The 114,459-nt window shown below is 55.4% G+C and carries 107 protein-coding genes and 3 pseudogenes (2 of these 110 only partly in view); 49 read left to right on the top strand and 61 right to left on the bottom strand.

Features of this window, described 5'->3' with window-relative positions; genetic code table 11:
- Positions 1 to 126 carry the 5' portion of a bifunctional D-glycero-beta-D-manno-heptose-7-phosphate kinase/D-glycero-beta-D-manno-heptose 1-phosphate adenylyltransferase HldE gene (gene hldE, locus JYB84_RS14300; RefSeq protein ID WP_207320700.1) on the bottom strand. It extends 1,305 nt beyond the left edge of the window, so the window shows 126 of its 1,431 coding nt (coding positions 1-126); the start codon lies at positions 124 to 126; the stop codon falls past the left edge of the window.
- 105 nt (positions 127 to 231) lie between these two features.
- On the opposite strand from hldE, the gene JYB84_RS14305 reads away from it, so the two are divergent.
- The 5 genes from JYB84_RS14305 to JYB84_RS14325 all read left to right on the top strand — a co-directional run bounded on the left by JYB84_RS14305 (position 232) and on the right by JYB84_RS14325 (position 8,176).
- Positions 232 to 1,158: an LpxL/LpxP family Kdo(2)-lipid IV(A) lauroyl/palmitoleoyl acyltransferase gene (locus tag JYB84_RS14305; RefSeq protein ID WP_207320701.1), complete on the top strand. Its 927-nt coding sequence runs from the start codon at positions 232 to 234 to the stop codon at positions 1,156 to 1,158.
- Positions 1,159 to 1,418: 260 nt separating this feature from the next.
- A complete protein-coding gene (locus tag JYB84_RS14310; RefSeq protein WP_207320702.1) occupies positions 1,419 to 3,689 on the top strand; it encodes a nitric-oxide reductase large subunit in 2,271 nt (756 codons plus the stop codon).
- A 116-nt stretch (positions 3,690 to 3,805) separates the two neighbouring features.
- Positions 3,806 to 5,347: a nitric oxide reductase transcriptional regulator NorR gene (gene norR, locus JYB84_RS14315; RefSeq protein ID WP_207323247.1), complete on the top strand. Its 1,542-nt coding sequence runs from the start codon at positions 3,806 to 3,808 to the stop codon at positions 5,345 to 5,347.
- 135 nt (positions 5,348 to 5,482) lie between these two features.
- Positions 5,483 to 6,397, top strand: a complete 915-nt coding sequence (locus tag JYB84_RS14320; RefSeq protein ID WP_207320703.1) for a L,D-transpeptidase family protein — start codon at positions 5,483 to 5,485, stop codon at positions 6,395 to 6,397.
- A gap of 616 nt (positions 6,398 to 7,013) precedes the next feature.
- A protein-coding gene (locus JYB84_RS14325; protein WP_207320704.1) for an IS3 family transposase occupies positions 7,014 to 8,176 on the top strand; the annotation gives its coding sequence in 2 pieces (ribosomal slippage) (positions 7,014 to 7,269 and positions 7,269 to 8,176; 1,164 coding nt in all).
- A 432-nt stretch (positions 8,177 to 8,608) separates the two neighbouring features.
- On the opposite strand, the gene JYB84_RS14330 is transcribed toward JYB84_RS14325, so the two are convergent.
- Both JYB84_RS14330 and JYB84_RS14335 read right to left on the bottom strand, forming a co-directional pair.
- Complete coding sequence (locus JYB84_RS14330) at positions 8,609 to 9,715, bottom strand: hypothetical protein (protein WP_207320705.1); 1,107 nt, start codon at positions 9,713 to 9,715, stop codon at positions 8,609 to 8,611.
- A 110-nt stretch (positions 9,716 to 9,825) separates the two neighbouring features.
- Positions 9,826 to 10,653, bottom strand: a complete 828-nt coding sequence (locus JYB84_RS14335; protein ID WP_207320706.1) for an N-acetyl-ornithine deacetylase — start codon at positions 10,651 to 10,653, stop codon at positions 9,826 to 9,828.
- A 92-nt stretch (positions 10,654 to 10,745) separates the two neighbouring features.
- Here JYB84_RS14335 and JYB84_RS14340 point away from each other — a divergent pair, with 92 nt between their 5' ends.
- Together JYB84_RS14340 and JYB84_RS14345 are read left to right on the top strand one after the other, a co-directional pair.
- The gene (locus tag JYB84_RS14340; RefSeq protein WP_207320707.1) at positions 10,746 to 12,203 is read left to right on the top strand and encodes a M16 family metallopeptidase; all 1,458 of its coding nucleotides are present in this window, start codon (positions 10,746 to 10,748) and stop codon (positions 12,201 to 12,203) included.
- Positions 12,200 to 13,561 carry an insulinase family protein gene (locus JYB84_RS14345; protein WP_207320708.1) on the top strand — a complete coding sequence of 454 codons (1,362 nt, stop codon included), beginning with the start codon at positions 12,200 to 12,202 and terminating at the stop codon, positions 13,559 to 13,561. Before JYB84_RS14340 ends, JYB84_RS14345 begins: the two co-directional genes overlap by 4 nt.
- Before the next feature lie 4 nt (positions 13,562 to 13,565).
- On the opposite strand, the gene JYB84_RS14350 is transcribed toward JYB84_RS14345, so the two are convergent.
- A complete protein-coding gene (locus JYB84_RS14350; RefSeq protein WP_207320709.1) occupies positions 13,566 to 14,354 on the bottom strand; it encodes a bactofilin family protein in 789 nt (262 codons plus the stop codon).
- A gap of 204 nt (positions 14,355 to 14,558) precedes the next feature.
- On the opposite strand from JYB84_RS14350, the gene JYB84_RS14355 reads away from it, so the two are divergent.
- The 3 genes from JYB84_RS14355 (at position 14,559) to JYB84_RS14365 (ending at position 17,020) form a co-directional block, all read left to right on the top strand.
- Positions 14,559 to 15,731 carry a DUF418 domain-containing protein gene (locus JYB84_RS14355; protein ID WP_207320710.1) on the top strand — a complete coding sequence of 391 codons (1,173 nt, stop codon included), beginning with the start codon at positions 14,559 to 14,561 and terminating at the stop codon, positions 15,729 to 15,731.
- Positions 15,732 to 15,741: 10 nt separating this feature from the next.
- A complete protein-coding gene (locus tag JYB84_RS14360) occupies positions 15,742 to 16,431 on the top strand; it encodes a cold shock and DUF1294 domain-containing protein (protein ID WP_207320711.1) in 690 nt (229 codons plus the stop codon).
- Between the two features lie 106 nt (positions 16,432 to 16,537).
- Positions 16,538 to 17,020, top strand: coding sequence for an FKBP-type peptidyl-prolyl cis-trans isomerase (locus JYB84_RS14365; RefSeq protein ID WP_207320712.1), 483 nt, complete (start codon positions 16,538 to 16,540; stop codon positions 17,018 to 17,020).
- A gap of 71 nt (positions 17,021 to 17,091) precedes the next feature.
- On the opposite strand, the gene JYB84_RS14370 is transcribed toward JYB84_RS14365, so the two are convergent.
- The 26 genes from JYB84_RS14370 to JYB84_RS14495 form a co-directional block, all read right to left on the bottom strand.
- Positions 17,092 to 18,369: a hypothetical protein gene (locus JYB84_RS14370; RefSeq protein ID WP_207320713.1), complete on the bottom strand. Its 1,278-nt coding sequence runs from the start codon at positions 18,367 to 18,369 to the stop codon at positions 17,092 to 17,094.
- Positions 18,370 to 18,515: 146 nt separating this feature from the next.
- Positions 18,516 to 20,240, bottom strand: a complete 1,725-nt coding sequence (locus JYB84_RS14375; RefSeq protein ID WP_207320714.1) for a hypothetical protein — start codon at positions 20,238 to 20,240, stop codon at positions 18,516 to 18,518.
- Positions 20,241 to 20,321: 81 nt separating this feature from the next.
- Positions 20,322 to 20,723, bottom strand: a complete 402-nt coding sequence (locus JYB84_RS14380) for a hypothetical protein (RefSeq protein WP_207320715.1) — start codon at positions 20,721 to 20,723, stop codon at positions 20,322 to 20,324.
- A 421-nt stretch (positions 20,724 to 21,144) separates the two neighbouring features.
- Positions 21,145 to 21,570: a hypothetical protein gene (locus JYB84_RS14385; RefSeq protein WP_207320716.1), complete on the bottom strand. Its 426-nt coding sequence runs from the start codon at positions 21,568 to 21,570 to the stop codon at positions 21,145 to 21,147.
- Between the two features lie 162 nt (positions 21,571 to 21,732).
- Positions 21,733 to 22,422, bottom strand: coding sequence for a hypothetical protein (locus tag JYB84_RS14390; RefSeq protein WP_207320717.1), 690 nt, complete (start codon positions 22,420 to 22,422; stop codon positions 21,733 to 21,735).
- A 157-nt stretch (positions 22,423 to 22,579) separates the two neighbouring features.
- A complete protein-coding gene (locus tag JYB84_RS14395) occupies positions 22,580 to 23,014 on the bottom strand; it encodes a hypothetical protein (protein ID WP_207320718.1) in 435 nt (144 codons plus the stop codon).
- 122 nt (positions 23,015 to 23,136) lie between these two features.
- Entirely contained in the window at positions 23,137 to 23,616 is a 480-nt protein-coding gene (locus JYB84_RS14400) for a hypothetical protein (protein WP_207320719.1), read from the bottom strand.
- 227 nt (positions 23,617 to 23,843) lie between these two features.
- A complete protein-coding gene (locus tag JYB84_RS14405) occupies positions 23,844 to 24,305 on the bottom strand; it encodes a hypothetical protein (protein ID WP_207320720.1) in 462 nt (153 codons plus the stop codon).
- 2 nt (positions 24,306 to 24,307) lie between these two features.
- Positions 24,308 to 25,099: a hypothetical protein gene (locus tag JYB84_RS14410; protein WP_207320721.1), complete on the bottom strand. Its 792-nt coding sequence runs from the start codon at positions 25,097 to 25,099 to the stop codon at positions 24,308 to 24,310.
- A gap of 105 nt (positions 25,100 to 25,204) precedes the next feature.
- Positions 25,205 to 25,624, bottom strand: coding sequence for a hypothetical protein (locus JYB84_RS14415; RefSeq protein WP_207320722.1), 420 nt, complete (start codon positions 25,622 to 25,624; stop codon positions 25,205 to 25,207).
- Between the two features lie 90 nt (positions 25,625 to 25,714).
- Positions 25,715 to 29,773: an IPT/TIG domain-containing protein gene (locus JYB84_RS14420; RefSeq protein WP_207320723.1), complete on the bottom strand. Its 4,059-nt coding sequence runs from the start codon at positions 29,771 to 29,773 to the stop codon at positions 25,715 to 25,717.
- 17 nt (positions 29,774 to 29,790) lie between these two features.
- Complete coding sequence (locus JYB84_RS14425) at positions 29,791 to 30,471, bottom strand: pilus assembly protein (protein ID WP_207320724.1); 681 nt, start codon at positions 30,469 to 30,471, stop codon at positions 29,791 to 29,793.
- Complete coding sequence (locus tag JYB84_RS14430) at positions 30,468 to 30,938, bottom strand: tetratricopeptide repeat protein (protein WP_228290791.1); 471 nt, start codon at positions 30,936 to 30,938, stop codon at positions 30,468 to 30,470. Before JYB84_RS14430 ends, JYB84_RS14425 begins: the two co-directional genes overlap by 4 nt.
- Positions 30,935 to 31,282, bottom strand: coding sequence for a DUF192 domain-containing protein (locus JYB84_RS14435; RefSeq protein ID WP_207320726.1), 348 nt, complete (start codon positions 31,280 to 31,282; stop codon positions 30,935 to 30,937). The genes JYB84_RS14430 and JYB84_RS14435 overlap by 4 nt, the downstream gene beginning before the upstream one ends.
- A complete protein-coding gene (locus JYB84_RS14440; protein WP_207320727.1) occupies positions 31,279 to 32,142 on the bottom strand; it encodes a type II secretion system F family protein in 864 nt (287 codons plus the stop codon). Before JYB84_RS14440 ends, JYB84_RS14435 begins: the two co-directional genes overlap by 4 nt.
- 8 nt (positions 32,143 to 32,150) lie before the next feature.
- Positions 32,151 to 33,002 carry a type II secretion system F family protein gene (locus tag JYB84_RS14445; RefSeq protein ID WP_207320728.1) on the bottom strand — a complete coding sequence of 284 codons (852 nt, stop codon included), beginning with the start codon at positions 33,000 to 33,002 and terminating at the stop codon, positions 32,151 to 32,153.
- A complete protein-coding gene (locus tag JYB84_RS14450; RefSeq protein ID WP_207320729.1) occupies positions 32,995 to 34,698 on the bottom strand; it encodes an ATPase, T2SS/T4P/T4SS family in 1,704 nt (567 codons plus the stop codon). The genes JYB84_RS14445 and JYB84_RS14450 overlap by 8 nt, the downstream gene beginning before the upstream one ends.
- 8 nt (positions 34,699 to 34,706) lie before the next feature.
- Positions 34,707 to 36,020 carry a type II and III secretion system protein family protein gene (locus tag JYB84_RS14455; RefSeq protein WP_207320730.1) on the bottom strand — a complete coding sequence of 438 codons (1,314 nt, stop codon included), beginning with the start codon at positions 36,018 to 36,020 and terminating at the stop codon, positions 34,707 to 34,709.
- Positions 36,017 to 36,913: a Flp pilus assembly protein CpaB gene (cpaB, locus tag JYB84_RS14460; protein ID WP_207320731.1), complete on the bottom strand. Its 897-nt coding sequence runs from the start codon at positions 36,911 to 36,913 to the stop codon at positions 36,017 to 36,019. Before cpaB ends, JYB84_RS14455 begins: the two co-directional genes overlap by 4 nt.
- Positions 36,914 to 36,930: 17 nt before the next feature.
- A complete protein-coding gene (locus JYB84_RS14465) occupies positions 36,931 to 37,110 on the bottom strand; it encodes a hypothetical protein (RefSeq protein ID WP_228290793.1) in 180 nt (59 codons plus the stop codon).
- 2 nt (positions 37,111 to 37,112) lie between these two features.
- Positions 37,113 to 37,793 (bottom strand): hypothetical protein, encoded by a 681-nt coding sequence (locus JYB84_RS14470; RefSeq protein ID WP_207320732.1) that lies wholly within the window; start codon positions 37,791 to 37,793, stop codon positions 37,113 to 37,115.
- Positions 37,790 to 38,653, bottom strand: coding sequence for a hypothetical protein (locus JYB84_RS14475; RefSeq protein ID WP_207320733.1), 864 nt, complete (start codon positions 38,651 to 38,653; stop codon positions 37,790 to 37,792). Before JYB84_RS14475 ends, JYB84_RS14470 begins: the two co-directional genes overlap by 4 nt.
- A gap of 2 nt (positions 38,654 to 38,655) precedes the next feature.
- The gene (locus JYB84_RS14480; RefSeq protein ID WP_228290794.1) at positions 38,656 to 40,029 is read right to left on the bottom strand and encodes a hypothetical protein; all 1,374 of its coding nucleotides are present in this window, start codon (positions 40,027 to 40,029) and stop codon (positions 38,656 to 38,658) included.
- 48 nt (positions 40,030 to 40,077) lie between these two features.
- The gene (locus JYB84_RS14485; RefSeq protein WP_207320734.1) at positions 40,078 to 40,377 is read right to left on the bottom strand and encodes a Flp family type IVb pilin; all 300 of its coding nucleotides are present in this window, start codon (positions 40,375 to 40,377) and stop codon (positions 40,078 to 40,080) included.
- 60 nt (positions 40,378 to 40,437) lie between these two features.
- Complete coding sequence (locus JYB84_RS14490) at positions 40,438 to 40,713, bottom strand: Flp family type IVb pilin (RefSeq protein WP_207320735.1); 276 nt, start codon at positions 40,711 to 40,713, stop codon at positions 40,438 to 40,440.
- Between the two features lie 547 nt (positions 40,714 to 41,260).
- A complete protein-coding gene (locus tag JYB84_RS14495; RefSeq protein ID WP_207320736.1) occupies positions 41,261 to 42,475 on the bottom strand; it encodes a M24 family metallopeptidase in 1,215 nt (404 codons plus the stop codon).
- 155 nt (positions 42,476 to 42,630) lie between these two features.
- On the opposite strand from JYB84_RS14495, the gene JYB84_RS14500 reads away from it, so the two are divergent.
- Positions 42,631 to 43,413 carry a substrate-binding periplasmic protein gene (locus tag JYB84_RS14500; protein WP_207320737.1) on the top strand — a complete coding sequence of 261 codons (783 nt, stop codon included), beginning with the start codon at positions 42,631 to 42,633 and terminating at the stop codon, positions 43,411 to 43,413.
- Between the two features lie 6 nt (positions 43,414 to 43,419).
- Here JYB84_RS14500 and JYB84_RS14505 read toward each other — a convergent pair whose 3' ends face one another.
- On the bottom strand, positions 43,420 to 44,205 hold the full coding sequence (locus JYB84_RS14505; protein ID WP_207323250.1) for an ROK family protein: 786 nt from the start codon (positions 44,203 to 44,205) through the stop codon (positions 43,420 to 43,422).
- A 327-nt stretch (positions 44,206 to 44,532) separates the two neighbouring features.
- Between JYB84_RS14505 and JYB84_RS14510 the strand changes: the two genes are divergently transcribed.
- The 6 genes from JYB84_RS14510 to JYB84_RS14535 all read left to right on the top strand — a co-directional run bounded on the left by JYB84_RS14510 (position 44,533) and on the right by JYB84_RS14535 (position 52,738).
- Positions 44,533 to 45,003 (top strand): sugar dehydrogenase complex small subunit, encoded by a 471-nt coding sequence (locus JYB84_RS14510; protein WP_207320738.1) that lies wholly within the window; start codon positions 44,533 to 44,535, stop codon positions 45,001 to 45,003.
- Positions 45,000 to 46,862: a GMC family oxidoreductase gene (locus tag JYB84_RS14515; RefSeq protein WP_207320739.1), complete on the top strand. Its 1,863-nt coding sequence runs from the start codon at positions 45,000 to 45,002 to the stop codon at positions 46,860 to 46,862. Before JYB84_RS14510 ends, JYB84_RS14515 begins: the two co-directional genes overlap by 4 nt.
- Positions 46,849 to 48,654 carry a GMC family oxidoreductase gene (locus JYB84_RS14520; protein ID WP_207320740.1) on the top strand — a complete coding sequence of 602 codons (1,806 nt, stop codon included), beginning with the start codon at positions 46,849 to 46,851 and terminating at the stop codon, positions 48,652 to 48,654. The genes JYB84_RS14515 and JYB84_RS14520 overlap by 14 nt, the downstream gene beginning before the upstream one ends.
- Before the next feature lies 1 nt (position 48,655).
- Positions 48,656 to 50,251 (top strand): ferritin-like domain-containing protein, encoded by a 1,596-nt coding sequence (locus JYB84_RS14525; protein WP_207320741.1) that lies wholly within the window; start codon positions 48,656 to 48,658, stop codon positions 50,249 to 50,251.
- A complete protein-coding gene (locus JYB84_RS14530; RefSeq protein ID WP_207320742.1) occupies positions 50,244 to 51,119 on the top strand; it encodes a hypothetical protein in 876 nt (291 codons plus the stop codon). Before JYB84_RS14525 ends, JYB84_RS14530 begins: the two co-directional genes overlap by 8 nt.
- A gap of 74 nt (positions 51,120 to 51,193) precedes the next feature.
- Positions 51,194 to 52,738: a GMC oxidoreductase gene (locus JYB84_RS14535; RefSeq protein ID WP_207320743.1), complete on the top strand. Its 1,545-nt coding sequence runs from the start codon at positions 51,194 to 51,196 to the stop codon at positions 52,736 to 52,738.
- A gap of 122 nt (positions 52,739 to 52,860) precedes the next feature.
- On the opposite strand, the gene JYB84_RS14540 is transcribed toward JYB84_RS14535, so the two are convergent.
- Entirely contained in the window at positions 52,861 to 53,823 is a 963-nt protein-coding gene (locus tag JYB84_RS14540; RefSeq protein ID WP_207320744.1) for a DUF2608 domain-containing protein, read from the bottom strand.
- A gap of 164 nt (positions 53,824 to 53,987) precedes the next feature.
- On the opposite strand from JYB84_RS14540, the gene JYB84_RS14545 reads away from it, so the two are divergent.
- The 12 genes and pseudogenes from JYB84_RS14545 (at position 53,988) to JYB84_RS14600 (ending at position 63,837) form a co-directional block, all read left to right on the top strand.
- On the top strand, positions 53,988 to 55,655 hold the full coding sequence (locus JYB84_RS14545; RefSeq protein ID WP_207320745.1) for a UbiD family decarboxylase: 1,668 nt from the start codon (positions 53,988 to 53,990) through the stop codon (positions 55,653 to 55,655).
- Positions 55,656 to 55,833: 178 nt separating this feature from the next.
- The gene (locus JYB84_RS14550; RefSeq protein WP_207320746.1) at positions 55,834 to 57,633 is read left to right on the top strand and encodes an aminopeptidase P family protein; all 1,800 of its coding nucleotides are present in this window, start codon (positions 55,834 to 55,836) and stop codon (positions 57,631 to 57,633) included.
- A 266-nt stretch (positions 57,634 to 57,899) separates the two neighbouring features.
- Positions 57,900 to 58,238: a tRNA-binding protein gene (locus JYB84_RS14555; protein ID WP_207320747.1), complete on the top strand. Its 339-nt coding sequence runs from the start codon at positions 57,900 to 57,902 to the stop codon at positions 58,236 to 58,238.
- A gap of 76 nt (positions 58,239 to 58,314) precedes the next feature.
- Complete coding sequence (locus JYB84_RS14560; protein WP_207320748.1) at positions 58,315 to 58,584, top strand: hypothetical protein; 270 nt, start codon at positions 58,315 to 58,317, stop codon at positions 58,582 to 58,584.
- Positions 58,585 to 58,701: 117 nt separating this feature from the next.
- Positions 58,702 to 58,929 (top strand): annotated as a pseudogene (locus JYB84_RS14565) (LysE family translocator); the annotation flags it as partial.
- A gap of 107 nt (positions 58,930 to 59,036) precedes the next feature.
- Positions 59,037 to 59,690: an alpha/beta hydrolase gene (locus tag JYB84_RS14570; RefSeq protein ID WP_207320749.1), complete on the top strand. Its 654-nt coding sequence runs from the start codon at positions 59,037 to 59,039 to the stop codon at positions 59,688 to 59,690.
- A 283-nt stretch (positions 59,691 to 59,973) separates the two neighbouring features.
- Positions 59,974 to 60,588 carry a LysE family translocator gene (locus JYB84_RS14575; RefSeq protein ID WP_207320750.1) on the top strand — a complete coding sequence of 205 codons (615 nt, stop codon included), beginning with the start codon at positions 59,974 to 59,976 and terminating at the stop codon, positions 60,586 to 60,588.
- A 20-nt stretch (positions 60,589 to 60,608) separates the two neighbouring features.
- Positions 60,609 to 61,055: a GNAT family N-acetyltransferase gene (locus JYB84_RS14580; protein WP_207320751.1), complete on the top strand. Its 447-nt coding sequence runs from the start codon at positions 60,609 to 60,611 to the stop codon at positions 61,053 to 61,055.
- Between the two features lie 21 nt (positions 61,056 to 61,076).
- Complete coding sequence (locus tag JYB84_RS14585) at positions 61,077 to 61,919, top strand: GNAT family N-acetyltransferase (protein ID WP_207320752.1); 843 nt, start codon at positions 61,077 to 61,079, stop codon at positions 61,917 to 61,919.
- Positions 61,920 to 61,989: 70 nt separating this feature from the next.
- Positions 61,990 to 62,766, top strand: a complete 777-nt coding sequence (locus JYB84_RS14590) for a TSUP family transporter (RefSeq protein ID WP_207320753.1) — start codon at positions 61,990 to 61,992, stop codon at positions 62,764 to 62,766.
- 64 nt (positions 62,767 to 62,830) lie between these two features.
- Positions 62,831 to 63,307 carry a GNAT family N-acetyltransferase gene (locus JYB84_RS14595; RefSeq protein WP_207320754.1) on the top strand — a complete coding sequence of 159 codons (477 nt, stop codon included), beginning with the start codon at positions 62,831 to 62,833 and terminating at the stop codon, positions 63,305 to 63,307.
- Positions 63,308 to 63,348: 41 nt separating this feature from the next.
- Positions 63,349 to 63,837: a GNAT family N-acetyltransferase gene (locus JYB84_RS14600; protein ID WP_207320755.1), complete on the top strand. Its 489-nt coding sequence runs from the start codon at positions 63,349 to 63,351 to the stop codon at positions 63,835 to 63,837.
- Here the strand turns inward: JYB84_RS14600 and JYB84_RS14605 are convergent.
- Together JYB84_RS14605 and JYB84_RS14610 are read right to left on the bottom strand one after the other, a co-directional pair.
- Complete coding sequence (locus JYB84_RS14605; RefSeq protein WP_207320756.1) at positions 63,834 to 64,274, bottom strand: GFA family protein; 441 nt, start codon at positions 64,272 to 64,274, stop codon at positions 63,834 to 63,836. The genes JYB84_RS14600 and JYB84_RS14605 overlap by 4 nt on opposite strands.
- Positions 64,275 to 64,441: 167 nt before the next feature.
- On the bottom strand, positions 64,442 to 64,903 hold the full coding sequence (locus tag JYB84_RS14610) for an aldolase/citrate lyase/malate synthase family protein (RefSeq protein WP_207320757.1): 462 nt from the start codon (positions 64,901 to 64,903) through the stop codon (positions 64,442 to 64,444).
- A 139-nt stretch (positions 64,904 to 65,042) separates the two neighbouring features.
- Here JYB84_RS14610 and JYB84_RS14615 point away from each other — a divergent pair, with 139 nt between their 5' ends.
- Positions 65,043 to 66,554: a DUF3612 domain-containing protein gene (locus JYB84_RS14615; protein WP_207320758.1), complete on the top strand. Its 1,512-nt coding sequence runs from the start codon at positions 65,043 to 65,045 to the stop codon at positions 66,552 to 66,554.
- 57 nt (positions 66,555 to 66,611) lie between these two features.
- Here JYB84_RS14615 and JYB84_RS14620 read toward each other — a convergent pair whose 3' ends face one another.
- The 6 genes from JYB84_RS14620 to mdh form a co-directional block, all read right to left on the bottom strand.
- Complete coding sequence (locus JYB84_RS14620; RefSeq protein WP_207320759.1) at positions 66,612 to 68,540, bottom strand: peptidase U32 family protein; 1,929 nt, start codon at positions 68,538 to 68,540, stop codon at positions 66,612 to 66,614.
- A gap of 81 nt (positions 68,541 to 68,621) precedes the next feature.
- Positions 68,622 to 68,957: a cupin domain-containing protein gene (locus JYB84_RS14625; RefSeq protein ID WP_207320760.1), complete on the bottom strand. Its 336-nt coding sequence runs from the start codon at positions 68,955 to 68,957 to the stop codon at positions 68,622 to 68,624.
- Positions 68,954 to 72,064 carry an efflux RND transporter permease subunit gene (locus tag JYB84_RS14630; RefSeq protein WP_207320761.1) on the bottom strand — a complete coding sequence of 1,037 codons (3,111 nt, stop codon included), beginning with the start codon at positions 72,062 to 72,064 and terminating at the stop codon, positions 68,954 to 68,956. The genes JYB84_RS14625 and JYB84_RS14630 overlap by 4 nt, the downstream gene beginning before the upstream one ends.
- 9 nt (positions 72,065 to 72,073) lie before the next feature.
- Positions 72,074 to 73,144, bottom strand: a complete 1,071-nt coding sequence (locus JYB84_RS14635) for an efflux RND transporter periplasmic adaptor subunit (RefSeq protein ID WP_207320762.1) — start codon at positions 73,142 to 73,144, stop codon at positions 72,074 to 72,076.
- A gap of 1 nt (position 73,145) precedes the next feature.
- Positions 73,146 to 74,225 carry an efflux RND transporter periplasmic adaptor subunit gene (locus JYB84_RS14640; RefSeq protein WP_207320763.1) on the bottom strand — a complete coding sequence of 360 codons (1,080 nt, stop codon included), beginning with the start codon at positions 74,223 to 74,225 and terminating at the stop codon, positions 73,146 to 73,148.
- A 164-nt stretch (positions 74,226 to 74,389) separates the two neighbouring features.
- Positions 74,390 to 75,325, bottom strand: a complete 936-nt coding sequence (gene mdh, locus JYB84_RS14645; protein WP_207320764.1) for a malate dehydrogenase — start codon at positions 75,323 to 75,325, stop codon at positions 74,390 to 74,392.
- Positions 75,326 to 75,608: 283 nt separating this feature from the next.
- Between mdh and argR the strand changes: the two genes are divergently transcribed.
- Positions 75,609 to 76,079: a transcriptional regulator ArgR gene (gene argR, locus JYB84_RS14650; protein ID WP_207320765.1), complete on the top strand. Its 471-nt coding sequence runs from the start codon at positions 75,609 to 75,611 to the stop codon at positions 76,077 to 76,079.
- A 38-nt stretch (positions 76,080 to 76,117) separates the two neighbouring features.
- Here the strand turns inward: argR and JYB84_RS14655 are convergent, their stop codons facing one another.
- The 5 genes from JYB84_RS14655 to JYB84_RS14675 all read right to left on the bottom strand — a co-directional run bounded on the left by JYB84_RS14655 (position 76,118) and on the right by JYB84_RS14675 (position 81,121).
- A complete protein-coding gene (locus JYB84_RS14655; RefSeq protein ID WP_207320766.1) occupies positions 76,118 to 77,053 on the bottom strand; it encodes a Dyp-type peroxidase in 936 nt (311 codons plus the stop codon).
- Between the two features lie 108 nt (positions 77,054 to 77,161).
- On the bottom strand, positions 77,162 to 78,820 hold the full coding sequence (gene ggt / locus JYB84_RS14660) for a gamma-glutamyltransferase (protein WP_228290797.1): 1,659 nt from the start codon (positions 78,818 to 78,820) through the stop codon (positions 77,162 to 77,164).
- A gap of 220 nt (positions 78,821 to 79,040) precedes the next feature.
- On the bottom strand, positions 79,041 to 79,625 hold the full coding sequence (locus JYB84_RS14665; RefSeq protein ID WP_207320768.1) for a glutathione S-transferase: 585 nt from the start codon (positions 79,623 to 79,625) through the stop codon (positions 79,041 to 79,043).
- Positions 79,626 to 79,644: 19 nt separating this feature from the next.
- Positions 79,645 to 80,388, bottom strand: a complete 744-nt coding sequence (locus JYB84_RS14670) for a ferredoxin--NADP reductase (RefSeq protein ID WP_207320769.1) — start codon at positions 80,386 to 80,388, stop codon at positions 79,645 to 79,647.
- Between the two features lie 106 nt (positions 80,389 to 80,494).
- Positions 80,495 to 81,121, bottom strand: coding sequence for a DUF5610 domain-containing protein (locus JYB84_RS14675; protein ID WP_207320770.1), 627 nt, complete (start codon positions 81,119 to 81,121; stop codon positions 80,495 to 80,497).
- A gap of 131 nt (positions 81,122 to 81,252) precedes the next feature.
- Here JYB84_RS14675 and JYB84_RS14680 point away from each other — a divergent pair, with 131 nt between their 5' ends.
- Entirely contained in the window at positions 81,253 to 81,783 is a 531-nt protein-coding gene (locus JYB84_RS14680; RefSeq protein WP_207320771.1) for a SixA phosphatase family protein, read from the top strand.
- A gap of 1 nt (position 81,784) precedes the next feature.
- Complete coding sequence (locus JYB84_RS14685; protein ID WP_207320772.1) at positions 81,785 to 83,272, top strand: FMN-binding glutamate synthase family protein; 1,488 nt, start codon at positions 81,785 to 81,787, stop codon at positions 83,270 to 83,272.
- A gap of 358 nt (positions 83,273 to 83,630) precedes the next feature.
- Here JYB84_RS14685 and JYB84_RS14690 read toward each other — a convergent pair whose 3' ends face one another.
- The 3 genes from JYB84_RS14690 to aroG all read right to left on the bottom strand — a co-directional run bounded on the left by JYB84_RS14690 (position 83,631) and on the right by aroG (position 87,275).
- Complete coding sequence (locus tag JYB84_RS14690) at positions 83,631 to 83,834, bottom strand: hypothetical protein (RefSeq protein ID WP_207320773.1); 204 nt, start codon at positions 83,832 to 83,834, stop codon at positions 83,631 to 83,633.
- Between the two features lie 64 nt (positions 83,835 to 83,898).
- A complete protein-coding gene (locus JYB84_RS14695) occupies positions 83,899 to 85,683 on the bottom strand; it encodes an ABCB family ABC transporter ATP-binding protein/permease (RefSeq protein ID WP_207320774.1) in 1,785 nt (594 codons plus the stop codon).
- A gap of 533 nt (positions 85,684 to 86,216) precedes the next feature.
- On the bottom strand, positions 86,217 to 87,275 hold the full coding sequence (gene aroG / locus JYB84_RS14700; RefSeq protein WP_207320775.1) for a 3-deoxy-7-phosphoheptulonate synthase AroG: 1,059 nt from the start codon (positions 87,273 to 87,275) through the stop codon (positions 86,217 to 86,219).
- Positions 87,276 to 87,787: 512 nt separating this feature from the next.
- Between aroG and JYB84_RS14705 the strand changes: the two genes are divergently transcribed.
- Both JYB84_RS14705 and JYB84_RS14710 read left to right on the top strand, forming a co-directional pair.
- On the top strand, positions 87,788 to 88,645 hold the full coding sequence (locus tag JYB84_RS14705) for a lipase family protein (RefSeq protein ID WP_207320776.1): 858 nt from the start codon (positions 87,788 to 87,790) through the stop codon (positions 88,643 to 88,645).
- Positions 88,646 to 88,654: 9 nt separating this feature from the next.
- Positions 88,655 to 89,923, top strand: a complete 1,269-nt coding sequence (locus JYB84_RS14710) for a DUF4785 domain-containing protein (RefSeq protein WP_207320777.1) — start codon at positions 88,655 to 88,657, stop codon at positions 89,921 to 89,923.
- 42 nt (positions 89,924 to 89,965) lie between these two features.
- Here JYB84_RS14710 and JYB84_RS14715 read toward each other — a convergent pair whose 3' ends face one another.
- From JYB84_RS14715 to JYB84_RS14730, 4 genes are all read right to left on the bottom strand, one after another.
- Positions 89,966 to 91,126 (bottom strand): tetratricopeptide repeat protein, encoded by a 1,161-nt coding sequence (locus tag JYB84_RS14715; protein ID WP_207320778.1) that lies wholly within the window; start codon positions 91,124 to 91,126, stop codon positions 89,966 to 89,968.
- An 84-nt stretch (positions 91,127 to 91,210) separates the two neighbouring features.
- Positions 91,211 to 91,543, bottom strand: a complete 333-nt coding sequence (locus JYB84_RS14720) for a hypothetical protein (RefSeq protein ID WP_207320779.1) — start codon at positions 91,541 to 91,543, stop codon at positions 91,211 to 91,213.
- Positions 91,544 to 91,710: 167 nt separating this feature from the next.
- Complete coding sequence (locus tag JYB84_RS14725) at positions 91,711 to 92,961, bottom strand: ammonium transporter (protein WP_207320780.1); 1,251 nt, start codon at positions 92,959 to 92,961, stop codon at positions 91,711 to 91,713.
- A gap of 11 nt (positions 92,962 to 92,972) precedes the next feature.
- The gene (locus tag JYB84_RS14730; protein WP_207320781.1) at positions 92,973 to 93,311 is read right to left on the bottom strand and encodes a P-II family nitrogen regulator; all 339 of its coding nucleotides are present in this window, start codon (positions 93,309 to 93,311) and stop codon (positions 92,973 to 92,975) included.
- Between the two features lie 271 nt (positions 93,312 to 93,582).
- Between JYB84_RS14730 and JYB84_RS14735 the strand changes: the two genes are divergently transcribed.
- The 3 genes from JYB84_RS14735 to JYB84_RS14745 all read left to right on the top strand — a co-directional run bounded on the left by JYB84_RS14735 (position 93,583) and on the right by JYB84_RS14745 (position 96,579).
- A complete protein-coding gene (locus JYB84_RS14735) occupies positions 93,583 to 94,125 on the top strand; it encodes a hydrolase (protein WP_207320782.1) in 543 nt (180 codons plus the stop codon).
- A gap of 122 nt (positions 94,126 to 94,247) precedes the next feature.
- Positions 94,248 to 95,957 (top strand): nitrate/nitrite two-component system sensor histidine kinase NarQ, encoded by a 1,710-nt coding sequence (gene narQ, locus JYB84_RS14740; RefSeq protein ID WP_207320783.1) that lies wholly within the window; start codon positions 94,248 to 94,250, stop codon positions 95,955 to 95,957.
- Entirely contained in the window at positions 95,950 to 96,579 is a 630-nt protein-coding gene (locus JYB84_RS14745) for a response regulator (RefSeq protein ID WP_207320784.1), read from the top strand. The genes narQ and JYB84_RS14745 overlap by 8 nt, the downstream gene beginning before the upstream one ends.
- A 27-nt stretch (positions 96,580 to 96,606) precedes the next feature.
- On the opposite strand, the gene JYB84_RS14750 is transcribed toward JYB84_RS14745, so the two are convergent.
- Positions 96,607 to 96,981, bottom strand: coding sequence for a YacL family protein (locus JYB84_RS14750; protein ID WP_207320785.1), 375 nt, complete (start codon positions 96,979 to 96,981; stop codon positions 96,607 to 96,609).
- A gap of 155 nt (positions 96,982 to 97,136) precedes the next feature.
- Between JYB84_RS14750 and JYB84_RS14755 the strand changes: the two genes are divergently transcribed.
- Positions 97,137 to 98,102: a zinc transporter ZntB gene (locus JYB84_RS14755; RefSeq protein ID WP_207320786.1), complete on the top strand. Its 966-nt coding sequence runs from the start codon at positions 97,137 to 97,139 to the stop codon at positions 98,100 to 98,102.
- Between the two features lie 210 nt (positions 98,103 to 98,312).
- Here the strand turns inward: JYB84_RS14755 and JYB84_RS14760 are convergent, their stop codons facing one another.
- A complete protein-coding gene (locus JYB84_RS14760) occupies positions 98,313 to 98,879 on the bottom strand; it encodes a phosphoribosyltransferase (protein WP_207320787.1) in 567 nt (188 codons plus the stop codon).
- Between the two features lie 212 nt (positions 98,880 to 99,091).
- Positions 99,092 to 100,867, bottom strand: a complete 1,776-nt coding sequence (locus JYB84_RS14765; protein WP_207320788.1) for an alkaline phosphatase D family protein — start codon at positions 100,865 to 100,867, stop codon at positions 99,092 to 99,094.
- A gap of 200 nt (positions 100,868 to 101,067) precedes the next feature.
- On the opposite strand from JYB84_RS14765, the gene JYB84_RS14770 reads away from it, so the two are divergent.
- The 4 genes from JYB84_RS14770 to JYB84_RS14785 all read left to right on the top strand — a co-directional run bounded on the left by JYB84_RS14770 (position 101,068) and on the right by JYB84_RS14785 (position 103,588).
- Positions 101,068 to 101,493 carry a CBS domain-containing protein gene (locus JYB84_RS14770; protein WP_207320789.1) on the top strand — a complete coding sequence of 142 codons (426 nt, stop codon included), beginning with the start codon at positions 101,068 to 101,070 and terminating at the stop codon, positions 101,491 to 101,493.
- 208 nt (positions 101,494 to 101,701) lie between these two features.
- Positions 101,702 to 102,355 carry an oxygen-insensitive NAD(P)H nitroreductase gene (gene nfsB, locus JYB84_RS14775; RefSeq protein ID WP_207320790.1) on the top strand — a complete coding sequence of 218 codons (654 nt, stop codon included), beginning with the start codon at positions 101,702 to 101,704 and terminating at the stop codon, positions 102,353 to 102,355.
- Between the two features lie 143 nt (positions 102,356 to 102,498).
- Positions 102,499 to 103,140, top strand: coding sequence for a DNA-J related domain-containing protein (locus JYB84_RS14780; RefSeq protein ID WP_207323251.1), 642 nt, complete (start codon positions 102,499 to 102,501; stop codon positions 103,138 to 103,140).
- Positions 103,141 to 103,207: 67 nt separating this feature from the next.
- On the top strand, positions 103,208 to 103,588 hold the full coding sequence (locus tag JYB84_RS14785; RefSeq protein WP_207320791.1) for a TonB-dependent receptor: 381 nt from the start codon (positions 103,208 to 103,210) through the stop codon (positions 103,586 to 103,588).
- 52 nt (positions 103,589 to 103,640) lie between these two features.
- On the opposite strand, the pseudogene JYB84_RS14790 reads toward JYB84_RS14785, so the two are convergent.
- The 3 genes and pseudogenes from JYB84_RS14790 to JYB84_RS14800 form a co-directional block, all read right to left on the bottom strand.
- Positions 103,641 to 103,751: pseudogene (locus tag JYB84_RS14790) on the bottom strand (pirin-like C-terminal cupin domain-containing protein); the annotation flags it as partial.
- 32 nt (positions 103,752 to 103,783) lie between these two features.
- Positions 103,784 to 104,632 (bottom strand): pirin family protein, encoded by an 849-nt coding sequence (locus JYB84_RS14795; protein ID WP_207320792.1) that lies wholly within the window; start codon positions 104,630 to 104,632, stop codon positions 103,784 to 103,786.
- A 93-nt stretch (positions 104,633 to 104,725) separates the two neighbouring features.
- The gene (locus JYB84_RS14800) at positions 104,726 to 104,923 is read right to left on the bottom strand and encodes a YheV family putative zinc ribbon protein (RefSeq protein ID WP_207320793.1); all 198 of its coding nucleotides are present in this window, start codon (positions 104,921 to 104,923) and stop codon (positions 104,726 to 104,728) included.
- Between the two features lie 138 nt (positions 104,924 to 105,061).
- Between JYB84_RS14800 and JYB84_RS14805 the strand changes: the two genes are divergently transcribed.
- Together JYB84_RS14805 and JYB84_RS14810 are read left to right on the top strand one after the other, a co-directional pair.
- Positions 105,062 to 106,969: an ABC transporter ATP-binding protein gene (locus JYB84_RS14805; RefSeq protein WP_207320794.1), complete on the top strand. Its 1,908-nt coding sequence runs from the start codon at positions 105,062 to 105,064 to the stop codon at positions 106,967 to 106,969.
- A 26-nt stretch (positions 106,970 to 106,995) separates the two neighbouring features.
- The gene (locus JYB84_RS14810; RefSeq protein WP_228290799.1) at positions 106,996 to 107,433 is read left to right on the top strand and encodes a TIGR02444 family protein; all 438 of its coding nucleotides are present in this window, start codon (positions 106,996 to 106,998) and stop codon (positions 107,431 to 107,433) included.
- A 37-nt stretch (positions 107,434 to 107,470) separates the two neighbouring features.
- On the opposite strand, the gene JYB84_RS14815 is transcribed toward JYB84_RS14810, so the two are convergent.
- Entirely contained in the window at positions 107,471 to 109,075 is a 1,605-nt protein-coding gene (locus tag JYB84_RS14815; RefSeq protein ID WP_207320796.1) for a GMC family oxidoreductase, read from the bottom strand.
- 104 nt (positions 109,076 to 109,179) lie between these two features.
- A pseudogene (locus tag JYB84_RS14820) lies at positions 109,180 to 109,674 on the bottom strand (TAT leader-containing periplasmic protein); the annotation flags it as partial.
- 115 nt (positions 109,675 to 109,789) lie between these two features.
- Between JYB84_RS14820 and JYB84_RS14825 the strand changes: the two are divergent.
- The 4 genes from JYB84_RS14825 to JYB84_RS14840 all read left to right on the top strand — a co-directional run bounded on the left by JYB84_RS14825 (position 109,790) and on the right by JYB84_RS14840 (position 113,853).
- A complete protein-coding gene (locus JYB84_RS14825; protein WP_207320797.1) occupies positions 109,790 to 110,752 on the top strand; it encodes a hydrolase in 963 nt (320 codons plus the stop codon).
- 2 nt (positions 110,753 to 110,754) lie between these two features.
- Positions 110,755 to 110,994: a YheU family protein gene (locus JYB84_RS14830; protein WP_207320798.1), complete on the top strand. Its 240-nt coding sequence runs from the start codon at positions 110,755 to 110,757 to the stop codon at positions 110,992 to 110,994.
- A gap of 219 nt (positions 110,995 to 111,213) precedes the next feature.
- Positions 111,214 to 112,107, top strand: coding sequence for a phosphoribulokinase (locus tag JYB84_RS14835; protein ID WP_207320799.1), 894 nt, complete (start codon positions 111,214 to 111,216; stop codon positions 112,105 to 112,107).
- 297 nt (positions 112,108 to 112,404) lie between these two features.
- Positions 112,405 to 113,853, top strand: coding sequence for a sodium:solute symporter family protein (locus JYB84_RS14840; RefSeq protein WP_207320800.1), 1,449 nt, complete (start codon positions 112,405 to 112,407; stop codon positions 113,851 to 113,853).
- 43 nt (positions 113,854 to 113,896) lie between these two features.
- On the opposite strand, the gene JYB84_RS14845 is transcribed toward JYB84_RS14840, so the two are convergent.
- A protein-coding gene (locus JYB84_RS14845; protein WP_207320801.1) for a tetratricopeptide repeat protein crosses the window boundary here: on the bottom strand, positions 113,897 to 114,459 show its 3' portion. 211 nt of this gene lie beyond the right edge of the window; only the last 563 of its 774 coding nucleotides appear in the window; its start codon lies beyond the right edge, outside the window; its stop codon occupies positions 113,897 to 113,899.

Consider the following 114,459-nt stretch of genomic DNA (forward strand, 5'->3'; position numbering starts at 1 on the left):
GCGTACCACAGGCACCGGGGCCTCGGGGGAGATACGCCCCGTGGGTCCTACCCAATACCGGTCCAACATCACATCGCCCACGACCAATACCCTGGCCTTCTCAAAAGCCGGCAACGTTACCTTCATCGCACACCCATTTTAAAATGCGGAAATTAAAGCGTGATTGTACCCAATTTTGCTGCGGTTTTGCGTTAGAATACGCGGTAATTTTTACTGGTAAGTGAGCAACAAGTGGTAGAAAGCGCCCAATTTTCCCGGCAACTCCTGCATCCCAAACACTGGCCCCTGTGGCTGGGTGTCGGTCTGATGCGTCTGTTAAGTGCCCTGCCGCTGCGCTGGCAGATGGCCATGGGAGCCGCCCTCGGCCGCACCGCCATGAAACTGCTCGGCAGCCGGGCCCATACCGCCAGGCGCAACCTGGAGCTGTGTTTCCCCGACATGCCTGCCCCCGAGCGCGATGCCCTGCTGAAACGCAATTTCGAGGAAACAGGTAAGGCGATCTTCGATACGGTCAATGCCTGGTGGTGGAGCGATGCCCGCATCCAGCGCCATATGCAGCTTGTTGGTCGCGAGCATGTGCAACAGACCATAGACGCCGGCCAGGGAGTTATCCTGTTTGCGGTTCACTGCCTGCCGCTGGAGATGGGCGCCCGGGTGTTCGGCCAATTCAAGGCCGGTATAGGCGTCTACCGGCCGCACAATAATGCGGTGATGGAGTATTTGCAGGTCAAGGGCCGGATGCGCTCCGCCAAGGGCCTGGTGCCCAAGCGCGATCTGCGTCAGATGGTGCGCTGCCTGCGCAGTGCCGAGGTGATCTGGTACACGGCCGATCAGGATTTTGGTCGCTCCAGCGCCGTATTTATTCCCTTCTTTGCCGTACCCGATGCCGCCACCATCACAGGAGCCACTACCCTGGCCAAGCTTGGCAAGGCAAAGGTACTGCCCTTCTTCGTGGAACGTTGTGAGGACGATAATGGCTACCGGATTGAGATCATGCCACCCTTGGAGGATTTCCCCGGTGAAGATGAACTCAGCGATGCCCTGCGCGGCAATGCCATAGTGGAGTCACTCATCGGCCGCAATCTGTCCCAGTACATGTGGCTGCACCGGCGCTTCAAGACCCGCCCGGATCCCAAGGATCCTTCCCTGTATAAGTAACCCCGGTTTTTCTCCCGTGCCACCATTGCTGTGCCACAACAGCCTTGGGTGGCACTCTTATCTCCCTGACATAAACAGTGCACAAAAGACAACCAGTGTCACAATGACACTGTAATTGTATTTTTAACAGCATAAAACAATGTCATATCGACACTATCTAATACACAAATACACCTATGACATTGTATTTAAACAATTAAACATATTGGCATGATAGCTGCTATATAGGGACATCATTAATCCAGGATCGGAGAGACCCTATGTCCCGACTCAAGCTCACGGTCATCGCACTATTGGTAGTGCTGGTGACCTCCTTCAGCATACTGCTCAGTATCGGCAGTGATATTTACCGTGATAAGCCCCCTATTCCCGAAGCATTTACCGATGCCCAGGGGCAAGTGCTGTTCAGTCAGCATGACATAGAAAGGGGTCAACTGGTGTGGCGCTCCATGGGCGGCCACCAGCTGGGTTCCATCTGGGGCCATGGCTCCTACGTGGCACCTGACTGGACCGCAGACTGGCTGCACCGCGAGGCCAATGCCTGGTTGGACATCAGTGCCAAGAAAACCTATGGCACAGATTTCGCCTCTTTGAGCCGTTCCGAGCAAGCAGGCCTGGAACAGGCCATGCGTGAAGATCTGCGCCACAACAGCCTGGTGGGTGAAGAGCATATTCAGATACCACTGTCGGCCACCCGCATTGAAGCCATCCACGAAGTACAGCGCCACTACGATGCCCTGTTCGGTGACGATCCTGCCCTGACCCAACTCAGGGATCAGTACGCCATGAAAGAAGGCACCATTCCCGATGCCGAGCGTCGTGAACAACTGAGCGCCTTCCTGTTCTGGGGTGCCTGGGCCGCCATTACCGAGCGTCCAGGTACCGACCATACCTACACCAACAACTGGCCCTACGATCCTCAGCTGGGTAACACCCCTACTTCCAGCAACATTGTCTGGTCTATCCTGAGTATCGTGACCCTGATTGCCGGTATCGGCGCCCTGGTGTGGCACCACGCCTCAGGCAAGGAAGAGTCCCTGCCAGAGCCTGCAAAACAGGATCCCCTGCTGAGCCTGCGCCCCACCCCATCACAAAAGGCGGTCGGTAAGTACTTCTTCACCGCCATTGGCCTGTTCCTGCTGCAAATTCTGCTCGGCGGTATCACGGCCCACTATTCGGTGGAAGGCCAGGCCTTCTACGGTATCCCGCTGTCTGAAATCCTGCCCTACTCGGTTACCCGTACCTGGCACACCCAGTTGGCGGTATTCTGGATCGCCACCGCCTGGCTCGGCACAGGTCTCTACATAGCCCCTGCGCTTTCAGGTTATGAACCCAAGTACCAACGCCTGGGCGTGAACGTGCTGTGGGCAGCGCTGGTGGTTGTGGTACTGGGCTCCATGGCCGGTGAATGGCTCGGCGTACAACAATACTTCGACCTGGATACCAACTTCCTGTTCGGTCACCAGGGTTATGAATACGTGGATCTGGGCCGTGTATGGCAAATCCTGCTGCTGGCCGGTCTGATGATTTGGCTGACCCTGGTCACCGCCGCCATCCGTCCAGCCCTCAAGGTGCGCAACGACATGACCCCGGTCACCTGGGTGCTGTATGCCTCCTGTGTCGCCATTGGTCTGCTGTACGGTGCCGGCCTGTTCATGGGCAAGCACACCAACCTGGCCATCGCCGAATACTGGCGCTGGTGGGTAGTGCACCTGTGGGTGGAAGGCTTCTTTGAAACCTTCGCCACTTCGGTTATCGCTCTGGTACTGGTACGCCTGGGTCTGATCCGTGCCCGCAGCGCCAACGGTGCCGTAATGTTCGCCACCGCCATCTTCCTGACCGGTGGTCTGATTGGTACCCTGCATCACCTGTACTTCACAGGTACCACTACCTCTGTCATCGCCTGGGGCGCCATCTTCTCCGCCCTGGAAGTAGTACCTCTGGCTCTGATCGGTTTCGAAGCCGTGGAAAGCTATCGCATGCGCAAAGCTGCCCCCTGGATGCAACGCTACCACTGGGCCATCATGTTCTTCGTCGCCACCGCCTTCTGGAACCTGGTGGGTGCCGGTATGCTGGGCTTCCTGATTAATCCGCCCATCGCCCTGTACTTTATCCAAGGCCTGAACACCACGGCCACCCACGGTCACGCCGCCTTCATGGGTGTGTACGGTATGCTGGGTATGGGTCTGATGCTGGTGTGTCTGCGCGGTCTGAGCAACCAACTGGTATGGAACGACAAGCTGCTCAAGGGCGCCTTCTGGACCCTGAACCTGGGTCTGGCAGCCATGGTGTTCATGTCGCTGCTGCCCGTCGGTCTGACCCAGTTCTTCGCCGTACTCGAAAACGGTTACTGGTTCGCCCGCTCTCCAGAAGTACTGCACAGTGCCCGGGTTGAGTTCCTGGTGTGGATGCGTGTGGTTGGCGACGTCATCTTCAGTATCGGTGGTCTGCTGATGGGTGCCTTCCTGCTGAGCCTGCTGCGTCAGCTGGTGACCAAGCGCGTCACTGGTGGCCGTCCGGTCACTGCCTGAGTTGTCCTTTGATGCCGGCGCCCCGGGGCGCCGGCTTTTTTTTGTCAAAATGACAATGAGCCGAGGAATAGAGTATGCTGTCAGTCATTCAAGCCACTGAGAAAAGCGCAGTCACCATGGCCCTGAGTCAAACCGTACTGACCCGGATAGCACTGGACATCACCTCGGGCCTGTCCCACAGGGACAGGTTCGCCCGCCTGGTGGATACGGTGAAACTCCACCTGTTATGTGACGCCGCGGCGCTGTTGGAATTCCGCGGCCAACATTTTGTGCCTTTAGCCACCGCCGGTCTGGCGGAAGATGTGGCTGGACGTCACTTTGTTATCGGCGATCACCCCAGACTGGAAGCCATAGCCCGCGCCGGCGATCTGGTGCGCTTCCCGGCGGACAGCGATCTGGCCGATCCCTACGATGGTCTTATCCCCAACCAGGGTGAGCAGCTGAGGGTCCACGCCTGCATCGGCCTGCCGCTGTTTGACGGCGAGCAGCTGATAGGCGCCATCACACTGGATGCCTTCGATCCGGCCCGATTTGATGGCCTGAGCGATCTCGACCTGCGGGCACTCGGCGCACTTGCCGCCGCCTCGCTTAAAAATGCCCTGCTGATCGCCAAGCTGGAACAATTGTCCCTGGGCAGCATGGCCAGTGCCCTGCCGGACAACAGCCATAGCAAACACACAGAGCTGCTGGGCCAGACCCAGGTGATGGAAACCCTGCGCCAGGAAATCCAGGCGGTGGCCGCCACCGACTTGAGCGTGCTGATATTGGGGGAAACCGGTACCGGCAAGGAACTGGTGGCCCGGCAACTGCATCAGTTATCACGGCGGGTCAATGGCCCCCTGGTGTACCTCAACTGCGCCGCCCTGCCGGAATCCGTGGCCGAGAGCGAGCTGTTCGGTCATGTGAAGGGGGCCTTTACCGGTGCCATCAACCACAGGAGCGGCAAGTTCGAAAGTGCCGACAAGGGCACGCTGTTTCTCGATGAAATTGGCGAGCTGCCCCTGGGGCTGCAGGCCAAGCTGCTGCGGGTGCTGCAATACGGCGATGTGCAGCGCATCGGCGATGATCGCAGCCTCAAGGTGGACGTGCGCATCATTGCCGCCACCAACCGGGATCTGAAGCAGGAGATACTCGCCGGCCGCTTCCGTGCCGATCTGTACCACAGGCTGAGCGTATTTCCGCTGCATGTGCCGCCGCTGCGGGACAGGCTCGACGATCTGGGCTTGCTGTGCGGCTATTTTCTGGAGCAGAGCCGCCAACGCCTGGGACTGACCCAGCTGCGCCTGAGCCCATCCTGCCTGTCGAAGCTGCGCCAATACGACTGGCCCGGCAACGTGCGCGAACTGGAACATGCCATCCACAGGGCCAGCGCCCTGGCACGGGCAGCGCTCAAGGACGCCGAGGCCGACACTGTGCTTATCACCGAGGCCCAGTTTGAACTGACGCCCCAGGGCGCCATGGCGTCACCCCAGTCCACCCAGGGGACCCAGGAGTTCAATTGCCAACTCCCCCTGAAACAGGCCTTGGAAGATTTTCAAACTCACTATATTAATCAATGTCTTGTGCAGGAAGATCACAATTGGGCCGCCTGTGCCAGGCGTCTGGGACTGGATCCCGGCAATTTACACCGTTTGGCCCGGCGTCTCGGGTTAAAATAAAAGCAGGTCGCAAGGGCCGTGGCTATTGAAATTCGACGCCAAATAGGGAAGGATGCGTGCTTTGCCAAGGCGGCAAAGCGGCAGGGTCCGTCGACATTCCGGATGTATCATCGACGGCAGGAAACAGAGAAGGTCATGAGCAAGGGTTTTAAAGCAAGTTTGGTAGTGGGTTTAATGTTGGCATGCCAGTCGGCCATGGCGGTGATCTACCCGCTGCCACCGGCAAACAGTCGTCTGGTGGGCGAAGACAGGCATTATAAGGTGCCCGAAGGCAAGCATACCCTGGAGGAAATTGCCTCCAAGTTTCAGTTGGGTCTGTCCAACATGCTGGAAGCCAATCCCGGCGTTGATCCCTTCCTGCCCACCCCGGGCAGTACGCTGATAGTGCCACACCGACTGATCCTGCCCGATGCCCCCCGCGAGGGCATAGTGATCAACGTGGCCGAAATGCGCCTCTACTACTATCCCAAGGGCAAAAAAATCGTCCAGGTGCTGCCCATAGGCATAGGCCAGCTCGGCACCGACACTCCGGAAAACTGGGTGACCAAGGTACAACGCAAGCGCGCCAATCCCACCTGGACCCCCACAGCCAAGATGCGCAAGGAATACGCCGCCAAGGGCGAGATCCTGCCGCCCGTGTGGCCAGCCGGTCCCGATAACCCCATGGGTCTGTATGCCCTCTACATAGGCAACCTGTATGCCATCCACGGCACCAATGCCAGTTTCGGTATTGGCCTCAGGGTCAGCCACGGCTGCGTGCGCCTGCGGGAAGATGACATAGAAATGCTGTTCAACTCAGTGCCGGTCGGTACCCGGGTCCAGTTCGTCAACCAGCCCATCAAGGCCACCGCCGAGCCCGACGGCTCCCGCCTGCTGGAAGTGCACCAACCCCTGTCCCGCTCGGTGGAAGAGTTTGAATCCAACGAACCCGCGGTGCTGAGCCTCAGCCGCGACATAGGCCGCTTCGTGGCCCACGCCGAAACCGACTCCTTCGTGCTCAAGCGCCTGCTGGAAGACAGGACCGGGATAGTCACCCGAATCAATCCCTGAGTTGGGCGGGCACAACCCGCCCCCTCTGCAAAAGCCACCTGTAACCCAGGTGGCTTTTTTGTTGGGCCCCAGCCCGAGGGTGAATTCGGCGCTATTGGCTTAAGTCCTGCGCCCAAAGAGGCTTACACACTGGCTATCTTGAACCACGTCTAAACATCCACCACTGGATGCAGTTAATCACCTGCGGTGGGCTTTCGCACTGCCACCCCAGTGACACGCTGTGAACCCTTCCATGGGCGCTCAACGGCGACATCCATGTCGCCGATGGTCACTGGTGCGGCAGTGCTGGCTATTTGGAGTTCCACTCCAGCCACGACGGAACAGGCGAAATATTTACAAGCTGAAAAGCAGCGATTGCTAATGGTGCTCCCGTCGAAGATGGCGGAAATTAACTCATAAACTCAAAGAGGTATTGCAAAGTCTGACTGTTGCACCGATTCCCCCCTTCGGAGCCGCCGAGGGCGTTGGGCAAGAAACGGCAACAACCGAGGCAGGACGCCGAGGTAGCGACAGTCGAGCATGGAGGCGAGTCTGTCGCGTTGGCCGTTTTGTAGTGGTCTAATAATTCCGGACACCCATTAAGGTGGTAAAATTGCCACACTAAAAGAGGTGTTCAATGACCAGAAATCGTCGTACTTATTCGCCAGAGTTCAAGCATGAGGCTGCTTGCCTGGTACTCGACCAGAATTATTCAGTTCCGGAAGCCTGCCGTGCAGTTGATGTGGGTGAAACCGCCATGCGCCGCTGGGTTGAGCAGTTGAGAGCGGAGCGTGGCGGGCTGACGCCAAGTTCCAAAGCGCTGACACCGGAGCAGCAGAAAATTCAGGAATTGGAGGCCCGGATTAACCGCCTTGAGCGAGAAAAGGCAATTTTAAAAAAGGCCACAGCTCTCTTAATGTCGGACGAACTCGAACGTACGCGCTGATAGACCAGTTGAGGGAGCATGGTGCAGTCGAATTGGTCTGTTCAGTGTTCGATATCGCTCTATCCAGTTACTACGAATACAGGCAACGGCAACAAGGCCCTGACCCTGAGCGCATGGCGCTGCGCAGCGACATCAAGCGGCTGTTCCGGCTCAGCCGCGGTGCTGCCGGCAGCCGTACCCTGGTCCGGATGATGCGGGAGCTGGGGTATCGTATCGGTCGCTTCAAGATCAGAAGATTGATGCAGGAAGCCCAGTTGATAAGCAAGCAGCCCGGAGCTCACGCCTACAGACAGGCCACGGTTGAACGACTCGATATCCCAAATCGCCTGAGCCGTCAGTTCAAGGTGAGTGGCCCCAATCACGTCTGGTGTGGGGATATCACCTACATCTGGGCGGGCAGTTGCTGGTGCTATCTGGCGGTCGTGCTCGACCTGTACCGGCGTCGCGTGGTCGGCTGGGCGCTGTCGGATAAACCCGATGCGACATTGGCAACCAAAGCGCTGACCATGGCGTATGAACAACGGGGACGACCACAGGGTGTAATGTTCCACTCCGATCAGGGCAGCCAATACACCAGCCGCCAGTTTCGGCAACATCTGTGGCGTTATCGTATGACCCAAAGCATGAGTCGCCGCGGCAACTGCTGGGACAATGCACCGATGGAGCGCTTGTTCCGCAGTTTGAAAACCGAGTGGGTACCCGTGACCGGATATAGCTCCAGGGGAGAAGCAATGAAAGATATCAGTTTTTACCTGATGGACTACTACAACCGGCGACGGCCCCACAGCTACAACGCTTGGTTGCCCCCTGCGCGAGCAGAAAATCAACCTAACTTACAGTCCGGAAATTGTTGACCACTACATTTCGCCCATAAACCCGAGGGGCTTTCGGCTCCGGTTGGGGGCGGCTGGGGGATTGGATAAGGGGGCAAGTCCGCACTGCCCCCTTTCCTCGGGTGTGGGGTGAAGCCCCACGACTTTGTGCCGCTGGCACAGCGGCTATCTTTTGCTTTCGTGCAACGTCGGTCAGAGGAAATACTAAATCCCCGCGAGGCCCCAGAGGACTATGGAGAACGACACGATTATATGCTTTTTCGAGACAACTGCAGCGATTAAAGTGCTGGCGCAGTCTTTCTAAAAGTCTTTAAGACTGATTATTACGCATCCATACACATAACCTGAAAAAGCTAAAAACTACGGCTTAGAAATCAGTTAACGCAGCCAGCAAAGATGAATTCAAATACTAAGCAGCAGCTTTTTGAGTCCATCAGGATGACATTGTTAGTTTCAGCGATTAGAGATTTTGACATCCCCGATAATGTTAGAACTATTGAAAACCATCATCTGAGGTTTTACCGGGCTTCTAGAACCAAGCACATTAGCCAAGCAAGACATTAACCCAAGTACTTCGTGACAGTATTCAAGCCCATCAATGTAGTCATTTTCCTCTTCACCCGCTCCTACATACTTTTTGAATTGCTCCTCAAAATTTTCAAACAAGCTTCCGTTGGCTCTAGATGCTGAAATTTTATGAGGGTTACTAGGGATTGGGCAGCAAATATATGGTAACTCTCCACCTGGAATCTCAATCTTTTTGGTGATGGCGTACAGCTTCCTTTCTGCTTGAGCAAGAGGCGCGGAATGAACGACCAAATCTCGATAGTCACCGAGCTGCTTTAACCAGCCCATATCACTTGTCATTAAATTCAACTCTATTGCAATTGGGTCTTCCAATTCTTGGTTATTTAAGACATGCTTTTTCAACCCAGAAAGAGTTGTAATATTAATATGTTTTTTACTTTCTACTCTATCAAATACAAAGTTGGCGGCAAATTCAGATAAGTAATCTCTAAGAATGCAAATATCAATCAAAAAGGACTGAATTGAGAGGTAGCAAAGCCATGTATATCCATTCATAAACCTTGTATTTGAGTTAAAATCCTTATCTTCTGAAACAGAAACAAGTTGAGCATGATAGCTATCTGACAACTCCTTCAGTCTCCAGCCGCATACCTTAAGCTGCTGAGATATTCGGCTACCCACATCCCATAGTCTCCCATTCCTAGCCTTGTGTGCTCCAGTACCAATGTCGCTCCAAAGGCGAGCACTTTCTGCATTCCCCCAGACAGTGTTATTAGCACGATAGAATGATCGCCATTCAGGAATATCTTTGCCATTAAACTGACCAGAGTGAGTAAAGAACTCAACACCTAAAATTGGTAATCCAATACTTTCAGACATGCTGTATAGAGCTGCGTAAGTAGGTGTTTCGAAAGAGGCTAGTTTTCCATTGACAGCTTTGGGTAATATTTCAACTGGGGGACCATATTCATTGACTACTCGAATACCACCAAGAGAATGAGCAACTCTAATTGATCTCCATTCTGCTCCCACGATTAATTATCCTCGAGTTTTATTTTCAGTCGAGACGCCATCACCGCTGGCGTCCTTTGAATCTGATTATTTCTGAGAGGCAATCTAACCTAAACCGCCCTCGGGGTAATTTAACTCACCTCTGGTGCGAGCAGCGCCAAAAACTCTGCCATTACGGCACTGTTGGCCAGCACCCGCTGGTCAAACACCTGCTTCCCTGGGGTTTCGCTGCACATGCCGAAGCGGGCGCCGCTGCGTACCAGGAAGGATTCAAACGAGGTATCGAAGTGGTTGAAGATCACCCCATCCTTCACCGCCAGGCCGTCTATTTCCCCTTCCATGGCCAGCGGGAAATAGTGCCCGAGGGCATCGCGCAGGCGCAGGCTGAACTGGCCCGGCAGCTGGCTCGGTTCAAAGGAATACACATAGGTGCGTTCCTCAAGCACGTCCTCGTGGCAGGTCAGTATGCCGTCGCGGCTGGCGGCTTGCAGCAGGCGGGCATGTTCCAACAGCAGCTTGCCTTCGTCCGAAGTGTCGTCATTGCTGGCGGGGCGACCACCTTCCAGGGCATAGCCGCGGTTGGGATTCTGCCCCTGCAGGTTGAACCTGTGGCCGCGGCTGAAGCCGGTGGGATTGACCAGGGGCAGCAGGCTGAGGTTGACCCGCTCGAACAGGCTGGCATCTATGCCGGACAGGAAATGCAGCATGCCCCAGGGACCGGCGGCCTCTTCGCCGTGGAAGCCGGAACTTATCAGCAAATTGGGCGCCTGGGCCTTTTGCGCCGGAGACTGATACAGGGTCACGGGATGGGACCCGGCCTTGCCCAGGGTGCGGGCACTGAGCCCCAGACGCTGCACCTCCTCTTCCAGCTGAAGATAAAAACGGGCAATGTCCGTGCTCTGACAATCGAAAATATCGCTGTGCCAGGAAAAACGCTCAAAGGGTGAACGGGTCAACATGGATGAAAAAATTCCTGCGAAGTGGCAAACCTTGCCATGATAGCAGCAAAGGTGAAAAACTGAATGTGATTCAACAGACTTGGAGAGGGACTTTGTCTGCTTTTGCTTACCTCGCACGTAGCGCCGCCATACTGCTGCTGTTTGCACTGCCCGGCCTCCCGGCGGTGGCGGAGGAAAACCCCGGCCTGGATAGTCTGGCGCTGAAGCGCATGGCCCAGCCATTGGTGCAACTGGACGGCCAGGTCAGCAGCCGCCGCCTGGATAACGGCCTGCTCATCCGTTGGCTGCCTTTGGCCGGCCGCCACAGTGCCAGCATCGCCAGCCATGTGGCCGTGGGATCCAGACATGAGACCGCCGGGCAAACCGGTTACGCCCACCTGTTCGAACACATGCTGTTCAAGGGCAGTGACAGGGCCCCTGGTGACAGTTACGGCGCCTGGCTCGGCAGCCTGGGGGCCAGTTACAATGCCCGCACCCTGTTCGATGCCACCGACTTTTATCTCACCCTGCCAAGCCAGGCCCTGCCACTTGGGATCATGCTGGAAGCGGATCGGCTGATGCAACCCAGCCTCAGCGATGAGGGCCTTGGCAACCAGCAGGCCACAGTGCTGGCGGAAATGGCCCAGACCATAGACAACCAGCCCTATTTCCGGGTCGCCATGGAATTCCTGCTGGACCAGGCCAAGGACACGCCCTATTCCCACGCCATCATAGGCTCGCGCCAAGACATAGAGAATGCGACCCCAGCCAGCCTGCGGGCCTTCTACCACAAACACTATCGCCCCGATGCGGTGACGGTGGCCCTGGCGGGGGATATCAGCCCCGCTGCCATCGAGGAGTTGGCACAGGCATTCGGTCCCTGGCTAAACCCGCCCGGCGACGCCCCGGAACCGAAGACATCGCCCCGGGGGCAAAGACCGGGGCCAATCCAGGGGCAGGTGACGGATGAGAGGGCCCCCTGGCCCGGACTGCTGCTGGCCTGGCCCACGGTTGGCCGCGGCCATGCCGATGCCGAAGCCGTACGTTTGCTGGAGCTGCAGCTGTTCCAGCGATTGGCCAATGAGCTGGAACGGGCCGGCATCGCCGGTAGCGACAGCCTGCTCAGTTATTCGCTGCCGCTGACGATGGAGGAGTTCGGCATGACCAATCTGGTGCTGGTGCCAAGGGCGCGCACCAGTCTGGATACCTTGGCCGAGCGGATCGAGGCGCAGCTGGCCCGCCTTGCGAGTGAACCTTTAAATGAGCGTGAGCTTGGCAGCCTCAAGGTCCTGTGGCTCAAGCAGCGTTTGGCGGCAATCGAACACACAGAGTCGCTGGCTCTGCTGCTGGCGGACGTGGAAACACGCGACCTTGACCATCCCCTCTCAGGCCCCTGGCAGCGGGTAGATACGCTGGACAGCGAAGACCTGATGCGGGTGGCCCGGGAGTATTTTCAGGAACGGACTATCAGGCTGGATCTGCAGCCGGGCTGGTCCACCCGATTCGGCAAGGGGCTACTGGAATTACTGCCCGCGGGCGTGGCCGACACACTGGAGGATCTGGCGCTGTGAAATTCTGGATGATATCCCTGCTGGCGCTGACGCTCTGCGCCTGTCAGCAAACCCGGGAGCAGTACACAGAGGTGATGCCGCCACAGCTGTTCACACCGGCGCAGCCGCCAATGCAGGTACAGGTGCCGCCACCGCCACCGCTGACCGTTGCTTCCCAACAATTGGCCAGTAGCGTCTACGGCCACTGGCGTGAGCAAGGCTCTGGGCCAGAAGAGACCCGGTTGCAGCTGGTATTGCTGCAAACCGGTGCCATTGATGGTGCCCAATGGCTGGCGGCGGCGCTGCAACAGCAGCTGCGCGACCTGGCCCTGGACAGCGCCGATGCCTGTTATGAGTCCATTGCGGTGCAGTACAGCCTGCACAGCCTGGTGCTGGAGGCAAACTGCCCGGAGCGCAGCGATCTTGGCCTTGGCCCCATGATCAGCGCCTGGCAGCAACTACCCAGGGACTTTGAGCGCTTGAGCCGCAGCGTACGGCTGCAAAAACATATCGAAGCCTTCAGCGGCCGTGACATAGAAAGGCTGTGGCGCCAGGCGGTGCTGGGGCAGAGCCATCCCTATCTCAGGGCCCTGGAGCAGGAAACACCCAAAGACGAGGGTGAGCTGGCCCGCTGGCGACACCAGGCACTGGCAGGTGGCAGCTGGCATTTGCTCACAGGCGCCGCCGCCCATTTGCCAGCCGCTTCCAGTCCCCTGGTGGCAGCCCTTGGCAAACTCAGCGGCAACAAGCCCCGCCAAGGTACAGCCAAAGCCGGCTTGCTACCCGACAACAACCACAAGCGCATACTGCTGCTGGACTCGCCGGGGGCGGTACAGAGTCAGGTCCGCCTTGGCTATGCCTTGGCCCCCGAAGGTGACAGCCGCAATTGCGAGCTGCTGGCGGCCCTGCTTGGCCGGGGTGGCAGCGGCCGCTTGTATCTGGACTTAAGGGAGCAACGTGGCCTCACCTATGGTGTTTATGGCAGCTGTATCGACAATCCCTTAAGCCGCAGCCTCAAGTTTCAGGGGGCCACAGCCACCCTGAGTACCGGCGCCTTCGTGCGCGGCATAGTCGACCACCTGGCGCTGTTGGCCGCCAAGGGCAGTACGGAAGCAGAGTTGCGGCGGGCAGAAGGCTTCCTCAACGGCCACGAATGGCTGTGGCAGGATGCCCCCGGTGGCTGGCAAACCAGATATCGCCATCAACTGGAGCGCGGTCGCAGCAATGGCCATGCACCGCGGGAGCTGGCGTTATTCAATAGCGACAACGCCGCACTGCTGGCCCAGGCCCCCATCATAGTGATCAAGGGCGATGCGGCGCGGATAGAGGCCGACCTCAGGCAAGCCTTGCCGGATTTCCAGTTACAAAGAGCCGAGTGACCGGCTATTCGAGTTGGCTGCTCTGCTCCTGGCCGGCATCCGCCTGGCCCATTTGCAGCAACAGGGTATTGGCGGCATCCATGGCCTGTTGATCTTCAAAGGCGATATCCTTGGTCATGGTCTCATCGGAAGCCGGTTCCAACTGCGCTTCGGCATTGACAACCTGGGACTGGGAAAGCGTCTCGGCCTGGGGTTCATCCTCAACCTGGCTCGGCGCTGCCTGGGACTGAGACTTTAGCTGAGGTGCAACTAAAGCGGCCTCGACCTGCGGCTGCGTCGCTGTGGCCTCGGTTTGGCTCAGGGCCGCGCCGATATCGCCCAGCACATCCTGTTGCACGCCATAGCCCAGGGCGGCCACCAACGCCATGCCGGCGAGGATTTTCAGCGCCGGGGCCGAACTGCCAGTGCGCGCCGTTGGATCCGGGCAGGGGATATCGGCAACGGGCAAGCTCTCGGGATCCGGCCCCTGGCTGCGACTGCCGATAAACTGGCCACCTTCCACTATTTCCATGCTGTTACAGGCCACTTCCGCATTCACCACACCACCGGCCTGTACCACCAAACGGTTGCAGCTGAGTTTGCCGTTGAACTGGCCATTGACCCTGAGTTCCTGACAGCAGAGTTCCCCCTGGATCTCACCGCCGGTTTCAATCATCAACAGGCCGGCAGCGCGAACCTTGCCCTTCAGCTTGCCGGCCACCAGGGCCGAACTGTCCAACTGGATCTCGCCATCCAGCAGGGTGCCAGGGCTGATATAAGTAACACCTTTGTTTTTGCTGCCGTTTTCACTCATGGTAGATGGTTTCCTGTCCTTTGGTCTTATTTTGTGGCGCAAATGTTAATGCAATTGCGCCGATAAAAGAAGCATTCACTGCCAGCTGGTGTGCCGTGCCCATCAATATCGACTTGAGCAGGGGTATCCACTGCCAATGGCATTTTTGTATGCTAGTCTCAGCGGCATACAGGGAAGGTATGGATTATGGCTATGGATACTTCAGTGACTCAAACACGACGAAACCCGAACATTGATGCCATCCGCGGGCTGGCGGTGCTCGGGATCTTCTTTATCAATATCCATTACATGGGCAACACCTTGGTCGGCTATGTACCAACCGAGCCCCCCGCTACCTTGGATCTGCCACTTGAAATACTGACACGAATGCTATGCGAGGGGCGCTTTATTGGCCTGTTCACCTTGCTGTTCGGTGTGTCATTACAACTGCAATACCAATCGTTGCAAGGTCGGGGGATCTTGCCGGTGCCACTGCTAAGGCGGCGCCTGGGGTGGTTGATGTTATTTGGCGCCTTGCACGGCCTTCTGCTCTGGCCCGGCGATATACTGCTGAGCTATGGCATCAGTGGCATGTTGGCACTGAGGTATCTGCAATCGGACCAACGCACACTCTGGCGCCACTCTGGCTTATTTCTGGCCATTTCACTGTTGGGATACACGCTATTGGCCTTGCTCCCGGACGATAGTGGCGAACTCAGTCGCAACAGCACCACCTTCAGCGCCTTACAACAACCCTGGATTAGTAACTATTGGGAGCAACTACAACAACATCTGACCATGGAAGGTTTTATGCTGGCCATATACCCTTTCACCATGCTCTGGTACAGCTCAGGTATGATGTTGCTTGGTATGGCACTCTATCGCAGTGGTATTTTCAATCATGGCTTTGCCCATGAGCATGGCTACCGTCTGTTGGCTCTTGCAGCGCTGCTGGGGGGATTGGACCTGTGGCTGCTGTTCGCCGCAGGGCCCTTGGGACAAAGTTTGGCGCAGATCAGTGTAATCTATGCCGCCATACCTGTTTCTCTGCTTTACGCCCATTTGCTGATTGCTTGGTGCCAAGGTTCTGTAGATCGCTGCCGAGCGCTGCAGGCTGTGGGGCAAGTGGCACTCAGCCTGTATCTGTTGCAATCTGTGGTGGGGATCTTGTTGTTTAGATACCTGTTTTCTGATTGGCTACAACAGTTTGATCGTATTGAATATTTAATCACGGCCTTGATTTGGGCCGGGATACAATTGTGGTTGGCCTCGACCTGGCGCCACCATTTCAAGCAGGGTCCCATGGAATGGTTGTGGCGTCGTTTAACCTGGGGAGCGAATCAGGCATCCAATGAAATCCGGTTCAATTCAATGGCCGGCAAGTCAAATGCGGAGTAATGGGGAATCAATGCCAGCCAATTTACAGGACAAAAGAACACACAATCAGGGACGCTTGAGCCAGTGGCAGGATGACAAGGGTTTTGGCTTTATCAGCCCCCTGCCCGCGGGCCCAAGGATCTTTTTACATATCAGCGCACTGACCGATACCGGGCAGCGCCCCAAGCAGGGAGACCTGCTGGAGTTTGTGGCGGTGAAGGACAGTGACGGCCGGCTCAAGGCCAGGCGGGCACGGCTGCTGCCGGAATCGGCAGCTATAGTGCCGGCTCCGGGCCCCAGAAAAATCAAAAGCAAGACCCCAAAAGTGGCCCGCAGGCCGGGCAAGGCACAGCCCAAGGGCCGCCTGGGGCGCGCCCTGTGGCTGGTCAGCATTTTTGCCCTGGTCTTGGCGACGCTGGCGTGGCACAAACTGATCCCCATCTGGTTACCTGGCGTGTATCTGCTGCTGAGCCTGCTGGCCTATGCCGTCTATGCAAAGGATAAAAGCGCAGCCCTGGCCGGTGACTGGCGCATCAGCGAGGGGCATTTGTTGCTCTGGGCCCTGCTCGGTGGCTGGCCCGGCGCCCTGATTGCCCGCCACCATTTGAGTCACAAGTCCCGCAAGCTGAGCTTTCGGCTGGCCTTTGTGTTTTGCAGCACCCTGAATCTGTTGCTGCTGGGACAGGCTATCAGGGGCCAGTGGCTGACGCCCTTTATCTGAAGGTCGCGCTAGCTGAGTGCATTGAGGCTTGCCAAGGCGGCCGCAATTGACTAACGTCTTGAATCAATTGCCCAACCATTCAACCCATTAACATCAGAGAACTTTTATGAGAATGCTGCTTGCGGTCCTGGTCATAGCCGGGGTTATTTTTTATTTCTTCACCTCGATGAATAACCAAAAAGCCTCCCAGGCCAATGCCGAACTGGGCAAACAATTTCTGGCGCAAAACGCCAGCCAGGAGGGCGTAAAGACCACGGCATCGGGCTTGCAGTACCAGTTGCTGACCCAGGGCCAGGGCAGCGCCCAACCCAAGGCCAGCGATACGGTCAAGGTCCATTACGAGGGACGACTGATAGATGGCACTGTGTTCGACAGCTCCATCGCCCGCGGTGAGCCGCTGTCCTTTGCCCTGAACCGGGTCATCAAGGGCTGGACCGAAGGTCTGCAACTGATGCACGAGGGCGACAAGATGCGGCTGTTTATCCCGGCCGAACTGGGCTACGGTAACCGCAGCGTCGGCAAGATCCCCGGCGGTTCGGTGCTGATTTTCGACGTGGAACTGCTGGCCATCGAAGCCAAGCAGGGCTGATATTCCCGCCATAAAAAACGCCGGCTAATGCCGGCGTTTTTATTTCTTAGCTCTTTATGGGACTAAATCAATTAGCCTTTGCAGGGCCACAGCAGCTGTGGCTTGCCTGTGGCCTGGGCCTGCTGTTGCCTCTTGAGCAACTCATCGGCAGGCAGATCCTTACTGAGAATAACCAGCTTTTCATTGCCCTTGAGTACCGCCAGCGCCTGACAATCGGCAGGCTTGGCAATACTGATGCTGGCGGCAGGCACAGAAGCCAGGCTGGCCCAATCCCCGGTTTGCACCTGTTCCAGCAGCAGGGTGTCCAGTTGCCCCTCCATACCGGCAAAGCTGGTTATACTGCTGTGCTCCAGGGTGAGAAAGCTGACCGAACTTTTGCCAAGGCCTGCGAGACTGGCAATGGTGCCACCACTGAGACTCAAGGTATGCAGATTGGGAAAAGACGCCAGATCGGCAAAACTGCCGACGCTTTGCCCCTTAAGTTTACAGCTGAGCATATCCAGCTCCAGGGTATCCTTGATGCCCATCAAACTGGCCATTTGGCTGACACAGTCGGCCATAACGGGATCGACAAAGCGGACATCGCTGATGGCCATGCTCTGGCTGATGTCCGCTGCCTGCTGCCAGTCACCGCTTTCATCCACAACACTTGAATCGTCTTCTGCCGGCTCATCATCGATGACGGCGGGTTCGTCTTGCGACAGTGGCAGCATGTCAACATTTTCGGACTGGGACGGCTCAGGCAATGAGGTTCCGGAAAGCGACTCGACCAAGGCCCTGGCCACTGAGTCCCCCTTGGTGCCACTGAGCCCGTCAACCAAGTGCGGCGCCCCATCCTGAATAACACACAACCTGAAGCTTGAGGCCAGCTCCAGCAAGCTCACGGCCTTGCTCTGGCCCAGGTTCATGTCCATCAGGGCGGCAAAGGCCGCCTCATTGCTGTTAAGATTGGCGTAGCCTTCGAGCCGTCCCAGATACTCATCCAGCTCGGCGATATTGGTTTCAAGGGTTTGGGCCTGAGTCACTGTTTTACAGTGGCTGCCGGATGGCATTTGCTGCTGCAAATGCTGCAAATGCTCCAGGAATTGGCTGGCCAGCGCCCGCTGACTTTTGGCCTCACGACCAAAGCGTCCTGGCCAGCCTTCCTTCAGCAACGCCAGTGCATCACCGTCGAGCCGGGTTAAGCCGTCACGAAAGCCGGGATCTTCCCAGGCGCGCCTTTGTTGCCGGCTCGCCTCAATCAGCGGCCCGGTTTGGCGATCGAACTCAGTTAACAGCGCCTGCGGATCGGCAGCGGCCTGCACCATGGCAGCCATGGTCAGGCCTGTGGACAGTATCAAAACAGCCATCTTATGCATTTGTCTATCGACTCCCAATCCCATACTCTGCTCTCAATTTGTCCTCAATCGGCTCCCAATCCGACTCGTTCGCCAGGTGGTGAATGTACTTGCAAGACGCCTGTGGTCAAGCAACCACGCTGACCACAGGCAGACCTTTACAGGTTTTTAAGGTGCTGATAAATAACCGGGCTGAAACTTTCCTCATAGGTCAGCCACAGCCAGTTTATCTCGCGGGTATCGAAGGGTTTGAAGATATCCACTTCCATCAGCTTGTCACCACTGATCAGATAATCCTCCCCCAGATCCATTTCAGCCATACCTGGCATACTGCTGGCAATGGTATCTATATGCACCAGAGGCTCGCCACTGGGACTGGTGGTCAGATGCCATTGGTAAGTCTCGGCGACACCCTCATCAATGATAAAGGTGTCGTCCGATACCAGCTTGAAATGACCCTCATCAACGACGTAGGGCCACAGGGTAGACAAGAGATCCATGGAGGTAAGTGACTCTGCATTCATGGCCGGCATGGGGTAAACCGAGGCGGCATCAAAGCGACACATCACCTCCTGCTCCATGCGGTAATTGACACGGTAAATGGTGTCGGGCCAGGTCAGCTCGGTCAATTTGTACTCCTTGGGCAAGGAGGCTATCAGAGTCTGCCACTGGGGATCACTTGAGCTGAACTTATCGACCGTGGCCGTCACAGGCACGAAGGTCCAGTCGTACACCCGGGTGAGTGTGTTGTCGACAATAGTGGGTTGCGGCGCTTCATAGCCCCCGGAAGCACTGTTACCAACCCAGCGGGACAGCTTGGCATTCCAGCATGACATAGGGTCGTCTTTACCCGCATCCCATTCCTCAGTCATCAACTTGCCGCCCATCAAGTTGACAAACAAACTTTGATGGACATCCCCATGCCTGAGTTCGGCCATGCTGACATCCCCGTGGGTGTACAGGCTGAACAAATGACTTTCGTCATCATCTTCATTTTCGGTCTTTTTCAATATGTCCCAGTCGGCATCCGACATCAGCCTGGCATCTATGGGGGACGTGATATAGCCCAAATTCATCAGGGTATCGCTCACCCTGTATCTGAGATTAAGCGGATCCGTATCCAGCCAGGCCTGTACCGACAAACCACTGGCGGCCGCCAGATCCAGCGCCAGCGGTTTCAGCGCCAGCAGGGTTTCCTCCGCTGCCAGCACCTGGCTCAACTGACCGGCAATCAAGCCTTCGATATGTTTGCCTATGGCCATGATCTCGATTAAGGCCTCGGTGGCAGACTCGGCGGCACCCAGGTGATAGGGCGCATCCTCGCCGGTGCCGTACAGGGACATAATTATAACCTTGAGCCTGGCCTCAAGCTGTTGCAACTCGGCGGTACTGGCGCCCGTTTGCTGCAACGTATACAGGCGGCGAAATTCAAGGTCGGTCAAGACATTGAGCTCTCCCCCGTGGCCCTTGCGGGCAAAGATTTTATCCTCCGCCAAGCCACTTGCCTGCGCGGCACTGACTCCAGGCAGCTCAGCCACCCTCAGGGGACTTGGTACCTTGGCCGCGGCAACCACGGGCAATTGTGCTATCAGGCTGTATTCGGGGTCAGCCACTTCACTTTGCCATTCGAGTTGGTAATGGCCGTCGCTGTCGCTGGTTGCCGAAGGCTCATCGGCATCACAGTCCTGGTTGGCGTTGAGATCGGCACAAATCAGCGCACCCACCAAGGCACCCTGTACATTGGCACTGCCGCTGATCTTATGGCTGTATTCGGTTGGTGCGGGCGGTTCCACCGGCGTTGGCGTTTCGACTTTGTCCGAGCCACCACAGCCCCACAACAGGCCGCTGGTGATGGCTAATCCGAGATAATGGCGTTTCAGCATGAGAGTTCCTTTCAATTCTGAGGTAAACGGAAACAGACAGGGGCAACCTGGTTGCCCCCGTGAATTAAGCTTGCTGTGAAATTAGAAATAGAGGTTTTCGACCGATTTGCCGTTAACCAGCAGTTCGCATTTATCCGCCGTGCTGTTTTTGGACGATTGAATAATGCCGGCGATGGCGCCGAATGCACCACCCTGCTGACCTAAAATGGAGCCGAAATAGCAGTTGCCTTTAATGGCAAAATCCTTGTATTTGGCATTCAAATTCTGGGTTGGTGTGTAGGGAGGAAAGCTGCCCTGCATTATGGGATCGCCATTCACAGTCAAAATCAGGATATTTTTACGCTCGCTGTAACTGCCGCTGAATTTCAGGGTTTGGCCGTCGACTTCAACCACTTTTTCCTGGGGGATCCTGGGTGCTTCGGTAGATGCGCAGCCGCCAAGCAGCGTGATGGCAGATGCCAGTGCGAGATAGCTCAATTTCATTTGGAAAAATCCTTTTTATTACCGTATGGAAGATTTAAATAATCCGTTATTTTTGGCCGTTGCATCTTAAAGACAAGGAATTGGCTTTTGAAGTCATGCCACACAAAATCAGTCTTATAGAATACAAAAAACCGCCTTTTTTACTATATGACATGACCTGTTCAGCATCAGATTACCCATGGAATTTAACATTGGCATGGAAAGGCATAAAAATCTTCATCACAGCAGTGGCGCTGAAAATCGGCGAAATCTAAGGCCAAAGTGCCTCACCAGTCTTAGGCCACACCTTGATGTCCGTAAACATGTGCGAGAAGCGCAAGTAGGTAAAAACCAATAATTCGTCCGTGTGTTTACTGATTTTGTAACTCATGGAATTTCAAATCCGAATAAATTAGCCACCCAATATTCAGCGATTTAACTGTTAACCATCAGGCATTATGCGCCACGCGTTGTCCTTAATACGCTTAAAGGTACAACCTGAATTGCCATGGCCCTTACCGGATTTATATTCATAAAGAATGCTGATACCGGCTTTGTCCGGATTGGCCAGCTTAGCTATGGAAATACTGGTTTGTCGGTAATCAGACTTATCCACCTCATGCCTATATTTAGCAACCAAATCCTGTAACGCATTGGTCAAGCCAGGATGATTAAAATAGGCCGGATCGGTGAAAGACTTAATGGCCTCCATGTCCTTCTTATCCAGTGCAGAGCGGAACATCTGACATTGCTCCAAAAACACAGGGTCCTGGTTATCCTTGGCATAAAAGCCGAAGTGCTCGCTCCCGGCATGGGCTGAGAAGGAAAAGATAAGCATCATAACTGGAACAGAGGAAAAGCGCGGCATACACATCCTTATGCTTTAAAGCGCTATGGACATCAATGTCATAGCGGAATTTTGTCCCGCTATTTTTCCCTTAAGCAGCCGTCATCACAATAGCACCTAAGTATTAACCCAAATGCCGCATCAGACCTTTATACGTTTATACGCTTATGCGCGTGCCTAAGGTCAATGCCAGTGGGCAGCAATCATGACCAGGTTGAATACCAAGGTGGTGGCCGCCAGCGCGATAATAAAGACAACCAATCGCTCTCTGGGGGCCGGCTGTTCGATAAGCTCCACGGGATAATCAAAAAATATCGCCAGATAGAGCAGGCTTCTATGGGGGTAGGCCATACCGGAAAGCCGATAATGCTTGCCGTTGTGCAAGTGAGCGGTTACACCATGGACCCGCTTGCGTTTCCGCCTTTCACTGAAATAACTGACCCAATGGAAAGTGATTTTTTCAATCTCAGCCCTGGGTATAGTGCTGTTGCCGCCGCAGATATGCTGGGGCAACCTGATACAGTGACGGTTGAAAATGACTTGTGTATTGGCGTCGAGATCCGCCTTGTTGATGGACAACTGGCGCCACACCCAGCGTTTGCGCCAGCTCAAATACCCCAGCAACCAAATCAGAGTTATACCCCCGGCCGCAATCAATGCGGCAACAGAACCGACACGGCTCAGTACAAGGCCCAGCAGGAGCACGGGAATGGCAGAGGACAATAACAACAGCTCCTGCCTGAGTGGCAGTGCCGTAAACCCAAGTGCAACCGGCAACCTGAATTCATCTTCCTGACGGATCCTGAAATACTTGCTTTTAAAGCTGATATCAAACCATTTGAGGTCATTGAGCATGTACTTCAATGAGTGCATCCCTGCTGTTCCTTCTTCTTGTGTAACTGATATAGCCAGCCGTGAACCGGCATTTCATGGTGTGGTAACCTGAGATAATTAATGGAAAAGGGGCTGGCGCCCCTTGTTCATTTACCGATACCCCACCCAGACTCAGATATCCTGGGATATCAGAGTCTCAGCTCTCTGAAGTACCAGTTATCACCAATCCGTAAGAACTTGCAACTGGTTGAGTGACCACCGCCTCGCTCGTTATATATTTGAAATAACAATTTTTTCCTTCCACGGCGCCAAGACGTTCCTTTTCAATCTTGGCCGGTTCCACTGGAGTTATTCCGCTAATAATTGTGTTAGTCGGCTTTCCCTGATAGGTACCCATGTACTCTTGATGTCTTGCGGCCAACTCATTTTTCAACACCTTCTCACCAAAAATGCCCAACCAAGGTTCAGGAAAGGCCGCCACATAGGCATCAAAATCTTCATCCCTATATACGTCCAACATTCCCATACAACGTTGTACCAAAGGCTCTTGGCTGAAGTCCTGTGCCGGGGCTGAGGCATTGGCGAAGCCAGACGTGACCAATAAAAACAGCGTCAAGAATGGGCATTTCATGTTGAAAAGTCCTTTTAAGTTGCCATTTCAATTAAAAAAGGAAAGCCGGTCGGCTTTCCTTCGAGTCTGCACTGGCGCAATAGCTTCGTGCTACACAATAGGCCAAAGCTCATGCTTCTGTCTCACAGGCTTGCCATGTACCAATTACCGGAGTCCTTTTCCTGCACAAAATAACAAGCCGGCTTAAAGGTGGGGCCATCTTCAATCTCGATCTTGGGCTTCACCAGCACTTTCTTGACTATCTCAAAAGGTAGTCCCCGATCACTTTCGGTGATGGCTTCCTCCTGGGAGCTTAATATCTCCACGGAAGAAAACTTTTTTGCTCTATAATTTGCGCGGTTCTTCATGCTTTTGCCCAAATATTTTTTGAACAAATTGAATGCCTTTTCGTTTTCTTTCATCGCTGGATGATAATAGGCCAGTACAGCCTCCAAATCTCCTGCAATCATGTCCTTTTGCAGTGCGAGGCATTTTTGGTTGAGCGCTTCATAGCTTTCGGCCTGCACCGAACAAACAGGCAAAAGAGCAATGGCCCCCAATATGAGTACATTTTTCAGCATAAATTTTTCCTCCACCCATGAATGCTTTACTGCAACTGACATAAATTTTCCTGCAGGCTCAATGTGCCAGTTCCACTATGGCAGATAATTATATCCCGGCTGTCAGGGACAAAATATTATCCTTTCGGGTGTATTTGAGTGGCAGGAGAGTAATAGACATAAAGGGGCAATGGGATGTCAACCAAGGGTAAATAACTTCCGGCAGTGAATCAGGGGATTATTTTCTTCTTACCTCAGGGTCATTACAAACAAACCTACTAATCTATCTGTTAACTGAGCAGAGGAACTTGGCAAAATGTTGCCAATTGCTTACCCAACTCCTGCATTTGGGGCAAATTGCCATAGTCGAACTTCAAGGGGGTCACTTGAGTAGCCATCACTATCAATAAATCATAGCCATGGGGCTGGCCGAGACGTCGCTGAATTTGAAATGCTGCTATGTGATTGATTGGAATGACTTGCTGGGTTAGCAGATAGAGCGAGCTTAGCTTAGTGGTAATAAGTTGGCGTTCCAGGTCAAACAGGACCCGGCGCTGAGCAAATAGAAAATGCCAACTGAGCAGCGCGGCAAATGACCAGTACAGGATTTCAGTATATGGCCAATGATCGAAACCCAGAGTCATAAGCAAAGTGAAAAATGCGACCAGGCCAGAGCAAATCCAGCGTCCGATGATCGCCGAGCGGGATTTGGCCATGACGGCTTTTGTCGGGGTAAGTTGTTTAAAGTACATGACTATAGAACTCCAATAAACTTCATGACAAAGCCAAATGCCATAAGAAATGGCAGAGGGTAAAAAAAGCGTATCACCACTCCTGGTTGCCAAAGTGGTTCTATCTGTGTCGCAGGCAGGGTATGAGCAGTATTGTCAGTCTCTATCTGGTTAGCCGCAGCTTGCGCTCCTGGTCCATTGGCCGTGTCTATGCTGTTAAACTCTTGCGCGACTGGTTTATTCTGGCCATTGGGCGGGAGTGACGCTATGAGTGGTTCTGTCGATGATAAGGTGTTCAGCTCACGGATATTGGGAAAGTCAGTCACTTGTTCTTTGGCTGTAAGGTTAAAGGTTTGTGCAAAGAACATCATGACTTGCGTGGTGTCGGCCAGGCTGCCTATGGGGTAAACAATGTCATGTAACTTGAGTTCATACTGGTTTCTGTCATAGCTGTCGTGGCGCAGCAATAACTCGGTGGACTGCAGCTGTGCCTGGTACGTCTTTTTGAAGTGATAACCCAATAACTGTGATTGTACAAAGCGTTGCCTGCTGGGGTTATCCAGCACTAAATATTGCCTGAGCGACCCGAGTATGAGCACTGCCGGCAGCAGCAGTGCCGACACAAACTGGTAAAAAGTTTGCTCACCGCCATCGAGGGTTATTGCCATGACAAGCGAGGCCGACAGTGGCAATAGTCCCAGTAATGCAAACCCTCGAAAAACATAATGGCTTTTGGTCGCAAGGCGTAACTGCTCAGGCAATCCCCTTGGATTGATAAACCTGTGGGCTTTTTTAGATAATTGCGAGTACTGCACTTGTTATCCTTAACAACAGTTTTTCCAGGGTATTTTTCCTAATAAAGACCGGGAAACCCACGCTTGCCTGGGGTATCGAATATGCCAATGTGGGGGAATTGCCTGCTAGGGCAGTGAAGACAGGAACCAGCCATCGGCAGTTCTCATAAATTCACAACTGACATGGGAATTACGTCCTGGACTAACAATCAACAACTTTACTCTGGCTTCCTCAAGCTTGCCAAATCTGCCTTGTTTATCAGCACTTATGTCCTTATAGCTGATATTGGTAATATCAATGGACTTAATTTCCCCATTGCCAAATCTGCGCTCATGGGCTCGTGCCAGTATTTCTTGCAAACGTTTTTCCTGCCCTTTGGTGTGCTCCGGCGGCATCTGCGCCATAAAGGCGGCCAGGTCTTGGCTCTTGATAAAATCGAGAGTACCCAGGCAGCGTTGGCTCAGCTCGGCATCCAAGCCTTGACTAGTCGCAGCTAAGCTGCTGGTTGAACAAAGGAGCAGTAACAGAGTGATAATGCGAATCATATGTCATCCTTGTATATATAGGTTTTATAGAACCTGGGGTCACATCATATGCTCCCAGGTTCTACATCAAATACTATTGGTTAATTGGTGCTACTCTTGCTGCAAGATGAGCAGAGGGGCACTATTATGGAAGAATTTTTGACTCGAGTCACCGATGACCACCTTAAAAGTCTTCACGCTGTCTTTGAGCAAGTCCCGCCCCTCAAGGTCGTCTCCCGTAACAGATGTCACATTACCAGAAAATTCAATGTAATATGTGCCTATTTCATCCTCTGCTCGTATGCCAACTAATTTAACTGTATGTGTACCTGCGGTTAGAGGAATAGATATTGGACCTATTTTTCTTTGAGGGCTCGAACCATCGGTAATTACTTTGTCGTCAACGACTAGCTTGAATATATCATCATTAAAGTTACCGTTGTCGCCAAAGGTTACGTCGAGTAGATAGGGTACGGTAAATTTAAGACCATTACTTATTTGATTATTTACTTCGACCGTTACATTACCTGTTATAATCCCGTTAGGCACAGTTACTGTCAGCTTGTTTGGTTCAACTTTTGCTATAGATGCCACAATGCGGTCATTGTTATTACCAGCAAAGGTGACTTTGTTTTTGTTTTTTACGGGATCAAAACCCACACCTTCAATAACAACTATATCACCTGGCTGTCCATTGTCATTTTTTAACCTAGAGATTTTCAATCCATCACTAATCATGATGTCAATCGGAGAAGTTGCTTCTTGACCTCTGTGTTTAACTTTAACAGATATTGGCCCGATTGCATTGGCCAATAAACTTGCAGGTACTGTAATGTCTAAGCGGGTACCTGCATCTGAAATGTCGTCGTATTGAATTTCCTCTTCATCGCCTGCTTTATTTTTATCTTTGAGATAGGCCACTGGTTTTTCATCAAACCAATACCAACGCTCATTGATTCCAAAGCCTGTACCGATAATGGTAAGTGGTTTACTCACTGCTTCGGGTTTCATTATACTAGGATCCAGGTCCGCAATTTTCAGTCCCCAAGTGACGGTAAAATCTGATTTAACTGGAACAAACATCATATCTTTGATTGTCTTGACCTGGTCGGCGATGATATCAGCCACTTTGGCTCCTTTAATCAGGGCTTCGGCTTGACCTGAAACAGGCAACCACTTACGTGCAGCCGCTGTAGCGGCCAAAATAGCCAAGTCATTAGGGCTAATGGCTAATTCTTTCAGTACGGCCTTGGTAATAGGGCCAAGTTTTCCTGCATTGTCCACCTTGTAAAAAGATTCTATTTCATTCTTATAGAATTCGATAAAAATTTCTTTTGTGAAATTTTCTATGTCTTCAACTGTTACATTGTCATCGTTATAGATTTTTTCACTTTCTTCAATTAATTTAGGTGAGTATGCTATAATCGCCTTTGTTATAGCAACTTTATCAAAGCCTTGTTTTGGAGGAGTGTAATTTATGCCTTCCAGAATGATATCTACAAATGGCAGCAGTATACCGTCGATAATCGTTCTAATAGCTAAACTTTTTCTAGCATCTAGATTAGCCTTATCATATTCAGAGTTGTTTCTAAAGCTGAAAGGAGAAGGGCCCAAAGGTGTATTTACACCAGGGGAAAGCACTTGGTATAAGCAGCTTTGATATGGGCAGTTATTATAATATTGATCTTTAGACCAAAATTCAATGCCCCAGAACGTACCAGATTGTGGCCCAAGGATATTTCCATCCCATCCGCTATTAATATGTCTCCTAAGCGGGGTGTCTAATTGTGATGGGTCATATTCGTCATTTTTACCTAGCGGTATTATCTGAGTGCTTAAATAAAGTTTTGTTCTGTTTTCTAATTTTGTGCAGCCATCATATTGAAGTTTATTTTTTTGTTCATCACTTATTTCAGGATTATCAGGGCAGCTAGGATCCGTTGGTAGCCAATTATCCGTAAAGTTTGTGGCGTCTAGTGAATAATCAAAATGATCTGTGCCATAATTTTTTATTGTTGGTTTAATGCTGCCTGTAGTTGAGCTTGAATTTAAGGCTTTAGTGATATTTTTGCTTTTTATATTAGATGCATTAGCAGGAGTTGGCAAGCTGGATTGATATTTATCGTATATCTTGCGACTATTGCTTAGCAAGAGTGTACTGGTTTCACTTGAATACTTATCTAGGGCTGTTGGAGAAAGCTCCAATAACTGGCTAAAGTGTGCCATGACTTCTTTGAATTCAGGATAGTCTATTACTACGTTTTTGAAGTTATAGATCTCGCTTAAAGGAATTTTTTTTGTGCCTATATAATCAAGTACGTGTTTGAAGGTTGTACTTTCAAGATTGAGGGTTACTGCAGTATCCTGTGGAAGTATATAGCCGCTTAGGTATAGCTTTCTGTTGTTATCATCAACAGTATTAAGAAAACTGTTAATAGGTGTCAGGCGATTTTTAAAGTGGCTTACCATTTGTGTTGCGGAAGCATCCAATTGATATTGATTGCCAAGAAGGGTCTCGACAGTTATTTGTTCTGCTTCTACGTTATGGAGCAAGCTTACATTAGCTTCAATATTTTTAACGACATAATATGTCTCTAAGTTACTTTGACCCAGTGTGTTGTTTATCTGTAATTCACCGTCATTTAAGTTATTTGGCACTCTTATCGTTGCTTCTGTTGCCGTTGAAGATATGACCTCTAAGGCTCTTCCACCAGCAGTAATTGTCATGTCTTGAGTAAAATCACTACCTATAATACTGGTTGTTTCCAATTCCTTTAGAAGATAAGCCTGATTAGAGGATATAACGGGCACTCCTTTGTCATGGACGTCCAACTCACGAATATTACTTCTGAAAGCTCCATCTGAAATAAATAATTCAGTTGCAGCTTTAGGTGCGGTGACAGAGAAGATACCTGAAGTTGAACTTATAGGAATGTTAATAGGGCTCAAATTTTGACGTTTAAAAACTATGTAGCTTTGAACTCCAGGTAATGATTGATTCAGCTCGATCTGTAATGTATCACCTTCTCTAACAAATCTTACTGCAATGTCATTGTGATTTACTTCAGGTGAGCTTATAAATGTATCTTGGTTTTCGATGACTTCCGATAACCTATCATCATCATTAATATCAAGAAGTCCATCGTTATCGTCATCAAGATCTTCATAGTCTGAGAGGCCATCTAAATCCCTATCTGTCGGGTGTTCTATTTCCGCCCCGGCTTCGATCTGATCGGGTATATTATTGCCGTCAGAATCTATATCTATAAAGTTACCAAGACCATCCTGATCATGGTCAAAAGCACCTTCTCTGTGGTCAAGGATACCATCACCATCACTGTCTGTATCACTCCAATTAGGGATACCGTCACCGTCAGGATCGAAGCCTAAACTAGGAATGTAGCGCCCATAAAGAAACTCATCTGCATCTGAAATACCATCCTGATCAGTATCCCAAGTTTGATTGTTAATCCCCAATGCAGATTCCTGAATATCATCCAATCCGTCGCCATCCAAATCTGAAAACACCCTGCCTTCATAGGAAAAGCTCGGGCTTCCATCAAAATTGATATCATTTACACCGACGTGGTACATCCCATCCTCAAGTATTTCAACATTGATGGCCAGTGTCTTGAGAGATGGTGATATAGCAATTTTCCCGAAATTCAGTGCATTACCTTGAGCATCAGAGAAATAAATATTGGGTTTGAATTCAGTATCTTGATAGTTGAGCCTAAAGGTATAGAAATGGCCTTTTTCCCCCTTAAAGGAAAAAAGATCACCGTTATCGGACTTAGTGGCAATTGCGCCCCTGACACTGAACGGAGGCAAAAGATTGGTTGGAGTTGCCACTGAAGGGTTATCATTTGGCTCTAAATCGGTGAAAACTTCTGTGTCGGTTTTACTCACATCAAACGGATAATCATCCAGCTCATCCGGAACACCGTCACCGTCTTCATCTTTATTTTCCCAGGTGCCGACCTGATTAACCGGATCGGTTGGCGTGCCGGGATCCGTGGGGTTACCTGGATCCGTTGGATCTGTGGGAGTACCGGGATCGGTTGGGGTGGTCGGGTTAGTGCCCTCACCGGGTTCCAATTCTCCGTTACAGCCGCCGACCACGACGGTGCCGGCAAGTAACAGTGCCAGATAAAGCGCTTTAAATTTCATCTTATTTCCCTTTGATGTTACATCCTGAACGGGGTCTGCATTCGCATCATCCCCTGTGAAACCATGGCCATATAAACGTCGCCCGTGGCCAAGCCCAGAGCATTGCAGGCCAACTGTTCATCGCTGACCCCAAATAAAGGTGAGGTCACCACCTGGTTGATGACCCGGTTGGCAAACGGCACCACCAATCGCTGACACCAGCGCACTTCGATTTGCAGCAGGTTGGCATCCTGAATATTGAGCTGACGGCCGCCGCCGACATTCTTGTACGCGCTGCTGCGGTACATAAGGTTGTTATTGGGGATCTCGTACAGGCTGCGGTTATTCTCTCTGGCGCGGTATTTGAACTGGTCAAACACGGCTCTGTTGGGGTTCAGTACCCGCAGCTGCGCCAAGGCGGTGACCGCGGCGCGGGCTTTGCCATAAGCCGCCAGGGTGTCGGTTGCCTCTGTGCCTGTGGCAAATAACGACATCATCCCCTGGGCCAGAGCCTTGTTCATGGCAGTGGTGCTGCCATAGTTGAGAGTGCCGGCCCTGACGGCCTTGACCGTGGCCGAGTTCAACGTTGATTTGGCCACATAGATAAAGGTCCATTGCACCACCAACATCATGACCACCAGCACCACGGGCATCAGGAATGGCAGCGCAACATTGAATTCAAACATGGCCTGGCCACGTTGCCTGACGACAGATCTCATTCGGCCCGCGCCTGGGTATTGTTATCGGGCGCACTTTGCAAACCATTGAGCACCTGCAACAGCGCCGAAATTTGCCGACCGATGGCACTGTCCTTGTCGCCCCGGGATTCGATGGCTTCCAATATCTGTGTCGATTGTTTCAGCCTGACCAGGCTCATGTTGTACCAGGCTTTTTGGTTTTCCGGCTCCAATTCGACACAACGCTGGTAAGCGGCGATGGCGGCATCATGGCGACCGGTGCGGGTGTAAATATTGCCGAGCCGGAACCAGCCCGGTGCGTAGTTGGGCACTAAGGCCAGAACTTCCAGATATTGGCTTTCCGCCTGATCCAACTTGGCCAGCTTATAGGCGTGTTCGGCCTGGGCCTGCAGGGCCACGATTTCCTGGTTGCCATCGGATGTTGCGGGCGTGCTGCTGCAGGCACAGAGCATCAAGGCCAGGCCCGCAAGCGTTAGTAAATTTGTCAATTTGGATCCCATATCAGCTCATCTCCCTGGGTAATTTGCAGTTGTGCGACGCTGCCGGCGGCCAGTTCCAAAACACTGGATGCCTGCCGGCAATGGCTGGATCGCCACGGTTTCAGCCCCGTGACTATGCGGACGACTTTGTGTCTGCGGTCGAGGTAAACCAGATCCAGGGGATACCCCATCCACATGGTGTGTACGGCATTGCAGGGGCTGATCAACATGCCCTGATCTGACTGCAATGGTGCCCGCCCCAATAAACCGCGCAGCCGCAACCAGGGGGTGTCAGCCAGGCTAACCTGTAACTCTTTACCGTTGCGGCTATTTAACATTTTGATCTTTTTCATAATTCGTACATGAATTTCATGACTATCGGGAATGCCAGGATGAGAAAGGTGACGGGGAAAATAAACGCAATCAGCGGAAACACCAGCTTGACCGGGGCCTCAAGGGCCTTTTTCTCCGCCCGCTGGAAACGTTCCACCCGGCGTTGATCGGATTGGATCCTGAGTGTCTGTCCCAGGCTGGCACCGGTTTTTTCCGCCTGTGCCAGGGAACTGACCAGGCTGTTGATTTCGGTAATTTGCACCCTGTCGGCCATGTTGCGAAACGCCTGGGCCCGCGACATACCGGCGCGCATATCACGGATAACCTTTTCCAGTTCGATTTTCATCGGACCATTGGGCCCCCGTTCCACCGCCTGCATCAGGGCGCCGGACATATTGAGTCCGGCCTCAATGGACATGGTGAGATAATCCAGGTAAACAGGCAGTACCTTGACTATGAGTCCCTGGCGCTTTTTACGCAGATCGTTCAGGGTCAACACCGGCAGGTAAAAGCCCAATACGGCGGCAATGAGCAGGTAATTTAGCTGAACCGCATCCAGCATCAGGCCGGCGACCAACATCAGACCCAGGGCAAAAAAGGTGCTGATGATGCGGATGGCAAAATACTGTTCGGCGTTCATCATGTAGGACAAACCCGACAGCTGCAGTTTCTTGGACACCCGCTCCAGATAGTCCACGCTGAGCTTTTCACTGACGTAATAGGCCAGCAGCCTGACTATGGGCCAGATCATTTTGAGGCCAGGCGTCAGGGGATCCATAAACTCGCGGCTGTCCTGCGGCACCTTGCGGTAGATACGGGTGCAGCTGACGATAAGCGCTATGACGGCCAGGGTGTAAATGGTGACGATAAGATTGACCATATACCCTCCTAGACGTCGATGGAGACGATCTTTTTAATCGCCAGGTAACCGCAAAACAGCATCAGCGTCCCGACGACTATGACGCCCCACCCCAGGGGTTCGGATAAGATCCGCCCCATGGAAGCCGGCTCCATGTGATACAGCACTATGCCGATGAACACCGGCAGGGCCGTCATCACCAATCCCTGAAGTTTGCCCTGGGATGTCAGTGCCTGGATCTTGCCTTCCATCTCAATTTTGCGCCTCAGGGTCGATGACAGCCGCTGCAACACCTCGGCCAGGTTGCCGCCCACATCGCGGGAGATCTGCATACCGGCAACCACCAACTGGAATTCGTCTTCCGGAATGCGGCTGAGCATGTTGTTGAGGGCGGTATTGAACTCGACCCCCAGACGCTGTTCGCGCAGGAACAGCTGGAACTCCTGCTTGGCAGGAGCTTCCATTTCGTCGGCCATAAACTCAATGGCACTGGTGGTATTGGCCCCCGCCTGCATGGAAGAGGCAATCATATTGAGGGCATCGGGTAACTGGTGCACAAACTTACGCCGGCGCCGCTTGTGCAGGAAGCTGTAGGCAAATCGGGGCAATATGGCCAGCACTATACTCAACATGATCCCCAGCACCCATGACCCCAACATCACCCGTCCCAAAAAGGGCACCGAGGCCAGGGTAAACAGGTTAATCATGAACAATTGGCCGGGTTCGATGAACAGGAACATGTCGGCCAGGTTGCTTCTGGCCGATGAGGTGAAGGTTTCCTGGTATTTACGTCCCAGTGATTCCCCCAGGTGTTTCAGTGACCACACCAACAGGCTCACAGACAGAAATGCCATGACCATGGCAATAACCAACTCAGCCATGATCGCTTTCCTTTGCAAAGGTGTCCATTTGCACCCGGATGCCTCGACGGCGTAAGTCCTCGTAAAACTCGGGCACAGTGCCGGTCGCCATATAGTGACCCACGACCTTGCCCTGTTCGGAGAAACCGGTTTGCTGGAAGCGGAAGATTTCCGAAAGCTGAACCGTCGAGCCTTCTATGCCGGTCACTTCACAAATGCTGGTTACCCGGCGTGAACCATCGGCAAAGCGGGATTGCTGCACTATGAGGTTAATGGCCGATGCTATCTGTTCCCGAATAGCCTGCACCGGCAGATCCATCCCCGCCATCATTACCATAACCTCAAGCCGCGCCACACAATCCCGGGGTGAGTTGGAGTGTGCCGTGGTGAGTGAACCGTCGTGGCCTGTGTTCATGGCTTGCAGCATATCCAGTGCTTCCCCGCCGCGGCATTCGCCAATCACCACCCTATCCGGGCGCATCCGCAGACAGTTTTTCACCAGATCACGAATTTCCACTGCCCCCTTGCCTTCCTGGTTTGGCGGTCTGGCCTCCAAGGCGACCAGGTTGGGTTGGTACAACCTCAGTTCAGCAGCGTCTTCCACGGTAATGATCCGCTCATCGGGCGGGATAAAGTTGGATAAGACGTTCAGCAGCGTGGTTTTACCTGAACCGGTACCACCAGAAATCACGATGTTTTTCTTGTGCTTAACCGCGATTTCCAGAAAATCGGCCATTTGCTTGTTCATGGAACCGAACTGCACCAAATCGGCCGCACTCAAACGTCGCTGCATAAACTTACGTATTGTGATGCAGGGGCCTTTCAGTGCCAGCGGTGGAATGACGGCATTCACCCGTGAACCATCCTTGAGTCTGGCGTCCACCATGGGGGAGCTTTCGTCGATACGGCGGCCAATAGGCGTAACTATGCGTTCAATGGCGCCCAACACCGCCAGGTCGTCGGAAAAGGCGATATCTGACAGGTGCAGCTGGCCTGACTTTTCATAAAATATCCGGTCGTGGCTGTTCACCATGATTTCGGTTACATCGGAATCGGCAATCAGCGCCTCCAGGGGGCCCAAGCCTATGGTTTCGTCCAGCACTTCCTTGATAAGTTCTTCCAGTGACAGCTCGGCAGGAATACTCATTTGCGCCACTATCTGGTTGATTAACGAGTGGCTTTGACTGCGTAACTCGTCATCAGTCATCTCGTTCACATTGACCCGGCGCAAATCCAGTTGCTTGAGCAATTCGCCATGAACCTGGCGCCGCCAGTGGTTCTTGAGACGAATGGTTTCACTGTTTTTGCTGGTTTCCAGGGCCTGAATTGCCACCGCCTCGGGTGAGATAGGCTCGGCTATGGGTTGAGGCAATTCAAAGGTCGGTGCCGGGGCTTCTTCGGCTGGGGACGAAAACTGCCTGGCTTCTTCATCTTTAACCCGCAGGAAATAGTCACCAATCTGGATCCTGTCATTGAAGTTCAGCGGGCCATAGGAGCGAAGCTTCTGATCATTGACCTTAATGCCGGTCATGCTCTTGTTATCTTCAATATAGATACCCTCGGCTTCACGCTTCAAGGTCGCGTGGAGTCTGGATACCTTGATCCCGCGCAGCACCACCAGGTGCTCCGTGTCTTTGCCGATACAGCACTGACGGTGAATACATTGGTATTCGCCAACCTTGGTGCCCTTGGTGGTGCTGACTGTGATATTGAACATAGGCACTCCTAATCCAGAATGTAAAAGGCTTCCAACTTGTTGGCTTCTTCAACCATCTCGCGGCCCCGTGCCAATGCCTCTTCGTGGCTGTCTTCTCCCGGGTAAACCAGGGTGGGCGTCACGAAAATTACCAGTTCAGTTTTGTCATCCTTGAAATTGCGGGATTTGAACAGCTCTCCCAGGATGGGGATATCACCGAGGAAAGGGAACTTGTTGACCGCCTTGGACATTTCGCTGTTCACCAGTCCGGAAATGACCATGGTTTGTTTGTTCTTTACGTTGATGACAGATTCGGTACGGCGGGTCAGGAAACCCGGTGCGTCATTGATCATGATGGAGGGATCGATGGCGCTGACTTCTGCAACAACCTTGCTGAGGATATTGCCCTTTGAATCCACCTCAGGCTCAATGTCCAGTTTGATCCCATATTCCTTGTACTCAATATCCACAGCGCCGACACCGCTGACACTGGGAATGGGTATTTCACCACCGGCAAGGAAACTGGCACTCTCACCGCTACGGGTCGTCAGGTTAGGTTCGGCCAACATGCGGGCATCGCCCTTTTCCGCCAGCAGCTGGATCTGCGAGCCTATTCCCGACACCACCCCCAGATAGCTCCAGCCACGGGTATCAAGCACGCCAATGGATTCGGATATGGCCTCACTGATAGCGCCTGAATACTGCCCCGGTGAAGTAACACTGAAAATGGGATTAGAGGTAAATGCCTTGGCCATACCAAACGACGGGCCCGACATGCTGGCATCCCAGCGAATACCTATATTGTTGAGTGTGGTTTTGTTGAATTCGACAATCTTGACTTCCATTTTCACCATGGGCGAAAGGTAATCGCTGTATTTCACATATTTCACCAGCGACATCACGTTGTCGGCCTTCTCGAACACCTTTTCCAAGACCTCTTTATGGGCTATTTCTGCCTCACCGTGAACGACGATAATGCCATCTGACTCGGACACTTCCAGTGAGGGAAATTCAGAAAGCATACGCTTAACCGTGGCCAATTTGGTTTGCGAAATATCCCTGGTGACTACGACGCTGAGCTTGATAAGCAAGCCATCCTTTTGCCACAACTGAATGTCCGATTGCCCTTCCCCCTGGCCAATCAACAGCACATTCTTTTCATCAACCACTTTGGCGTTCAGTACGCTGGGGTTCCCCACAACGACACGCTCAACATCTTTGGCTTTATACAGTTCAACTGCACCAACATATAATTTGAGTTCTTTATTATTGTGAGCACCGGCGACATTGATAACACCGATGAACAATGCAAATGTGACCATTAAAAATCTAAACATCTTCATAATGCCGTCTTATTCTCAACCTGGGTTAACTGTTCCATTTTTGCTTTTGGCAAGGCATATTCCTGAATGCTGGTAGTGATACCACTGCCTCCGGTAATAAACTCGACCTGATGCCGGCCGGTCTCTATTGCGCTGCCGAATATTTGGTCGCTGAACATTGTGGTGAGGGCAACCGAGGCCTCTTCCTTTTTATTTCTCAACAGGGTAATGAATTTCCCCTTGGAACGTGCCAGCGAGACCCGCATTGAATCTTCTACGCTCAATGCCAGCGTGACAGTGCTGTATGAATCAGGATTGTCATATAAGGTATCGACCAACTCGGGATGCACGGCAATGCTGCGCTTGCCTGTGGCCAGCACCTGCGCGCGCTCTATCAACAATTCCATTTTGGTTTTCTCGGACTCGTCCTCACCGACCTTGTATGCCAGGTACAAATCCACCATATCGGAAGGGATCAACATGCCGGCCGTAGAGTTCACTTCGTCTATGTCTATGGTGACCGCACGCTGACCTTCCAAAAGCAAATCGGAAAACTGCTTGGTACGGCTGCCCGGTAAATAGGCGGAAACCAGGGGTCTGCCGGCCTCAATGTCGGTCAGCAGCATTTGTCCGGCCACCTCGCCAAATTGCGCTGGATAGACGGCATCGGTAGGAACAATATCTTCCGGTACACTGCGTACCGACATATTGGATTCCCCAATAGTCTCGCCTTTACTCAGGTTTCGGACCGGCACAACAATATCAACAGATTTTTTGTTGGTATTAAAAAGCTCGGTTCTCAGCTCCTGTTCTTTCACTATGAAATAATTTTTGGTAGCCCATGCGGCTACCCCACCCAATACCAGAGCAATTATTAATAGCACCCAGTTAAAGTCGATGCCTCTCAGCTGCATTTTTGATTACTTCCTTTTCATAGTGGTAAATCAGGCAAGGACTTGGTATAGGCAAATGCGGTATACCAATCCCTGAGTGCCTGTACACAAATTTCCATCACGTTCTGATCGTCTTTAATTGGTGTGAGCAATGCGGCAATCAAGGCACCGCACACAATCAAATATTCAACGCTCGCTTGACCTGTGGCACTTCGCAAAATCAGATTCCTTCCGACATTTCGTTGGAAACTATATGAGTCTTGCCATTGTGACTGCTCAGGCTAATGTCGAGATAATTATTGTTTTGAGCCATGCGAAGTACGGCTTTATTGGCACTGACCTCAAATATTCCCACGACTTCTGACCAGCCTCGACTGGTGTAATAATTACGGTAATAGTGATAATTTTCAGAGACCTTGCGATCGCTGAGTAATATCACAGTTCGGCCGCGTTTAAATAAGTCAGCCGATGAAATATCGGATATTACTAGCGTGTCGGACAGCGTAGGGTATTTGATCCCGGTGCTTCGCGAATATTCATCCGGCGACATGACTTTGGATACGGCGACATATATCAAGGTAGAGTCAAACTGCGCTTTGAATCTCGCGGTAAACAGGTAGGGAGGTTGCCAACTGTTAATGACGTAATCCCCGTTGAACTCCTGCTCATTAAATTTTTCACTACGGGGTTTCCAGCGGGACACGTAAAATTGTTTAAGTTCCCCCATACTGCCACTGTCGGTAACAGCCCAAGTCTTCATGGGCAAGGCAGAAAAGCTCATATTGTCTGCAACAATTTCCACTTTGGCATGTTCAGGAAAATCCATTTCCGGCCATACATCCCCAGCCCATGCCCCGCCCATAGTGAGGCTTGCCCAAACAAGCAGACAATTTCTGATCATTTTCCTTCCGCTCCGCAGTTGGGACTGCCATAGGTGCACAACCGATTGGGCGGCAGTACTTCTACGTCTACATGGCCCAATTTCAGATTGTTCGTACCGAGCTCTTTTCCAAACGGAATAATTGCCAAGAGATTTTGCGCCGCCCTTATAATACCGACGTCAGCATATTTAAAAGGAACCAAACGCTCGGTAAGGTTCTTCGCATGTTTTGGACCTCCGGCATTCCAGCCGGTAGACAACAATGCACTGTGACCTGTGAAAGTCAGGTTCAAATCCTTGAATTCATCCATATAGAAGGGCTCGATAGCGGCACTGACTTCGGCACTGTAGAAACTGTTCTTGTCCAACTTAAAACCCAGGTTTCCCAAAGCGTTCACGGCAGCTTCCACCGTGCTACCCCAGGCGCCGGGTACCCGGGTACCCGTAACCTTGCGACTAATCCGATCAAGCGTGCTTTGGTCATCTGGCGTGTCATTCACCGACTTGAACATGATCTGTTGGCCTTCTCCTTGCTGCATCACGTGTTTCAGCAGTGGATGCACCTTGTCGTTCCAACTCCATTGGTTTTGATATCGACTTGTAATCACCTCCCCATTGCGCTGCAGGAAGCGCCAGGGCACTTCAGCAAATAAGGTTTCATCGGCTTTGCTGGCGTAACTGAAAGCCCCCCCCGGAAACGCAGTCGGTGCAGCGGTGCGCCAGACTGTTCTCTCCCACGCCGCATATTGGGCAGCTTCAGTGGTGAGGTGCCTGGTTTCAGACAGCTTATGCATCAGTGGTAATAGCAATAACAGCGGAATAACCACAAATGCCAGCGCAACCAAAGTTTCTACCATGGCCTGACCTTTTTGCTCATCCATGTTCATAACACCTTGGTCAAGGCAAGCACTTCTGATTTCACCCTGTTTGAGGGCTCAGCCAATCTGGCTTGCCAGAAGGGATTATAGAAATTGCCATACTCGTGGCGGCGATCTCGCCGCAACCAGGCGGTTAAATCCCTGGGGCGCGAATAATAGGCGTTGGCCGAGGCCAATGCTGTCATTCTATCGGCAAGCATTTCTTCATTGATGGCAGGATCGGTATTGTCGTGACCTACCTGCAATCTGGGAGTTGTCTTGACCTTGTTCCTGGGTTTCGAGACCACCACGGTAATATTTCGGGTTTGACTCTTGCTGTCGCCGTCCCTATCGAGGGCAAAAAACGGTTGTACTCCGTCATAACCACCACGGGTTTCCTGATAGCGTGCGGCAAGCCTGGTTGCTCTGGGATTTTTTCTGCGGCTTTGTCCCCAATATTGACGATTATTGATACGGTTCATATTGGCTCTGTCATCCGAGCGCGTGCCCCCCCAGCCCAAGGGCACTTCACCGCCGCGCCATCTGCATCTGAACCCGTGGCAGTTGTAATGTTGAAACCAAAAGCTCAAGGTATGTGCCGATGTCCAGGACTCGGCCTTGTTGCGGCCATTGCTGACCAAGTCGCTGCCACCCGCTTTTTGGGTTGTCAGCCGTAAAGGAAAAAGCGTCCATGTCCAAGGGCGATCCAATCTGTAATTCATGCCCTTGGTGAAGTTGTCCCGCGACTTACCCACCACAGCGATATAATCGTTATATTGGGTGCCATCGCGGATGTCGCTTCTGCTGAAACGTTTTTGAAAGTTAAACCAGATATCGGCTACATCCCGTCCCAGAAATATATTCTGCGCCGTGTCCAACCTTGCGTCGGGATCGTTGGCTGTCACCACTTCCCGGGCCGAAATAGGGCCACTGACTACGCCGGCGTAATGCACAGCTTGCTGGGCAAAGGACAAGGCATACAGCATGGCATTTTCGACATAAACCAAGCCCTCGAAAAAAGGTTGTGCACCTTGATTGATGTACTCAACCGCCCTGGCAATGGCGTTAACCACTTGACCGACGTAGGGAATTGAGCACAGGGCGTCACAGGCGTTGTCGGCAAACACATCTGCCATGTTGAACCAGGCAGACAAGCCCACCAATTGGGCCACGGCTACCTGATTGGCAACCGATGCCCTATTGGTATAAGCCTTGAAATTCATATCCCTGGCGACCATGTTGGCAAGGGATTGGGCTGTGTTGTCGGCTGTATACTGGAGTTTGGTTGTTTGATGATTCAACTGAGCGGCATTGAAACCAAACAGCAACACCATCATTGAAAACGTCATCAATATCAGAGACAGCACCATGGCCTGTCCCCGTTGGCAAGAAAACACCATCCCTGTCTATCCCCTGCATCAATCCCTTGATACTAAAGCAGTTAAAACTTAATCCTGAGTCGCACCACCACCACCGGTACTGCTTCCGCCGGCGCTGCTATTGGCGCCCTTATCGTAACTGCCCAGGTTGTAATCCTTGTTGGCCACGCCGGCACCTGCGGACGCCGAGCTCTGCGCGGCACCAATATTACCCGATGCACTTTGACCGGACATTTCAGCTGATAGCCCAGCTACCTGATTGCGGATGGTTTTTCCGAAAAAGCTGTATACACCTATGGCTGCAACGGCAATCAGTGCAACTATGATGATATATTCGGTCATGCCTTGGCCGCGAACTCTGCTTTTCATAGCGATTTCCCTATCAATTGATAATAAAGGGAGAATGTTCTCCCTTTAACAGTCACCGAATTACTTAGTACCAGCAGCCGAAGAGTTGGCAGCCTTATCGTATGAGCCCAGGTTATAGTCTTTGTTGGCCACAGCTGCACCGTCACCAGCAGCCTTGCCTGCCGCTTCAATATTGGTGGATGCACTGGTTCCGGACATTTCTGCCGACAGACCGGCAACCTGGTTGCGGATCGTTTTACCAAAGAAGCTATAAACACCTATGGCAGCAACGGCAATAAGCGCCACGATAATAATATATTCGGTCATACCCTGACCACGGATTTTACGTTGGAACATAGTTTCACTCCTTGAAGCAATTAGAATAAAAATTCGGCAAAATTATCACCGTAATCAAAGCGCAGCTCAATAAGCCTCTTGGGTGTATTAATTACCCGAAGACCACTACTTTATGACTAATGCTTTAGGCTAATACAAAGAAAAAAGAACTACCCCCAAAAAGCCGCAATTAACCCACAAGATTAATTTCGGTTAACTTTGGCTCAAGAATAACAATCCCCCATACGGTTACCACAAGATTATCTCGCCATAAATAGATTACTTTTTAGCCAAAAAAGTTAATGCTTTTGCCATTAATGTCGTGGATAGCAGTTAATGTATAGGTCGGTTCCAGCGTTTTTCGCTAAATATTCCAGGCAAGCATAAAAATCAGGCTGATTTTTTACTTAATTTCGAGTGGTGAATATTTAATTCGACATTTCACAACATAACGATTATGAGCAATACCATGATGTATTTGGCGTCTATGTGGCTTATGACCAAAAATAATAAGGCCAGCCCATGTAGGCTGGCCAGGTACAGATGAAGATTACCGATTTAAGTTAATTCAGGCATTAAGGCCGAAAGGATCGTCTATGGAGTGGGAGGGCTGGGTAAACCAGCGTGGACCTTCCTGTGTCATATAGAAGTGATCTTCCAGACGCACACCGAACTCCCCCGGTACGCACAGCATGGGCTCATTGGAGAAACACATGCCCTCGGCGAGCGGGGTCTGGTCGTTGGCCACCAGATAGGGCCATTCGTGGATATCCAGGCCTATGCCGTGACCGGTTCTGTGTGGCAGTCCGGGCACAGCGTAACCCGGGCCAAAGCCGGCCGCCTCAAGCACACTGCGGGCGGCCTTGTCGACGCTGCCGCAGGGACGGCCCAATTGCGCGGCTTCAAAGGCGGCGGCCTGGGCCTGCTTTTCCAACTCCCACAACTGACGCTGACGGGGGCTGGGCTCGCCGAACACATAGGTGCGGGTGATGTCCGCGTTATAGCCCTGCAGCTTGCAGCCCGTGTCTATCAGCACTGTGTCCCCTTGTTGCAGACACTTGGGATTTTTGACCCCGTGTGGATAGGCCGTGTCCTCGCCAAACAGCACTATGCAGAAACTGGATCCCGCGGCGCCAACCTTGCGATGGGCGGCATCGATAAAGGCTTCCACCTCGGTGACACAGATGCCTTCGCGCAATATGGAGGCGGCGGCCCTGTGCACCGCCAGCGTCATGTCCTTGGCCCGCTGCATCAGTGCCAGCTCCGCGGCTGATTTTTGCATCCGGCACCCTGCGGTAACGGCCTTGCCACTGACCAGCTCCAGCTCGGGACAGACCTGACGAATACCGTCGCTGATAAAAAAGGCCGCCGACTCATCCATACCGACCCGGCCTTTGCCATAGCCGAGGCGCTTGAGCAGGTCACCGAAAAGGGCGTAGGGACTCTCATCTTCATGCCAGGTGTTGACCTCACCCTTGATGGTCATATAGCCCTTGAGGGTGTCCAGCTCGAAGGCCGGCGCTATGTATTCCAGCGGCCCCTCGGCGGGAATAACAGCGCCGACCATGCGCTCACTGGGATACCAGCGGGTGCCGGTAAAATAGTAGAGGTTACTGCCGGCATTGATGTACAGGGCATCGAGGCCCTGGGCCCGCAGCAGGCTCTGAGCCTTGGCAATCCTGGCCGCAAATTCCTCTGCCGTAATCGGCATGGTGCCCGCCGTCATCTCGCTCAATGTTGCCAGTGCTTCATCCTGGGTCTTGCCACCCACACCTATGGTCATAATTTTGCCCCTTACAGCCGGAAATGGTCCACACGCAAAGGTGAATAAAATATACAAAGACTAAGCAATGCGCAAGCACACCCGGCATGTCTTTGATCCACGGTCGTCAACCACTATGCTTATGCCTGATAAACTAACGATCTTTGGAATTATGCATGCCAAAACTCCTGCTTTTGCTGTTGTGCCTGCTCAGCTGTGCCCCTCGGGCCGCAGAGGTCAAGGTTGCGGCCGGAGTCTTTATCGACATTATCACTGAGCAAGGCGATGGTCCCTATCAGCAATTGCTGCACAAGGCCGCTGCTGAGGCCGGTATTTCACTGGATGAAAGGGTCTATCCCCTCAGCCGGGCGGTGCGGATCTTCGGCAGCGGCGAAGCCCTGGCCATTTATGGCATGACGGAGGCCGTGCTGCGTTCAACTCCGGCGGAGAAAATCCTGACCAGCTATCCCTTGGGGGTGTATCGCCTGCACCTGTTTACCCCCAAGGGCAAACCCAGGATCAGCAGTTACTCCCAGTTGCGGGGCCTATTGGTGGGTGGGGTGCTGGGTTATGAGGATTATTACCGGGAGCTGACGTCCCAAGGCATAAAACTGGAATTTGTCGCCGACGAGCGCCATCAACTGAAGCGGTTACAACTCGGGCGGGTGGATGCAGTGGTAGGTTTTCTGCCGGATTGGCTGGATAAGCTCGACCAGCTGGAGTACGACCCGGCCTTTGCCGTCCTGGAGGGCTATGACTACATGACAGTCTGGGCCAATGATGAGGGCCGGCACTTTGTCGACACCATTTCACCTGTGCTGTGCCAAATGCATGCCCGGGGCGATTATCGGGACATATTGGGGCAACGCTTTATGACCTTTGATTACCAGCCATCCAAAGTCTATGAATGGCAGCCACCGCAAGGCGGCTGCCATTTGACCCAAGTCGGATCCGATTGAATTAACTTAGTCCGCCAGACCGCGACGGCGCATCAGGGCCAGCAAACCGCGGCACACCAGGGTTTCCATGTCATCGACCCGGTTAACCTGACAGTTGGCCATGGGTGCCGGCAGCGCCAAATCCCTCAGGCTGTTGACGCAGCCCTTGAAGTAATCGGCGCTGTTCATCATGCCACCGGCAAGCCAGATCCGGTTGGGATTGAACAGGTTCACCGCCCAGGCCAACCCCATACCGAGATAGCTGCCGGCCCGGTACAGATCCCCGCCCTGGCTCAGTTTGCGGGCCCTCACCGACTCGCCACTGGCCAATTGCTCCAAACTGAACTCCCCCGATTCCGTCATCACCCGGCAATGGCCCAGCTCACCGGCAAAACCGCTGGCACCGCGGAACACCTTGCCGTTGAGAGCGATGGCCATGCCTATGCCCGTCCCCGACATCAGCAACAGCTCGCAGTCGTGACGCGCATCGCACACGGCTTCGATCCCCGCTTCTATATCGTTGACGATAAAGGCTAATTGCCCCTTGCATTGGATGTCTTCGGGATTGAGCCCGGTTAAGCCGGGCAAGGACTTACAACTGACCAGGGTGCCATCCCGCACCAAACCCGGCACGGCAATGGCCAGGCGATAGTTGCTGAGATTGAAATCCTGTTCGAAGGCCTGGATCTGTTCATTCAGATCTCGAATATTAAAACCTTCACCTGTGGGAATTTTATATTGTTCTGTGTGCCCCTGGCCCTGCAATTCAAACAGCGCCTTGGTGCCTCCCACGTCGAGCGTTAATGTGTACATCATCTACTCCACTTGTTCCCCCGCTCTGACCCCGAGCAGGGTTGGCTGAGTGTACCACAGTCCCCCTCCGGGGGCGATGAAATAGGCTTAAGCTTCTGCTTTTTCTAAATTTATAGATTTCACCACCAAAATTTTCCTCCGCCGGTACAAGCCCCTTCTGCGACCGATGGAGCCGGGGAAAGGGCCGCCGTGTCAGTGACATAAATCCTTCACAGCCGACCAGTTTAAAAAAAACAGTCGAACAAAGGATCCTGTCTATACTCATTTCTAGCCCAGGTCATTACGCACAGGGCCGCAAGGAACGCTCTCACTTATAGGGACATACTTATGCATACCACCTTTTCGGCCGAACCCGGCTTTCAGCAATTCATTTCCCTCTCGGTGCTGTTGACCGGCTTCAACCGCTTCGAGCTGCTGGGCACGGGCCAGGCAGACAACTATTTCCAGCTCGTTCAACAGCAGTGCCCCGACAAACTGGAGACCCTATTGGCGCTGTTTTCCAGAGCCCCGGCCGAACCCCAACCCCTCAACGCCTTTATCGAAGTGCAGATAATGCAATCGACCGAACTCGGCCCCCTGGCCCGCAGCCTGATTAAACTCTGGTACCTGGGTCAATGGGACAGCATCAAGGGCGATGACAGCTTTATTCCCAGCCCTCAAGCCTATCAGGAAGGACTGGTGTGGCAGGCCATTCACGCCCACCCCCAAGGTGCCAAGCAACAGGGCTTTGGCGCCTGGGCCGAGCCACCGGCGACCGAGCTGTCACAGCCCGACCTGTCACGGGAGGTGGCGCCATGAACTTCATCACCCCAGAACAAGCGGCCGCCAGAGAATACGATCTGGTCATAGTCGGCGGCGGCATTTCCGGTGCCCTGGTCGCCAAGCAACTGACCCGGGCCGGCAAACGCTGCCTAATAGTGGAAGCGGGCACGGGCGGAGGTGCCAGCTATCAGGGCTACCTCGACTTCCTCGCCACCTATCATCAGGCCACGGTCAAGATCCCCAATGCGCCCTACCCTGTGAATCCCAACGCGCCCGAGCCCTTGGTGACGGACACCCGTCGTATCAGCGAGGCCCAACCGGATGAGACCGGCTATTTTGTGCAGATGGGGCCGTTGCCGTTTTCCTCTTCCTACACCACCTATCTGGGGGGCACCACACTGCACTGGCTGGGCACCTCGCTGCGGATGTTGCCGGAAGACTTCAAGCTGAAAACCCTTTATGGCACCAATCCCGATTGCACCACAGAGTATCGGGACTGGCCCATTGAATACCGCGATCTGGAGCCCTGGTACCGGGCGGCCGAGCGGGAGCTGGGGGTGTCGGCCGAGGTGGCCGAACAGACGTACCTGGGGGTGGAATTTCCTCCCGGCTATGTGTATCCCATGCACGCCCTGCCCAAGAGCTGGAGCGACAAGTACCTTGCCAGGCATGTCGATGGCATGCAGGTGCAGGAAGATGGCAAGGGTTACCGCCTCAGGGTCAGGGGTACCCCGGCCTCACGCAACAGCGTACCCAACCAGGATTATGATGGCGGCCTTGGCTACCAGCCCAGGGGCGCCGTCGGTAACGAAGCCGTGGGCCAACGCTGCATGGGCAACACCAGCTGCGTGCCCATCTGCCCCATTCAGGCCAAGTACAATGCCCTCAAGACCCTCAGCAGTGCCGATGGCGAACGCCTCGATATAGTGCTGCAGAGTGTGGCGTCGAAACTCATCATCGACGATGCCAGCCAAGAGGTGACTGCGGTGCGCTTCAAGCACTATGCCAGTCCGGATGTCCCCCAGTTTCAGGAGTACGAGGTACGAGGCAAGCGCTATGTGCTGGCGGCACACGCTGTGGCCAATGCCGTGCTGCTGATGGCCTCGGACGCCTGCCCCGGCAACCCTGCGCTGGGTCGGCATCTGATGGATCACCCCGAGCTGCTGACCTGGGGCAAGGCCAAGGAACCCCTGTGGCCACTGCGGGGGCCACTGGCCACCTCGGGCATTGAAGATTTGCGGGCCGGCAGTTTCCGCCGCAACCGCGCCGCCTTCCGCATGGAGATGGGCAATGACGGTTGGCTCTGGCCCACGGGGGCGCCCGTGTCCGATGTGCAAACCCTGGTGGATGAGGAGCAGTTGTACGGCCCACAGCTCAGGCAACAGTTACAGACCGAGGTCAGCCGCCAATTCCGCTTCGGAATATTGGTGGAGCAGCTTGGGGAGTACGACAACAGGGTCAGCATAGATCCCGCCTATGTGGATGCCATTGGCAACTACCGCCCCATCATCCATTACGATCTGTCGCCCTACACCCGCAATGGTTTTACCAGGGCATACGAAACGGCCCAGGCCATTTTCGAGCGGGCCGGAATAGAAAATGCCAGCCTCTACAAACCCAGCGACGCAGGGTATTTCCAATGGCGGAATCAGGCGCTGACCTTTAACGGTGCCGGCCATTTCGCAGGCACCCACTGCATGGGCGACGATCCCCAAAGCTCGGTGGTTAATCCCAAACAACGTACCTGGGCCCACCCCAATCTGTATCTGGTCGGTTGCGGCAACATGGTGTCCATGGGCACCTCCAACCCCACCCTGACCATGTCGGCCCTGACCCTGTGGGCGGCGCAGAATATTCTCGACGATCTCAACGGGGTGACCAATGCGGCACCTTGATTGGCGCAAGGCCGCGAGCAGGCGTTACGACACCCTGATAGTGGGCTCGGGTTTTGCCGGTGCCATCATGGCCAAGCAATTGGTCCGGGCCGGCCACAGTGTGCTGTTGCTGGAAGCTGGCGCCGGCGAACCCGGAAGTTTTGAGCAGCACCTGGGCTACGTGGCCAACTTCCAACAGGCGACGGCGAAAACACCCAATTCGCCTTATCCCGATAGCCCCAACGCCCCCCAGCCGGAGGTGACCGATGTGGCCAGGATCCCGCCCGGCGGGGTGTCGGCCATGGGCTACTTTGTGCAGCAGGGGCCCTATCCCTTCGAAAGCAACTACACCCGGCGCCTGGGTGGCACCTCACTGCACTGGTTTGGCAGTTGCCCGCGGATGCTGCCGGAAGACTTTGCCATGGCCAGCCGGTTCGGTCTCGGCGTCGATTGGCCCTGGACCTATGAGGAACTGCAGCCCTTTTACAGCCTGGCGGAAGCCGAAATCGGCGTCTCGGCGGATGTGGCCGAGCAGCAATTTCACGGCATTCATTTTCCGCCCGGTTACCAGTACCCCATGCACAAGGTGCCCCAAAGCTTCCTCGACCAATGGTTGATGGCAGGTCTCGACACCCTGCGCCTGCCACCGGATGGTCGGGCGGTGCAGATCCGCTCCATTCCCCAGGCCCGCAACAGCGTCCCCAACCCGGAGCACGCCGATGGTGCCGGTTACCGGCCAAGGGGCGCCGTGGGCGATCCAGCCATCGGGCAGCGCTGCATGGGCAACTCCAGCTGCATCCCCATCTGCCCTATTCAGGCCAGATACAACAGTTTGAAAACATTGCAGGAAACCCAGGTCGATGTGCTCACCCGGGCAGTGGTGTCCAGGCTACACATAGACAAGGCCACCGGCAGGATCACCGGGCTGGATTGCAAGGTTTGGCACAGCGATGGGAGCCAGGATCACCAGCTGGTGCGACTGGAGGCCGACCTGTACGTGCTGGCGGCCAACGCCATAGAAAATGCGGTTTTGCTGTTGGCATCCAACGCCTGCGGCGGCAGCGGCATGCTGGGGCGCAATTTGATGGATCACCCGGCCATGCTGTCCTGGGGACTGGCGCCCCAAAGCATAGGTGCGTTCCGGGGCCCCGGGCTGACCTCTACCCTGGTGAATTACCGCGGTGGCAGCTTCCGCGCCGAACGGGCCGGTTTCGTGTTGGAAATAGGCAACTGGGGTTGGAGCTGGCCCAAAAATGAGCCGGTGGACAGCACCACTCAATTTGTCGATGAGCGGGGCCTGTTCGGCACCGAACTCAGGCAACAGCTGGGGCACACAGTGCCAAAGCAAATTCGCTTCGACATGATGACAGAGCAGCTGCCAAACGCCGGCAACAGGGTCAGCATCAGCGACCACTGGCGCGATGCCATGGGCAATTTCCGCCCGGTGATCAACTACGATGTGGACGATTACAGCCGTGCCGGTCTGGTGGCCGGCAGGCAGCTGGCCAGGGAGCTGTTTGAACACTTGGGTATTCAGGACTTCACCCGGTTCAGCCCCGATGATCCCGGTTATTTCCAATGGCAGAACCAGGGCTATAGCTGGTCCGGCGTTGGCCATGTGGCCGGCACCCATCGCATGGGCAAGAGCGCCAAAGACTCGGTGGTCGACCGCTATCAAAGGGCCTGGGACCATCCCAACCTGTTCGTTATCGGCTGCGGCAGCATGCCCACCCTCGGCACCTCCAACCCTACCCTGACAATGACGGCGCTGACCTTCGCCACCGCAAAACACATAATTGAAAGGAATCAATAAGATGAAATTGACCGCCCAACAACAGCAAGCGGCAGAGCAAAGCTTTCAACGGCTCGGCTATGTGCAACTGAGCTGCGACAATCCGCTGGAGACCGAACTGCAACAGCTCCGGGAATTGCTGCACAACGCCCTGGTGCTGGAACACGCCACCATCCCCCCCTACCTGACCATGCTCTACAGCCTGGACACCACTGTGGACTGGCGCATCAGCGAGGTGGTGCGCTCCGTGGTCATAGAGGAAATGCTGCACTTCGTGCTGGCCGCCAACGTGCTCAATGCCATCAATGGCCAGGTAAAACTAACGGAACCAGGGTTCCTGCCCGATTACCCATCGCGCCTGCCCTATGACATAGATGGCATCAAGGTGCGGCTGTTCGGTTTCTCCAGGGAAGCGGTCGCCCAGGGGATGCAGATAGAACATCCCAAATACATACGCCCGGCGGTGGTGGCCAGCCACGAATGCAACGCTATGACCATAGGTGAGTTTTATGCCTATATCGAAGCCCGCCTCAGGGCCGCGGTGGAACGCTTTGGCGACACCGCCATCTTCTGCGGCGATCCCGCCAGGCAGGTGCCGGCACACGTATTTTATTACGATGGCGGCGGCGCCATAGTGCCTGTGACCAACCTCGCCACCGCCGTAGATGCCCTTAAGCTAATCACAGATCAGGGCGAAGGCGCCAACAACGGCGTTTGGACCGGGGCAGAAAGCGAGGCCGAAGGCGGCTTTCGTGAGGTGGCCCACTATTTCCGCTTCAATGAACTCTTTGAGGAACGTCTGTACCGGGAAGGCGATACAGTGGAAAGCGGCCCAAGCGGCGCGCCCCTGCCCGTGCCCTGGGAGCAGACGGTTCGCATCCGTCCCAATCTCAAACTCAGCGATTACCCTCCCGGGGAGGCCAAAAATGCCATCGCCGCCTTCAACTGCAAATACTGTGAGCTGCTGGCCCAGCTGCAACAGGCCCTGAGCGGCTACCCCTTGCTGCTGATGCCTGCCGTGGTGGCCATGTGCAGCCTGCGTGACGACTTCAGGGCCATCACGGCCAATCCCTTACCCGGTGACGACGGTTTCAACTGTGCCCCTACCTTTGAATACGTTGCCATTAACACCCATTGTCCCAAGGCCCACACTCCCATGACTCAAAGTAATCGCGACACACTGGACCTGCTACAGCAGGCCTACAGCCAGGGCAATCTACCGCTGGCCCTGTCCTGCATGACCGAAGACGTCATCTGGGATATCTCAGGCCCGGCCAGCGTGCCCTATCTTGGCGTGTTTTACGGCCATCAGGGCTTCAGCCGCTTCTGGACCTTGCTTGGGGATACGGTCGCCATCGACAGCGCCGGCATAGAACAGATGTTTTTCAACGACAATCAGGCCATGGCCTATGGCGGCGAGCAGGGCAAGGCTCTGGCCACAGGTGCCCCCTATCACTACGACTGGGCCCTGAAGTATGAATTCGACAATAACCACAAGATTAGTTTGATGCGTCAATACTTTAATCCCAGCGCCATCGTCGCTGCCCTGGCGGCAGAGCCCTATGGCAATGGACCCTTGAGTCACAAAGCAACAGAAAGGAAGCAAAATCATGAGTAACACACAGGATTTGCCAAGCATCCCCTATCCCTTCACCATGCCTTTTTATTACGCCTCGCTGACCAATGTGGGCGTGTATTACCTGGTGCCACTGGCACGGGCCGAGGCCTACCTGCAGGGCACTGGCCTGCTGCCGGCCGAGTTCGATGGTCAGGCCCTGGTCAGTTTTAACTTCCAGCTGTATGCCGGCCAATTTGCCTCGGGTATTGAAGTGCCGGTGGAGCAATGGAGCAGCTGCGGCGCCGCCATTACCCAGGAACTGGAGCTCAATATTGTCGCCTACCCGGCCAATCGCAAGGACCAGGTGAGCCCCATAGGCTATCGCGAGTTCCTCAGCGACGGCGATCAGACCAAGCTGTACGGCAACCACAGGGTATGGGTACCCTGCGATGCTGATGTGGCCATCAGCGCCGGCAAGACCCTGTTTGGCGAGCCCAAGTTCAAGACCAGCTTCAAGGTCAATCTGTCCTCCCCCAATCCGGTGCGGGAAAATACCCCCATATACAGACCCCAATGGGTCGAAACCTGGGGCTTCAGGGTCGATGATCCCCAAGACAGCAATACCGCAATTTTCACCTGCAAGGTGAACACCGCCGGCCTGACGCCAATCCCCGGCAACATCTCGCCCATCACCGAATACGGCACCCATGATGGCAAGCTCATAGGTTGTCGCTGGAACATACTCCAGGCCATGAACACCTTCTTTATTCCCCAGGAAAATCCCTGTGCCGTGGACCTGCGCTACGGCGCCAGCGATCACCCGATGCGCCGCGACATGGAGACCCTGTTGGCCAACAGCCCCGCGGTGGCGGTGCGCTGCTTTAACTCGGCACCGGCCGCGATCCAGAGCCGGGCCTACTATCCCTAGACCCAGAAGCAGCAGGCCAACAGCCGCCCCACAGCTCGTGGGGCGCAACTTTCCGTTTTTACCTTGGGGGTAACATGAACGAAATTGACCAGATTTATTTCCACAATTTTGCCGATATTCAGGGGCAGGAGTTTGATTTTATTGTGATTGGCGGTGGTGCCTATGGCACAGGATTCGTCCATAAAGTGCTGCAATATCAGCCCAGGGCCAGAATTGCCGTGCTGGAAAAGGGCAGCTACCTAATCCCGGACCATATCCAGAACCTGCCGGCCAGCTTTATCAAGCTCAATACCAGCACCGGCATCCGCCCCTGGGAATACAAGGGCACACCCAACCTGAACTTTATGCCGCAGATCCCCTATGTGGGTGGGCGGGCGCTGTTCTGGAATGCCTGGACACCCCAGCCGGGCAGCAGCGAAATGCCCGATTGGCCGGCCGCCGCCATCGAGCGACTCAACAACGAGTGGTATCCCACAGGTGAGTACATGGGGCGGCGCTATTCCCTGAAGACCCCGGGTAACCGCAATGAAAAGCTCCATGAATTTATGGGCCAGCGGCTATTTTCCCGCTTGAGCCGGATTGAGGGCGCCACGCCCCAGTCCAACCCGGCGGCGCTGGATTCCGCCATGGCCACCGGCCAGGGTGTGCCCCAGGAAGCCTGGGCCAAGTTCGCCCCCATACCCGTATTGGTGCAGGCGGCGCAGCTGCACCCCGATAATCTCAAGGTGGTGGTCAATGCCGAGGTGGAAAAACTCATAGCCCACAATGGCCAGGTGACGGAAATCCAAACCCGGGATGGCAACCTCAAGGTGGGCAATGCCAAGCTGATCCTCGCCTGTAACACCCTGGAGGCGGGATTTATTCTCACCCGTTCCTTCCCCCAGGATCCCTTGCCCGGCAACAACCTCTGCGGCCATATCCGTTCCTGGCTGGCGGCCAGGATCCCCGCCAGCGCCATACCGGCACTGACAGATGGCCTGCAGGCCGTGGCCTTCTATCTGCCCGGCAAAGATGCGGCAACCGGACGCCTGATGCATACCCATATCAGCGTGGTGCACAACCCAACGCCTGCCGCCAGTGCCGAGGTGCTGTACCGCATACTGCCGGATGCCTCAACGCCTGAAGCCGTGGCCACCTACCAGGATCCCAATTACGTGGTGATCATGCTGCACTCCATGGGCGAGTTCCTCGGTGAGCGGGCGCCTGGTTCCTGGAATCGGGTCGGCACCAGCGCGTCTGGCGTTTCGGAAGTGTTTATCGAAATGCAGCCGGAAGATGAAGCCTTCTGGCAAGCCATGGACAGAACCACCTTCGATGTGATGCAGGCCCTGGCGGGTAATGCGGACATTGAATATCAACACAACCACAGCGACGGCAGTTTCAGTTGGGAAAAGACCAAGCCTGCGAGCATACGCAACCAGGGACTGGTCCACGAGGCGGGTACCCTGTGGATGGGTGACAACCCGACCACCTCGGTTTGCCGCGCCAACGGCCAACTGCACAAATATCCCAACGTCTTTGGCCTCGGCAGCATGTTATTCCCCCGCCCCGGTTCCTGGAATCCGACCCTGACCGGAATGGCCCAGGCCTTTGCCCTGGCGCGGGAACTCTGTACATGATGTCTGAATTGGGCCAACACAAAGGCAGCCATTTGGCTGCCTTTTTTTAAGCGGAATAGCCTGAGATTAACCCACTCAGCTCAACGCGCCCGGTTCAACGTGCCCATTGCCACGAACCCATTTCAACGAACAATCGGGCTGACCAGATTGGCCTTCATGGCTGATTGCAACGCCTGCCAGCGGCTGTTGGCCATGTCCTGCAGGCCCTGGCTTTTTGGTCCCTTGGTCAGGGCCGCCTTATGCTTTTCCAGGGCGGTGTAGTGCAGTGCCGTCACCTGATACCTGCTGCTGTCGCGGAAATAGTCATACACGTCCTGCACATTTTCCAGGGTGTCATCGATAAAGACTATATGGCTTATGGGCAGCGAGGGTTCGAACAAATTGCCCTGTTCGAACTGGATCAGCAGACAGGCCAGCATCACCCCCTTGTTCTGACCGCCCAGGTAATAGATGCCGTTCTGGAAGGTCACGTCCCGGGTGCCGGGAATGTGGCAGGGCAAACCGGGAGCAGCCAGACCGGGCTGACGACCGGACCAGATTTTCAGGCTGTTGCTTGCCAACAACTGCAGCAGGTTTCCCTGACCAGAGCCCTGACCGGAGCCCTGGCCCGAGCTATCCCCCAGGAGGGCAAACTGCTGCTCGGTGGCATTGAGGTTAGCATCGCCCCGAGCCGTTTCAACCAGAAGGCGCACCCCGGAGCCGCTGAGTTTCGACAGCACGGGATAGATGTTCTGATCCGTGTAGGACATGCGATTGAGGGCAAACAGCACATTGGCTATGTCCAGCAGCTCATTGAAGCTGCCTGCGACTCTATAGGGCGAGTCGGTGCCGAGCAGGCTCTGCTGCCAACTGAACCAGGCTGGGCCCCCCAAATATTGGCAATCGGCGGCGGCCGCGCCATCTGGGCAGGCCATCATGGTCAGGGTATCGTCATCGTCCATCACCAGCAGGGTACTGGTGGGAGATTTCAAAGCGGTCACGGTTTTTTCCAGGGCCGCAAAACTGTCAACCTTGCCCATGGAAGCGCCGGCCCAGAGCTGGGCACTGAACAGGCTAACCAACAGCGTCGTCATGACTTTTTTCATTTCATCCTCCTGATGTCATTGGATTAACCGGCTGGCGCTTGGTGTCAGTCCGGAAGCTTAAATATTAGGAGAGTTTTGCCATTTATCCTCTGCAGCAATAAAAAACTTCTACACTCATTGGACTCAAACACGGGAAAGCAAACAACCAGACAGGGAGTGTCGTCATGCCGGATGCCGCCTTTAAAAGACGCAAGCTGAAGATCAATACCAAAAAAATCCCCAAATCCTACCGTGAATACCTGGAACGGCTCGCCAAGCTCGGCGAAGTGGTGGCCATAGACGACGAGGTGGACTGGTATCTGGAAATGGGCGCTATTTTGCGTCACGCCTGCGAAACCCGCAGTGCCATGCCACTGTTCAACAAGGTCAAGGATGCTCCGGGCTTTCGTGCCGCCGAGATGGGTCCGACCGTCAGCGCCGATCCCGACAAGCCCTGGCAACGACTGGCGATCATGCTGGGGCTGCCGGAGGACACCAAGTTGCTGGAAATCCAGGACGCCTTTATCGAGGCCATAGGGGGTGAGCCCTATGATCCCAAGCTGGTACCCGCCTCCGAGGCGCCCTGCAAACAGAACAAATGGCTTGGTGATGAGGTGGACCTGACCAAGATCCCGGCGCCGATACTGCACGACGGCGACGGTGGCCGTTATTTCCAGACCGCGGGCGCCATCATGGTGCGCACCCCGCCGGGGCAGGAGGTGCCACCCGATTCTTATACCGTCGACCCCAAGTCCTGGACCAACTGGTCATTCAGCCGCGCCATGATTGCCGGTTCCCGGCCCCAGGCCAACACCCCACCAACTCCCAACCCGGATCCCCGTCCCGGCAGCGTGCCCTGGGTGCCCGGTCCACACTATTCCAAGAACGAAGTCGTGGGTCTCTGGCTGCCCTTTCAGCACAACGGCATGATTTACAACATGTGGAAGAACAAGGGCAAGGACTGCCCCTTCGTGATTGCCCTCGGGGTGCCACCGGCGGTGACCATGCTGTTGTCGGCGGCGCCACCGGCCTGGCACGATGAATACCTCTATGCCTCGTCTTTTCTCGGTCAGGGGCTGGAGATGGTCAAGGCCGAAACCTGCGACATACTGGTGCCGGCGGAGTGTGAAATCATCATAGAGGGCGTGGTCAGCATAGGAGAGTCAGTGGTGGAAGGCCCCTTTGGTGAGTTTCCCGGTTACCTGTCCAACGAAAGTGGCCTGGAGCCCCTGGCCAAGATCCACTGCATCACCTTCAGGGATCAGGCCATCCTGCCCATCTGCATACCCGGCATTCCCATAGACTCGACCCTGATGCTGGGCTGCTTTTCCCTATCGGCCACCGCCAGGCTGTTCTTCGAACGCTCAGGGCTGCCGGTAATAGACTGCTTCAGCCCCTTCGAGGCCTCGTCCCACTGGCTGGTGATCCGGGTCAGGGACGACTGGCACAAACTGACCGGCATGACGGTCAAGGGCTTTATCGATGCCCTCGCCGAAGTGTTCTGGACCCACCATATTGGCAAGACCACGGCCAAGCTGATTGTGGTGGGTGAGGACATACCGCCGGACGATATCGACAAGGTGGCCTGGGCCCTGGCCACCCGCAATAATCCCGTGGAAGGGGTGTTCCACTATCCCCAATACGACTCCGATGGCACCGGGCTGCAGATCTATCTGGACGTGGCCACCAAGCTCAGGGGCCGCGGCGGCCTGGTGGCCTACAGCTGCCTGCAAATCCAACAGCAGGTGAATCAACCCCTGGAGCAGGTACTGAGTTTCGCCACCAATTATCCCCTGCCGCTGCAGCAAAAAATTCTGGAGAAGTGGCACCAATGGGGCTTCGGCCCGGGTTAAGAACTCAAGCTCAACCACAAGCGGCGGCCCAGGGCCGTCGCTTTGGTATAAAGTATTTTCATTGCCGCAAGCCTTGCACCACCAGGGCCCGGGTTGCGATAATCGTTCCAGCATGGCCGCCCAAGACGGCCACTTTACTCTTACTCAAACAAGCGGCTCATTAACTCAAGGTCTCCCTATGTCAGCACAGCAGTCCCCCGCCATTGGTGCCCGTCTGGACGCCATCCGTACCGAGATGGCCAGCCAAGGGCTTGATGCCTTTATCATTCCCCGCGCCGACGAATACCTGGGCGAATACGTGCCCAAGCAAAACGAGCGCCTGCATTGGGCCACAGGCTTCACCGGTTCAGCCGGTATGGCCATAGTGATGACCCACAGCGCCGCCATCTTCGTTGACGGCCGCTACACAGTGCAGGTGCGTGAGCAGGTCAACGGCGAGCTGTTTAATTACGAGAGCCTGACAGATACGCCCCAACCCCAATATCTGGCCGACACCCTGCCCGCCGGCAGCAAGGTGGGCTTCGATGCCCGCATGCACACCCTGGCCTGGTATGAGCAGGCCAATGCCGTGCTGACCAAGGCCGACATCAGCCTGGTGGCGGTGACAACCAATCCCATAGACAAACACTGGCACGACAGACCTGTACCGCAAGTTCAGCCCATCATGCTGTTCAGCGAGCAGAGTGCCGGTCGCAGCAGTGCAGACAAACGCCATGAAATCGGTGCCCTGGTGGCCAAGGCCGGCGCCGATGTGGCACTGGTCACTGCCCTGGATTCCTTCTGCTGGCTGCTCAATATCCGCGGCCGCGATGTACCGCGCCTGCCCGTGGTACTGGGCTCGGCGCTGCTGTGGGCCGATGGCCGGATGCAGCTGTTTGTCGACCCGGCCAAGGTGCCGGACGGCATAGACGCCCACGTGGGGCCCAACGTCAGCTTCCACCCCGAGAGCGAATTGCAAGCCGCGCTTCAGGCCCTGACCGGCAAGAAACTGCTGGCCGATCCCAACAGCGCCAACGCCTGGTCCCAGCTCTGCGCCCGCGACGCCGGCGCCAAACTGGTGGCAGGCATGGACCCGGTCGCCCTGATCAAGGCAGCCAAGAATCCAAGCGAACTCAAAGGAATGCGCGAATGTCACGTCCGTGATGGCGTGGCCGTGAGCCGCTTCCTCGCCTGGCTGGACGCAGAGGTCAACGCCGGTCGCCTCCACGACGAGGACCAGTTGGCGGTCAAACTGGAAAGCTTCCGCCTGCAGGATCCCCTGTACCGCGAGCCCAGCTTCGATACCATCTCCGCCGCCGGTGCCAACGCCGCCATGTGCCATTACAACCACAAGAATGGCACCCCGGCCAGGCTGACCATGAACAGCATCTACCTGGTGGATTCCGGCGCCCAATACCTGGACGGCACCACGGACGTGACCCGCACCCAGGCCATAGGTGAAGTGACCGCCGAGCAGCGCAAGATGGTGACTCTGGTGCTCAAGGGCCATATCGCCCTGGCGACGGCGCGCTTCCCCAAGGGCACCACGGGCCAGCAGCTGGACGCCTTTGCCCGTCAACACCTGTGGCAACACGGCTTTGACTTCGACCACGGCACGGGCCACGGCGTCGGCCATTTCCTCAGCGTTCACGAGGGCCCGCAGCGCATTGCCAAGAACAGCAACGGCGTGGCCCTGCTGCCGGGCATGGTGGTCTCCAACGAGCCCGGCTATTACCGTGGCCATGCCTTCGGCATTCGCATCGAAAACCTGGAAGTGGTGCAGCCCTGCGCCGCCCTGGCCGGTGCCGAGCGAGAGATCTATGAGTTCTCGGCCCTGACCCTGATCCCCATAGATACCCGTCTGGTGGACAAGGCGCTGTTGACCGAAACCGAGCTGAACTGGCTCAACAGCTACCACGCCAAGGTGCTTGCCACATTGTCACCGCTGATGTCCGGTGATGAGCTGGCCTGGCTGCAACGGGCTACCGCCGCCATTTAACTCCGGCAAAATTGCCGGTGCTCAGTATCGACAGCAAGAATTAACGGCGCCTTTGGGCGCCGTTTTTTGGGGCTTATTCAAATGCCCCTCTGAACCGCTTTCAGTGACAACCACAATGAAACAGAGCTGGATGACAAGCTCACACTGACACACTGACCTAGCCCCAATCTTAGTACCAAGCCATGCGATGCAGCCGTCTCACGGTTGACTTAGGGCCGGTTACTCTTGATTATCCTAATATTCTTTCTGAAACACGTGGGCTGAATATGGAACATATTGAGTGGAATGATTTCCTGAAAGTCGATATCCGGGTTGGCACCATCATTGAAGTTGAAGACTTTCCCGAAGCGCGTCGTCCGGCCTATAAATTGAAGGTCGATTTTGGCCAAGAAATTGGTATCAAAAAATCCAGCGCCCAAATAACGACTCTGTACACCAAGGATTCATTGCTGGGCAAACAGGTGCTTGCGGTTGTTAATTTTCCCCCCAAGCAGATTGGCCCGTTCAAATCCGAGTGTCTGGTAACTGGATTGCATCGCCCCGACGGTTCCGTAGTGCTTGCCGCCGTTGATATGCCACTGCCCAACGGCGCACGACTGGCATAAACCGAAATCGTCCTTGAGCATTCAGGCATTTTACGGCTTGCCTTAACCCAATACCTTGAAATATGAGCAGAGTTTAATGAGAGTCGATCGCACTTCCCGCTGGATTGCCCGTGTCGCGAGTGTAGGCTTTGGTTGGTTCCTGATTGACCCAATAACAAAGGGAGCCTTTAGCCACCGTACAGCCTGGAGAGATTACCACCTCATCACCCCGGAACACGAGCCACTGAGATTTTACTTCAGCGTTATCTGGTGCGCCTTGATGCTGCTGGTGTGTATTTACTTTGGCTTTATCGCCAAACTGAGCGATAAAGAATCGGATGACAAGCGGGATAAGCCTGAGTCCTGATCCAAATCAGAGCCTCAGGTTACGGCAAACCCAGACCATCCTGATGGAAGCAGTAGCCGCTCTTAACTTCACTGGCGGACTAAGGATTAAGGATTAAGGATTAAGGATTAAGGATAAATGGATTACTTGTTTGCTGTGTTGCTGTTTGCCATCTCCTCCTCAGTCATTCGGGGGCCAAACAATATTATGCTAATGACCTCGGGGCTTAACTTTGGCGTAAGGAAGAGCCAGCCGCTGCTGGCGGGTATTTGCCAGGGGTTTGCCCAGCTATTTACGTGGTATCCCGGACTGCACCTAATCATCAAATGCGTTAGCACCTTGTACCTGCTGTACCTGGCACAGCTCGCCTGACGCCTTGCATCAAAAACACTCACCCATCAAAAGGAAATATTGAATTGTTAAACTTACTCTCTGGACACAAAATGCCAGGAAACAAAATGACAGGAAGCAGAATGCGTAACTTGATGATCTTTATGCTGGCATTAATCTCCCCCTTATCCGGAGCTAAGGTGATTGCCGATATGGATGCCCTGCCCGTGGAAAAAGCCGGCCATTACCTGTTCTTTTTCCACGGCGCAATCGCCGAGGGCACGGACAGAAAACCCTTATCCAATCGCTTTGGGGTGTACGATTTTGATGCAATTATCGCGGCGCTGGATTCCGAGGACTATTTCCTGGTGGCCGAGCAAAGACCTGCCGGTACCAAGCCCGAGGACTACGCCCGCAAGGTAGTGGCCAAACTGGACCAATTATTGGCGGCAGGTGTGGCTCCGGAGCATATTTCCCTAGTGGGCTTTTCCCGCGGTGGCGGTATCACCACCCAGGTATCGACCCTGAGCAGCAACGACAAGCTGGGCTACGCCGTGCTGGCCGGTTGCTCCAAACCGTCCCCCAATAACAACAAGTTCATCCTCCACGGTCAGGTGCTGTCCATCTACGAAATACATGATGATTTGATCGGCTCTTGCAAACACTTGGTGGAACAGAGCCCGGATTTGGTGGCATTCGACGAACTGCCGCTCGATACCGGGCTGATGCATGGGGAGTTTTATCTGCCCAGAGAGGAATGGCTCACTCCGCTTAAACAATGGCTGCAACAGAGATAACCGCAGCTCTTAGTCCGACTTGCGGCCCCAAAAAAAATCAAGCGGCAGCAGACCCCGCCTGAAAGGCATTTCGTCGCTGGCAATACGGGCTGCAACTCGGAGTTGGAGCCCCTTAACCAGAAAGATGAGCTGTGCTTGTTTCTGATTGGCAGACGCGGATAGTTAGGCCCACACCTGTCCAGCGCAATTGGCCAATTTTCAACCTTACATACATCAGTTTAGCCTGATATGCTGGGCGGCAGTCGTCACCACGGCGGCCTCTTTTTGTCTGATGGAGTAGCAAATGAGTCCCGAGCTTTGGTTGTCCTTTATCACCGCCGCCCTGTTGCTGTGTTTCACGCCGGGTCCCACAGTATTGTTGGTCATGGGCCAAGCCCTGAGTCACGGCAAAAGATCCGTTATTCCCCTGGTTGCCGGAGTGCTGTGCAGCGATCTGATCGCCATGTCCCTGTCACTGGCCGGCGTCGGCGCCCTGCTGGCCTTGTCCAGTAGCCTGTTCAGTGTCATCAAGTGGCTCGGTGCCCTGTATTTGATTTACCTGGGGATCAAATCCTGGCGCAACAAGGCCATAGACAGCGAAGCAGCACAGCAGCGTGACAGAGCAAGCATTTTCCGTGACTCGCTGCTGGTCACCGCCCTCAATCCCAAGGGCATTATCTTCTTCATGGCCTTTTTCCCACTGTTTATTGACGCCCATGCGCCGCTGGTGCCGCAAATGGCGATTCTTGCCTGCAGTTTTCTCGCCGTATCGGCCTGCAGCGCTTCCTTTTATGCCCTGTCTTCCGGGTATCTGCGCACCAGGATCCGCTCGGCCAACTTTCAACGCCGTTTCAACCAAGCCAGTGGTGGCATGTTGGTGGGCGCTGGCCTGCTGACCGCCACCCTCAAGAGAGCCTAAGGCACATAAGGGAGATAGCCATGCCACACTATGAGATCAGCACAGACAAGAGCAAACTGGATTTCGCCGTTATCCACGGCTTCATTGCCAACTCCTATTGGGCAAGCAATATTCCCGAGGCGGTGATGGCCAGGGCCATAGAAAATTCGCTCTGTTTTGCTGTCTATTGCTATGATGGCCGCCAGGTTGGTTTTGCGAGGATAATCAGCGACAAGGCGACCTTCGCCTACCTGGCAGACGTCTTTATTCTGGAAGAACATCGCGGCCAGGGGCTCAGCAAGCGTCTGATGCAGACCATAGTCGCCCATCCTGATCTGCAGGGGCTGCGGCGCATGGTATTGGCCACCCGGGATGCCCACGGCCTTTATGCCCAGTTCGGTTTTACTCCGATACCAAACCCAGAGATTTTCATGCACGCCTGGAATCCCAACGTGTACCGTAATGGCCAGGCTGCCCAAGCAAACTGAACCAACTGAGAGGAAACAAGGATGAGCCTGCGAATTGACACCATGACCCGGCCCCAGCTGGATATGGCATTGGACTGGGCCGCCGCCGAAGGTTGGAACCCGGGCCTGAACGATGGCGATTGTTATTACCAGGCCGATCCAGACGGTTTCCTGCTGGCCAGTCTAAACGGCGAGGCCATAGGCTGCATATCGGCGGTCAGGTATGGCAGCGAATTCGGCTTTATCGGCTTTTATCTGGTCAAGCCCGGCTTTCGTGGCCAGGGCCACGGCATGGCCCTGTGGCAGGCAGCCATGGCCAGGCTCGATGGCTGCAACATAGGCCTGGACGGGGTGCTTGCCCAGCAGGACAACTACCGTAAGTCCGGCTTCAAGCTGGCCTACAGCAATATCCGCTTTCAGGGACAGGGTGGTGCTCAAGCCCAGGCGGATGACGAAATAGTGCCGCTGTCCTCCCTGCCCTTTGCCATGACTGAGGCCTATGACAGGACCTTCTTCCCCGCCGATCGGAGTCGCTTTACCCGGAGTTGGATAGCCCAGCCCGGTTGCCACGCTCTGGGACTGGTACACAGGGGTAAGCTGCTGGGTCAGGGGGTCATTCGCCCCTGCCGCGATGGCTATAAAATCGGGCCGCTGCAGTCAAACAGCCCGGAAATTGCCGAGCGGCTGCTGACGGCGCTGAAGGCCAAGGTAAGTGCCGAGGATGCCGTGTTTCTGGATGTGGCCGAGGTTAATCCAAGCGCCGTGGTGCTGGCCGAGCGACACAGAATGACGGTGTCATTCGAGACCGCCAGAATGTACACAGGTGATGCACCCGAGCTGCCGCTTTCGCGGCTGTACGGGGTGACGTCCTTCGAGATAGGCTGATCTTACCCAGCTGTAGCACCTGGTATCCAGAGTCAAAAATGTCAAAAACTCAAAGAATAAAGCGCTTCTTATGCCCGACTTGCCCCTGACCACGCTGCTGGCATTATCTTTGGTGTCACTGGTGGCCGGATTTATCGATGCCATCAGCGGTGGCGGCGGTTTGATTTCCCTGCCAGCGCTGATGCTGGCCGGTCTCAGCCCGGCCCAGGCGTTGGCGACCAACAAGCTGCAGGCCCTGTTTGGTAAGCTCTCCTCGGTGCGCTATTTCCTGAAGCAAGGCCTGATTGCCCCGGGCAAGCTGAAGCTGCCGTTACTGCTCTGCTTTGGCTTTTCGGCCCTGGGCGCCCTGGCTATCCAGCGGCTCAGCAGCGAGGTGCTGCAACTATGGCTGCCCTGGATGATAGTCGCCGTGGCCCTGTATGTTCTGCTGTCGCCCAGGCTTGGGGATCTCGACACCCGGCAAAGGATCCCGCCGCTGCTGTTTGGCCTGCTTGTCGTCCCCCTGCTGTCGTTTTACGATGGCTTCTTTGGTCCGGCGTCGGGGTCCTTTTTTGCCATCGGCTTTATCGCTCTGCTGGGCCATAACACGGCCAAGGCCACTGCCCATGCCAAATTGTTTCTGCTGGTATCCAACGCCGCGGCCCTCGGCGCCTTTATTCTGGGCGGCCAGGTGGCCTGGTCCGTGGGCATAGCCATGGCCTGCGGCCAGTGGATAGGCGCCAGATACGGCTCGCAACTGGTACATCTAAAGGGCAACAAGTTGGTCAAACCCATGTTGTTGCTGGTTTCCACCCTGCTGGTGTTAAAGCTGGCGCTGCTTGATGGTGGAGTCATGCCTTGGCTGTGACGGTATGACTGTTGCACCAAGACGAGCTTTTAACCAAGCCAATGAAGAATAAGGGAGTCACCCCATGCTAATCCGCAATGCAGTTACAGCAGACACACAGGCACTGGCCGGGCTGGTCACTTCCCTGGCGGGCTATTTTCAGGATGACCCAAGCCAACCCTTGCCCGCCTGGTTCAGCGATACCCTGACACCGGATGCCTTCAACGCCAGACTCAGCAGTGACAAGCAGCTGAATCTGGTGGTGGAAATCGATGGCAGCATCGCTGCCTACCTGTCGCTGCAAAGGCCCGATTACCTGTATCACCTGTTTGTGGCCGATGCCTTCCACGGCCGGGGACTGGCGCGGCAGTTGTGGCAAAGGGCCATGGCCCTCTGCCCCGCCGAGCGCTATCTGGTCCGCTCTTCCCTGTATGCCGTGCCCGTATATCAAAAGCTGGGGTTTGTGTCCCATGGCGAGGTCGGCCACCGCGATGGCATTTCCTATCAGCCAATGGAGTTCTTTAGCCTTAAGCCAGCCGGGCAACAGCCACAGAGCAGCTGATCAGTATCAATAAAGCGAGCACCTTTAATTAGAGCAACAGCATGATCATCAGAGACTTTTGTAAGGCCGACTTTGCCGCCGTCAGCGCCATCTATCAAATGGGCATAGACACGGGCCATGCCACCTTCCAGCTGCTGGCCAAGTCCTGGGACGAGTGGCACAGCTCTTTGCTGCCCCATAGCCGTCTGGTGGCAGAACTGGACGGCAAGGTGGTGGGCTGGGCGGCGCTGTCCCCCATTTCCAGCCGCGCCGTGTACGCCGGAGTAGCCGAGGTCAGCGTCTATGTTGACACCGGCTTAGGTGGCCGCGGTATCGGCCAGGCCTTACTGAGTCACCTGGTGAATGCGTCGGAGCAACGGGGGATCTGGACCTTACAGGCTGTCATCTTCCCGGAAAACCTCGCCAGTATCGCCCTGCACCAAAAAAACGGCTTCAATATTGTGGGCAGGCGCAGCAAGCTAGGGCAACTGCACGGAGAGTGGCGCGATGTGATGCTGCTGGAAAGGCGTAGCGCCAAGGTCGGGATTTAAGGATTCCCCTGATTTCGTGATCCGGGATACCTTGGCAGCTCATCGCACAGATTGAACCAGGGCATCTGGCTGCTGGTATAAATGTGGTAGTTGGGGGAAATCAACTCCGGATTATCCAGGGCGGCTATGGCCAGGGTCAGGTACTGGGGATAATCGCGGTGACGAAAACTTAAGGTCGAGCCACAGTCGCCACAAAAACCTCTGAATGTCTTGTCGGTGGAGGCAAACTCCTTCACCTGCCCCTTAAGCCAACTCACCTCTTCCAACTTGAAATCCATCCAGGCGGACACAGGCGCACCTGTGCTTTGCTGGCAACGGCGGCAGTGGCAGTAATCGGCATCAAAAGGCGCGGCGTTGATGGAGAAACGTATCACGCCGCACAGACAGCCGCCGGTTATCGGGAAGGAAAGTTTGGTATTCCTGACGTTATTTGGCATCCGCTTGCTCCATTAAAAACGGGCTGCAGAACTTGCCCGCATAAAAAAGGGTCAGCGCAACAATGGCAGCTAACCCTTTTATACGCAAGCAGTTGGGATAAGTGTAAAAACGTCAATGAACCTCATTCCTTGCTATGGTTTTATCCTTGCCACCAAGACAATTGAGGCTAAAGACGATATTCGCCCCCTTCCCTGGCGGTGAAGCGGCAGCCTGGCATGGGGGCCGAGTGACACAGACTCAACCACTGGGGCTGCAGCTCGCCGCTGCGGGTATCCAAGCCCAGGGAGTGGGATTCCAACTGCACATCATCAAGTCGGCAATCCTGGCCACAGCGCGCCAGCAACAGGGCGATATGGTGCTCGCCGGACTTCAGCAGCAGCGCCTCAGGTTCGGTGCGGGAGCCGCACAGGGCCACAAACTGCGATGGCTGTGCCAGGCCGGTCTGACTGCCATCCTCAAAACAGGCCAACAGGTGTTGGAAATACACCAGATAACCGCGAACCTCGGCGTGGGAACCCTGGGCCAGGGGAAAATGGCGGTCGAGCAAGGCGGCGACATCCCGGGTTTCACCCATTCCAATCCATTCTTGCAGATGCTGTTCACGGCTATCCATCATGGTCATGTTCATCGCCTTTCCCCTATCACTGGTCATCAAAGGTATTGCAGTGTCGCGGGCAGAATGCCTTCACGAATTTGCTTGATTTTTAGTCTAGGGTATTTTTAACTGTAATTTCACAATAAAAATTTCACAGTGTGAATTTTACAAAATGGCCAGTGAAAAAAGCTTGATGCGCAAGTCCCATTTTATGGGCACCAAGATTAGAAACCTGCGTAAACGCAATCATCTGACGATGGAAGATTTGTCGGCCCGTTGCGTACGCATCGACCCCGAACTGGCGCCATCCGTGTCCTATCTGTCTATGATTGAACGCGGCAAGCGGGTGCCCGGCAGCGCCATGTTGGCGGTCATTGCCAAGGTGTTTGAAAAGTCGCCGGACTGGTTTCTCGACGACGTGCCGGAGGAGGAGGACATCACCCCGGACAAGGGCCGGCGCGGTGGCATCAATGGCATGGCGCTGGAGCCAAGCTTTTTGTTCTCCCGCGATATTTTGCAAATCGCCATTCCGGAAATGCTGTCCCAAACCGGGGTCAGCGGCCGCCAGTTTGCCCAGCTGCTGATCCGCGCCCACCAGGAACACCATCAGAATCACTTTCCGGATCTGGAGCGGGCCGCCGACGAAGTGGGTGGCAAAAACCTGCATCTGACCGCAGAAGATTTGCTGGCCATAGCCAAGCGCCTCGGCATGAAGGTGCGCTTTTTCAGTGAAGGGGCCGCACCTGCGGTGGACGAGAACGGGATCCCCCAGCGTCAGTTGGTGACCTCCTATTTTGAGCCCCCCGCCAGCATCTTTATCAACAACCTGCTGAAGACCCAGCCCGAGCGACTCAAGTACGACCTGGCGGTGCACATAGGTCACTGTGTGCTGCACAACAAGGACGGTTTGAAACGGGTGCTGACCGTGGGTGATGGCATGGGCGCCCCGGAACCCGCGTCCTCCACGGTCAATGCCCAGGACATGCTCGGCGCCTGGCGTGACTTTGAATCCAGCTTTTTCGCCGGTGCCCTGCTGTGTCCCAAGGTGCCGTTCCGCCAACTGCTGGAGCGCAACGGCTACGAGATTGGCACCCATGCCAAAATCGGCGTTTCGGCCTCGGTGGCCATGCGCCGCATGACAGTGGTGTCGCCCTATCCGCACTGGCACTATTTTGATGCCTACGCCCCGGGTAAACTCAAGGCGGTGTACCGGGGCAATGGTATTCCCCTGCCCTGGGGCAATATGCGCCAGGTGCCGGATCCCTGCCAGCACTGGGCGGTATTTCGTATGTTGAGCGAGCCCAGCGATGGCAGCTCGGCGCAGATCTCCATCCTGGACGTGGACGGCAGCCCGAGGATCTACTGCTGCGAGTCGGTGAAGGTGGACGATCTGGCAGGCAATCACCATGTACTCTGTGCCGGCATAGATCTCAATCCCGCCATCGAGGCCCAGGGGACGGACGCCTTGAGCCTGGCGGAGGAACTCAAGCACCAGTGCGTCAGCGCCGGTGGCCAGGGCCCCATACCTGCTCCAATTCGCCGTCAGCTGATGAGCATAGCGCGGATCCTCAATATCAACTGGGTCGAGCGTGGCATAGATAAGGGGGCAAGGCTTATCTGCAGCCGTGGCGCCGCCTGTCCTCGCCAACCTGCCTGCTACCCGGGTAGCTGCCAGGGACGCTGACGCCAGGCATCACAAACAAAAACGGCGCCCTCTGGCGCCGTTTTTTTAAAGAATGGCTTAGCCCACCACCAGCATTTCACACTTGTGGCAGTCAAACACCAGCTTGAACGGCTTGCCGCCCAGTTCCATTTCCAGCGGCTCGGCCTTGAGACCGGGCACTTCCTTGGGGCACATGTTGTAGCTGTAGCGGATGCAGTGCTTGGTTATCATCAGCGGCGCATCGCCCTTCACCGGCCGCACCTCGTAGGCATCGCGAATCGACACCACACCATGGCGGGTGTAGAAATCCTTGGCCTTCTGGTTGGACACGTTGCCAAGGTAGGTCAGGCTGCGCTGGGGATAGCGGGCACTCATATCCCGCTGCCATGGCGTGGGGCGACGATAGCCCTGGATGCGTGCCTGTTCCAGCGCTTCAATGGCCTCGCGGCGCAAACCGTTGATGACGGAGGCTGGGGCAAACACGGCCCCGGCATCGCCCAGGTCTATCTCACCCAGGCTGAAATCTGTGTTGCCGAGCTTGCCGAGATTCTTGATAAGGCCGTCTCGGTTGCGCTCAATATCCTTGGCCTGCTGCTTGTCGAAGTCAGCGGTCACCGTCACCCCATGGCCGTGGTTATCAAAGGCCGTCAGCGCCAGACCGCCTTCGCGGTCGGCGAGGGCGAAATTGACCGGCACCAGACGCTCGGCGGATTCTTTTGAGAGCAGCATCTCGAATTCCTGATCGTGGTTGCGATACAGGGTGACGCCGAGGCGCAGATCCTTGGGCACTTCCTTCAGATACAAGGTATTGCCGTCGGCGCGGTTGACCCGAAAACCGGTCAGCTTGTCATCGGACAGGCGCGCCTTTTCATAGTTTTTGGCAAAGAAGCCCAGACCATCACCGTTGTGAAACTCGGTGTCTGAATCCACTACTATGTGGTCCTTGCCTATGTGGCTGACCTTGCCCACCTCTATACCCAGATACTTGGGAGTACGAAAGTCGGCAATACTGGGCTGACGCTCGTGGGTGAAATAGTCGGTCTTGCCGCGGTTGAAGCTCTTGTCCGGATCCGGCTGGAAGCTGAAACTGCAACGGCCATGAGATGCGGGTTCAAACTCGGGGCGGCGGGCCATGATGGCATCAAGCTGCTGGCGATAGTGGGCGGTTACGTTTTTCACGTAACTCAGATCCTTGAGACGGCCCTCAATCTTGAATGAGCGTACCCCGGCATCGATCAGCGCCTCCAGATTTTCGGTCTGGTTGTTGTCCTTGAGTGACAGCATGTGTTCGTTGCTGGCGATGATATCGCCCTGGCGGGTCTTGAGGTTGCCGGGCATACGGCACTGCTGGGAACACTCACCGCGGTTGGCGCTGCGGTTGTCGGTATAGGCTTCACTGATATAGCACTGGCCGCTGAAGGCCACGCACAGGGCGCCATGGATAAAGTACTCCAGGCGCATTTTGGTCTCGGCCGCCACGGCACGGATTTGGCTCAGGCTCAGCTCCCGGGCCAGAACCACCTGGGAGAAACCCACGTGCTCAAGGAAGGCCACCTTGGCCGGCACCCGGTTGTCCATCTGGGTACTGGCGTGCAGGGCAATGGGGGGCAGTTCCAACTCCAGCAGGCCCAAGTCCTGAACGATAATGGCGTCGGCACCGGCCTCGTAGACTTCCCAAATCAGGCGCCGGGCCTGTTCCAGCTCGTCGTCCAGCAAAATGGTGTTGAAGGTGACAAACACCTGGGCATGGTAGCGGTGGGCATATTCACACAGGCGGGCGATATCGGCCACACTGTTGCCGGCGGTATGACGGGCGCCGTAGGCGGGACCACCAATGTAGACGGCGTCGGCACCGTGGCGTATGGCCTCAATGCCATAGTCGGCATTTTTGGCCGGGGCCAGCAGCTCCAGCTTGTTGTCGGCCAGTTCAACTTTGGGCGCTTGTTCGCGCTCGGAGTGAACCTGGGCCGCCTGGCCGGGAATAAAGATTTCAACGCCTGTGGTCATGCTCTGTGCTCTACCGCTATTTCAGTGGGAGTGAAATTAAGGGCACAGAGTATAGCAGAGCCAGCGGGCCAGAAAAGCCGCTTAATCGTAGAACACCGCCAACCAGATGCTGATCCCATCGGCCTTGGTGGAATTGACCCTGTGTTTCAATCCTTTGGGCAGATTGACATGATCGCCGGGCTTCATCACCAAACTGCGGCCATCTTCGAAACCCAGCTCAGCAGCCCCTTCCAGCAGCATGACCCACTCATGCTGCTGTTGGCAGTACCACTCCCCTTCGGGGGTGGCCTGGCCGTTGGAGACTATGCGCTCGATACGGCAACCCGGCGCCCGGATAAGATCTTCAAACACCTCGTCATCCAGGGCTGCCGGCAGCGCCGCAAACAGACTGCCGGCGCTGAAGTCATGGTTTCTCATCCTGCAACTCCCCCGGTTTCCTTAGCGGCTTCCGAATCAAAGTGGCGATAATCGCGGTACTGGATACGGAAGAAGATGATGTAAAACACCGGCACTATGATAAGAGTCAGTATAGTCGCCACCCCGAGACCGAACATCACCACAGCGGCCATGGACTCGAAGAAGGCGTCGGTGATCAACGGCAGCATGCCCAGGATGGTGGTCACCGCCGCCATACACACGGGCCGCACCCTGCTGACTGTGCTTTCAAACACGGCGCGGAACGGCTCGACCCCTTGGTTGATCTCCAGGTTAATCTGGTCGAGCAGCACTATGCCGTTTTTCAGCAACATGCCCGACAGGCTCAGCATCCCCAGTAGCGCCATAAAGCTGAAGGGCTTGTCCATCACCAGCAGCCCCAGGGTAATGCCTATGATGGCCAGGGGCACACAGCACCAGATCACCAGCGGCTTACGCACCGAGTTAAACAGGAACACCGTGATGAGGAACATCAGCACATAACCCAAAGGCAAGGTGGCGAACAGGGATTTTTGCGCGTCGCGGGAAGACTCAAATTCGCCGCCCCAATGCAGCTCGTAACCGGGCGGCAGTTGCACCGCCTCCACCTTGTCGCGCACCTGGGCGAACAGGGCCGCCGGCAGTATGTCGTATTCAAAGTCGGCATCGGCGAACACAGTCAGGGTGCGCTTGCGGTCCCGGCGCTGAATGATGGGATCTTCGAATTTGACCTCGAAGCCATCCACCACCTGCTGCAGCGGGATTAGCGTCTTGAGCACCGGGCTCCAGATGCGCACGCTCTCCAGCGACTCTATGTCGACCCGCTCTTCATCGGGCAGGCGGGCCACTATGGGCAGCAGACTGGTGCCTTCGCGATAGAGACCAATTTGCAGTCCGGCGAAGGAGAACTTCAGCGCCCGGTCCACCTCGCTTTTCACTATGCCAAGGCGCCGCGCCTGGGTTTCGTTGAACCTGGGCGCTATGTACTTAACCCGCTCACGCCAGTCGTGACGCACGTTAACCGTGCCCGGGGTGGCAGCGAAGATGGCCTTCACCTCGGCACCTAAACGCCGCAGTTCATCGGGATCTGCCCCGGACAGACGCGCCTCTATCTTGGCATCGGTAGAGGGGCCGATTTCCAGGCGCTTGAACTTGAGCTGGGTTTGCGGGAATGCCGCTTCGGCCTCGGTGCGGAATTGCTTCATGACCCCGGTCAGGCTGTCGAAGTCCGCGGTACGCACCGCCAACTGGCCAAAGGCGGCGTAGTTTTTCTCCGGCGAATAGGTCAGCATAAAACGCGGGAAGCCCTTGCCCACTGTGGCGGCCACGAACTCAACGTTGTCGAGCTTGCCCGCCATATCGCCCATGGCGGACACCACTGTGCCGGTCTCACGAATGTCCGTGCCTTCCGGCATCCATATATCCACCAGGAAGATTGGCGTGGTAGATGGCGGGAAGAAGGACTGTTTCACCCAGCCAAAGCCGACCACGGACAGCACAAACAGCGCCACCACCGCCAGCACGCTCAGGTAGCGGAAACGCATGCACATATCCAGCAGGCCGCGATAGGCATGGAAGAAGGCACCACCGTAAGGATCCTTGGTTTCACCGGCGGTTTGGGCCTCACCGGCCTCACCGAAGAACAGCCGCGCAAAGAAGGGCGTGATGCTGATGGCCGTCACCCAGGACAGAAACAGCGAAAACAGCAGCACCCAGAACAGGGAACCGGCAAACTCACCGGTGGCATCCGGTGACAGGCCTATGGGGGCAAAGGCGGTAATGGCGATGACGGTGGCGCCGAGCAAAGGCCACATGGTCTGTTTGACTATCGCCTCGGCGGCCTGCAAGGTCGTCTGCCCCATCTGGCGGCCAATAAGTATGCCTTCCACCACTACTATGGCGTTGTCCACCAGCATCCCCAGGGCAATGATGAGGGCCCCGAGGGATATCCGCTGCAGCTCTATATCCGCATGTTTCATCAGGATAAAGGTGCCAAGACAGGTGAGGAACAGGATAAGGCCGATGAGAATGCCACTCTTGAGACCCATGAACAGCAGCAGTACACCTATGACTATCACCACGGCAGCTATCAGGTTCCAGACAAAGCTGGAGACCGACTTGCTCACTTCCGCTGGCTGGTTATACATGGTCTCAATCTTCATTCCCGCCGGGCGGGCACCTTCAATTTCCGCCAGTTTGGCATCCACGGCCTCACCGACCGCAACCACGTTAACCCCGGAGGCAAAGGAAATACCCAGGTTGATGGCCTGGTGGCCATTAAAGCTCAGGGTGTTGGAGGGGATCTCCTGGTAGCCGCGGCGCACCGTGGCCACGTCTTTGAGGTAAATCAGCTTGTCACCACTGGTGCCGGGAATGATCAGCTCCTGCAGTTCCTGTACCGACTTGCTGCCGCCACTGGTGCGGATCCGCAGATTGTCACCGGCGATGCGGATATTGCCCGCATCCGTCACCATGTTCTGGCTGTTGAGCAGATTGGTGATAAGCGAAGGATCCAGGTTGGAGCTGGCGGCCTTGTTGAGGGACATCTCAACAAACACCTGCTCCTGCTGCTCGCCCGCCAGGGAGACCTTGCCGACACCGGGGATCAACTCCAGTTCGCGCTTAACGTAATCCACGTAGTCCTTGAGATCCCGGTAGCCGTAATCCTCACCGCTGATCATCAACATAATACCGAAGACGTCACCGAAATCATCGTTCACCAGTGGCTGTTGCGCCCCCGGCGGCAAGCGGGTCGACATGTCGTTGACCTTGCGCCGCAGCTCGTCCCAGATCTGTGGCAGCTTGTCCGGACCATAGGTTTTCTTCATGGTCACGATAATCTGCGACATGCCCGAGGTATTGAGGGAGCGCAATTTATCTACATAGGGTAAGGACTGTATCGCTTTCTCCAGAGGATAGGTCACTTCCTCCTCCACCTCGGTGGAGGTGGCGCCCGGATACAGGGTCACCACTATGGCATCCTTGATGGTGAATGGTGGATCTTCCAGTTGTCCCAGACGGTTGAAGGACATGATGCCGCCTATCAGCAGGATCAGGGTAAACATCCAGCTGATGACAGAATTTTTGACAAAATAGCCTGCTACGCTCATGTGCTTTCCTTATCCTGGGATGCGTTCAACTTGCTGGCCTTCGACCAGACGGGACAAGCCCTGGGTGACTATCATCTGGCCTTCGCTGAGACCGGCGCGGACTTCTATCCTGTCACCGGTAATCACCCCCAGGGTCACGGGCTGAAAATGCACCTGATTACTTGCCGGGTCGAATAACCAGACCCCGGCGTCCTGCCTGTCGAGATCGCTACCATCGGGCATGACCACGGCGGCTACCGGTACCTTGAACTGGCGGCTGAAGCTATAGGTGACCTTGGCCAGATCCACTTCGACCTTGGCCGGCATACCTTCGAGCACCTTGTAGCCTTCATCCAATTCCACCGCCACTGTCGCTATATAGGTTTGGGAAGCGGGATCTTTTTCCGAGGTGATTTCCAGCAAACTGCCCTTGAACCACACCTCGGGAAAGGCCTCGAAGCTGACCTTGAGCTCGCTTTTTGGGTGGGATTGATCCACGGGGCGGGACACGGCAATCAGCACATCCGGCACCTGTACCGCCACCTCGATGCGCTCACTCTTGTGCATGCTGACTATCGGGGTTCCGGGCTGCACGTTTTCAAATGACTTGGGGAACACATCGCTGACTGTGCCATCGAAGGGTGCCTTCAGCTCCGTGTATTGCAGATTGAGTTCGGCCTGACGCGCCTGGGCCTGGGCCACCAGAAATTGCGCCTGCAGCTGGTCGTACTCGGCCTGGGCCATCAATTGCTGATCCACCAATTGCTTGGCGCGCTCGGCCTGCTTGGCCGTCACTTCCAGCCGCGCCCGGCGATCGCTCAAGATGATTTCAAAATCTTTCTTGTCCAATACAGCCAGCACCTGGCCCTGCTTCACCACCTGGCCCTTGCTGACCGGGATACTGGCAATGCGACCGGGGATCCTGAAGGACAACTGGGTCAGATCCTGAGCCCGGGATACACCATTGAATACCCGGATCATCTCGTTTTCGGTTTTCGGAATGGTGAAGGTTTGCACCCGCACCTGTTCGGGGCTCATTTGCTGGGCCCCATTGCAGCCACAGAGCAAAAGCAGCAGTGCCGCCAATCGGATGTTGCGCATATCAGAGTCCCCTTTCCTTCACCCAGCGCTCAACGGTCTGACCGTCACTGAGTTCATCCACCCCGGCAACCACCACAAAGTCACCATCGCTGAGGCCGGACACCAGGACAGTGCCATTCAAGGTGACGGCCACCTTCTCCACCTTGTTTTCCGCCGGCAACCAGCGATAGACAAAGTTGCCCTTGTCTTCCCGAACCAGAGCCCCCTCGGGCAGGGCTGGCTGGGCCACCATTCCGTCGCCCGCGAGCCTGACCTTCACCGCGGCCGACATGCCCGGCAGAATGTTAAGCTTTTCAGGCATTGGCAGGGTCAGCACCAGGGTATAGCTGGCGGTGCTGATGTCCGCGACTGTATTCATTTCTTTGAGGCTGGCGGAGAACCAGAGGTCGCTGCTGTCAAACCTGACTTCGGCACCGAGCACCTTTCCCTGGCCCTGGGGGCTGCGCTGCAGGGCACCTATGTATTGCTCGGGTAATTGGAAGCTGACATCGATTGCCGCTTCATTGCGGATCCCCAGCACCTGCTGCTGGGCCGGCACGAATTCATACTGACGTCTGAAACGCTGGGAAATAATGCCATCATAGGGTGCCAGCAGACGTGTGTAGCTCAAGTCCGTTTCCGCCTTGTCCAAGGCCGCGCGGGCCACGGCATAATCACTCTTGTACTTGTCAAAATCGTTGCGCGATACCACGCCCTGCTCCACCAGACTGCTGGCACGCTCGAACAGGACCTTGGCCAATTCAAATTGGGCCTTGGCCACTTCCAGCTGTTGCTCGTAGATGGCCGGGTCCAGTAATGCCAGCAACTGGCCTGCCTTTACCGCTTCACCTGGACGAACCTTGATGGCGCTGATCTCGCCTGAGACCTGAAACGACAGTGCCGCCCGCTCGCTGGCCTTCACCTGCCCCGGCAGAACGCGTTCGCCACTGCCATCGGCGAGGGAAATCTGCATCACCTTCACCGGGCGGGGTCTTTCCTTGGCCGCGAGGGCATTTCCTGATAACAGCAGAAGGGGCATTAACAGAGACAACAGCAGGCCTGGGCCCGATAGTGTCCGTGAACGGGTCTCACATGGCTTCATAACAGCTCTCCACTGGAATCAGTGATTCTGTTGGCAAAAGATAAGATTCAGCTTACCAAGCATGGGAAAAATTGCCTACTTTTCAGAGGATAAAACTTCATTTCACTGGAAAAAACACAATAAAAAACGGAGCACTGTGGCTCCGTTTTTCTACCGGCTGAGACTTACTTAACGAAGTCTACACCCAGTTGGATGTCACCCTTGAGGGTGTCCAGCATGGCGTCACGGGCATTAGCTTCGAACGCGCTGATGTCGCCGTAAGACAGTACTTTTTCGACGCCGTTTTTACCCAGCAGTACGGGTTGGGCGAAGAAAGTAGCATGCTCGCTGCCACCGTCAACATAGGTGCATTCAACGACGTTGGCTTCACCCTGCAGACCGCGGATCAGAGACATACCGAAACGGAATGCCGCCTGGCCCATGGACAGGGTCGCGCTGCCGCCACCGGCCTTGGCTTCAACCACTTCGGTACCGGCGTTTTGGATACGCTTGGTCAGGGCAGCGACTTCTTCGTCGGAGAAGCTCACGCCTTCGATTTGAGACAGCAGAGGCAGAATGGTTACGCCGCTGTGGCCGCCAATCACGTTAACCTTAACGTCTTTCACGTCAACACCCTTGGCTTCGGCAACGAAGGTCTCGGCGCGGATAACGTCCAGAGTGGTTACACCGAACAGACGGTTCTTGTCATAAACACCGGCTTTTTTCAGCACTTCGGCAGCAATGGCCACAGTGGTGTTAACCGGGTTGGTGATGATACCCACCAGCGCCTTTGGACAGGTCACAGCCACTTTTTCAATGAGGTTGCGCACGATACCGGCGTTGATGTTAAACAGATCGGAGCGATCCATACCAGGCTTACGGGCAACACCGGCAGAGATCAGCACCACGTCGGCACCTTCCAGTGCTGGCGTTGGGTCTTCACCGCAGAAACCCTTGACCTCAACGGCGGTAGGGATGTGGCTCAGATCCACGGCAACACCTGGGGTCACTGGAGCGATGTCATACAATGACAGCTTTGAACCAGCAGGCAGTTGGGTTTTCAACAGAAGGGCAAGAGCCTGGCCAATACCGCCAGCAGCACCAAGAACAGCAACTTTCATAGTTATCTCCGTCTAGTCTCGGATATTTGTGAGATGGGACCTTTATGATGGCGCAACATTAATGGATTGCCACCCAAATATCAATTATCCCTTGGTCGGGTAGACCCGCTGGCGGGGTAAAATCCGCTGAAAGCGTAAGCTTTTTGAAACAGTCGTTTGAAGATAGGTGATAAACCCAGGTTGAGCGTGAATTTTTATTCACAAAAACCGATTCATTGTTGACAAAAAAGTGAAAAGTATGCAGAATGACGCTGTTTTTATGAATAATAGAATAACAACGACCATGCAAACAAGCAAAAATCAGGACGATCTCATCAAAACCTTCAAGGCGATCCTCAAGGAGGAGCGTTTCGGCTCCCAGAGCGAAATCGTCGCCGCACTGCAGGCCGAAGGTTTCAGCAACATCAACCAATCCAAGGTATCCAGGATGCTGAGCAAGTTTGGCGCGGTGCGAACCCGCAATGCCAAACAGGAAATGGTGTACTGCTTGCCCGCCGAACTCGGGGTGCCAACGGCCGGCAGCCCACTGAAAAACCTGGTGCTGGATGTGGATCACAACCAGGCCATGATAGTGGTGCGCACCAGCCCGGGGGCCGCCCAGCTCATCGCCCGCCTGCTGGACTCCATCGGTAAACCCGAGGGGATACTCGGTACCATAGCAGGTGATGATACCATCTTTATCTGCCCATCCAGCATCAAGACGATTGATGATACCCTGGAAACGGTAAAATCCCTGTTTAATTTCAGCGAATAAGCTGCAGTAAAAAGCCCTCATAAGAGGGCTTTTTCATTTCAGGCACCATAGCTCGCCATAAAGTCCAGCGAGGGGGCAAAGAAAGATGACCCCGTCATGGCCTTGGTAAAATGCAGCAAATGGTCGTGATTACCTGCGCCGTCGCCCTGGATCATCGACTGCAACATCAGCTCAAAATGACGTGGTGTATGGCACACTGAAATAAACATCAGTCCCTGCTGCTTCACCGAGCCAAAGGGCATGCTCTGGCGCAATATCTCCAGGGAGTTGCCGTCGCCATCCTTGAGATTGACCCGCTTGATGTGGCTGGTCAGCGGCTTATCGGCCGACGCATATTCGATGTTGTCCAGCTTGGTACGGCCTATGATGTCCTCCTGGCGTTTAACCGCCAGCCTGTGCCACTTGCCAAGATCGTGGGCAAATTTCTGCACATGAACATAGCTGCCACCACGAAACAGGGGATCGCCGTCGGCCACCAAAGCCACTTCCTGGCGGTGACGGCCCCTGGGATTCTCGGTACCGTCAACAAAGCCGGTCAAATCACGGCTGTCCATAAAACGGAACCCGCGCTCCTCATCCACCAGCTCCACCAAATCTTCCAGCATTTGTGCCACTTCATTGGCCACCAGATGCAGAATGTCGAAGCGATCGCAGCGCAGGTGCACAAACAGGTCGAATTCGATGGCCGGAGCCTCGCGGCTCCCCGCTTCCATGGCCGGAAATGGCTTAAGCAGCGCCGGCCTGGCTTCGGGATAGAGGGTGCCCCAGTAATTGGCCCCGATAGCGATGAAGCCATTGAAGGCACTGTCGGCATATTGATCCGACAATTCATAGATGTACTGGGCCACACTGGCAACACAGGCACGCAGCGCCGCCTCTTCGCCATCCACGGCGTTAAACATCAAATACACACTGTGCAGGTTTCCCTCGGCACACACGCCCAATTGTTCACGCGGCATATCCTGATTATCCATAGCTATCGACCCCAGAGAGGATTTCCCTTGTCGGCAGTATTATCCCTGACTTTAATTCAAAATAGCAGCGAGCGGTGCACATTTGCCTGTTTTGATAACTGATTTTTCTCAGTATCCTGCCGCCTGTCCGTCCTTGCGGCTCTCGGAGGCCCCCCGGTAAACACCTGTTTGGGGATCCCGGCCTATGGCCTGGTAACCACCAAAATCCCCCAGGGCGTCCCTGAGCACATGGCCCTTTTTCAGCAGCTCCCGGCGGGTTTCCATGGAGAAGCCGGATTCGAGGCTGATAAAGCCGCCATCCTGCATCTGCTCGCCGGTCGGTTCGCTGGAGCCCGAGTGCAATATCCTCGGTGCATCACCGGCCTCCTGCAGATTCATGCCAAAGTCGATAAGGTTAATCAGGATCTGGGCATGCATCTGTGGCTGGGTGGCGCCGCCCATGACCCCGAAACTGAGCCAGGGTTTGCCATCCTTGGTGACAAAGGCCGGAATAATGGTATGAAATGGTCGCTTGCCGGGGGCGTAGCTGTTGGCACGGCCCGGGGTCAGGTCGAACAACTGCCCCCTGTCCTGCAGCACAAAACCCAGACCAGGCGGAGTCATACCCGAGCCCATACCACGATAATTGCTCTGGATCAGCGACACCATATTGCCCTCACCATCGGCGGTGGTCAGGTACACAGTATCGCCATGTTGCAGGTTGGGATTGCCCGGCTCCACCGATTTGGCGGCACGCTGAGGATCGATAAGCCCGGCCCGCTGACGGTTGTAGTCTGCCGAAATAAGCCCATCCACAGGTACCTTGGCAAAGGCCATGTCGGCATAGAATTTGGCTCTGTCGGCAAAGGCCAGCTTCTTGGCCTCAACAAAGTGATGCACAAATTCGGCGCTGTCACGGCCCATGGCCTTGAGATCGAATGGCTCCAGTGTTTTGAGAATTTGCAACGCCGCTATGCCCTGACCATTGGGCGGCAGCTCCCAGACGTCATAACCCCTATAGTTGGCCGAGACAGGTTCAACCCACTCGCTGTGGTGCTCGGCAAGATCCTCATAACTCAGATAGCCACCCTGCTCTTTGATGTAAGCAGCAATGGTTCTGGCAATATCCCCCTTGTAAAAGGCATCCCGGCCACCCTTGGCAATTTTGTCATAGGTATCTGACAGCGCCGGGTTGCGCATGATTTCGCCCACACCCGGCATTCTGCCGTTTGGCATATAGGTTTCCCGGAAGCCGGGGAATTGCCCCAGACGGCTGACGCTGCCCTTGAGGTAGTAGGCGATGAGTTCGGAGACGGGAAAACCTTCGCGGCCATAGCTTATGGCCGGTGCCAGAATGGCCTGCATGGGCAACTTGCCAAATTTGTCGTGCAGTTCGAACCAGCCATCGACCGCACCGGGCACAGATACCGGCAAGGGGCCATAGGGTGGCAGGTAATCCAAGCCCTTGTCTTTCAACATCTGCAGGGTCAGTGACTTGGGGCTGCGACCTGAGCCGTTGAGGCCATAGAGTTTTTTGTCTTTGGCGCTCCAGACTATGGCAAACAGATCCCCACCTATACCCGCACCCGTGGGTTCCACCAATCCCAACATGGCGTTGGCCGCAATCGCCGCATCAACCGCATTGCCGCCCTGCTTGAGCACATCCAGAGCCACCTGGGTGGCCAGGGGCTGACTGGTGGCCGCCATGCCATTGACAGCGTACACCTCGGAGCGGCTGGCAAAACCCTGGCCTGTGATCCTGTCCATGGCCTGTGCCGCCGATATCATGCCGAACCCGAAAACAATTCCAAATAAAATCCGTCGCTTGCTTATTATCATTTTAGTTTCCTCCCGCGAGGCTTTAGCGTACAGAGTTCCGTCACAAATTACAGCCTGTGACTTTGGTGAGCTTGTAACAGAATATTGGCTTGGAGTCGGCGAACAAAAAGGGATTGCACAACGGAAAAACAGGCCGCAGCGCCAGCCACAGCCTTGATGGAGGACGGTCTTACTTGGGCTTGGTCAGCTCGAAAATGTTCTGGTTGCGCACCTCGCCAAACCAAAGCGACACCGCCGGTGCCACCTTGCGCCAATCCAGGTTGGGATGACGGAAATCCAGATAGTCCAGCAAACACACCAGGGCTATGGTCCGGGCATTGATCTCGGCACCGGCGCCCAAGCCCAGGCGCTCCAGCTCCTTCATGCCCCGCAGCAGGGCCTGCTCAAAGCGGGCGGTCCAGAAGGGGGAGCGTACCCCTTCATCCTCACGCATCTGTTCCTGTCTGAGCTTGACCGCGCTGTCGATGAGCCCCTTTAGCAGGGAAAACTGGCACTGCGCCTGCCAGTCGCTGCCAAACAGTTTTCCCTGGCCGTAGTTGGCATCCAGATAACGGCAAATCACCTCGCTGTCATACAGGGCTGAGCCATCATTGAGAAACAAACAGGGTACCTGCCCCAGGGGATTGGCATCGATCAATTCGGGACCATTGTCAAAAGGGTTGGTGATGATCTCTTCCACATCAAGGGCCAGATGGCGGATGACGATTTTGACCATGCGGGCATAGGGTGAAGCATCAGAACAAAGCAGTTTCATGGCATTTCCTTGCTAACTATTACCAATATTTTTCCACTGTGATATTGCCGGGAGCCCGGCGTAAATTCTTGGTCAGCCCGCGCTCGAGCAGCAACTGCTGAGCCGAGGCAAGCATGTCGGGATTACCGCAAATCATGACCTGGCTATCGGTCGGCGAGAGTGCCAGAGCGGCCAATCGCTCCAGTTCACCGCTGGCCAGGGCCTCCGGAATACGGCACTGCAAGGCGCCGTCAACGGCTTCGCGGGTGACGGAGAGGATCAGGGAGAACTTATCCGGATATTTGGCTTGCAGGGCCTTGAGCTCATCAAGGTAGGCCAAATCGGCCCGGTGGCGCACACCATAAACCAGCACCAGACGTTCGAATCTGTCCCAGGGCTCGGCGGTGGCCAACATGGAAACAAAGGGGCCGATCGCCGTGCCCGTGGCTAACATCCACAGGTGTTTACCTATGTCTTTGGGCAGTTCGTTGAGGGTCATGAAACCGGCGGCGGTGGCTGTGACTTCTATCCTGTCGCCGGGTTTCAGCTCCTGCAACCTTGGGGACAGCTGGCCTTCTTCCACAGTCACGGCCAAAATTTCCAGGAAATCGCTGCCGGGAGGATTAACCAGCGAATAGGCCCTGGCGATACGCTTATCGTCGAGAACCCGACTCAGTTTAATAAATTGCCCGGCAATGAAAGGGGCGAGCGGTGCGCGAATGCGCAAGGAAAATAAGGTATCTGTCCAATCTATGCGTGAAATGACTGTGCCTTCAACCCACATATTCCCCCCAGAGCCAAGCGGATGTTTATGTCCCGGCGACGCAGGACGTCAACACCAGCATAAGCCCGTCAGGGAAGAATAAAAACCCTTTTTACTGAGGGATATATCAGGTCTGTGGTGCTTCATCCTTGTTGAAGCTGTCACGGAATGCCTGCAATCCCTGCTGTACCAGGTCATAGGTCATGTCGACACCGGCGGCTATGTCGCCCTCAAGTACCTTGAGGCCGCTGAGGATATCCCGCGCCTCTTTAAAGCCCTGATTTATGGCACCACCTATGATATCCATGAAGTTTGACAATTGATCGTCAAACGCCATCGAGCTGTTCTGTTCCTGATAGACACTGAAAAACTGGGTCGCAAAGTCCACAATGCGGCCGGCGGTTGCCTCGGGAGAGGTATCTATGCCTTCCTCTGCAACTTTCTGCAGGGCATTTTCGCCCAGGGTGGGGGCCAATTCCTCGTTGATGGCCTCAATGGCAGCCCGGTACAGCAGCGCCATGGGTTCATTGCCAGCACTGAGATTCACCTCCTGCTGGGCGGCCAGAATGGCGGAGTTCATCAACTGTTTGCTGACCTGGGCCGCACTTTTGCTGCTGGCCACCTCTGACACGGCGCCACCATGATTGCCGTCGACCTGGCTTTTATCCCTGGCAACAGTGGATACGGCAGCACCATGCTGCCCCTGCTGACCCCGTTGATTGTTGACTGATTGATTCGCTTGACGGATTTCCATGTTGACCTCCACTCGACCCTTTGCGCCCTGTCTCTATTATCGGCTAATTTTTAACCTACTTTAATCATTTCTCTAAGCAAACAAAAAGTTTATCCTCGGCTTTACGACTTTGCGGAAGAATAAGCCTGAAAATGAAGTGGATACCTCTTATCACCCTGGCCATGGCACTGTGTCAGATCAGCCCGCTCCGGGCCGAGGAAAGAATGATTTTTCTGGTGCGCCACGCCGAGAAACAACTTTCCGCCGATAAAGACCCACAGCTTTCGGATCAGGGGCAAAGACGCGCCCGGGATCTGGTCAGGCATTTGCACGGCATTCCGCTTGAAGGGCTGATTGCATCCCAATTTATCCGCACCCAGGCCACCCTGACACCTCTGAGCGAAGACAGAAAACTGCCGATTCGGGTGATACCTTTGCAACAGCCCTTGGCGACCAGCCTGGCCGATATCGCCAGCCTGGTACTCCAGGGGGAAGGCAACTGGGTGATAGCCGGCCACTCCAACACCCTTGGACCACTGATAGAAAAGCTGGGTGGACCGGCAATCGCCCCCATCAGCGAAAATGAATACGACAAACTGTTCCAGCTCACCCTGAGCCAAGAGCAAGTGGTCGGATTCAAAACAAGCCGCTATGGCGAGCCAAACGCCAAGTCAGGAGAATAAGATGCAGGAACACTGGTTGGTTTTTGGGATCGAGTTATTTTCAGCCCTGTTTCTCTTGGTGATAGGTCTGGTGGCACTGGCGCTGGTGTATATGTATCTGGCAGACAAGCTGCAGACCAGGCAAGCCATCAGGCACAACTACCCCATCATAGGACGCTTTCGGTACTTCTTTGAGAAACAAGGTGAATTCTTCAGACAATATTTCTTTGCCCAGGACAGGGAAGAGTTGCCATTCAATCGCGCCGAACGCAGCTGGGTTTACCGGGCCGCCAAAAACATCGATCGCACCATCGCCTTTGGCTCAACCCGCCCCCTCAATCTGCCGGGAACCCTGATGTTCATGAACACTGCCTTTCCCGAGCAGGGGCATAATAATCAAACTGTCCAACCCGTAACCCTGGGTCCATATTGTCGCCATCCTTACACCACGGACAGGATCTGCCATATATCCGCCATGAGTTTTGGTGCCTTGTCCCGCCCGGCCATCACGGCCCTGTCACACGGTGCCGCCCAGGCCGGTTGTTGGCTCAATACCGGGGAAGGAGGCTTAAGCCCCTACCATCTCAAGGGCGGATGCGATCTGGTATTTCAAATCGGCACCGCCAAATACGGCGTCCGCAATGCCGAAGGCCATCTGGACCATGAAAAGCTGAAAGCCGTAGCCGCACATGAACAGGTGAAGATGATAGAAATCAAGCTGAGCCAGGGGGCCAAGCCAGGTAAGGGTGGCATCTTGCCGGGGGTGAAGGTCACGCCCGAGATAGCATTAATCCGCGGCATCCCAGAAGGCCAGGACTCCATCAGCCCCAATGGTCATATTGAATTCAAGGATGTCGGCGACATTCTGGATATGGTGCACCAGGTGCGGGAGATCAGCGGCAAACCCACAGGCATAAAAGCAGTTTTGGGGGATACCCTGTGGCTGGATAGCCTCTTTGAAGAAATCGGGCGGCGCGGAGAACAAAGTGCGCCCGATTTCTTTACCCTCGACAGTGCCGACGGCGGAACGGGTGCTGCTCCACAGCCATTGATGGACTACGTCGGTTTGCCTTTGAGCGAAAGCCTGCCCATCTTGGTGGACAAACTGGTGCTTCGAGGACTGAAGGAACGCATCAAGGTTATAGCCACAGGCAAATTGATAGTACCTTCCCGGGTGGCCTGGGCCTTGGCCGTGGGTGCAGATTTTGTCGCCTCTGCCCGTGGTAACATGTTTGCCCTGGGCTGCATCCAGGCGATGCAATGCAACAAGGATACCTGCCCCACGGGCATTACCACTCATAATCCCAGACTGCAAAAAGGGTTGGATCCGAGAGACAAGTCGGTGAGGGTGGCCAATTACAACCGTTATTTACACCAGGATCTGGCTATGCTGGCCCATGCCTGCGGCGTCGCCGATGCCAGGCAGTTCACACGACATCACTTGCGAATAGTGATGGATAATGGATTGTCTATCACGCTGGACAATTATTACGGCCAATATACCCAATAAGAGAAATATGATTTATTCCTGGTGCAATTCCGGTATACTGGACATTATTCGGGCGTGGCAGATCACAAATAACACCGGTTATGTGACCTGCACCACATATCCACTGATGGAAATAGGCAAGTGAACGATAGCAGATTACCGCCGAGCAAGGTCAAGAGCGTCAGCTGCCAGAACTGCGGACGCATGACGGAAATCGAAGGGGAACAAATTTGTTTCCGTGATGGGAAGATCATTCGGTTACTTCCTGCTGAGCAGAAAATTGAACAACCCCTGTTGTGCGAAGGATGGCGCGGCAGTAAGTCCGGTAAATAACTCCTGCAGTTCACCTTAGCAAACGGCGCTTTGGCATAGCCGCCTCTCAATACACTGAACTCTCGTTTTTTTTAGCCAGTGTCAGACCACGGGTCGACACCCTGAGTCCGGCAGATAGCTGTTGATACAGCTCGATCAATTCGGCGTCGGTCAGTTTGCGTTGTTTCAGCACTGGCGAAAGCGCCTGCCAATCCGTGGTAATTTTCTCGGTTTTCCCCTCAATACTGACCTGCAGCGCAATATTTTTCATCCATAGACTCCTTCCTTGCATCCAGATGATTATGCTCAGTCTTTGCTGAATCGCGGCTGACTTGTTACTTCAGCCTATGTTGATGTTGCAACTGCCACAATCTTGCATAATGCCCTCCCAACTGCAACAACTGCTGATGCCTGCCCTGCTCAACCACTCGGCCCTGACTGAGGACCAATATCCTGTCGGCATCCACTATGGTGGAGAGGCGGTGCGCAATCACCAAGCTGGTGTGCCCCTGAGCCACCTCGCGCAATGCCTGCAAAATGGCCTGCTCGGCACCACTGTCCAGCGATGAGGTGGCTTCATCAAACACCAGGATTGGTGAGCCTTTAAGAATGGCCCGGGCAATGGCCACCCTTTGCTTTTCACCGCCGGAGAGTTTGAGACCGCGCTCCCCCACTTTAGTGTTCCAACCGTCGGGCAAAGCTGCGACAAAATGCTGCAGGTGGGCATGTTGAATTACCCGGCGAACCTCTTCATCACTGGCATCCGGTCGACCATAACGGATGTTTTCCAACAGGCTGTCGTTAAACAGCACTGTATCCTGGGGCACTATGGCTATGGCCTGGCGGAGACTGCTTAGGGTCAAATCCCTGATGTCTTTACCGTCGATACAGATACGCCCTGAGTCCACATCGTAGAATCGGTATAACAGTTTGATCAGGGTTGATTTTCCCGCACCACTGTCCCCGACGACAGCCACCTTTTCCCCGGGTGCTATCTCAAAACTGACATCCTTGAGTATTTCTCTGTCCGCATAACCGAAGCCCACGTGCTCAAAACTGACTGCACCGTGACTACAGTTCAGCGAGCCGGCATCTTCACGCTCCACCACTTTCGGCTGCTGTCGCAAAAGCGCAAACATACGTTCGATATTGGCCAAAGAACCGCGGATTTCACGATATACAAATCCCAGAAAATTAAGTGGCATGAACAGTTGCATCATAAAAGCATTCACCAGCACAAAATCGCCAATGCTCATGCTGCCTTCGGAAACACGCTTGGCGGCCAGCGCCATCATGGCCGTCATTGCCAGCGCAATGATCAGTGCCTGACCGGCATTGAGCACAAACAAGGACAGACGATTCTTGCGTTTGGCCTGCTCCCATTCGGCCAGGGCATTATCATAATGGTCGGCTTCATAGGCCTCATTGTTGAAATACTTGACCGTCTCATAATTGAGCAGACTGTCTATGGCTCGGGTATTAGAGCTGGAGTCGGCCCTGGCCGCGTCCCTGACATAGGTAGTGCGCCACTCGGTGGCCATCACACTGAACAGGCAGTAAATCACCACAGATGCCAGGGTGATAAGCGCAAAGGGCCAGCCATATTTAGCCAGAAAGATGCACACCACCAAACCAATTTCCAGCAGTGTCGGTACTATGTTGAACACCATAAAACGCATCAGAAAACTGACCCCACTGGTGCCCCGCTCTATGTCGCGGGACAAGCCGCCGGTACGCCGCTCAAGATGAAAATCCAAATCCAGCCGGTGCAAATGCTCAAACACCGCCAGTCCCAGACGGCGAATGGCGCGCTCAGTCACCCGGCCAAACAAGGTATCGCGGATTTCACCGGTCAAGGACATCAGGAACCTCACCCCACCGTAAGCCAACACCAGGCCCAAGGGCACAGCCAGCAGAGCATCTGAGGGGCCCAGATTCAAGGTATCGACCAGGTTTTTCAGCAAAAATGGCATACCGACACTGGCAAGCTTGGCTATCACCAAACACGCCAGCGCCAATACTATACGGCCTCGATATTCAAGCAGATAGGGCCAAAGCAGGCGCAACACCTGCCAGTTGAGGTGGGTGACTGGTTCGTCGATATAGGCTGAGGGACGCATGAAGGCACTTTATGCTGGAAGAAAAAAACCAGTGTATCAGTGCTGCCCGCTGTTGAATACTCACCGAAAAGCGCCTTCGATCTGTTTGTGCACCCTCATCAAAATACCACCTTTGACTTACAACAAAGCATGCTTAATAATACTTTCCGGTTGGTTATAGTATTTTTTTTGTGAATGAGCGGTGATCCGGCTTAAGAAGTAAAAAAGAATTTGATACCCTGACCCAGTGCAAACCCTGATTCTCCCAAAGGTGACACTAAGATCACCCATGCGGAAAGTGACAATTTTATTCCTTCAAAACAAATACTTAAGGAAGATTTATGTTGGATTCTTCAAAAGTTCCATACCCTCCGTTGCCATTGATACAGACTTGGGTATGGATGATGATCGAATCAGGCAATCCAGAACTTCAGGCCAAGGGCCGTCAAAACCTTATCGCCTCCTTCGGCAGCCTGGCCAAGGCCAATGAATACCTGGCCGAGAAATTGAAATCTTAACCATTAAAAAAGGCGCCTTGGGCGCCTTTTCTGATTTCAGTTCCTGTTGCGTCTTGCCAACACGGCCTGATTCAATCCTTCCAGAAGTATTTCAGTGTCCTGCCAACCTATGCAGGCATCCGTGATGCTCTGACCATAGGTCAGAGGTTGGCCCGGCACCAGATCCTGCCGTCCTTCGACCAAGTGACTTTCCACCATTACGCCGAAAATGCCGCTGTTGCCGGCAGCGATTTGGGCTCCCACATCCTCAGCCACCAGCATTTGCCGGGCGAACTGCTTACTGCTGTTGGCATGGCTGAAATCTATCATCAGATTATCCGCCTGGCCCGAGCTTGCCAGTTCGGTTCTGATGGCCGCCACCTGGGCCTCACCATAGTTGGGTTCACGACCGCCGCGCAATATGATGTGACAGTCGGGATTGCCCTTGGTGGATACAATGGCCGAGTGGCCAAATTTGGTCACAGACAGAAAATGGTGTGGTGCGGCGGCGGCCCCTATGGCGTCTATGGCAATGCGTATGGTGCCGTCGGTGCCATTTTTAAAGCCCACGGGACAGGACAGACCCGATGCCAGCTCACGGTGCACCTGGGATTCTGTGGTTCGGGCCCCAATGGCGCCCCAGCACATAAGATCAGCCAGGTACTGTGGCGTAATCATATCCAGAAACTCACCGGCGGTGGGCATGCCCGCATCATTGAGATCCAGTAACAACTTGCGCGCGGTCCGCAGGCCATCATTCAGCTTAAAGCTGTTATCCATGTAGGGATCGTTGATCAGCCCCTTCCAGCCAACTGTGGTTCTGGGCTTCTCAAAATACACCCGCATGACGATTTCCAGTTGTTGCTGATATTTGTGTCGTAAGGCCAGCAGACGCTCGCCGTATTCCATGGCCGCTTTGGGATCGTGGATAGAACAGGGACCTATGACCACCAGCAAACGGTCATCCTGTTTGCCCAGGATCCTGTGAATGCTATTGCGGGCATTAAATACCGTGGCTGAGGCGGCTTCGGTGGCCGGAAATCGCTCCAGAATGGCAATCGGGGGCAACAACTCTTTGACTTCATTAATCCGAACATCATCATTCTGGTAATACATGGTAATTCAGGCTCCAAAACCGGGGTTAAGCAAAACTCTCTCTATTTGCAATGACTCAGTCAATTTAGCCAGTATTGCCATCGTTAGCAATCAAGTTGATATTTTTTCAAGAATATAATTTCAATTAATTGTTTTATAAATATTTTTTCGTTAGCAATTTTAAACATACCTTATAAAGCCTTGGTTTGCGGACAGACAGTGGGATCAGACGAAAACAGGTAGAAAAAGTCTAACCTCCTGCTGCTCAAGGAATATTTTTTTCATCTGTCACCCATGATGTTTAAAACAACACCGCACGCCATTCTCATTAGCTAATCAAGCCGTAACAAGCGCTTATCACTGCCGATTTGAAGGCTGAAACAGCTGCCTTCCCAGCGAAAAATACCGCTCAAAAATTAGGCTTGCGCCAAGGCAAATGTTAACGCTAGGTTACAAAAACAGGTCAGACGTCAGACGTCTTACCTGTTCAACAAGACGTTATAAAATCAACACTCTAAAAGAGAAATAAGCCAATGAAGATCTCCAACACATTAATGTTGCTGGGTCTGTTTGCTGTCAGCCCCCTGAGTCAAGCCGTCACCGGACTAGCCTTTGTGCACGGTACCGGTAAACAAACCGATGCCCTGAACGACTACTGGACCAGCGAATTTGTCAATTCGGTGCGTCAGGGTCTGGCCAACAGCGGCAACTACACAGTAATCAACTGCGATTTCGATCAATACATGTGGGACGAAGCCGCCTCGGGTTGCCTGGTTAACCAGCTGGGGCAATTTATCGATGCCAAAAACATCGACAGCCTGATCCTGCTGACCCACTCCAATGGCGGCAACATAGTCCGCTGGGTCCTGTCAAATCCTACCTGGGATGCGCGCTACCCCAAGATAGTTAACGCCACCAGCCGGGTGATTGCGCTGGCACCGTCCAGTGCAGGCACACCTCTGGCGGATGCCGTAAGTGAAGGCAATGTCTTTGAAACCTCCCTGGGATGGCTGCTGGGCTACGACAGTGATGCGGTCAAGCAACAGCAAGTGGGCTGGATGAGTTATTACAACAGTACCTGGCTCCATGGCACCAGCGGTCGTCCCGGTCTGGGTAAGCCATTCGAAACCGTGGTGGGCTCAGATGTGGACTCGGCGATTTGGGACAGCGACAGCTATTGTGCCGGCTACCAGTACCAGGTCGCGCTGGAAACCACCCAAAACTGGCTCGACAGTTGCTCCGATGGCTTCCTGAACTGCAGCTCTCAGAGCGCCGCCGGCACAGTGTGGTTTACCGACAAGCAGAAAACTGCCGGTGCCGAGCCTTTGAGTCATCAGCAAAGCCGCCGGGCCTGTTTCAAGCTCGACAGCCTGATCCGCAATCACATCTAGGAGAACAGCATGCATACCATGACAAAACTGGCCACTGCATTGGCCTTGCTTGGCCTGGTGTCTGCCTGTCAGCAGGAACGGGCACCACAAGAAGAACAGAACCAGACCGTCAGCAAGGATCTGCAGCTGGCGCCACCGGCACAGGGTGATTTGACGGCTGAGGTTATCGCCGAGCCCAATCTGCCGGGACTCAATGCGTCCCGGGACAAGGTGAGCTTTGTCCAGCCATTGGGACAAGTCTATGTACCTCAACACCCGGTATTGACGCAGCAAAGTCAGAGCGATGAGTATTGGATGAATGTGACCGGTGCACAACTCAACCAGGGTCTGAACCTGCCCATCAGCCAAGCCGGGGCCATGATCCGTGTCGCCGCCCGTGCCGATACCAGTTCGGGCGCCCTGATGCAGGCAGAACCTGTGGCCCCCCAGGACATTGAACTGACCGCTCCCAAAGAAAAACAGGCCAATCGGCAATTGATACGCTCATTGGCGGATGCGGATGCCCTGACCAGCGCCGGCCTGGATGACAATTCAGCGGCGCTGCAGATGTCGGCACTGGCACAACCGGGCAACTATCTGCTGCGGGTCAGTAAAGTCCTGGTGCCCTCGGCCAATTATCTGGTGAATGTAAAAGAGAAAAACAGTCCCTACCAGCTGACGGCCCAGGCTCCGGTCATGCTGGCACAGGGCGAAAACCAGATGCGCCTCGGCCTGTCATTGAGCGGCAGTGACAGTTTCGAGGTGTTGGGCGCAACGCTGCGGGATAGCCGGGGTCAGGTAACCTCTTTGTCCTTGAACCACCAGGATGACGGCTGGCAATTGGCTATGCCTGAAATGGAGGTCAGCTCGAACGCCGGGTTGAGCGAAATCCTGGTGGATGTTACCGCCAAGGTGGGTACTACCGCGGTAAGACGCACAGTCAAAACAGTGTTCAAGCCCTACGTTGCCAGCGCCAGATTAACCGACACAGTACTGAGCCTGTGGCAGGACGATATCCCTCAGCAACTGAGTTTTAACCTGGAGCTCAAGAGCGAGGGGCGATTCACCTTGGGCGCAGTGTTCACCGGCACCAATGGCAAGGGAGAGGAAATAGCGATATTCAGCACCCAAGTCGCGGCCTGGGTTACCCCGGACAATCCTCTGCTGGTGCTGCCACTGTCACCAAACCTCATCAAGGCCAGCGGCCTTCAGGCACCATTCCATTTACGGGAATTGGAGCTCAGGGATCACGGGCAAATGGCAAGATTGAGTTTCCAGCAACAGGCCCTCAGTTTCTGAGGTCCTGGCCTTAGTCAAAAGCGCCCCAATCGGGGCGCTTTTTTAATGATGTTCCATGGCATTCAGTTTGGATTGGTAACGCTGCCGATCGCCATCGCGGCTCAATGCCAAAGCTTTTTCCAGACTTTGCCTGGCCTTACGCTCATTGCCCGTGGCCCAATAGGCCTTTGAAAGACCAAAATAAAATTCGTGTCGATAATCGGCTTTCTCCACCGCACGCAGATACCAGGTGAGAGCCTGCTGATACTCGTGGTCGGAAAAAGCCTGCTGGGCCATATCATAGTAGTAATATGGGTTGCGGATCCTGGCGAGCTCCAGCACCTTGTGGATCTCGGCCCATTCCTCCAATCGTTCCTGCTCTCCCAGCAACAAAGCCAAGTTATACAGGGTCGTCAGATCCTCCGGCGTGTACCTCAAGGCCAATCGATAGGCATCCTCAGCCCAATCCTCATGACCGCGGTAGCGATAAAGAATGGCGAGCGTATTCAAGGCCGGAGTGAAGTTCGCCTTTTGCTGTAAGGATTGTTTGACCAGAGCATATGCCCTGTCCTGCTGCCGCTGCACCAGAGCTTCCGCCGCCAGATTGTTGTAGAACATAGCCAGCAGCGTTTGCCGGTTGAGTTTGTTCTTGGCATAGCCGCGCATGGCTCTTTCAGGGAGGAAATCCACCTGGATAGCGTCGGGTCTGAAATATGCTACGTTCTTTAATTCAGGGGGCAATAATCTAAGATTGACGTGGCCGTTAAGCAGGTAAAACTCCCCCTGCTGATCCCAAACAGGTTCCACCAACACTTCCTGAAACTCAACCGGGACATTCAATAGGTCAGCCATGGCGGCAGTTAATACCACCAGTGACATGCAATTGCCCTGGCGTTCCTTGTAGGTCACAGAGGCAATGCGGGTGTAGTTGTCATAATACTTAAAGCCCCCCTTATCAGCATTTAGTTGCCCCGCCAACCATTCGTGAGCGCTGACACTATTCCCCGTACCAAAATGTGCCCGCGTAAAATCACGCAATAACTGATCCCGGGCTTCCTGAGGGAGGGAAAAAACTTCTTGAGGCGTTGGAATGTCCTTCACAGACTCAAAAATATCGTCATGCCAATAACTATTAATATCAACAGCCTGTACTTTCGCGTTATGACTACAAGCCCCAAGACTCAAGGCACTCAGCAAAATAGCGGAAATAACTATGGGTTTCATACTCTGCCCCTCAGGAAAAGCATCCTTCCCAGAGACTAAGTCAGGTTCACAACAAAGTCAGCACAAAAAAGTTACAAAACGTGTTCAGTCTTTATGCTGACCCCATAAATGGGGCTGAAGCTGGATAAACACTCTGACACCACGTCGGTTCACTGGATACAGCAAACTGTCGCCACAGAGATAGACAGGCCCCTTCAGGGTCAGGCAGCCGATGGGCAAGGAGTGCCATATCCGTTGTTGCTCCGCCAATTTCAGGGATTGTTGCCGCAGCCATTCTTCTGCCGCCTGATCCCGCGCGGCAAAGGCGTCGAATGCCTGAGACTCCCGTCTGACTATGACCTCTCCAGCCATGACCTGACCAGCTTGGGCCAGAAAGAGGCCTAACAGCAATATGCCCTGTATGAATCGATATGCCATGACTCTCTCTCAATGGGTACTTATAAATTGAGCATAGCCACTGCCAGCGTTACCGACAGGAATAACGGCGGGCCTTGAACTCACATTCCCAGCCTGGGTCGCCAAAAAGCCCCGGAAAACAAAAAGCAGATCCGGGGATCTGCTTTTTTATCAAACCTGACTCTCAATCAGCCGGCGCTTTTCACTGTGACAAACTCAGGATAGGCGTCGATACCACAGTCCGATGCATCCATACCGTTGTATTCTTCTTCCTCGCTGACGCGGATCCCCATGGTGAGTTTCAAAGCCAGCCACACCAGCAGTGAGGCGGTAAAGACCCAGGCAAAGATGGCACCTATGCCGATAAGTTGCCCCAGCAGGGTAGCATCCGCGTTCGACAGGGGCACCAGCAGCAGGCCAAACAGACCGGCCACACCGTGCACAGAGATAGCGCCAACCGGGTCATCGATCTTGACTCTGTCCAAGGTAACAATGGCAAACACCACCAAAGCACCTGCGATAAGGCCAATGACCGCCGCCAAGCCGAGAGACGGAGACAGGGGATCCGCTGTGATGGCCACCAGACCGGCCAATGCACCGTTAAGTATCATGGTCAAATCTGCCTTGCCCCAAATCATCTTACACACCACCAGAGCGGCGATGGAGCCGAAAGCAGCAGCCGAGTTGGTGTTGACGAAAATCTTGGCCACAGAGGCGGCGTTGGCAGCATCGGACACCATCAGCTGTGAGCCACCGTTGAAGCCGAACCAGCCCATCCACAGGATGAACATCCCCAGGGTCGCCATCGGCAGGTTAGAGCCGGGGATCGGATTGACCTGGCCATTGGGACCGTATTTGCCACGACGGGCACCGAGCAACAGGACTCCAGCGAGCGCGGCTGCAGCCCCGGCCATGTGCACAATACCACTGCCGGCAAAATCAACGAAACCGGCCTTGGACACAAAACCGCCGCCCCAGGTCCAATAGCCTTCCACAGGATAAATGACCGCAGTCATGACCACGGAGAACGCCAGGAAAGCCCACAGTTTCATGCGCTCGGCCACGGCACCTGAGACTATCGACATGGAGGTCGCCACAAACACCACCTGGAAGAAGAAATCCGACTCCAGGGCATGGCTGGCATCCTCAGCCTGGCTGCCTATCAGGGCGCCGAAGCTGGGCAGAAAGCCTCCCTCACTGTTATCCACATACATGATGTTGTAGCCCACCATCAGGTAGGTAATGCAGGCAATGGAGTACAGACACACGTTTTTGGTGAGGATTTCCGTGGTGTTTTTGGAGCGCACCAGACCTGCCTCCAACATGGCGAAACCGGCCGCCATCCACATCACCAAAGCACCGGATACCAGGAAATAAAAGGTATCCAACGCAAATCTCAGTTCGGCCACCGTCAGGCCCAGCTTAGTAATTTCTTCCATCTTGGTCCCCCTTAAAGCGCTTCTGTGTCTGTTTCGCCGGTCCGGATACGGATCGCCTGTTCCAGATCCATCACGAAAATCTTGCCGTCACCAATCTTGCCGGTGTGAGCGGCGGCGGTGATGGCCTCCAGCAACAACTCGACGTTTTCTGCCTTGGTGGCAATGTCCAACTTAATCTTGGGCAGAAAGTCCACCTGATACTCGGCACCGCGGTACAGCTCTGTGTGCCCCTTTTGTCGACCAAAGCCTTTCACTTCGGTCACTGTCATCCCCTCAATCCCCATACCGGCGATGGCCTCACGGACATCATCCAGTTTGAATGGCTTGATGATTGCGCTGATCAGTTTCATCCCAACCTCCAACATAAGCTGTCGTTATCAAATTGTGACAAAGACAATTCAAGCATCGGGCCAGATATTCAATTCATTGTTTCTAAAAAGGTAAATAATAATTAGCGCATAAATGACGCATAAAAACGCACCTTTTTAGTGCATTTATGCAACCGCTGCCCCATGTTGGCGCAGGGCCAGGACACGGTCTCATACACTGGACCTAAGCAGTATTGGCTTTCACGCTTAAAAGGCGTTTACTGGAATAAAACGCAGACAGGAGAAACAACTTATGTTGATGGAACATCAGGCACTGCTGCTGGTGGTGGATGTACAGGGCAAGCTGGCCCGCATGATGCACGACAGCGATGGCTTGCACGGCCAATTGGTCACTCTTATCCGCGGGATAGGTCTGTTCGATATTCCCACCCTGTGGCTGGAACAATTGCCGGATAAGCTCGGCGCGACCTCAGAAGAGCTGGCCTGCGAACTGCGCCAGCGTTGCCAACCCATAGCCAAGGCCCACTTCAGTGCCTGGCCCAACGCCGAGTTTCGCGACGCCCTGACTCTCAGTGGCAGACGCAAGGTGATCCTGTGCGGCATAGAGACCCACATCTGCGTCTACCAGACCTGCCGCGATCTGCTGGACGCAGGTTTTGAAGTACATCTGGTCGCCGATGCTGTGGGTTCACGCACCGAAGCCAATCGGCAACTTGGCCTGGCCATGATGCAACAGGCCGGAGCCACATTAACCAACGTCGAATCTTTACTGTTCGAGCTGCAACACGAAGCCAGCGGTGAACGCTTCAAATCGCTGCTACAACTGATTAAATAATCGACAACACAAATAAAATGGGGCCATAGTCGTGGCCCCTTTCACATTTTCGCGCTTCAAAGGATGTGTTGCAGCAAAAGCTAATGTAAAACAGAGCTTTTACCACACCGAGAAACGCATTTATGAACAGGGGCAGTCTCACTTCCAAGATCCTCGGCCTTATGCTGACCCTGATCCTGCTTTCTTCCGGATTGGCCCTGTTTGCCATCGCCAATCTGTCCTACAGCCTGGGGGATGCCAGAGCGGTGAACGCCTCCGGCTCATTGCGGATGCAGAGTTACCGGCTGATGCTTTACACCCACGCGGGCAAGGAGCAGCTGCAAGCCAAAATCCAGGAGTTTGAGGCCACGCTCAACTCAGATGCGCTCAAACGCTCTCATGACTGGACCAGTCCGGAGCGCTTGCGGCAGCAATATTTGCTGGTTCAGAACAAATGGCAACATATGAAGCAGCTGGCCATGGCCGAAGATTCCGGGCGCTATGGGGCTCTGTTGCAGGATTTTGTCGACACCATAGATCTGCTGGTGCTGGAAACCGAACTCCACGCCGCCTTCAAACTGAAACTGCTGGCCGCCAGCCAGGCCATGGGCTTGGGACTGATGCTGCTGGTGGCCTTTTTCGCGGTGCGCTATACCCGTCGCAAGGTGGTGGTACCGCTGCAGCAACTGATGCACTCGGCCAACACCATAGCCAAAGGCAATTTCGATGTGCAGTTGCCCGAAACCGAATACCTGGAGCTGCAGGCGCTGACCCACGCCCTCGACAGCACGGCCAAAGAGCTGTCGGCACTCTATGGCGATCTTGAACATCAGGTACAGGAAAAAACCCGTGCCCTCAGCCGTGCCAACGGCGAACTGGCCCTGCTGTATGACACCCTGGTGATGCTCCACGGCAAACAACCGGATTATCGGGCCCTCAAGCCCGCCCTCGACAAGCTCAAGCAATTTGAAGCCATGCAATACCTGCGGCTGTGTATCAGTCATGGGGACGAGCAACAGGAAATCATCACTGCCGATGGTGGTTGGCCCGAAGAGGCCCTGGCGCAATATCACATTCCGCTGACATTCGAAGGCAGCGTCCTCGGCAAACTGGAGTGTATTTCTGCCCGCCCTTGCAATGGCCCTCTGCTGGAAAACTTTGCCCTGATCCTGGCCCGTAGCCTGCTGCTATACCAGGCGTCGGAACAGAAGCAGCAACTGGCTTTGATGGAAGAGCGCGGCGTGATAGCCCGCGAACTGCACGATTCACTGGGACAGGTGCTTTCGTACCTGAAAATCCAACTCAATTTGCTGCGCAAGGGCCTGGATGATTGCTGCCTGAGCCCCCAGGTAGAACAGCAACTGAGCGAGATCAACGAAGGGGTCAGCGCCGCCTATGTGCAACTGCGGGAGCTCTTGTCCACCTTCCGCCTGACCATCAAGGAACCCAATCTGCAACATGCGCTCGAGGCCATGCTGGAACAACTGCGTAACCAGACAAGCTGTGAAATAGTGCTCGACTACGGGCTGGAGCAACAACTGCTGGGCGCCAATCAACATATCCACATACTGCAGCTGACCCGTGAGGCCACACTCAATGCCATCAAGCATGCCCAGGCCAAACGCATAGAAATTTGCTGCTGTAAAAATGATGCCGGCTTGATTAACATCAGCATCAGTGACGATGGCATAGGCATCAATCATTTACGGGAAAGGGACAATCACTTTGGCATTGGCATAATGCAGGAGCGAGCCGCCAAGCTCAGCGGTCGCCTGAATTTCTCCGGCAATGCCGCCGGTGGTGCCACTGTATCCCTGACCCTTCCCCCTCATCAGGAGACAAACCATGGGTAAACCCTATTCAGTGCTGGTGGTCGACGACCATCCACTGCTGCGCAGAGGCATCTGCCAATTAATCAATTCAGATCCTGACTTCACCCTCCTGGGTGAGGCCGGCAGCGGGATTGAGGCCCTGAATATGGTGGGCGACAATGAACCCGACATCATACTGCTGGATTTGAACATGAAGGGGATGTCGGGACTCGATACCCTCAGCGGCCTGCGCCAGGAAGGAGTGACCGCCCGGGTAGTAATTTTGACAGTGTCCGATGCCAAGGCCGATGTGATCCGACTGCTGAGGGCCGGCGCAGACGGTTATTTGCTGAAAGATACCGAACCGGATTTATTGCTGGAAAAACTGAAACATGCCATGCAGGGCCACAGGGTGATCAGCGAAGCAGTCGAGGCCTACCAACTGGAGCTCAAGCAGGCCGCCGATGAGGACGAGTGGATCAACTCACTGACGCCACGGGAAATGCAAATCCTCACCCAGCTGGCCGAGGGCCTGAGCAACCGCACCATTTCCGAGCAGCTGCATATCAGCGAAGGGACGGTTAAGGTCCACGTCAAAAACCTGCTGCGCAAGGCCAACGCCAAGTCCCGCACCGAAATGGCGGTGCGTTACCTCAACCGTTAATGGCAGGGTGACAGCCGCGGGCATGGCTCAGCGGCTGTCATTAACAAAAAGCTGCCAGCTTTCAAGGGCATGTTGAAAGTCTTCCAGGCCGCAGCTGGCCTCGGATTCACTGTCATACATGGACATGCCTTCGTCCAGCTCATCCAGACTGTCGTAGCCCAGCACATTGGCAAAGATCCTCGCCTGCTCGGCATCGAGCTCCAGGGTAAAATCGCGACCAATCTGACGCCACTCTCCATGCCCAGCAGCCTGCAGCTGGGCCACCTTGGCCAGCAATCGGGTGCAACCGTCACTGTCTTCCCCCAGTTCCTCGCAAAACCAGCGCCCCATGACCTCATGTTCCATGCTGAAATTGGCAAACAGGCTGCCATCGAGACTGTTGCGGCGAAACTCAAACTCCATCGTCTGTTCCTGAAAAGCAAAAAATATCTTCCAGCAATTTTATCCCAAATCCGCAGGACTTGCTTCCGGGACTGACAAGTGCCGGCTCACAGGCTTGAGCTTGGGACAGGCCCTAAGGTAAGTTAGCGTTATCACAACCGAATTTGGAACGGCTTATGCGCAAAGGATTTATCTATTGCCTGCTGCTCAGCGGCGAGCGTGCCGGCAGTTTGCTCAGCTTTGAGGAGCTGCAGGCCTGGACGCCGGAGCAAGGGCTGCTGTGGGTTCACCTCAATTACGAGGAAACCCATGCCCGCGAATGGCTCTACGGTCAAACCTTGCCAAGGTTGGAAATCGATGCCCTCTTGACCCGGGACACCCGCCCAAGGGCCATAGTGACCGAACAGGGCATGCTGCTGGCGCTGCGGGGCGTCAACCTCAATCCAGATGCGGATCCCGAAGACATGGTGGCACTGCGTCTGCTGGCCAGCGAAACGCGCATCATCAGTACCAGTCGCCGCAGCCTGCATTCGGTAAAAGAACTGGCCGACAAAATCATGTTGCGCCAGGGCCCAAAAACCACCGGCGAGTTTATCCTGGAGATCTGCGATCGCCTGACCCTGCGCAAAACGGAGTTCATCGCCAAGCTTGATGACAAGATGGATGAACTGGAAGAGCTGTTGGTCAGCGGCGGCAAGCAAGACCTGCGCAGCGACATCGCCGAACTCAGGCGCCAAACCGTGGCACTGCGCCGTTATCTGGCCCCCCAAAGGGAAGCCTTTGCGGCCATGCAGACCGACGAAGACACCTTGCTCAATCACCATGAGCAGATGCGGCTGCGGGAGATCCGTGACCGCCTGGTGCGGGCCATAGAAGATCTGGAAGCGATAAGGGACAGGGCCAACGTCACCCAGGAAGAACTGCTGAGCCGCCAATCGGAGGAACTCAACCAGAGGTTATATTTCCTGTCACTGGTGACAGCAGTATTTCTGCCACTGGGTTTTCTCACCGGTCTATTGGGGGTCAATATCGGCGGTATTCCCGGAGCCAACACCGACTGGGCTTTTGCCGCCTTCTGCGGCCTGCTGATACTCCTGGTCGCCGTGCAACTGCTGCTGTTCTACCGCAAACGCTGGCTTTGATTGAATAAATTGCCTACCTATTATCAGCCGGCCACCGCTGGGGATTCAGGTATCTGTTGTCTAAAGGCGCAGAAAAACGAACGATATCTGCCGAGCAGACACAACTCCGGTTGCTATTGCGACACCAACAACAAGTGCGACACCAGCAAAAAGGCCGTACCTGTAGCGGCACGGCCTTTTGGAGCAGGGTTAAGCGCGGCTTAAATAAGCTTAAATAAACAGGTCGCGGATGTTTCTCAAATCGCCCTTGCCGTTGGCAATCTCATCCGGGGTCAGTCCTGATACTTCGTGTGGGAACACCAGCCAGTCTTCGGAGGAGTGAATATAGTAATCAGGCTTCAAGGGCACAGCGGTATTCTTGGGCTTGTAGTAAGGACAAGCGATGCGTACGTCCCTTGGCATGTTAAGTCGCATCAGCTGACTCAGTTTTTCCTTGAGCGCATGGATTGAGCGGCCGGAGTCGAACACGTCATCGACAATCAGCAGGCCGTCGTCGGCATTGGCGTTTTCCACTATGTAGTGCAGACCATGGACCTTGATTTCCTTGCTCTGTTTGTCTGTGCCTATGCCGTAATAGGAAGAAGTGCGCACGGCTATGTGGTCCGTTTCCACCTGTTTGAAGTCAAAATACTCCTGCACGGCTATGCCTATGGGGGCACCGCCACGCCAGATACCCACGATAAATTGTGGCCGGAAACCACTTTCATAGACCTGGGCTGCCAAACGGAAGGAATCCTCCAGCAGCTGCTGCGCGGTAATATAGTATTTATCTGACATACAAGTGCCCCATCATCTCTGTGTTATTGCTTTGTATTTATTGCGCTGTCTTTGACATTGACCACACAGTGCCAATGCCGGACCAGCCGCCGGGATTTGGGGCGGCATTCTAGCGCATTATGGTCCCATTTGCTGCGCTGCGGTGGTCAGATCCTGCGCCAGCGCAAAAAAAAATCCACCCGCAGGTGGATTTTTCTATCTTCCCCACGTTATCAGGTTTCGCTCACCGGAACTATGGCGTGGCTGCCGGCCAGAGTCATGGCACTGTAGCCCCTGTCCTCGGCCTCGGTGAAATCACTGTCCAATATGCTGCTGACGAAGTGCCAATCGCTGCGCACCGCATCCTGGGTAAAGGTCAGGGTCATGAAACCGCGATCCTTGAGGTTGGCATATTTGAGATCCTCCACCAGCCCCACCACGGCCGCTTCGGTGGCCGGGATCTGCTCTGTGGGCAGATTGAGGTAATACTCAAGCCCCGGTGAAGACACCGAACTGGTGGCAAACTCCACCCCCACCACGTCACCATTGACGTCGCGCAGCTCGTTGGCCCAGGCATTGTGGGTATCACCGGCGATCACCACCAGGTTATGATCTTTCGACTTGGCGGTTCCGAGGATCACCTCGCGCTCATAGGCATAGCCATCCCAGGCATCCAGGTTATAGGGGATGGAGGGCAGTTTCAGCAGCGCCACCACTTCCGGGGTCAGCTTGTACTGGTTGGCCACCAGATAGGTCAGCTCATTCTGGGTCAGGGTCGGATCGTTGGCCTGGGCACGGGCTGCCAACTGAGCCAGGGCAGCCAGCTCGGCAAACTGGGGAATACTCAGTTGCTGGGTGGCGATGGCCGCCGGCAGCAGCATCTTGCCCATCAGCACCTGTTGTCCCAGCACCTGCCACTTGCCGGTGGCGGACAGCAGGGTGCCCTGCAGCCACAGCAGTTGCAGCGCACCCAACATGGTACGGTCAGTGGCGGTCACATCGGCCATAAAGGCTTCGCCGTCAAAGGCACCAGTGTTGGGATCCAGATAGGTGTTGAAGTCCAGCTGCTGGTCACGGCCCAGCAGACGGGTATCAAGCATGTGCAGATCCACCAGATCGCCAAAGCTGAAGCTGCGGTAGATCTCCTCATGGTTGCCTTCGCGCCAGGGGCGGATCGGCAGCCACTCGAAATAGGCCTGCATGGCGGCCTGTTTGCGGGCGCTGAAGTCGCCCTCCCCCTCATTGTGATTTTCCGCCCCTTCGCGCCAGGCGTCGTTGCATACCTCGTGGTCATCCCAGACGGTGATAAAGGGCACCATGGCATGCAGCTTTTGCAGGCTGGCATCGCCGCGGTACTGGGCGTAACGGGTGCGGTAATCGCCAAGGGAAACCAGTTCGTGTGCCGGCAACACTTCACGGCCCAGCTCTGCCGCATGTTCGCTGGCGTAGCCGCCGCGCTCGTATTCGTAGATGTAATCCCCCAGGTGCACCAGGGCGTCGAGATCCTGCTGCTCGGTCAGGAGTTCATACACGTTGAAGTAACCGGCGGGGAAATTGGCACAGCTGACCACGGCCAGCTTGACCTGGCTGACGGCCCCCTCCGGCAGGGTGCGGGTCTTGCCTGTCAAAGAGGTAACACTGCCGCTCTTGAAGCGGAAGAAATACGCCGTGCCCGCCGTCAGGCCCATAGCATCTACCTTGACCGTGTAATCCCTGTCGGCATTGGTAACTGTGCTGCCGTTGGTCACTATGTCCTTGAAGTCGGCGTCGGTGGCCACTTCCCAGGACACTCGCACATCGGCGTCGGTTTCCGGGGTGACCCTGGTCCAGAGGATCACCGCATCATGGGCGGGATCGCCGCTGGCAATGCCATGGTTAAAGGCAACGGCAACCGCAGGCGTATCGTCATCGCTGCTGGAGCAGCCCATCAGGCCATAGGAAAGTACCGCGGCACCCACCCCTTTGGCCGACATGGCCAGGAAGTCACGACGTGAAAAAGACCGTTTCATTATTATTATTCCCTTGAGTTTATTGCAGTTTAAGTGGTATGAGGTCTAATGAGTCAAAATGTTGAAACATTAATATTACATAAGAGTGACAACTTGATAAGTGCTAATTTAAATAACTTAAAAACAAGCGCTTATACAGGATGCTATACTGAGTTGGCGCCAAATTGCCGAGTTTAGCCCCCCGAGTTAAGGAGCCCCAAATGCAGGTCAAGGACATAATGACAGCCAACCCAATTTGCATCAGCGATGGCGCCAGCCTCAGGGATGCCCACCTGCTGATGCAAAGCCGTGGCGTGCGCCATCTGCCGGTCATCGCCGAAAGTGATGGCCGTTATCGCGGCGTGCTCACCCACAAGAAGATGATTGCCAGCGTGGTCGGCATGCTAAATCGCTATGGTGCCGGGGCTCTCGACCGCAAGGAACGCTTTACCCCCATAGCCGAGGTGATGGAAGTTCCCGGCCAGCATCTGGGCACGGATGAGCCCCTGACAGTGGTGGTGGATTACTTTATCGACAATAAATCCGGCTGTTTGCCAGTGCTGGATGCCGACATGCGGGTGATAGGCATAGTGACCTCGTCGGACTTTGTGAAGCTCGCCAAGCGCTTGCTGCAACAGCAGGGTTAACACTAGGGCTTGGTCGGTCTTTCTGCTGCGTTAGTGCTCGTTTATGTAGAATAGAAAACCGACCGAGCTGCTTCCCCCCCTGAAACGTCAACAAGTCTTAAGCTATTATCAAAATATTTTTGAAATAAAACCGGGCCTGGACCCGGTTTTTTTTAGCGCAGCCAAAGCTACAATGCCGCCATTGCCGTACCTTCACAGAGGATCAAAAATGCAGGATTTAAGCTCGCTGGTAAAAAAACGCCGCACCACCAAAGCCTTTGACCCCAAGCGCAAGATTGCCGCCGACAAGATAGAGCACATCAAAACCCTGTTGCAGTTTGCCCCCTCCTCAACCAACTCCCAGCCCTGGCACTTTGTGCTGGCACAAACCGAGGCGGGCAAGGCCACTATCGCCAAGGCCACGGAGCAGTTTGCCTTCAACACCGCCAAGATAATGAACGCCTCCCACGTGCTGGTGCTGTGCACCAAACAACAGATGGACGAGGAACACCTGCACCAGGTGCTGAACCAGGAACAGGCCGATGGCCGCTTTGCCGGTGAAGAAGCCAAGCAAAACCAGCACAATGGCCGCTCCTTCTTCGTCAACATGCACAGGTATGAGCTCAAGGACGCCCAACATTGGATGGAAAAGCAGGTGTATCTGGCCCTCGGCACCCTGCTGCTGGGCGCCTCGGCGCTGGACATAGACGCCTGCCCAATAGAAGGCTTCGATGCCACAGTGCTCAACCGTGAGCTGGGGTTGAGGGACAAGGGTTTCACCGCCTCTGTGATTGTGGCCCTGGGCTATCGCAGCGAGGAAGACTTCAACGCCGCCCTGCCGAAATCCCGCCTGCCGCAAGCGCAGATCTTCAGCCAGATCTGAGCCACTTATCCAGGTTACAATGGGCCCGGGCTGTTATGCCCGCGGCCCCAATTAGCGTCCGCAATTCATAAAAGATTGGAATTTGTCATCCCCAAAGCCTGTGGCATAGTGACCGATAACCTTATTCAGGATGAATCGTGCCCATGTTGCTCGCCCCCACAGTGCCACAACTTGAAAACGCCAACACGGACGTCCCCGCCGCCAAGGGTGACAACCCTCTCATTTGGCCGCTGCTGAGTCTGCTGCAAGCCTCGGTACAAAGCTGGAAGGTGCATCATCTGGCCAGCGAACTCCAGTCCCGCGGCCTGATGCAACACCTGGATGACAATCCGGAAAAAGACCTGTTCAAACGCAATTTCCTGTTGATGAATGCCCTGTTCGAGCTGCAGGAGATGCTGCTGCCACGGCAGTGGTTACAGGTGCAGGCCATGGACATTCGCCTGCTGCGCCTGCCGCCGGCCGATGCCCAGCTGCAACTGGCCCAGGATGCGGCCCTGCGCAGCTATTACCTGGACTGGGGCAACTACGACACCTGCGCCAACGTGGTGCGGGAAATGTTGGAAGCCTTCTGGAGCCGCTACCAGGACTACATAGGCCTGGGGCACAGTGACATGCACAGGGCCCAGGCCCTGCGCATCTTCGAGCTGGATGAAGAAGCCTGCGAGCGGGATATCCGCCGCCAATGGCGCCGCCTGGCCTTTATGTGGCATCCGGATCGCCCAGAGGGTGAAGCGGCCCGCTTCAGGCAAATCTGCGAGGCCTGGCAGGTGTTGCGGCAACGCTGAGGCGGCGGGCCGATTTTCAAAGCCGGGCCTATAATTAAGCCTCTATCCCCACCCAAGGTAATCAATCATGGACAGAGCCTTTATTATCACTGGCTTGGCTTACGCCATCCTCGGCATGTGTCTTGGCATAGTGATGGCCGCCAGCAATGACCACGGTCAGCTGGTAACCCATGCCCACATCATGCTGGCCGGTTTTGTGGTGTCCTTCCTTTATGGCCTGTGCCACAAGCTGTGGCTCAATAACCTGTGCAACTTGCTAGCCAAGGTGCAATTCGGCGCCCATCAGGCCGGTATGGTGCTGATGGCAGTGGGCCTGTTCCTGCTGTACGGCAAATATGTGGCTCCCGAGACCATAGAGCCTGTGCTTATCCTCTCGTCCCTGCTGGTGCTGACCGGCATGGTGCTGATGGCCGTGATGTTTATCCGCACCCCGGCCAAGGCCACCTGAGAGTTTTGGGTCAGAGACTCAGCTCGCCGAACTTGCCCTGCTGCTTTTCTTGCTAACAGCCGCGGATGGTCTGCTGGATTTCCGCCTGGTTGTTCATCACAAAGGGGCCCATCTGTACTATGGCCTCCCTGATGGGATTGCCGCCAAACAGCGGCACCCCGGCCAGAGCCTGAAAGCATCCAAGGTCAAAGCCCCTCAGAGGCTCTGCTCGCCGAACTTGCCCTGCTGGTAGTCGCGGATGGCCTGCTGGATTTCCGCCTGGGTGTTCATCACAAAGGGGCCCATGTGCACTATGGCCTCCCTTATGGGATTGCCGCCAAACAGCAGCACTCCAGCCCCCTGGTCCCCAGCGATAAACTCGCTTTCCGCAGGCTCCAGCTGCAAGTATTCACCGGCGAAATAGCTGCGGCCCTGACTGTCTTTAAGCTCACCGCTGTGGATATAGACCCCGGCAAAACCGAAACCGCTAAAGTCCACCTTTGCCCGGCCTTGTGGTTCCAGGCTGAGATCTGCGACGGCGCCATCGGCCGCCAGCCCCTGGATCAGCCCGTCAACCTTTTCCCCCTCAAATTGCCATTGGCCGCCCAAAGGATACAGGCTGGCACCGCGGCCATTGTCGTGACGGGGTTTGGCCATGGCGCTGCTGTCCTGATAGCGGGCCGGACGCATCTTGTCTTTAGCGGGCATGTTGAGCCAGATCTGGAAGCCGTGCAGGCCTTCTTTGGCATCGGCCAAGGGCATTTCCGAGTGAATGACGCCCGAGCCGGTGCTCATCCACTGCACATCACCGGCCCGGATGGCACGCACATTGCCCATGTGGTCACGGTGCTCAAAGCCACCCTTGCGGATATAGGTGAAGGTCTCGATGCCGCGGTGCGGGTGGGGCGGGAAACCGCCGATATAGTCACTGCTGTCGTCGGATTTGATTTCATCGACCATGAGGAAGGGGTCGAGCTGCAGCCGCTCGAAGTCGGCCACCCGACGGATGTTGACGCCATCGCCGTCCATGGCCGGACGGGCGAATAAACGATGTTTGATTTGCATACTCACCTCCTGGGAATTGGGAGCAGCATACACCCGACTTTGGCGAAAGAATATTGCAAAATAGCGCAATATTCTTTCGATTTAAGCGAAGTGTCAGTCGGGCTTGAACACACCTATCACGGCGCCGGAGGCCTGTTTGGCGACCTGCGCTTCCGCCTGTTGCTCGCGATAATCGCACTCGACACACTCGACGGTTTCAACCCCATGGTCCTTGAACAGCACTATGCTGTCCTTGGCACCGCACTTGGGACACTTGGCCCCGGCGACAAATCGTTTCTTGGTTATGCTCATCTTGCTCGGTCCTGAAGGATACTGACGCTATTGTGCCACAGAAGCGCCCCCCGGTGGCAATGGCGCCGCCCTTGCTGGATGCGCGGGGCGAACTTGGTTATCATGCAACCCTTTGCACGCACCCAATAACGGAAGTCCATGATCACCATCTCCCAGGCGGAACTCATCCGCGGCAGCAAGACCCTGCTGGAAGACGCCAACCTCACCATTTATCCGGGCCACAAGGTGGGCCTGGTGGGCGCCAACGGCACCGGCAAGTCTTCCCTGCTGGCGCTGATCCAGGGCAAGCTGTCACTGGACAAGGGTGACATCAGCGTCCCCCGGGAATGGCGCCTGGCCTCTGTGGCCCAGGAGACGCCGGCGCTGGAAATCTCGGCTCTCGAGTATGTGCTCGACGGTGACCAGGAATTCCGCGAACTGGAGCAGGCCCTGGCCCAAGCCGAGCACAGCAATGACGGCCACGCCATCGCCGAGCTGCACGGCAAGCTCGATGCCATAGGCGGTTACAGCATCCGTGCCCGCGCCGGTGCCCTGCTGGCGGGTCTGGGTTTCTCCGAGGCCCAACAAGGCGCCAGCGTCAAACACTTCTCCGGTGGCTGGCGTATGCGACTCAACCTGGCCCAGGCCCTGCTGTGCCGCTCAGATCTGCTGCTGCTCGACGAACCCACCAACCACCTCGACCTCGACACCACCTTCTGGCTCGAGGACTGGATCAAGAGCTATCCCGGCACCTTGGTGCTCATCAGCCACGACCGCGACTTTATCGACGCCCTGGTGGACGAAATAGTCCACGTGGAAAACCAAAAGCTGAATTTCTACAAGGGCAACTACAGCACCTTCGAGCGCACCCGCGCCGAGCGCATGGCCCAGCAACAGGTGGCCTTTGAGCGTCAGCAGCGGGAAAAGGCCCATATGCAGTCCTTCGTAGACCGCTTCCGCTACAAGGCCAGCAAGGCCAAGCAGGCCCAGAGCCGTTTGAAGGCGCTGGAAAAAATGGCCGAGTTGCTGCCGGCCAAGGCCGACAACCCGTTCCAGATGGAATTTCGCGAACCCACAGCCCTGCCAAGCCCGCTGGTGAAGATGGAAAACGTCGCTGTGGGCTACCCAGGCAAACAGATACTCGGCAAGGTGCATCTGAACCTGGTGCCCGGCGCCCGCATCGGCCTGCTGGGCCGCAACGGTGCCGGTAAGTCGACCCTGATCAAACTGCTGTCCGGTGAACTGGCGCCCATGACCGGCCTGTACGAGCCCAACCCCGGGCTGCACATAGGCTATTTTGCCCAGCATCAGCTGGAATACCTGCATCTGGACGACAGCCCACTGATGCACCTGCAACGGCTGGCACCGGATGCCCGCGAGCAGGAGCTGCGGGACTTCCTCGGTGGCTTCGGCTTCCGCGGTGATATGGCACTGGAGCCCGTGGGTCCCTTCTCCGGCGGTGAAAAGGCCCGCCTGGTGCTGGCCCTGCTGGTGTGGCAACGCCCCAACCTGCTGCTGCTCGACGAACCCACCAACCACCTGGATCTGGAAATGCGCCACGCCCTGACCATGGCGTTGCAAACCTTCGAGGGCGCCATGGTGATAGTGTCGCACGACAGGCACCTGCTGCGACTGACCTGCAGCGACTACTATCTGGTGGACGATGGCCAGGTGCAAAGCTTCGATGGCGATCTGGACGATTACCATCAGTGGTTGCTGGATGCCGCCCGCGCCGCCAACGCCAAGGCCGCCGAGGCCGGCGATAAACCGGCCCAGGACAAGAAGGCCCAGAAGCGTTTGGAAGCCGAGTTGAGGCAAAAGCTGTCACCGCTGAAAAAACAGCAGGCCAAGCTGGAAACCGAGCAGGCCAAGCTCACAGAGCGGCTGGCGGAGATTGAAAACCGCCTGGCGGATACCGGCCTGTACGAGGCCGCCAACAAGGCGGAGCTGACGGCAATACTGGCCGAACGTACCGATCTCAGCCAGCGCCAGGAAGACAGCGAGCTGCAATGGCTGGAATTGCAGGAGCAAATCGATGCCATGGAGCAACAGGTGCTGGAGGCCTGAGCAGGATGGCTCATCAGGGAGCAAAAATGGATTGCGAGGGATTGTGGCCCAGCTGCGAGCAGCGCTATCACAGGCACAGCGCACTGTGCCTTGCGCTGCAGGATGAGCATGGCGTCAACGTCAACTTGTTGTTGCTGGCGGCCGAGCTCGATACGCGCAGGCTGACGCTGACCCAGCAGGATTGGCAGGGTTTGCTGGATGAGGCCCGACAATGGGACGAGCGCCTTATTGCCCCCTTTCGCCGGCTGCGGCGTCTCGCCAAGCCCAATCTGGAGCCGGCCGAATATCAGCAGATGCTGGATGTGGAACTGATGATGGAGCGCAAGGTGCAACAGCTGCTGCGCTGTCGTTTGGAACAGCTAACAGCATCCGAGCACCTCTCTGACCCAACCACCGATAACCTGGGGCGCTATCTCGGCCACTTTGGCCTGAAGGCAGACCAGGCCGCCGCCCTGCGCGACTAAGCCCCAATTCTTCGCTCAATCCCTCAAGCCCAAGCTATTACGTCTGAGCCTTGCCGGCTGCCGTCAACTCGGTCGCCAGGGCGCTGGCATTGTGGGCACTGATGGCGTAGATGGACAGCTGGGGATTGGCCCCCAAACTGGTGGGAAACACAGATCCATCCATCACCGACAGGTTTTCCAGATAATGGCTGCGGCCAAACCCATTGACCATGGCCTGACGCCTGTCTTCCCCCATGGGGCAACCGCCCATCACGTGTGCCGAAGCCACCACGGTTTTTAACGGCGCCAGGGTCATGTCGGCAATCGCGGCCTTGGCCTCGGCCCAGGAATTCAACATGCCCATACCCTCACTCATGGGCATGACCTTGCGGGCCCCGGCGGCAAACTGCAGCTCGGCCATGCTGGCAAAGGCGCGGCGGGCCGCCCGCCAGAACAGCTCATTCAAAGGGTAATCCAGCTTGAAGGACTCACCATCGAGGCTGACACTGCCGCCCTGACTCTCGGGATGGAAACCGTCCCGGACCAGGGCAATCACCACCTGCAGCCGGTTGAAGTTGGCCATCAGCTCGGCGTGGCTGCGACCATAACCCAGGGTCTTGGAGGCCAGCAGCATGGGATGCACAGGTGGCACCTCCAGCTTGTACCCCAGCTCACCGTCAGCGCCCTGCTGCCAGACAAACTGGTCCGAATAAATGGATTGGGGCGCGCCGCTGTGGCCATTGATGGCCTCGTCGAACAGGGCGCCGCTGAGCAGGGTTGGATGCAGGAAGGTGCGCTTGCCTATCAGCTCATAGGGATCGGCCAGGCGCGATCTCAGCATCAGCACCGGGGTATGTATGGCACCGGCCGCGAGGATATAGTGCCGCGCCTTGAGCATCACCTGGTGCCCCGTGGGTCTCAGGGACTCGTCCAGTGCCTGGGCACGGATGCCGTACACCTGGTCCTTGTGATGCTCAATCTCCACCGCCCGCACCCGGCTCAGCAGTGTACCGCCCCCGTCCAGCGCGGCGGGAATGGTGGTCACCAACATGGATTGCTTGGCGTTGACCGGGCAGCCCATGCCGCAATAGCCTGTGTTCCAGCAGCCCAGCACGTTGCGGTGAATATGGGTAAAGTCCCAACCCAGATTGACGCAGCCCTGCATCAGGGCCCCATTGTTGCGGTTGACCTGGTACTGCCACTCGCTGATATTGAGTCGCTGCTCGCTGCGCTCAAACCAGGGCAACAGCGACTGGGGCGTCAGCTCCTTGACCCCATGGTGTCTGGCCCAGTGTGCCAAAGTCTGTTCCGGGGTGCGGATGCAGGTGGTCCAGTTGATGGTGGTGGAACCGCCCACGGCCCGGCCCTGGAAAATGCCTATGGCCTTGTCGGCGGTCTTCATGGCCGCGGCCTGCTGATACAGATTGGGATAGGCGTGGCGCTCCTCCATATCGAAGTCGCTGGAGGACTTGAGCGGCCCGGCTTCCACCATGATCACCTTAAGGCCCGCCTCGGTCAGGATCTCGGCGGCGGTGCCGCCCCCGGCCCCGGTGCCTATGATGACCACATCGGCCTCCAGGGTCAGATCATGCTCCAGCAGGGCACCATCGAGGTACTGCCAACCGGCCGCCAGGCCCGTGAGTATGGGATCCACTACGGCCATTACAGCCCTCCAGGGTTAGGGGTTGGCAGCGGTTCGTTTTCGGTCTGGCTGCTGTCGGGTTGAACAGGCAAAGCGGCTGCAGCAGGCGGATTGGCACCGCTGCCAAACAGGTCCGGCTTAACATAGTTGAGCCCGCTCCAATGCTCGGGGCAGCCGTAAAAACTGGTCAACACCAGCTCCCTGAGTCCCAGGTAAGCCTGCTGGGCCAAGGCCAGAAAATGGCCACGCCAGGCTTCCAGCATGGCCCCGAGTTCGGTGGGGCTGCGCAGCAGCAGCGGTGTCATACTGCCGGTGAGCAGCAAGAGACCAAAACGGTTCTCCAGCGCCTCCAGCAATTGCTCCAGTTCGGCTTGTTGCTCCGCTGGCAGCAGACTGATACTGACGGCGATGGCATCGAGGGTGCGGTTTTCGGCGGCGACGCGGGGACCCGCCACCTCGGGCAGGGCGCCGTCCAACAGCACCGGCAGCAGGGCGGCAAACAACAACCTGTGGCCGCTGTCGTCGCTTGGCAGCTCAAGGGACGGCCGATAAAAGTGGCTGCCGAGCGCCAGTGCTGCCGTGCCCCCCAGGGCCGTGAGAAGAAAGGTGCGTCTGTCCATCGAGTTCCTCTGCCTGCACCCGGCGGATCCGGCAGGCCTGTGTTACAATCCCGTGAACTGACAATTAAACACACGTTTTATTTCCGGGCAAGCCCCGGACTCGGTGATCCAGACCATGAGCCACAGTTTTACTGCCCCCTGGTGGGCAAGAAATCCACATCTGCAGACCATATTACCTGTCTTGACCAAGGTCCCCAGACCCAAACTGCAACGTGAACGTCTGGAACTGCCGGATGGCGATTTTCTCGATCTCGACTGGCAGCAGACCCCGGCCGACGGTGAGCCCGTGCTGGTGCTGATCCATGGTCTGGAAGGCAGTGCCCAATCCCACTACGCCAGGCGCATGTTGCTGGAGTGCCGCAATCAGGGACTGGCGGCCGTGGTGCATCACCACAGAAGTTGCTCGGGCATGCCCAACCGCCTGCCCCGCAGCTACCACAGCGGCGACACCGAAGATTTGGCCTTCAGCTTGCGGCACATAGCCGGGCGTTTCCCCCACTCACCGCTGTTGGCCGTGGGCTACAGCCTGGGGGGCAACGTGCTGGCCAAGTTTCAGGGCGAACAGGGCGAGCACAGTCCGCTGACGCGGGCCGCCGTGGTCTCGGCGCCCCTGACCCTGAGTGCCTGCGCCAAGCGTTTGGAAAAGGGTTTCTCCCGGGTATACCAGAGTTATCTGCTGCGCCAACTGCAACAGAAGCTGCGCGCTAAAATCGCCAATCCGGCCATGCAAATGCCGGTGAGCGCCGACAAGGTGGACAGCCTGAATACCTTCAAGGAATTTGATGACAAGGTGACGGCACCCTTGCATGGTTTTACCGGGGTGGATGACTATTACCACAGGGCCAGCGGTCTGCCCTTTCTGGGCCGCATCGCCAGCCCCACCCTGATTCTGCATGCAGCGGACGACCCTTTTATGACTGAGGCGGTGATCCCGACCCAGGCGCAGCTGTCGGGGGCGGTGCACTATGAACTTTATCCACACGGTGGCCACGTGGGCTTTATCGATGGCGGTCATCCGTTCAAGCCGCGCTATTTTCTTGAGCGCCGTGTGCTGGCCTTTTTAACCGACAGGAGCTGAACATGCTGGTTCCCTATGACGCCTTACTGCAACTGCCCAATGAGACCCTGGACAACTTGATCCGCGAATACCTGCTGACCCAGGTGGAGGACGGCGGCTTCGACAGCCTAGGTGACATGAGCGCCGCCGTGGCCCAGTGCCGAGCCGCCCTGAAACGCGGCGAATTGGTGGTGGAATATGCCGAGGAGCAGGAAAGCATCGCCATACGTCAGCGGCAACATACGGCCCCCGGGACTTATTGACCCCGGCAGCCCCGGTAACTTATAACTAGGGCGTGTTAACGTTTTGTGATTGGATTTTGCTCGCCCTGGTGAGCCTAGATCGCCCCAGTGAGCCGTGACCGCCTTAGCGGGGCATTGTTCACGAAGGAAGGGATCACGAAACAAGAAACCAAGTGTAGTCATGCTAAATGAGCGACCAGTGACCACAAACAAAGTGTCGCCAAAGCAACAGGAACCCCGATGTCAGCCAAACACCCCATCATAGCCGTGACCGGCTCCTCAGGTGCCGGAACCACCACCACCACCACGGCCTTCAGCCATATTTTCCGGCAGCTGGGGATCAATGCCGCCTTCGTCGAGGGGGACAGCTTTCACAACTACACCCGGGCCGAGATGGAAGTGATGATCCGCAAGGCCAAGGCCGAGAACCGCAACATCAGCTACTTCGGCCCCGAGGCCAACAACTTCGGTCGTCTGGCCCAATGTTTCAGCGACTACGGCGCCACGGGCCAGGGTGAAACCCGCAGCTACCTGCACACCTTCGATGAAGCCGTACCCTTCAACCAGATGCCGGGCACCTTCACCCAGTGGCAGCCGCTGCCCAATGACACCGACATGCTCTATTACGAAGGGCTGCACGGCGGCGTGGTGACGGCCGAGCACGATGTGGCCAGCCAGGTGGATCTGCTGATCGGCATGGTGCCCATAGTCAACCTGGAGTGGATCCAGAAAATCGTCCGCGACACCTCGGAGCGCGGCCACAGCCGTGAGAAGGTGATGAACTCCATAGTTCGCTCCATGGACGACTATATCAACCACATGACGCCGCAGTTCTCCCGCACCCATATCAACTTCCAGCGGGTGCCCACGGTCGACACCTCCAACCCCTTCAGCGCCAAGGCCATTCCGTCCCTGGACGAGAGCTTTGTGGTGATCCGTTTCCGCGGCATCAACAATGTCGACTTCCCCTACTACCTGACCATGCTGCAGGGCTCCTTCATGTCCCGGGTCAATACCCTGGTGGTGCCGGGCGGCAAGATGTCGCTGGCCATGGAGCTGATCCTGACGCCCCTGATCCGCGATCTGCGCGATAACCGCAAACGTATTTTGGAGCAAGAATCCGGCAAGGGTTGAGTTCAGCTGGCGTTAATTTTGGCTTAAGGCCCGGCGGGTATGCTTATGTCATCGGGATTTCAGGCGAAATACTGATACGTTGACATACTCCTGGGGGTGAATTCCCCCATCTTGATCTGTTTGCTCCCTCGAGTATGTCAGCACCCCCACCTGCCTTTCTCAATCTCCTGCTCGCAGATACCTTTTTCGGTCAATAAGACACTAAATTTTCTTGCCCGAATCGCAGATAAGTCACTATATCTTTTAAAGGATACTTAATTGCCTGCCGCCAAGGCCCGGCCTTTAGGAGAACGCCCTGTGCTGCTTCCTCTGGTTATCGCTTATCTCTTGGTCACCATATCCATTGGCCTGTACGCGGCCAAGCGGGTGAAGAACACCACTGACTTCGCCCTCGCCGGACGTCATCTGCCGCTGTACATGATAGTGACTACCACCTTTGCCACCTGGTTTGGCTCGGAAACCGTACTGGGCATCCCCGCCATGTTTATCGAAGGCGGTCTGCGGGAGGTGGTGGAGGATCCCTTCGGCGCTGGCGTCTGTCTGATCCTGGTGGGACTCTTCTTCGCCGGCAAGCTGTACCGTATGACGCTTTTGACCATCAGCGACTATTACCGTGAACGCTTCGGTCGCGGCATAGAGATAGCCTGCTCGATTATCATCATGATCAGTTATCTGGGCTGGGTATCGGCCCAGGTCACCGCACTGGGGCTGATTTTTCACCTTTTGTCCGAGGGCGCTGTCAGCATCCCATTGGGAATGTGTATTGGCGTGATTTCCATCCTGGCCTACACCCTGTTCGGTGGCATGTGGTCCGTGGCGGTCACGGATTTTATTCAGATGATCATCCTGGTGCTGGGGCTGACGGCAATAGCCCTGTTCGCCGGTAATATGGCCGGTGGTGCCGACAAGGTGATTGATTTTGCCATGAGCAGGGAGCTGTTTAATTTCTGGCCCGAACCCAACCTCACTGAGATGCTGTTCTTCTTCGCTGCCGCCATCACCATGATGCTGGGTTCTATTCCGCAGCAGGACGTGTTTCAGCGGGTCATGTCCGCCAACAGTGTCAAATCCGCCACCCGTGGCCCGGTCATAGGTGGATTGGCCTATATCCTGTTCGCCTTCGTCCCCATGTTTCTGGTGGCGAGCGCCCTGCTTATCATGCCGGAGCAAACCGCAGCCCTGCTGGCGGAAGATCCCCAGAAGGTGCTGCCCACCCTGGTACTGGAAAAGATGCCCTTTATCATGCAGGTGTTGTTTTTTGGTGCCCTGCTGTCGGCGATTATGTCAACCGCGTCGGCCACCCTGCTGGCCCCCAGCGTGACCTTTACCGAGAACATCTGGCGCCAGTTCCGTCCTGCCGGCAGCGACCAGTCCAATCTGCTAACAATGCGGATAACAGTGCTGCTGTTCGCCACTGCCGTGCTGACCTATGCGATTAAAATGCAGGGGACATCGATTTATGAGTTGGTGTCCGGCGCTTATCAGGTGCCGCTGGTGGGCGCCTTCGTGCCTCTGGTGTGTGGTCTCTACTGGCAGCGGGCGACAACCCAGGGGGCGGTGGCGTCGGTAGCAATGGGGATAGCTTTCTGGCTGCTGTTTCTTGCCATGCCCTGGGGCGAAATATTCCCGGCGCAGCTGGCGGGCCTGTTGGCCTCATTCTCAGGCATGTTTGCCGGCTCCCTGTTGCCCCAGTGGATAGCCAATTCACGTACACCGCACAGGCCGCTGGCAACCGACTCCCGCTGAAAGGTTCAGCAGGAGCGGTTATGCGCCAGGTGCTGCGAATCAATTAAAGCAGGGGGATCACTTCCCGGAAGGGGCGATTCTGGCGATAAGATTCCAGACGCTTGTTGAATTCGTCTACCTTGGCGGTTTCACTGGAGCGCAACAGCGCCTGAATCGCCTGTTGCTGTACGTCCACCGCCCGCTGGAATTGCCCCAGCTCAGCATAGGCCGCCGCCAGATTGTCGAGAATGGAAGGATCATCGGCATTGGTTGCCAGCAACTGCTGGGCCAGGGTCAGGGCCTTATTGCCATCCCGGTACTCGGCCTCGGGACAGGTGGCGAGGATCCAGGCCACATTGCCCAGGGACACCTGATCGCCCGCCAGGCTGAAATGCTCCACCGCTTTACCGCAGTTGCGCTTGATGCCATCACCACCGGCGGCATAGATAAAGCCCAGACGGAAATTGGCCCAGCGCTCGCCGCGCTCACCCATATGCAGATACCAGTGTTCGGCCAGTTGCAGGTTGCGCTGCACCAGCTGACCTTCAAAATGCAGGTCAGCCAGGGTCTGTTGCGCCTTCAGATGTTCGGCTTCGGCGGCCTTGTTGATCCAGTCCAGCCCCTGTG

Source organism: Shewanella cyperi (genome assembly GCF_017354985.1).
GTDB lineage: Bacteria > Pseudomonadota > Gammaproteobacteria > Enterobacterales > Shewanellaceae > Shewanella > Shewanella cyperi.

What these genes read in the sequence shown, in the direction of transcription:
- JYB84_RS14675 (WP_207320770.1), bottom strand. Translation starts at nt 81,121, where the DNA reads ATGGAAATCCGTCAAGCGAATCAATCAGTCAACAATCAACGGGGTCAG.
- JYB84_RS14405 (WP_207320720.1), bottom strand. Translation starts at nt 24,305, where the DNA reads ATGTACTTTAAACAACTTACCCCGACAAAAGCCGTCATGGCCAAATCC.
- JYB84_RS14415 (WP_207320722.1), bottom strand. Translation starts at nt 25,624, where the DNA reads ATGATTCGCATTATCACTCTGTTACTGCTCCTTTGTTCAACCAGCAGC.
- JYB84_RS14435 (WP_207320726.1), bottom strand. Translation starts at nt 31,282, where the DNA reads ATGAAAAAGATCAAAATGTTAAATAGCCGCAACGGTAAAGAGTTACAG.
- JYB84_RS14515 (WP_207320739.1), top strand. Translation starts at nt 45,000, where the DNA reads ATGAACTTCATCACCCCAGAACAAGCGGCCGCCAGAGAATACGATCTG.
- JYB84_RS14800 (WP_207320793.1), bottom strand. Translation starts at nt 104,923, where the DNA reads ATGAGCATAACCAAGAAACGATTTGTCGCCGGGGCCAAGTGTCCCAAG.
- JYB84_RS14680 (WP_207320771.1), top strand. Translation starts at nt 81,253, where the DNA reads ATGAAGTGGATACCTCTTATCACCCTGGCCATGGCACTGTGTCAGATC.
- JYB84_RS14480 (WP_228290794.1), bottom strand. Translation starts at nt 40,029, where the DNA reads ATGGTGTTTTCTTGCCAACGGGGACAGGCCATGGTGCTGTCTCTGATA.
- JYB84_RS14595 (WP_207320754.1), top strand. Translation starts at nt 62,831, where the DNA reads ATGCTAATCCGCAATGCAGTTACAGCAGACACACAGGCACTGGCCGGG.
- JYB84_RS14640 (WP_207320763.1), bottom strand. Translation starts at nt 74,225, where the DNA reads ATGAAGCCATGTGAGACCCGTTCACGGACACTATCGGGCCCAGGCCTG.
- JYB84_RS14600 (WP_207320755.1), top strand. Translation starts at nt 63,349, where the DNA reads ATGATCATCAGAGACTTTTGTAAGGCCGACTTTGCCGCCGTCAGCGCC.
- JYB84_RS14350 (WP_207320709.1), bottom strand. Translation starts at nt 14,354, where the DNA reads ATGAGTGAAAACGGCAGCAAAAACAAAGGTGTTACTTATATCAGCCCT.
- JYB84_RS14445 (WP_207320728.1), bottom strand. Translation starts at nt 33,002, where the DNA reads ATGGCTGAGTTGGTTATTGCCATGGTCATGGCATTTCTGTCTGTGAGC.
- JYB84_RS14710 (WP_207320777.1), top strand. Translation starts at nt 88,655, where the DNA reads ATGCATACCATGACAAAACTGGCCACTGCATTGGCCTTGCTTGGCCTG.
- JYB84_RS14400 (WP_207320719.1), bottom strand. Translation starts at nt 23,616, where the DNA reads ATGTCAGTTGCAGTAAAGCATTCATGGGTGGAGGAAAAATTTATGCTG.
- JYB84_RS14630 (WP_207320761.1), bottom strand. Translation starts at nt 72,064, where the DNA reads ATGAGCGTAGCAGGCTATTTTGTCAAAAATTCTGTCATCAGCTGGATG.
- JYB84_RS14470 (WP_207320732.1), bottom strand. Translation starts at nt 37,793, where the DNA reads ATGATCAGAAATTGTCTGCTTGTTTGGGCAAGCCTCACTATGGGCGGG.
- argR (WP_207320765.1), top strand. Translation starts at nt 75,609, where the DNA reads ATGCAAACAAGCAAAAATCAGGACGATCTCATCAAAACCTTCAAGGCG.
- JYB84_RS14745 (WP_207320784.1), top strand. Translation starts at nt 95,950, where the DNA reads ATGGGTAAACCCTATTCAGTGCTGGTGGTCGACGACCATCCACTGCTG.
- JYB84_RS14500 (WP_207320737.1), top strand. Translation starts at nt 42,631, where the DNA reads ATGCCAAAACTCCTGCTTTTGCTGTTGTGCCTGCTCAGCTGTGCCCCT.
- JYB84_RS14395 (WP_207320718.1), bottom strand. Translation starts at nt 23,014, where the DNA reads ATGAAATGCCCATTCTTGACGCTGTTTTTATTGGTCACGTCTGGCTTC.
- JYB84_RS14735 (WP_207320782.1), top strand. Translation starts at nt 93,583, where the DNA reads ATGTTGATGGAACATCAGGCACTGCTGCTGGTGGTGGATGTACAGGGC.
- JYB84_RS14440 (WP_207320727.1), bottom strand. Translation starts at nt 32,142, where the DNA reads ATGGTCAATCTTATCGTCACCATTTACACCCTGGCCGTCATAGCGCTT.
- JYB84_RS14335 (WP_207320706.1), bottom strand. Translation starts at nt 10,653, where the DNA reads ATGTTGACCCGTTCACCCTTTGAGCGTTTTTCCTGGCACAGCGATATT.
- JYB84_RS14380 (WP_207320715.1), bottom strand. Translation starts at nt 20,723, where the DNA reads ATGAAATTGAGCTATCTCGCACTGGCATCTGCCATCACGCTGCTTGGC.
- JYB84_RS14625 (WP_207320760.1), bottom strand. Translation starts at nt 68,957, where the DNA reads ATGAGAAACCATGACTTCAGCGCCGGCAGTCTGTTTGCGGCGCTGCCG.
- JYB84_RS14530 (WP_207320742.1), top strand. Translation starts at nt 50,244, where the DNA reads ATGAGTAACACACAGGATTTGCCAAGCATCCCCTATCCCTTCACCATG.
- JYB84_RS14615 (WP_207320758.1), top strand. Translation starts at nt 65,043, where the DNA reads ATGGCCAGTGAAAAAAGCTTGATGCGCAAGTCCCATTTTATGGGCACC.
- JYB84_RS14725 (WP_207320780.1), bottom strand. Translation starts at nt 92,961, where the DNA reads ATGGAAGAAATTACTAAGCTGGGCCTGACGGTGGCCGAACTGAGATTT.
- JYB84_RS14760 (WP_207320787.1), bottom strand. Translation starts at nt 98,879, where the DNA reads ATGTCAGATAAATACTATATTACCGCGCAGCAGCTGCTGGAGGATTCC.
- JYB84_RS14825 (WP_207320797.1), top strand. Translation starts at nt 109,790, where the DNA reads ATGAGCCACAGTTTTACTGCCCCCTGGTGGGCAAGAAATCCACATCTG.
- JYB84_RS14770 (WP_207320789.1), top strand. Translation starts at nt 101,068, where the DNA reads ATGCAGGTCAAGGACATAATGACAGCCAACCCAATTTGCATCAGCGAT.
- JYB84_RS14450 (WP_207320729.1), bottom strand. Translation starts at nt 34,698, where the DNA reads ATGTTCAATATCACAGTCAGCACCACCAAGGGCACCAAGGTTGGCGAA.
- JYB84_RS14490 (WP_207320735.1), bottom strand. Translation starts at nt 40,713, where the DNA reads ATGTTCCAACGTAAAATCCGTGGTCAGGGTATGACCGAATATATTATT.
- aroG (WP_207320775.1), bottom strand. Translation starts at nt 87,275, where the DNA reads ATGTATTACCAGAATGATGATGTTCGGATTAATGAAGTCAAAGAGTTG.
- cpaB (WP_207320731.1), bottom strand. Translation starts at nt 36,913, where the DNA reads ATGCAGCTGAGAGGCATCGACTTTAACTGGGTGCTATTAATAATTGCT.
- narQ (WP_207320783.1), top strand. Translation starts at nt 94,248, where the DNA reads ATGAACAGGGGCAGTCTCACTTCCAAGATCCTCGGCCTTATGCTGACC.
- JYB84_RS14575 (WP_207320750.1), top strand. Translation starts at nt 59,974, where the DNA reads ATGAGTCCCGAGCTTTGGTTGTCCTTTATCACCGCCGCCCTGTTGCTG.
- JYB84_RS14510 (WP_207320738.1), top strand. Translation starts at nt 44,533, where the DNA reads ATGCATACCACCTTTTCGGCCGAACCCGGCTTTCAGCAATTCATTTCC.
- JYB84_RS14690 (WP_207320773.1), bottom strand. Translation starts at nt 83,834, where the DNA reads ATGAAAAATATTGCGCTGCAGGTCAGTATTGAGGGGAAAACCGAGAAA.
- JYB84_RS14365 (WP_207320712.1), top strand. Translation starts at nt 16,538, where the DNA reads ATGAGAATGCTGCTTGCGGTCCTGGTCATAGCCGGGGTTATTTTTTAT.
- JYB84_RS14475 (WP_207320733.1), bottom strand. Translation starts at nt 38,653, where the DNA reads ATGGATGAGCAAAAAGGTCAGGCCATGGTAGAAACTTTGGTTGCGCTG.
- JYB84_RS14750 (WP_207320785.1), bottom strand. Translation starts at nt 96,981, where the DNA reads ATGGAGTTTGAGTTTCGCCGCAACAGTCTCGATGGCAGCCTGTTTGCC.
- JYB84_RS14765 (WP_207320788.1), bottom strand. Translation starts at nt 100,867, where the DNA reads ATGAAACGGTCTTTTTCACGTCGTGACTTCCTGGCCATGTCGGCCAAA.
- JYB84_RS14370 (WP_207320713.1), bottom strand. Translation starts at nt 18,369, where the DNA reads ATGGCTGTTTTGATACTGTCCACAGGCCTGACCATGGCTGCCATGGTG.
- JYB84_RS14805 (WP_207320794.1), top strand. Translation starts at nt 105,062, where the DNA reads ATGATCACCATCTCCCAGGCGGAACTCATCCGCGGCAGCAAGACCCTG.
- JYB84_RS14670 (WP_207320769.1), bottom strand. Translation starts at nt 80,388, where the DNA reads ATGTGGGTTGAAGGCACAGTCATTTCACGCATAGATTGGACAGATACC.
- JYB84_RS14720 (WP_207320779.1), bottom strand. Translation starts at nt 91,543, where the DNA reads ATGGCATATCGATTCATACAGGGCATATTGCTGTTAGGCCTCTTTCTG.
- JYB84_RS14815 (WP_207320796.1), bottom strand. Translation starts at nt 109,075, where the DNA reads ATGGCCGTAGTGGATCCCATACTCACGGGCCTGGCGGCCGGTTGGCAG.
- JYB84_RS14550 (WP_207320746.1), top strand. Translation starts at nt 55,834, where the DNA reads ATGTCAGCACAGCAGTCCCCCGCCATTGGTGCCCGTCTGGACGCCATC.
- JYB84_RS14580 (WP_207320751.1), top strand. Translation starts at nt 60,609, where the DNA reads ATGCCACACTATGAGATCAGCACAGACAAGAGCAAACTGGATTTCGCC.
- JYB84_RS14780 (WP_207323251.1), top strand. Translation starts at nt 102,499, where the DNA reads ATGTTGCTCGCCCCCACAGTGCCACAACTTGAAAACGCCAACACGGAC.
- JYB84_RS14420 (WP_207320723.1), bottom strand. Translation starts at nt 29,773, where the DNA reads ATGAAATTTAAAGCGCTTTATCTGGCACTGTTACTTGCCGGCACCGTC.
- JYB84_RS14360 (WP_207320711.1), top strand. Translation starts at nt 15,742, where the DNA reads ATGCCAGCCAATTTACAGGACAAAAGAACACACAATCAGGGACGCTTG.
- JYB84_RS14755 (WP_207320786.1), top strand. Translation starts at nt 97,137, where the DNA reads ATGCGCAAAGGATTTATCTATTGCCTGCTGCTCAGCGGCGAGCGTGCC.
- nfsB (WP_207320790.1), top strand. Translation starts at nt 101,702, where the DNA reads ATGCAGGATTTAAGCTCGCTGGTAAAAAAACGCCGCACCACCAAAGCC.
- JYB84_RS14540 (WP_207320744.1), bottom strand. Translation starts at nt 53,823, where the DNA reads ATGAAAAAAGTCATGACGACGCTGTTGGTTAGCCTGTTCAGTGCCCAG.
- JYB84_RS14505 (WP_207323250.1), bottom strand. Translation starts at nt 44,205, where the DNA reads ATGTACACATTAACGCTCGACGTGGGAGGCACCAAGGCGCTGTTTGAA.
- ggt (WP_228290797.1), bottom strand. Translation starts at nt 78,820, where the DNA reads ATGATATCGGCGGCACAGGCCATGGACAGGATCACAGGCCAGGGTTTT.
- mdh (WP_207320764.1), bottom strand. Translation starts at nt 75,325, where the DNA reads ATGAAAGTTGCTGTTCTTGGTGCTGCTGGCGGTATTGGCCAGGCTCTT.
- JYB84_RS14830 (WP_207320798.1), top strand. Translation starts at nt 110,755, where the DNA reads ATGCTGGTTCCCTATGACGCCTTACTGCAACTGCCCAATGAGACCCTG.
- JYB84_RS14385 (WP_207320716.1), bottom strand. Translation starts at nt 21,570, where the DNA reads ATGCCGCGCTTTTCCTCTGTTCCAGTTATGATGCTTATCTTTTCCTTC.
- JYB84_RS14570 (WP_207320749.1), top strand. Translation starts at nt 59,037, where the DNA reads ATGCGTAACTTGATGATCTTTATGCTGGCATTAATCTCCCCCTTATCC.
- JYB84_RS14635 (WP_207320762.1), bottom strand. Translation starts at nt 73,144, where the DNA reads ATGCGCAACATCCGATTGGCGGCACTGCTGCTTTTGCTCTGTGGCTGC.
- JYB84_RS14705 (WP_207320776.1), top strand. Translation starts at nt 87,788, where the DNA reads ATGAAGATCTCCAACACATTAATGTTGCTGGGTCTGTTTGCTGTCAGC.
- JYB84_RS14730 (WP_207320781.1), bottom strand. Translation starts at nt 93,311, where the DNA reads ATGAAACTGATCAGCGCAATCATCAAGCCATTCAAACTGGATGATGTC.
- JYB84_RS14525 (WP_207320741.1), top strand. Translation starts at nt 48,656, where the DNA reads ATGAAATTGACCGCCCAACAACAGCAAGCGGCAGAGCAAAGCTTTCAA.
- JYB84_RS14390 (WP_207320717.1), bottom strand. Translation starts at nt 22,422, where the DNA reads ATGCACTCATTGAAGTACATGCTCAATGACCTCAAATGGTTTGATATC.
- JYB84_RS14810 (WP_228290799.1), top strand. Translation starts at nt 106,996, where the DNA reads ATGGATTGCGAGGGATTGTGGCCCAGCTGCGAGCAGCGCTATCACAGG.
- norR (WP_207323247.1), top strand. Translation starts at nt 3,806, where the DNA reads ATGGCCCTGAGTCAAACCGTACTGACCCGGATAGCACTGGACATCACC.
- JYB84_RS14835 (WP_207320799.1), top strand. Translation starts at nt 111,214, where the DNA reads ATGTCAGCCAAACACCCCATCATAGCCGTGACCGGCTCCTCAGGTGCC.
- JYB84_RS14495 (WP_207320736.1), bottom strand. Translation starts at nt 42,475, where the DNA reads ATGACCATAGGTGTGGGTGGCAAGACCCAGGATGAAGCACTGGCAACA.
- JYB84_RS14785 (WP_207320791.1), top strand. Translation starts at nt 103,208, where the DNA reads ATGGACAGAGCCTTTATTATCACTGGCTTGGCTTACGCCATCCTCGGC.
- JYB84_RS14655 (WP_207320766.1), bottom strand. Translation starts at nt 77,053, where the DNA reads ATGGATAATCAGGATATGCCGCGTGAACAATTGGGCGTGTGTGCCGAG.
- JYB84_RS14610 (WP_207320757.1), bottom strand. Translation starts at nt 64,903, where the DNA reads ATGAACATGACCATGATGGATAGCCGTGAACAGCATCTGCAAGAATGG.
- JYB84_RS14320 (WP_207320703.1), top strand. Translation starts at nt 5,483, where the DNA reads ATGAGCAAGGGTTTTAAAGCAAGTTTGGTAGTGGGTTTAATGTTGGCA.
- JYB84_RS14605 (WP_207320756.1), bottom strand. Translation starts at nt 64,274, where the DNA reads ATGCCAAATAACGTCAGGAATACCAAACTTTCCTTCCCGATAACCGGC.
- JYB84_RS14685 (WP_207320772.1), top strand. Translation starts at nt 81,785, where the DNA reads ATGCAGGAACACTGGTTGGTTTTTGGGATCGAGTTATTTTCAGCCCTG.
- JYB84_RS14455 (WP_207320730.1), bottom strand. Translation starts at nt 36,020, where the DNA reads ATGAAGATGTTTAGATTTTTAATGGTCACATTTGCATTGTTCATCGGT.
- JYB84_RS14560 (WP_207320748.1), top strand. Translation starts at nt 58,315, where the DNA reads ATGAGAGTCGATCGCACTTCCCGCTGGATTGCCCGTGTCGCGAGTGTA.
- JYB84_RS14620 (WP_207320759.1), bottom strand. Translation starts at nt 68,540, where the DNA reads ATGACCACAGGCGTTGAAATCTTTATTCCCGGCCAGGCGGCCCAGGTT.
- JYB84_RS14520 (WP_207320740.1), top strand. Translation starts at nt 46,849, where the DNA reads ATGCGGCACCTTGATTGGCGCAAGGCCGCGAGCAGGCGTTACGACACC.
- JYB84_RS14715 (WP_207320778.1), bottom strand. Translation starts at nt 91,126, where the DNA reads ATGAAACCCATAGTTATTTCCGCTATTTTGCTGAGTGCCTTGAGTCTT.
- JYB84_RS14545 (WP_207320745.1), top strand. Translation starts at nt 53,988, where the DNA reads ATGCCGGATGCCGCCTTTAAAAGACGCAAGCTGAAGATCAATACCAAA.
- JYB84_RS14535 (WP_207320743.1), top strand. Translation starts at nt 51,194, where the DNA reads ATGAACGAAATTGACCAGATTTATTTCCACAATTTTGCCGATATTCAG.
- JYB84_RS14555 (WP_207320747.1), top strand. Translation starts at nt 57,900, where the DNA reads ATGGAACATATTGAGTGGAATGATTTCCTGAAAGTCGATATCCGGGTT.
- JYB84_RS14485 (WP_207320734.1), bottom strand. Translation starts at nt 40,377, where the DNA reads ATGAAAAGCAGAGTTCGCGGCCAAGGCATGACCGAATATATCATCATA.
- JYB84_RS14585 (WP_207320752.1), top strand. Translation starts at nt 61,077, where the DNA reads ATGAGCCTGCGAATTGACACCATGACCCGGCCCCAGCTGGATATGGCA.
- JYB84_RS14665 (WP_207320768.1), bottom strand. Translation starts at nt 79,625, where the DNA reads ATGAAACTGCTTTGTTCTGATGCTTCACCCTATGCCCGCATGGTCAAA.
- JYB84_RS14375 (WP_207320714.1), bottom strand. Translation starts at nt 20,240, where the DNA reads ATGCTGAAACGCCATTATCTCGGATTAGCCATCACCAGCGGCCTGTTG.
- JYB84_RS14425 (WP_207320724.1), bottom strand. Translation starts at nt 30,471, where the DNA reads ATGAGATCTGTCGTCAGGCAACGTGGCCAGGCCATGTTTGAATTCAAT.
- JYB84_RS14310 (WP_207320702.1), top strand. Translation starts at nt 1,419, where the DNA reads ATGTCCCGACTCAAGCTCACGGTCATCGCACTATTGGTAGTGCTGGTG.
- JYB84_RS14695 (WP_207320774.1), bottom strand. Translation starts at nt 85,683, where the DNA reads ATGCGTCCCTCAGCCTATATCGACGAACCAGTCACCCACCTCAACTGG.
- JYB84_RS14590 (WP_207320753.1), top strand. Translation starts at nt 61,990, where the DNA reads ATGCCCGACTTGCCCCTGACCACGCTGCTGGCATTATCTTTGGTGTCA.
- JYB84_RS14795 (WP_207320792.1), bottom strand. Translation starts at nt 104,632, where the DNA reads ATGCAAATCAAACATCGTTTATTCGCCCGTCCGGCCATGGACGGCGAT.